This is a genomic window from Pseudoroseomonas sp. WGS1072, from assembly GCF_049340465.1.
Classification (GTDB): Bacteria; Pseudomonadota; Alphaproteobacteria; order Acetobacterales; family Acetobacteraceae; genus Pseudoroseomonas.
Genome location: NZ_JBMPSU010000001.1, coordinates 2374594 through 2487059, shown reverse-complemented (window position 1 = coordinate 2487059; position 112466 = coordinate 2374594). Strand labels below are relative to the sequence as shown.

Genomic DNA, 112466 nt, shown 5'->3' with positions numbered 1-112466 from the left:
CTGCGCGGCGCCGCGGCGCGCGAGGCGGTGCTGGCCGACGCGGCGCGCGGCCTGGCGCGGGATGGCTATCTGCGCCTCCGCGGCGAGCCCTTCGACGTGCGCGCCACGCCGGAGGGGCCGGTGCTGGCGCGGCTCGATCGCGGCGCCATCCCGGCCTTCGGCATCCTGGCGCAGGGGGTGCACCTGAACGGGCTGGTGCGCCGCCCGGAGGGCCCCGGGGGCGGGCTGCACCTCTGGCTCGGCAAGCGCTCGGCCACCAAGGCGGTGGCGCCGGGGCAGTGGGACAACATCGTCGCCGGCGGCACGCCCGCCGGGCTGGACGCCATGGCGACGCTGGTGAAGGAGGCGGAGGAGGAGGCCGGCCTGCCGCGCGACCTCGCCCTCCGGGCCCGTCCGGTCAGCCGGATCTCCTACATCATGAAGCAGGAGCACGGCCTCCGCCGCGACATCCTGCATGCCTTCGACCTGGAGCTGCCGGAGGACTTCCGCCCCGCCCCGCATGACGACGAGGTGGAGCATTTCGAGCTCTGGCCGGCGCGGCGCGTGCTGGAGGCGGTGCGCGACACGGACGACTTCAAGTTCAACGTCAACCTGGTGCTGATCGACCTCTTCCTGCGCGAGGGGCTGATCGACCCGCGCGGCGAGGAAGGCCGCCGGCTGGCGGCGGGGCTGCGCGCCGGGGACTGACCTCCCGCGCCGCCCGGCCGGCGCCGGCCCGTCAGGGCAGCGGCTGCGCCTGCACCCCGCCGCCCTGGTAGCCGGGCGGCGCCTGGTAGGGCTGCTGCTGCGGCGGCTGGTAACCGGGCTGGGCGGGCGGCTGCGGCGGCTGGCTGGCGGGGGCGGTGCCGAAACGCATCAGCGCGCCGCGCAGCGGATCGGCGCCGGGATTGTGCGCGGCCATGTCCACCACGATCTGCCGGGCGCCGAAGCTCTGCCCGTAATAGGTGCGGTTGCGTTCGCTGTTGGCGCTGAGCAGGGAGCCGTCCAGCGAGATGCCGGCATAGAGGCCGCGCGTCTTGGCGAAGGTAACGATGTCCGCGCCGACCGCCGCCGTGGTCGATCCCCCGATGCCGCCGCCGATCACCGCGACGGCGATGGAGGCATCGGCGCCGATCTTGAACTGGCTGTCCATCAGGGCGCTGAGGCCCCGGTCGGTCAGGATCATCATCATGACCATGGCATCCTGCACGCCGATCTGCAGGCCGATGCTGCCGCTGCCGATGCCGTAGAAGGCCGGCGAGGACCAGGAACCGGCCCCGTCGCGCGCCAGCAGCACGCAGGAGCCCCCCTGCCCGCCGAAGATGAAGCCGGCCCGGAAGACCCGCGGGCAGATCATCACCGCCCGGGCGCGGCGCAACAGGCTGATGGCGTCGTTGAAATGCGCCGCGTTCCGGTCGCTCCCGGCGCCGAGCATCTCCTGCACCGCGAGGGTCGATTGATCGACGAGGTTCTGCTCCTCGGCCTGCGCCAGGGCCGCGCGCGGCTGCCCGGCCAGCCCCGCCAGGGCCAGCAGCCCGGCCGCGAGAAGCATCCTCGGAGAGATGGAGCGCCGCATGAAAATCCTCCGACAAGCCTTTGCGAAGACATGACCTCTCGGCTCAGGCGTGGCAAGCCCAACTTGCGGGTCAGGGCGCCGCGAGGGGCGGCTCCTCGTTCACGGAGGCGACCCGCCAGTGGCCGGCATGGGGGCCGGCATGATGCTCCAGCCGGGTCAGCGACAGGTTGCGCACCGAGAACTGGAAGGCCTGGTGCGGATCGAGGCCCATGGCATGGGCCACGGCGGCGCGGATCGAGCCGCCATGCGCCACGATCACCACATCCCGCTCGCGCAGCTCCCGCGCCATCTCGTCCAGCGCCGGGCCGACGCGGCCGATCACGTCGCGCAGGCTCTCGCCGCCGGGCGGCTTCTCCTCCGCCGCATGCGGCCAGAAGGGATGTGGCGGCGCCGAGAGGCGCTCGGCGAAGGCCTCGTGCGAGACGCCCTGCCATTCGCCCAGGTGCTGCTCGCGGAAGCGCGGCTCGACGCGCATCTCCGCCTCGGGGTAGCCGGCGGCGAAGATGGCGGCGGCGGTGGCGCCGGTGCGGGAGAGCGGGGTGCGGACCCAGAGGGCGCCCGGCGGCAGGCGGCCTGCCAGCCAGGCATAGGCGGCGCTCTCCTGCGCCAGCGCGACGGTGCAAAGGGCGACATCCATGTCGCCGTACATGGTCACCCGGGCGGAAGGCTCGACGATGGCGTGGCGGATGAGGAAGAAGCGGGTCGTGCTCACCCGCATTCTCTAGAGCAGATCCCGATCCGATGGAAATCCCGGATCGGCCGGACGATGCCGTCCGGGCTTCCTTCAGGCTTTGTTCAGGGGTGCCGGGGATAATGCCGCCGCCGCCCCAGAACCGGGCGCGCAGGAGAGCACAAGATGTCCCCCGTCCATCCCCCCGTCCCGCCACCGGTCGTGCCGCAGATCCCCGATCTGGCCGGGCAGGCCGGCAGGCTCGACTTCACCTACCGCCTGCCCGGCTGGCCCGGTGGCGCGGCGCCGGATGCCATCCTGGCCAGTGCCGAGGCCATGCGCCTGGATCTGGCCGGCATTCCGCTGCAATCCCCGCCCCAATCCCCGTCCCCTTGCGGCCTGGCCGGCCTGCTGGAGGCGATGACGCGGAGCGGCATGACGGGCAGCCTCACCCGGCTGGGCGTCCCCTAGGCCGGGAAGCCATAGAGACGGGCCGGGTTCTCCACCAGCACGCGGTGGCGGAGGGCCGCCTCCGGCGCCCAGTCGGCCAGGAGGTCCAGCAGGTCGCCGACATTGGGCATCACCCCCCAGTTGGCGACATGCGGCCAGTCGGAGCCCCAGACGCAGCGCTCCGGCGCGGCCTCCAGCAGGGCGCGGGCCATCGGCGCCGTCTCCGGGTATGCGGGCGCATCGTCGCTCAGCCGGTAGGCGCCGGAGAGCTTGACCCAGGCACCGTCGCGCACCAGCGAGACGAGCGTCCGGAATCCCGGCTGCTCCAGCGCGCCGGCGGCCGGCATATGCCCCATATGGTCGATGACGAAGGGCACCGGCAGCTTCGCCAGGCGTGGTGCCAGCTCCGGCAGTTGCCGCGCGTCCAGCAGCAGTTGCAGGTGCCAGCCCATCTCGCGGCAGAGCGCCCCGTAGGATTCCAGCCCGTCCAGGCTGACGCCGCCGCCGAACAGCACATTGACCCGCAGGCCGACGACGCCGGCCGCCTTCAGCGCGCCATACTCCGCCTCCGACCGGCCGAGGCCGACCACGCCGATGCCGCGCAGCCGGTCCGGATGCGCGCGCAGCACGCTCTCCATCAGCCGGTTGTCCGTGCCGTGCACGCTCACCTGCACCAGCACGCCATGGGTCATGCCGGTGGCGTCCAGCATGGCGAGGTAGGCGGAGGGGCCGGCCTCGGGCGGGGTGTAGCTGCGGTTCGCCACCAGCGGCCAGCGGGGCGGCAGGCCGATGACATGCGCGTGGGTGTCCACCGCGCCGGACGGCACGGCGAAACGGCGCGGCCCGCGCGGATGCGGATCGGGGCCGGGGCAGAGGGCCTCGGGGACGCGGGGGCCGGCGGAGAGATCGGTCATCGGCGTCGAGCACCTTGCCTCGGGTTTCGGGCAGCGGCAGGGCCGCGATGAGCATCAGCCCATAGGCCAGCACGGCGAAGATGGCGATGGCCCTGGCCGGCGTCACGCTGGCCGGAGCCGCGCAGCCGCATCGGCAAGAGTTCCGAGAAGGCTTCGTCGTGCGGGATATCACGCGTGTTCCCGTGAAGGATGCCTGTCGCCGCCCCGACGCGCGACAGAAAACGCAAACGCCCCGCGCCTCAGGTGCGCGGGGCGGAAGATGACGGCCGTTTCACGAAAGTGGGCGCGCGCTGGCGCCCACCGGGAAATCAGGCAATCACCGGATCATAGGCGCCCTGCCGGCCTTCCTCGTAGCCGTAGGTCACGAAGTGCCAGGCCAGCTGGTCGTTGGTGATCACGCCGGCCAGGGCGAGATCGGGATTGAGCAGGGCGTACTGCGTCTCGTTGAACAGGTCGACCTGCCGCCCCTCGTTGAAGCCGAACTGCACGTAATGCTCGGTGCCGGCGCCGTCGATCGCGTTGGCGACGCCGGAGGCGCCGAAGGCCGTGATCAGGTCGCCATGGCTCGCCACATAGGACAGGCCGTCGAAATCGGTCTCACGCCCCTCGGCACGGCCGAAGCGGAGATAGTGAAGGGCGCCGCCCTCATCGGCATTGGCGCCGAAATCGGCATTGACGAGGACATCGGTGTTGGCGGCGAGATAGCTGTTGCCGTCAAAGAGGATGCTGCGGCCCTCGAGGGCGCCATGATCCCGGAAGTGCGACCAGGCCGCGTCCCGGTCCTCGCCGAAGGCGTTGCCAAGATCCTCGTAGGACGCCAGATAGGCGTAGCCGAGGAACTGACCGACATCGCCGAACTCGCGCGTGCCGTTGAGATCGGTGGCGATCGCCTCGACGTCGAGCAGCGTGTCGACCCCCTCGGGGCCGCGGATCACGCCCTCATCCTCCCAGCGGTAGATCTGGTAGTCGTCGAGATTGCCGCCCAGCAGCACCGTGTCCCGCCCGTCGCCGCCTTCCAGCCGGTCATTGCCGGGGCCGGGGATGAGCAGGTCGTCACCGCCCCGCGCCTCGATGCGGTCATCGCCGGCCAGGCCGTTGATGCTGTCATTCGAGACGGATTCGGGCGAGACGAGGTTGTCATTCCCCTCAGTGCCGAGAATCGCGACCATCTGACTGTCTCCTCTGTGGTTCCCGCGTCAGGAACAACCGAGGCGCCAGTCAGTTTCGTCGCGTGAGATCACGAATCTTTCGAAGTCGGCGCTCCTTCGGATGAGACGATTCCGTATCGGTCACGCCTCCGCATCGAAGGGCAGGCCGACATAGTTCTCGGCCAGCGACACCGCCGCGGCGCGGGTGTCGCGGATCAGCGCCAGCTCGGCCTCGCGCACCTGCGCGTCGAACAGCGTCTCCGCCGGATCGCGGTGCAGCAGACGCGTCATGAACCAGGAGAAGCGTTGCGCCTTCCACACGCGGCGCAGGCAGGTCTCGCTGTAGCGCTGCAACCGTCCGCTGTCGCCCGCGCGGGCCTCGGCCTCGAGGGCGCGCGACAGGACCAGCGCATCGGCGACGGCGAGGTTCAGCCCCTTGGCGCCGGTCGGCGGCACGATATGCGCGGCGTCGCCGGCGAGGAACAGTCGACCGTGCTGCATCGGGGCGCAGACGAAGCTGCGCAGCGGGATGATGCCCTTCTGGAAGATCTCGCCCTCGTCGAGCGTCCAGCCGTCATCCGTCGCCAGGCGCGCGCGCAACTGGTCCCAGATGCGCGCCTCCGGCCATTGCGTCAGATCCTCGGCGGGATCGCATTGCAGGTAGAGGCGCTGGATCTCCGGCGTCCGCGTCGAGAGCAGGGCGAAGCCCTCGCCCTGGCTGGCATAGATCAGTTCCGGCCAGGACTGGCGCGCATGCACCAGGATGCCGAGCCAGGCGAAGGGGTAGAGGCGGTGCGCCTCCTGCCGCAGGCTGGCGGGAATCGCCTGACGCGAGGGGCCGTGATAGCCGTCGGCGCCGACGATGAAGTCGCAGTCGAGGCGGCTCTCCCGCTCCGCCCCGGCCTCGCGGTAGGTGATGAAGGGGCTCTCGCCGTCGATCCCGTGCAGCCGCGCGCCGGAGATGCCGAAGCGGATCTCGCCGCCGCGCGCCAGCAGCGCGCCGATCAGGTCGCGCAACACCTCGTGCTGCGGATAGACGGTGACGTGCCGGCCGTCCGTGAGCCCGGCGATGTCGAGATGGAAGCGCCGGCGGTGCGATTGCAGGGTGATGCCGTCATGCACATGCCCCTCCCGGTCCAGCCGTTCGCCGAGGCCGAGCTCGCGCATCAGCTCCGTCACCCAGTGCTCCAGCACCCCGGCGCGGATGGTGCCCTCGACGGCGGCGCGGTCGCGGCTTTCGAGCACGACGCTGTCGATGCCGGCGCGCCGCAGCAGCAGGGCGAGGAAGAGGCCGGCGGGCCCGGCGCCGAGAATTCCGATCCGGGTCCGCATGGCCCTCCCCCTCCCCGCTCAGCCGCGCATCCGGCCGGGATTGAGGATGCCCGAGGGGTCCATCGCCGCCTTGACCCGCGCGCCGATGGCGGCCAGCGGCGGCGGCTCCTCCGGCAACACCGGCACGGCGGCCCGCAGGGCATCGGGCGCGCGGAACAGCGTGAAGGTGCCGCGCGACGCCCGGGCCGCCGTCATCACCGCGCGATGCGCCGCATCGCTGGCCGGCCCGGCGACCCAGACCAGCCCGCCGCCCCAGTCGAGCAGCAGCCGCGCGCCGAAGGCCTCGCGCAGGGCCCGCGCCGCCGCCGGCGCCGCCGAGGGCCGCAGGGAGAGGCGCCAGATGGCCTCGCCCGGCAGGGCGCCGAGCGCCGCCGCATCGCGCACGGCGCGCCACAGGGCCAGGCTGGCCTCGCCCTCCAGCAGCCCGGTCTCGCCATGTCCGGCCAGCGCCGCGCGGAGGCCGGCCGAGCGATGCGCCAGGAACTCGGCGAAATCCTCCAGCCGCAGCAGCGCCACCGCCCCATCCAGCCCGAGCGGCGGATAGCCTTCCGGCAGGAGCGCGGCGCCGCTGACGCCATAGGGGCTGCCGAGCCCGGCGGAGAGCGCCGCGACACCGTGCCGCAGATCGGGCACGCGCACGGCGACCGTCAGGCTGGCCTCGGGGCGCGGCAGCAGCTTCAGCGTGATCTCGGTCAGCACGCCGAGCGTGCCGTGGCTGCCCGCCAGCAGCTTGCAGAGATCGAGCCCGGTGACATTCTTGTGGACCCGCCCGCCGGAGCGGATCAGTTCGGCATGGCCGGTGACGGCGCGCACGCCCAGGACCTGGTCGCGCAGCGCCCCGGCCGGCCCGATGCGGCGCGGCCCCGAGAGATTGGCCGCCACCATGCCGCCCAGTGTCGAAGGCTGGTCATGGCCGAAGAGCGCCGAGAAATCGGGTGGCTCGGCGGTGATCATCTGCCGCCGCGCGTCCAGTGCCGCCTCGATCTCCGGCAGCGGCGTGCCGGCGCGGGCCGAGAGCACCAGCTCCTCCGGCCGGTAGAGGGTGATGCCGGTCAGCGCCCGGGTGGAGAGGGTGCGCGCCGCCTGCACCGGGCGCAGCATCGCCCGCTTGCCGCCCAGCCCCTCGATGGCCAGCGGCTCGCCGGCGGCGGCGGCGCGGCGCACCACGCCGAGCAGCGCCTCCTCGGTCTGCGGCGCCAGGAGGTCGCTCATGCCGCGGCGGTCGCCGGCGGGTGGACCAGCGGATTGCCCTCCAGCGGGAAGACCTTGGCCGGGTTCAGCAGCCATTGCGGGTCGAAGGCGCTCTTGATGCGCCGCTGCTGCGCCAGCTCGGCCGGGTTGAACTGCACCGTCATCAGGTCCCGCTTCTCGACGCCGACACCATGCTCCCCGGTCAGGCAGCCACCGACCTCGACGCAGAGCTTCAGGATATCGGCGCCGAAGGCCTCGGCCTTGCGGAAGCTCTCCGGATCGTTGGCGTCGAACATGATCAACGGATGCAGGTTGCCGTCCCCGGCATGGAAGATGTTGGCGACCTTCAGGCCATAGGCGTCGGACATCTCCTGCATCCGCCGCAGCACCCGCGGCAGCTCGCCCACCGGGATGGTGCCGTCCATGCAGAGATAGTCCGGGCTGATGCGGCCGACGGCGCCGAACGCCCCCTTGCGGCCCTTCCAGATGGCGAGGGATTCCTCCGCCGTCTCGGCCACGCGGAGCGAGATCGGGTCGAAGCGGCCGCAGATCGCCTTCAGCCGCGCAAGCAGCGCGTCCTGCTCCTCGGTATTGCCCTCGACCTCGATGATTAGCATCGCCTCGGCATCCAGCGGATAGCCGGCCTGGGCGAAGGCCTCGCAGGCATGGATCGCCGGGCGGTCCATGAACTCCAGCGCCACCGGGATGATGCCGCTGCCGATGATGGCATCCACCACCTGGCCGGCCACCTCGTTGCTGCGGAAGGCGGCCAGCATGGCGCGCGCGCCCTCGGCCGCGCGCAGGATGCGCACCGTGACCTCGGTGACCAGGCCGAGCTGCCCCTCGCTGCCGGTGATCAGGCCGAGCCAGTCGTAGCCGGCCGCATCGAGATGCGCGCCGCCGATCTCGATCACCTCGCCCTCGATGGTGACGAACTTCACGCCCAGCAGGTTGCCCGCGGTGACGCCGTACTTCAGGCAATGCGCGCCGCCCGAGTTCATCATGACGTTGCCGCCGATCATGCAGGCGAGCTGGCTGGAGGGGTCGGGCGCGTAGAAGAAGCCCTCGGCGGCGACGGCCTGGGTGATGCCGATATTGGTGACGCCGGCCTGCACCACGGCCAGCCGGTCGGCATAGTCCACCTCGAGGATGCGGTTCATCCGCATCAGGCCGATCACCACCGCATCGGCCAGCGGCAGCGCGCCGCCGGAGAGGCTGGTCCCGGCGCCGCGCGGCACCACGCGGATGCCGTTGCGGTGGCAGTAGCGCAGCACGGCGGCGACCTCCTCGGTCGTGGTCGGCAGCACCACGGCCAGCGGCGGCTGGCGGTAGGCCGAGAGGCCGTCCGTCTCATAGGCGCGGAGCCGCTCAGGGTCGCCGATCACCGCCTGCCCGCCGGGGCGCGCCGGGCCGGGGTCGGGCAGCAGGTCGCGCAGATCGGCCAGGATGCGGTCGCGCCGGGCCAGCACGGCGACATCCGGTTCCGGCAAGGCGATCATGCGGCATCCTCCACGAGCTTTGCCGCCGAGGATGGGGTGCGCCACGCCCGCCGGCAAGAGCACGCAGAAACGCCGCCGCGGGCGGGCCGCGGCGGCGTTTTCAGACAGGAAGCGGATCGCCGACCGGGAGCACCCGGCGGCGCCCGGAGGTCAGCCCTGGCGGGCCTTCATCCGGGGGTTCTTCTTGTTGAGCACATAGAGACGGCCACGACGGCGAACCATCACGCAGTTCTTGTCGCGCGTCTTGGCGCTCTTCAGGCTGTTACGGATCTTCATTGGCTGAACCCCTTCGAGCGGGCGCGTTTAGGGGGCGGTGGCCAGCTTGTCAACCGAAAGGCCGGCCTCCGGGGCCTCCCTTGGGGCCTTCCCCGGACCCGCCGCCGCGATGGCCGCGGCCACCGCCGGGGCCAGCCCGCGGAACTCCGCGGCGCGGGGCGAGCGTGCGCGCCAGGCAAGGCCCAGCCCCCGCCCCTGCGGCACTTCCAGCGGCCTCAGCACCAGGCTGGCGCCGTTCAGCACCCCGCCCGCCACGGCCAGGCGCGGCAGCAGCGTCACGCCAAGCCCGCCGGAAACCATCTGCACCAGGGTATGCAGGCTGGTGGCGGCGAACCCCTCGCCGCCGGCGCCGGGCAGGCCGCAGGCGGCAAGGGCATGGTCGCGCAGGCAATGCCCGTCCTCCAGCAGCAGCAGCCGCTCGCCGCCCAGCGCTTCCATCGAGACCGCCGCCTGCTCCGCCAGCCGGTGCCCGGCCGGCAGGGCGACGACGAAGGGGTCCTCGGCGATACGCAGGGTCTCGACTTCCGGCAGCGCCACCGGCAGGGCGAGCAGCAGCAGGTCGAGCCGGCCGGCGAGCAGCTCCTCCGCCAGATCCTGGGTCAGGCCCTCGCGCAGCCAGAGCTGCAGCCGGGGGAAGCCCTGCCGCAGGGCCGGCATCAGATGCGGCAGCAGGAAAGGGCCGATGGTCGGGATGACGCCGAGGCGGAGCGGGCCGGAGAGCGGGTCGCGCGCCGCCGCCGCCGTCTCCGCCACCGCCGCCAGGGCGGCCAGTGCGACCCGCGCGCGCGCCACCAGCTCCAGGCCCAGGGGAGTGAAGACCGGGCGCTTTCCCGGGCCGCGCTCCAGGACGGCGGCGTCGAGATGCCGCTCGAGCGCGATGATGCCGGCCGAGAGGGTGGATTGCGTGACCGCGCAGGCGGCCGCGGCGCGGCCGAAATGACCGAGGTCGGCGAGCGAGACCAGATAGCGGAGCTGTTGGGGGCTGGGCAGCGGCGTCATCGATTCAGGCGATCATTCCTTCGAAAACTATTCATTGGCATGTGTGCATTGCAGCATCCATAAAGGTTGTGCAGCGCGGAATGGCGCCCGCCAAGGGCGCCTTCCGCCGAAATCGCACATCATGGGGATCCATCACGCATGCTGACCGTCGGTGACAAGCTTCCCGCCTTCAACCTGACCGCCGTGAAGGGCGGCCCCGAGGGGCTCGAGGGCCCGGGCAAGTCCTTCACCCAGATTTCCAACGAGTCCGATGCCGGCAAGTGGAAGGTGATCTTCTTCTGGCCGAAGGACTTCACCTTCATCTGCCCGACCGAGATCGCCGCCTTCGGCAAGCTGAACGAGGAGTTCGCCGATCGTGACGCCGTGCTCTACGGCGCCTCGACCGACAGCGAGTTCGTGCACCTGAACTGGCGCGTGCACAACAACGACATCCGCGACCTGCCGATCCCGATGCTGGCCGATACCCGGCGCGAGCTCGCCTCCGCGCTCGGCATCCTGGACAAGGCCGAGGGCGTGGCGCTGCGCGCGACCTTCATCGTCGACCCCGAGGGCACCATCCAGTGGGCCTCGGTGAACGGGCTGAACGTCGGCCGCAATCCGCAGGAGGTTATCCGCGTGCTGGACGCCCTGCAGACCGACGAGCTCTGCCCCTGCAACTGGAACAAGGGTGGCGACACGCTGAAGCCGCAGGAGCTGTTCAAGGCCGCCTGATCCGGCGTGGAACCGGCGCGGGCCAAGCGGCCCGCGCCCCTTCTTCTCCCGGCGCCCGCCCTCCGGCCGGCTGCCATTCCGGGGCATTCCCCTCGGAGCATCCCGCGGGATCTCCCCCGCCCTCTCCCGCCTCTTCATCCGCCACCACCAGACCGGAGGAGCCCTTCGCATGTCTCTCGAAGCCCTGCGCGCCCGCCTGCCCGACTATGCCCGCGACCTCAAGCTCAACCTGGGCAGCCTGGCCACCGAGCCGGCGCTGACCGAGCAGCAACGGGCGGGCACCTTCGTGGCCAGCGCCCTCGCCAGCCGCAACCCCGAGGTGACGCGCGCCATCCTGGCCGAGTTCGGCCCCCGGCTCTCGCCCGAGGCGCTGACGGCGGCCAAGGCGGCGGCGGCGATCATGGGCATGAACAATGTCTACTACCGTTTCGTGCATCTGGTCGGCGGTGAGTACGGCACCATGCCGGCCAAGCTGCGGATGAACGTCATCGGCAAGCCCGGGGTGGAGAAGGTGGATTTCGAGCTGTGGTCGCTGGCGGTCTCGGCCGTGAACGGCTGCGGCATGTGCATGGAAAGCCATGAGAAGGTGGTGCTGCATGGCGGGCTGGGGCGCGAGGCGGTGCAGGCCGCGATCCGCATCGCCGCCGTGGTGCACGGCGTGGCCGCCGTGATCGATGGCGAGGACGCCCTCGCCGGCTGACACGCAAGCGTGACCATTGAGACCTGAACCGCCGGAAACCCCGCCTCGCGCGGGGTTTTCTGCCTGTGGAAGCGGCAGGATCCGGTCGCCATGCAGAAATTGCATGGGGGCCCGCTCAGCAGACAGGCATTTTTCGTGTTGCACCGCGAAAAATCACTTGCGTGCGAATGATCTCCGGCCTATCTTCCATCTCGCAGCAGCACAGTTCGCTGTGTTGTTGTCTTTCTTGGACGTTTCCTCCCTAAACTCGGCGGTGCTTCGGCACCGCCTTTTTTTTGCCCGCGCTTCCGCCAGGAGGCTCAGCGGCGCAGCACGCTCCAGTCCATCTCCGCCAGTGTGGCCAGCAGGGTGGTCAGGTCCCGTTGCAGCCGGGTCATGCCGGGCAGGCGCTCGATCGCCGTCTCGTCCATGTAGAGCGCACGGGCGATCTCGATCTGCAGCACATGCACCGCCTCGCGCGGGCGCCCGTAATGGCGGGTGACGTAGCCACCCGCATAGGGATCGTTGCGCCGCACGCGATAGCCCATCGACCAGAGCTGCTCCTCCACCCGCCGCACCGCGCGCGGCGCGCAGGCCGTGCCATGCGCGTCGCCCAGCACCATGTCCGGCGGGCTGTGGGTCTGCCCCGGATGCGCCGGCATGGAATGGCAGTCCAGCACCAGGCAGGCCCCGAAGGCCTCCTTGGTCTCGGCGATCAGCTGGCCAAGCGCGGCGTGATAGGGCTGCCAGCAGCGCCGTATCCGCTCCTCCGCCTCGCGGAAGGGCAGCCGCCGGCGGTAGACCGGCTCGCCGCTGGCGACGATGCGCGCGATGGTGCCGAGGCCCGCGCCGACCCGGGGGCTGGCGCTGTTCACCCAGGCCGGCAGCGGCCCGTCGAACATGGAGGGGTCAAGCTCCCAGGGCTCGCGGTTGGCGTCGCAGTAGACGCGGGGAAAGGTGGCGGCCAGCAGCGGAATGCCCTGCGCCGGCGCGGCGGCGAAAAGCTCGTCGACGAAACTGTCCTCCGAGCGCCGGACCGACAAGGCATCCAGCCTCGATTCGGCCAGGAAGGCGGCGGGGTAGTCGCGCCCGGAATGGGGCGAGGCAACGACCAGCGGCACGCGCTGCCTCGGAGGGCGCGAGAGGTGGTAGGCGTCGCCGGGACTTTCGTCAGCGACTATCGGCAGAGGCAGGTCCATGATCCGGCAGGATCAAGCCATAGCCGGAAGGCGCTGTCACGAGTCGCCATGCGGCCGACCTTGGGTGGGGGTTGGGGGCTCGATGATTCACCGCCGTCGCGCAGGATCCCCCTTGCCCCGCCCGCGCCGCCGGGATAAAGACCCGCCCCGACCGGATGGGCGCGTAGCTCAGCGGGAGAGCGTCCCCCTGACACGGGGAAGGTCACAGGTTCAATCCCTGTCGCGCCCACCATCCGGACCTCCCTCTTTTCTCGACATCGCCCCCGCCCAGCCCCGGCGGGGTTTTTGCCGTGCGTCGCGCGTTCACCTCCGTGACGCGCCCCGCTGCCGCAAGTTGCGTCGTGGACGGAGGATTTGAAACAAACATGCCAGGGTAGCGGCATCCGCTTGCCGGAAGCTGTTGACCCCCGGACGGTCCGGCAGCAAAGAGCAGCCGCGCCCGGCAGCAGCCGGTGCCGAAGCAACCGGGAACGGGGAAACGCCCATGCAACGCCGCAACCTGCTTCTGGCCGCCTCCGGCCTGGCTCTGCCCTTGGCCCAGCCCCGCCTGACGTGCGCCCAGGGCGCCGCGGTCACCATGCGGCTCTCGCACCAGTATCCGCCGAGCCATCAGAACGCCCGCATCATCGCGAGCTTCGCCGAGCGGGTGAAGGAGCGGAGCCAGGGCGCGATCGATGTGCAGGTCTTCCCGGCCGAGCAGCTCGCCAAGGCGGGCGAGAACTTCCCGGGCGTCGCGCGCGGCGCCTTCGAGGCGGCGGCGGCGGTGAACTTCCAGTGGGGCAACACGCTCCCGGAGATGAACGCGCCCACCCTGCCCTATCTCTTCACCGATCTGGAGAAGATCAAGGCCTTTCCCGGCTCGGAGGCGGCGAGGTTCCTGGAGGGGCTGCTGCAGAAGCGCGCGGTGCGCAACCTGATGTGGCTCTACACCACCCGCCAGGCGATCTTCACCAGCAATGCCAAGCCGATCGTCACCCCGCAGGATTTCAAGGGGCTGAAGATCCGCGGCCTCAACGCGCTGACCGACCATGCCCTGACCGCCGTGGGCGCCGCGCCCTCCTCCATGCCGGGGCCGGAGGTGCCGCAGGCCCTGCAGTCCGGCGTGCTGGATGCCGGGCTCACCGACGTCTCCGCCGCCGTCTCGCGCCGCTTCTACGAGTTCCAGAAGTTCGGCACCGTGACGCCGTGGTTCTGCGTCTTCACCCATGTCTACGTGAACCCGCGCTGGTTCGACGGGCTGAGGCCCGAGCACCGCGCCATCATCGAGGCGGCGGCTGGCGAGGCCGAGCAGGCGCAGATCCCGCTGACCGAGGAGGTTGCCACCAAGGCGGTGCAGGAGCTGCGCGAGCGCGGCATGACGCTGCACATGCAGGGCGAGGCGGAGCGCGCCGCCTGGAGCGCCGCCATGCAGAAGCCGGTGATCGACGCCTTCCTGAAGCTGGCGCCGGAGAACGGCCAGCGCGCCATCGACCTGCTGCGCGCGCTGTGAACCGGCCGCCGAACGACCCCACGGGCAGGGCGGGGGGCGGCGCGGCGGGAGCGATCGAAGGCTTCGCCCGCCTGCTCTCGCGCCTGGGCGCCGCCCTGGGCGGCTGCGCCACCCTCTGCTGCCTGGTGCTGGTCACCTGGTCGGTGGTGGCGCGCTATGTCTTCGGCCAGCCGCAGCCCTGGATCGACAAGACCGCCGGCTGGCTGGTGGTGGCGCTGGTGCTGCTGGCGGCGCCCGAGGCGCAGCGCCGCTTCGAGCATATCGGCGTCGATGTGCTGACCGGGCGGCTGCGCGGACGCTGGGCGCGCGGGGCGCAGGTCGTCAGCACGGCCTCGGTCGCGCTGGTCGCCGGCATCCTGTTGCAGTCCGGGCTGGAGATGGTCGCCTTCAGCCGCATGATCGGCATCATGACCGAGATCGATGGCGTGCCGGTGTGGTGGGTGCAGGCGCTGCTGCCGGCCGGCGCGGCGTTGCTGCTGCTGGTGTCGCTGGTGCAATGCGCCCTGCTGCTGCTCGGCCGGGAGCCCGAATACCTCCCCGACGGTCATGACGAGCTGCCGCGCGACACCCTCGCGCGCGGCGAGTGACACCAGCGCGGAAGACGACGCACCGATGACCTTCCTGGCCCTGCTCGCGGCGCTCTTCGTGCTGCTCTACCTCGGCGTCCCGATGTTCGTGGCGCTGTTCCTGCTGCCGCTTGGCGTGCTGCTCTGGGTCGAGGGCGGCGTGCCGGCCCTGGGCGAGCTGGTGATGGGCCAGCTCGACGGCTATCTGCTGGTCGCCATTCCGCTCTTCATGCTGATGGCGCATGTCATGGTGCGCGGCCGGGTGGTGGATGACCTCTACGCCGCCGCCTTCCGCCTGCTGCGCGGCGTGCGCGGCGGCGTCGGCATCGCGACGGTCGCGGCCTGCACCATCTTCGCGGCCATCTCCGGCTCCTCCGTCGCCACCGCGCTCACCGTGGGCAAGATCGCCATCCCGCAGATGCTGCGCTACGGCATGAGCCGGCGCGGCGCCTTCGGCGTGGTGGCGGGCGGCGGCACGCTCGGCATCCTGATCCCGCCCTCGGCGCCCATGGTGCTCTACGCCTATGTCACCGAGACGAGCGTCGGCGCGCTGTTCCTGGCCGGCGTCGTTCCCGGCGTGATGATGGCATCGTTCTTCGCGCTCTACTGCTTCCTCACCGAAGGAAAGGCGGTGGCGCCGCCCGAGGCCGAAATCGGCGGCACCTCGCCGGAGAGCTTCTCCCTCGCCCGCGCCGGATGGAGCCTGTCGCTGCCGCTCTTCGTGCTGGGCGGCATCTACATGGGCGTCTTCACCGCCACCGAGGCGGCCGGCACCGGCTCGCTCTACGCCATCCTGATCGCGGCGCTGATCTATCGCAGCCTGACCTGGCGCGACCTGCTGGACGGCGTGCAGGAGGCGACGCGCACCAGCGCCATGCTGCTGATGATCATCGCCGGCGCCGCCATCTACGGTTACATGCTGACCAAGCTGCGCGTGCCGCAGGAGCTCACCATGCTGGTCACCGAATGGGGCCTGTCGCGCACCGGCTTCCTGGTCGCCATGATGGTGCTGCTCTTTCTGCTCGGCCTGGTGCTGGAGAGCTTCTCGATCATCCTGCTGACCATGCCGGCGATCCTGCCGCTGCTGGCGCAGCTCGACATCGACAAGGTCTGGTACGGCATCCTGCTGACACTGAGCCTGGAGATGGCGCTGATCTCGCCGCCCGTGGCGATGAACCTCGTCGTCATCAAGGCGATCACCGGCGCGCCGCTGGCCGAGGTCAACCGCTCCATCATCCCCTACATGCTGATGCTGGCCTTCGGCACCGGGCTGATCATCGCCTTCCCCGACATCGCCCTCTGGCTGCCGCGCCTCGCGGGCTACGGAGTCTGAGGGATCGGGGCGCGCGGGCCGGGCTTGCCCGCGGTCCGCACCGGGGGCAGGGTCGCGCCATGCGAGACCGCCCGCGCCTCCCGCTTCTCCCCTTGCTTCTCCCGTTGCTTCTCCCCCTGGCCGCCTGTGCCGCTTCGGCCCCCGCTTCGGGCCCGGCCATGCCGGCCACCGCGGAGCCCGTCCGCGCCAGCGGCAACGAGCCGTTCTGGAGCCTGCGCATCGGCGCGGGGCAGATGCGCCTGAGTCGCCCCGGCCTGCCCGACCGCACCGCCCCCGCGCCCGCCACCGAGAACCCGCCGGAGGGCCGCCGCTACGAGGCCGCCGGCCTCGCCCTCACGCTGCGGCCCGGCCCCTGCGAGGACAGCATGAGCGGCGCCCGCTTCGCTGAACGGGCCGTGCTGAAGATCGACGGGGAACGGCTGGAAGGCTGCGGCGGCGAAGAACTGCCGCCCGGGCGGCTGGAGGACACCCGCTGGGTGGTGACGCGGATCGCCGGCCGGCCGGTCGCGGCGGAGCAGCCGCCCACGCTGGAGATCGACGAGAAGGGTCACATCGCCGGCTTCGACGGCTGCAACCGCTATGCCGGCGGGCTGCGGCTCGCGCCCGATGGCGGCATCCGGCGCGACGGCCACCAGGGCATCGGCACGCTGATGGCCTGCCGTCCGGCGGTGGAGGAGATCAGCCGGGCCTTCCAGGCGGCGCGCGACGGGGCCACGCAGTGGCGCTTCGCGGGGAGCGAGTTGCAGCTGCTGGCGCGGGGCGCCGAGAGCCTGCGCCTGCGCCGGCTCTACTGACGCTCAGGCCGCCTGGGCCGCCGGCAGCACGGCGCCCAGCGCCCGCACCAGGGCCGCGATCATCGCGTCGTCATGATGCGGCGTGGCGCAGAGGCGCAGCCGCTCGGTGCCGCGTGGCACGGTGGGATAGTTGATCGGCGTGACGTAGAGGCCGAATTCCTCCAGCAGCCGGCGCGCCACGGCGCGGCAGCGCCCGGCGCCGGGCACCGGGACCGGCACAATATGGCTGGCGCTGTCGAGCCGCGGCAGCCCGGCCGCGTCCAGCGCCGCCTTCAACGCCACGGCGCGCTCGGCCAGCCGGCGGCGGAGCGCTGCATCGCCCTGGATGTGGCGGATGCTGGCGATCGCCGCCGCCGCCGTCGCCGGCGGCATGGAGGTGGTGAAGATCAGCCCGCCGGCGGTGGAGCGGATATAGTCCACCAGACTGGCCTCGCCGGTGACATAGCCGCCGACCACGCCGATGCCCTTGGCCAGCGTGCCCTGGATGATGTCGATCCGCGACGCGGCGCCGTCGCGTTCGGCGATGCCGGCCCCGGTCGGGCCATAGAGGCCGACGGCATGCACCTCGTCGAGATAGGTGAGCGCGCCGTAGCGCTCCGCCAGGTCGCAGATGGCATGCAGCGGGGCGACGTCGCCTTCCATCGAATAGACGCTCTCGAAGGCGATGACCTTAGGCGCCGCCGGGTCGGCGGCGGCGAGCAGGCTCTCCAGATGGCCGAGGTCGTTGTGGCGCCAGATGTGGCGCCGCGCCGGGCTGCGCCGCATGCCGTCGATCATCGAGGCATGGTTCATCGCGTCCGAGAAGACCTCCATCCCCGGCAGGGCGGCGAGCAGGGCCGAGAGGGCGGCCTGGTTGGCGGTGTAGCCGCTGCCGAAGATCAGCCCGGCCGCCTTGCCGTTCCAGGCGGCGAGCAGCGCCTCCAGTTCGGCATGCAGCGGCGAGGTGCCGGAGATGTTGCGCGTGCCGCCGGCGCCGACGCCCATCCGCGCCACCGCCCCGGCCGCCGCCGCCAGCACCGCCGGATGCGTGCCCATGCCGAGATAGTCGTTGGCGGACCAGACGGTGATCTCCCGCGCGCCGCCCGCCCTGTGCCAGCGATAGACCGGGAAGCGGCCGGCGATCTTCTCCAGCGGAGCGAAGTCCCGGTAGCGCCCCTCGGCGCGCAGGGTGTCGAGATGGCCGGCGCAATGCGCCAACAAGGTCTGCCGCGTGTCCATCGCGGCGGAATAAGGCAGGGGCCGGCGCTTTGCACGCGCTTTGCGCGCGGCCCGGGACCGCCTCAGCCGCCGCCCTCGTTCCCCGCCGCGCCCCTCTCCGCGGCCAGGATCGCCGCCAGCCCCTCGCGATAGGTCGGGTGGCGCCAGCGCAGGCCGAGCATCGCCTGGGTGGCACCGCTGGCGACGCGCCGGTTCTCCGCCCAGAAGCTGCGGCCCATCGGCGACATGGCGGCCAGCGCCTGCTCCAGCGGCACCAGGGGCGGCGGCGGCAGGCCGAGCAGCCGGGCGGCCTCCTCCATGACCTCGGCGCCGGTGGAGGGCAGGTCGTCGGCCAGATGCAGCACGCGCGGCATCTCCGGGGCGGCCGGGCGGAGGGCGGCGGCAAGGACGGCGGCGGCGATGTCGTCGCGGTGGATGCGGGAGAAGCGGTGCCGTGGCGCGTCCACCCGCCGCGCCCGGCCGGCGCGCAGCTCGTCGAGGGCGCTGCGACCGGGGCCGTAGATCCCGCCCGTGCGGAAGAGGTCCAGCGCCACGCCGCGCCCGGCGAGCGCCGCCGCCCAATCCTGTTCGGCCCGAAGGCGGCGACGGCCCCGCTCCTGCCCGGGCGCGGGTGGCGTGGCCTCCTCCACCCAGCCGCCGTCGCGGTCGCCATAGACGCCCGTGGTCGAGAGATAGCCGACCCAGCGCAGGCCCGCCGCCCGCGCGAGCGCGGCGCGATGCGCCTCCAGCACCGGATCGCCCGCCTCGCCCGGCGCGGCGGTGATGACCAGGTGGCTGGCCGCGGCGATGGCCTCGCCCGCCGCCGCGAAGGGCAGGAGGGCGACGCCGGGCGGCGCCTCCTCCGGGCCGGGCGCGCGCCGCGTGCCGGCGACCTCGAAGCCCGCCCGCCGCGCCGCGCGCGCGATCGCGGCCCCGGCATAGCCCAGGCCCAGGATGACCATCCGCCGCTCGCCCATCACCTTTCCCGCCCCCTCCTGTTTCCGGCCGCCTGCGTCCTGACACCGGCATGCCGCCCTGGCCAGCGCCGATCGGATGATCCCATCCGGCCGGAGTTTGCTCTAGACTGCCGGCCGATGCGCCTTCCTCTCCGCCCCACCCTCGCCGCCGCCTGCGCCACGCTGCTGCTGGCCGCCTTCGCCGCCGCGAGCCTGCCGCACCGGGATTCCGTCGCCGCCGAGCGGCGCGCCGCTCCCGGGGCCGCGCTGCCGTTGCCGTTGCCGCCAGAGGCTCCTCCCGGGGCTCCCCCCTCCGCGACTCCCCCTTCCCCCGCTCCTTCCCCGGGCGCGGTCCCCGCGGCGCCCTCTCCCGAGGCCGAGGGGCCGCGCCTGGCCGAGGGGCCGGATTACGACGCCTGCCTGGCCCGCCTCCGCACCGATCCGGAAGGCGCGCTGGCCCGCGCCAGCCGCTGGGAGGAGGAGGGCGGCGGCGAGGCCGCCCGCCACTGCCTGGCGCTCGGCCTGCTGGCCCTGGGCGAGCCAGAGCGCGCCGCGCCGCGCCTGGAGCGGCTGGCCGCCGGCTCCGGCGCCCCGGCCGCCGTCCGCGCCGCCGTCTATGCCCAGGCGGCGCAGGCCTGGATGCTGGCGGGCGACGTGAACCGCGCCTATGGCGCCAGCACCCTGGCCCTCAGCCTCTCGCCCGAGGACGCGGCCCTGCTGGTCGATCGCGCCGTCGCCGCCGGCATGCTCGGCCGCTACGGCGAGGCGTTGCAGGATCTCGACCACGCGATCCGCCGCGATGGCGGCCGCGCCGATGCCTGGGTGTTCCGCGCCGCGGCGCTGCGCCAGCTCGACCGCGCGGCCGAGGCGCTGACCGCCGTGCAGACGGCGCTGAAGCTCGACCCCGACAATCCCGAGGGCCTGCTGGAACGCGGCATCCTGTCGCAGCTCAAGGGCGATACCGCCGGGGCGCGGCGGGACTGGCAGCGCGTCATCGCCGTGGCGCCCACCAGCGCGGCCGCCGAGCTGGCGCAGCAGAACCTCGCGCTCAACGAGGCGGGGCCGCGCCGGCGCTAGGGCAGGCGCAGGTCCGGCCGCGTGCAGAGGTCGAGGCCCCGCCGTTCCATCGGCATGCCATCGAAGAAGACCACCTTCACGTCATAGCCGCATTCCCCGGGCGGCAGGGCGAGGCGGAACTGCGCGCCCGGCGGCAGCGGGCTGACCGTCAGGCGGTTCATCCCCCAGTCCGGCTGGCCGGAGGGCGAGACGAAGACCTGGGAGACCGGCCGGCGCTCCTCGTTGCGCAGGAAGAGATAGGGCGCGCGCCGCGCCGCCGCGTCGGCGCCGCCGAGCCGCACCAGATGCCGGGCGCAGGTGTCGAGGCCGCGCAGATCCTGCACGGCGCCGCCGACATAGACCACCCGCACATCCTGCCGGCAGCCGCCGGCGGGATCGAGGCGGATCAGCCGGCGCCCGCCCGGCGGCACCGGCTCGGCCAGCCGGTCATGGCCCCAGTCGCGGATCACCGGCGGATTGGCGAAGAGATGCTCCACCGGGCGGTCGGTGTCGTTGACCACCGTGAAGGACGGGTCGGCCCCGGCGGGCCGGCGCTGCGCCGCCGCCGGGGCGGCGAGCGCGGCGGCGAGGATCGGGGCCATCAGGGCCAGGGTAAAGGCCGGGGCGAGGGCGCGGCGGGACATGCTGCGGTCTCCAGGCTGGTGGGGTTCTGTCCGCCGCGCCGGTGGCGGGACGGCAGAACAGCAATGGGCGCGGGCCGGGCGGGTTGCAACCGGCCCGGCTCACACCGCCGCCCAGGTCTCGCCGGCCTCGCGCACCAGCTCCTCCGCCCGCAGCTTCAGCAGATGCGCCAGCAGGCTGCGCCCGGCGGCCGCGACCAGCCGCGGGTCGATCGGACTGTAGAGCCGCTCCACCAGCGCCGGCACCGTCGCCGGCCCGCTCTCCCGCAGCGCCGCCAGCAGCGCCGCCTCGCGCGCGCCGCGGTGCGCCAGCAGGGCGCGGGCGAAGCGGATGGGCTCGGCCAGCGGCGCGCCATGGCCGGGCAGGTAGAGACTGTCGCCACGGGCGATCAGCCGCTCCAGCGCCGCCATGTAGGCCGCCATCTCGCCATCCGGCGGGCTGACCACGCTGGTCGACCAGCTCATCACATGATCCGCCGAGAAGAGCACGCCCGTGCCCTCGAGCGCGAAGCAGAGATGGTTGGCGCAATGGCCGGGGGTGTGGAGCGCCGTCAGCCGCCAGCCCTCGCCCTCCACCGCCTCGCCATCGGCCAGGCGGCGGTCGGGGCGGAAGTCATGGTCGCCGCCCTCCCCGCCCGCGCCCGGCGGCGTCATGTGCGGGCCGAAGCCGAGGCACGGCGCGCCGGTCGCGGCCCGCAGGGCGGCGGCGCCCGGGGAGTGGTCGCGATGCGTGTGGCTGACCAGGATATGGCTCACCGTCTCGCCGCCGAGCGCCGCCAGGATCGCCGCGCGGTGCGCCGCGTCCTCGGGCCCCGGATCCAGCACCGCCACCCGCCCCTCGCCGATCAGGTAGGTGTTGGTGCCGAGGAAGGTGAAGGGGCCGGGATTGCCGCAGCGCAGCCGGCGCAGCCGCACGCCGCCCGGCCGGCCGAGGTCCTCCACCACGCCGGTGGGAAGGGGGTCATCCTTGATGAAGGGGATGCTCACGCGCGCCTCCTGCGCAGTTCGCGGTGGAGGATATAGAGCCCGGCGGCGACGATCAGCCCCGCGCCGGCCAGCATCGGCAGGGTCGGGACCTCGCCCCAGGCGATCCAGCCGAGCAGGATCGCCCAGACCAGGGCAGTGTAGGAATAGGGGCCGAGGGAGGAGACCTGGGCGCTGGCATAGGCCTCGGTCAGCAGCACCTGCGCCAGCCCGCCCAGCAGGCCGATGCCGAGCAGCAGCGGCAGGTCGGCGGGCGAGGGCGTCACCCAGACGAAGGGCAGCAGCACCGCGCTCATCGCCGTCATCAGGATGGACTGCCAGAGCACGATGGTGGCGCTGGCCTCGGTGCCCGAGAGCTGCCGCACCAGCATGGTGGTCAGGCCGGAGAAGAGGCCATGCACCGAGGCGGCGGCGAAGCCGGCCCAGAGCAGCCAGGGCGCGGCGCCCGCCGGCACCGGCCGCTCGCCACCGAAGGCCCCCTGGCCGATGGCGATCACCAGGATGCCGAGGAAGCCCGCGATCACCGCGCCCCAGCGGTGGATGCCCGGCCGCTCGCCCAGGAAGGGGATGGACAGGATGGTGACGAAGAGCGGCGTCGAATAGGTCAGCGCCGTCTGCTCGGCCAGCGGCAGCACGGTGAGCGCGAAGAAGGAGCAGCCCATCGCCAGCATGCCGGTGACGGCGCGCGCGACATGGCCGCCGAGCCGCCGGGTCCTGAGCGTCACCTTGCGGCGCAGGCCGATGGCCAGCACCACCGGCAGGGCCAGGGCGTTGCGGAAGAACATCAGCTCGGGGAAGGGAATGCGGTCGCCCAGCGCCTTCACCAGGGCGCCCATCAGGGTGAAGAGCGCGGTGGCGCCGAGCATCATCAGCGCCCCGCGCCGCACGTCATGGCGCATCACCATCAGCCGCCCCCCGCGAGGGGCATCCCGCGCGCCAGCGCCTGGCGCTTGTCGCGCGCCCGCATCCGCTCCCGGTGCAGGTTGTAGAGCCCGGCGGCGATGACGATGCCGGCACCGGCGAGCGTCGCGCCGGCCGGGAACTCACCCCAGATGGCCAGGCCGAGCAGCAGCCCCCAGACCAGGGTGGAATACTCGAAGGGCGCGAGCGCCGAGACCGGCGCCAGGGCGAAGGCGCGGGCGAAGAGGAAATGCGCCACGCCATTGGCGCAGCCGAGCAGCGCCACCACCGCCATGGTGGCCGAGTCGGGGAACAGGACGGGCGGCGGGAACAGGGGCAGCAGCAGCAGGCCCACGGGCACATGCGCCAGCAGCAGCCAGAAGGCGATGGTGGCCGGCGTGTCGCTGCGCGAGAGCAGCCGCGTCCAGATCCGCGTCAGCGCCATCAGGCCGACGCCGCAGAGCAGCATCCCGGCCTCCCAGCGCCAGAGCGCGCCACCGGGCTGCAGCATCACCAGCACGCCGCCGAAACCCGCCAGGGTGCTGAGCCAGCGCCGCCAGCCCACCTGCTCGCCAAGCAGCGGAATCGCCAGCAGCGTCATCAGCAGGGGCGCCGCCGAGGCCACGGCATAGGTGTCGGCGAGCGGCAGGGCGGAGGCCCAGGCAACGTAGTAGGCGACGGTGACGACGCAGTGCAGCAGGCTGCGCCCGGCGATCAGCCGGAGATTGACCGGCCGCAGCGAGGCGCCGCGCGCCAGCGCGGCGATGGCCAGCGCGCCGAACAGGCCGCGCCAGATCATCGCCGCCGCCGGCCCGAGTTGCGGCATCGCCCATTTCATCGCCGCGTCCGCGCAGGCGATGACCGCGTAGCCGGCGGCGACGAAGCCGATGCCCCGCACTGTCTCGTCCAGCAGCGCGGCCCTGGCGGCCGGCCGGGGCGGCACCCCGGCCAGCGGTTTTCGATCAGACAAGCTCGGCCTCGGCGACCTGGCAGGTGGCGCCGCTGTCGTCCCGCGTCTCCAGGCGGATGCGGCCAGCCTCCTGACCGCCCTCCCATTGGCCCAGCAGCGTCAGGGCATGGCCGCCGATCGCCGGGCGCTGGCCACGATAGGTGAAGCGGGCGAGGCGCCGTCCCTCCCCCGCCATGTCGAGCGCGTGCTGCGCCAGCCAGGTGGCCTGCAGGGGGCCGTGCACCACCAGGCCGGGATAGCCCTCGACCGTGGTCACGTAGGGGAAGTCGTAGTGGATGCGGTGGCCATTGCCGGTCAGCGCCGAATAGCGGAACAGCAGCACGCTGTCCGGCATCACCGCCGCACGGCTGGCCTCCGGCCAGTCCGGCGCCGGATCGGCCGCCTTGATCGCGGCCCCGCCGGCGCCGCGATAGACGATGTCCTGCTCCTCCTCCAGCACCGGGCCGCGCGGGCCGGTCAGCGTGTGGCGGACGGTGACGAAGACCAGCTCGCCGCTGCCGCCGGTCTTGCCGCTGACCTTCAGGATCGTGCTGGTGCGCTCCACCGCGTCGCCGCCGCGCAGCTCACCCTGGAAGGTGACGCGGCCACCGGCCCACATCCGCCGCTCCAGGTGGTGCACCGGCGGCAGGAAGCCGCCGCGCTTCGGATGGCCGTCCGGCCCCAGCCCCTCGGCCGGCTTCCAGTCCTGGAACAGCATCCAGTGCCAGAGCGGCGGCAGCCCGCCGGCCGGCACGGGGCGGGACAGCGTGGCGGCCAGCCCCTCGACGAGGCGCTCATCCACCCGGTCCCGCCGTGTCTCGCTGCGGCCGACATAATCCTGATACGGCATCAGTTCCTCCCCTCGGCCCTGCCCCGGGCCTCCCACTGGTACAGGCGGTATCCGTCGATCTCGTGCCGCAGCCTGTAGCCTGCCCAGGCCTCGGCAAAGAGCGGATGACGGCTGAAATAGGCGATGAAGTCAAAATCCCCGCCGCACCAGGGAATGCCGGCATGGCGCGCGACCAGGACCGCCGCCGGGCGCTCCCGCGCCAGGCGCTCCCGCGCCAGGCGCTCCGCCACGGTGTCGAAGAGGGCCCGCTCGGCCGGTCCCATCGCCGCCGGCGCGTGATAGCGCGCGGCCGGGTCGGGGCCGTCCTGGGGGCAGTCCTGGTAGACCGCCTGCAGCAGCCAGGTGCTCATGTAGGGCAGCAGCAGCCGCGAGCCGGCATAGACCACCGCCGGATAGACCGTGGGAATGTCCGGCGAGAGCACCAGCAGGGGCCGGCCCGGCGCCTCCCGCTCCAGCCAGGCGGCGATGCGGGCGCCGGCGCTGCCGGGATAGGCCAGTTGCACCCAGGGCGATTCGCCGCCGCGCAGGGTGAAGAGGCCGAAGCCGAAGGCCACCAGGACGGCCAGCCAGGGTGCCGCGCCGGCGGCCCGCGGCGGAGCGAGCGCGCGGTCCGCCAACCGCCCGGACAGGGCCCCCGCGGCCAGCCCGCCCCAGATCCAGACCGGCACGAGGTGGTAGCTCCACCCCTTGTGCTGGACCAGCGCCGCGGCCAGCCCCCCCAGCATGGCGGCAACGGCGAGGCGCGGCAGCCAGCCCGCGCCACGCGGCGCCAGTCCGACCAGCACGGCGAGGCCGAGGGTCGTGGCGATGCCGCTGCCCAGCACCTCGGTCAGCGCCACGCGCCACCAGGGCACGCCGCCGAGCCCGACATACCAGTCCCAGACCAGCGGCACGACATGGCCGAAATAGCCGGGGAAGAAGGCCGGGATGGCGGCGAGGTAGAGCGCCCAGAGCGCCGCCATGGCCCAGGGGAAGGGGTCGCGCAGTGCCGCCCGGCCCCGCGCCAGCAGGACCAGCGCCTCCACCAGCGCCGGGGCGGCCAGGAAATGCGGCTTCAGCGCGAAGCCGGCGGCGGCCAGCAGCAGCGTGGCGAGCCAGGCGCCGGGCGGGGTCCGCAATCCCAGGATGCGCCGCTCGGCCAGCAGCAGGTAAGGCAGCGCGGCCACCGCCATGAGCTGTTCGCGCTGGCCGAAATCATAGCCGGCACAGACCAGCAGCAGCGGCAGCAGCGCCGTCATCACGGCCCGCTCCACCGGACCTTCTCCGCGCCCCCGGCGCAGCCCGGCGCAGAGCCACAGCACGCCGCCGCAGAGCGCCAGCAGACAGAGCAGCAACGCCTGGCCGGCCTCCAGCGGCAGCCAGCCGGCGAGCCAGGCCGCGGGCTGGTTCAGCAGGAAGATCAGCGGCGGGTTGACGTCGATCAGGTCGCGATACAGCGCCTCTCCCGCCCGCATGCGGAGGGCGAAGTCGAGCACCGCCGCCACATCATGGTTGAGCGGCGGCGCCAGGACCATGGACAGGAAGGCGGCGGCCGGCAGCAGCGCCAGCGCGGCGAGCAGGCGGCGCCGCCCGGCCGGCGGCGCGCCGGCCCGTCGGGAGGCGGGGCCGGGTCCGGGCCTCCGGTCGGCGGGGGAACTGGGGTTCGGCGTCATCGCGGGTGGCGGGCATCCTTCCCCCCGGAAGGGGATCGCGCAATGGCGCGGCCCGCGGGGCAGCCCCTTCTTGCGCCGGCATTGCGGCAGGCCGCGGGCACTGGCACAATTTCCCGTGATGGACCCCGCCGAATACGCCCTGATGGACGCCGCCGAGGACGGCATGTGGTGGTACCGCGCGCTGCGCGCCCGCCTCGCCGGGGCCCTGCGGTCGGCGCCGCCGGGCGCGCTGCTCGATATCGGCTGCGGCACCGGCGGGCTGCTGCGGCATCTCGCGCGGGAGGCGCCCGGGCGGCCGCTCTACGGCCTCGAGTACCATCCCGCCGCCGCCGCCCGCGCCGCCGCCAAGTCGGGCGCCGCCATCGTCTCCGGGGACGCCGCCCGCCTGCCCTTCGCGGATGCCGCCTTCGCCGCCGTGGCCAGCGCCGACGTGCTCTGCCACGCGGCGGTGGACGAGACGCGCGCGCTGGCCGAGATGCGCCGCGTGCTGACACCGGGCGGGCTGCTGGTGCTGAACCTGCCGGCTTTCGAATGGCTGCACTCGGCGCATGACCGGCGGGTGCACAACGCCCGCCGCTACACCGCCGGCGGCGCCCGCGCCCTGCTGCGCCGCGCGGGCTTCGGCGCCGTGCGCGCCCGCTACTGGAACGCCCTGCTCCTGCCGTTGATGGTGGCGCAGCGCAAGCTGCTGGCGCGCGGCGAGTCGGATGCCAGCGACGTCGCCCCCTTCCCGCCATGGTTGGATGCCAGCCTGCATGCCGCCACCGTCGCGGAAGCCGCGCTGACCCGCCTCGGCCTGCGCTGGCCGGCCGGCGGCTCGGTGCTGCTCACCGCCACGGCCGGCGCCGCCTGATCCCCTCAGCCCCCCGAGACCGCCGCCATGAACCCTTCTCCCGCCGCCATCGGCCTGTCGATCGTGGTGCCGGTCTATCGCGGCGCCGACACGGTGGGGCGCCTCGTCGCCGCGCTCTCGGCGCTGGAGCCCGAAGGCGGCATCGAGATCGTGCTGGTCAACGACGGCAGCCCGGACAACAGCGGCGAGGTCTGCCGCCGGCTCGCCGCCACGGCGACGGTGCCGCTCACCTTCATCGAGCACGCCCGCAACTTCGGCGAGCACAACGCCGTCATGACCGGGCTGCGCCACGCCCGCGGCGCCTATGTCATCACCATGGATGACGACCTGCAGAACCCGCCCGAGGAGGTGCTGCGGCTCTACGACCACGCGCGGCTGGGCGGCTGGGACGTCGTCTACACCCGCTATGCCGAGAAGAAGCACGAGGGCTGGCGCAACCTCGGCAGCCGCTTCGCCAACTGGGTGGCCGACCAGCTCATGGACAAGCCGAAGGGGCTCTACCTCTCCTCCTTCCGCTGCATGTCGGCGCTCGTGACGCGCGAGGTGACGCGCTACACCGGCCCCTATCCCTATATCGACGGGCTGGTCATGCAGGTGACGCAGCGCATCGACAGCATCGAGGTGATGCACCTGGCCCGCGCCGAGGGGCGCAGCAACTACACCATGCGCCGGCTGATCCGGCTCTGGCTGAACCTCGCCACCAACTTCTCGCTGATGCCGCTGCGGCTCGCCATGTTCGCCGGCCTCGGCATGGGCCTGCTCGGCATGATCGGCGCCGTCTTCACCATGATCGAGGCGATGACCAAGGACACGCCCTCCGGCTGGGCCTCGGTGATGACGGTGACGCTGCTGATCGCCGGCGTGCAGTTCCTCATCCTCGGCGTGATGGGCGAGTATCTCGGCCGCGCCTTCCTCTCGGCCAACGGCAAGCCGCAGGGGGTGGTGCGGGAGGTGATCCCGGCACGGGCGCCGGCCGCCGTGCCCGCCGCGCGCGAGACGGCGGGGGCGTGATGCTGCACTGGCTGGTGCTGGCGGCGGCGATCGGCACCTCGCTGGTCGGGCAGGTGCTGCTGAAGGCGGGCACGCTGGGCGGCGGCGCCTTCCTGGCGCAGCTCTTCCGCTGGCAGACGATCATCGGCCTCGGCTTCTACGGCGGCGCCGCGATGCTCTACATCGTCGCGCTGCGCAAGCTGCCGATGAGCGTCGCCCTGCCCTGCACCGCCGCCTCCTATGTCCTCGTCGCGCTGATCGGCCACTTCGCCTTCGGCGAGACCCTGGGGGCGCAGAAGATCGCGGCGATCGGGCTGATCTCGCTCGGCGTCGCGCTGCTGGCCACGGCCTGAGGCGACATGGCCGGCCCCGTCCTCGCCCGCCTCTGGAACGCCCCGGTCCTGCTGCTCGCCCTGGCCTCGCTCTTCTGGGCCGGCAACCTGGTCATCGGCCGGGCGATGCACGCGTCGGCCTCGCCCTTCTTCCTGTCCTTCTGGCGCTGGAGCCTGGCGCTGGCGCTGCTGCTGCCCTTCGCCTGGCCGCATCTGCGGCGCGACTGGCCGGTGCTGCGGCGGAGCCTGCCGGTGCTGATGCTGCTCGCGCTGCTGGGCATCATGAGCTTCAGCACCCTGGTCTATCTCGGCCTGCGCTCGACCCCGGCGGTGAACGGCCTGCTGCTGCAGTCGGTCATTCCACTCGCCATCCTGACATGCAGCTTCCTGCTCTTCGGCGAGCGGGCGCGGCCACGGCAATGGCTCGGCGTGCTGGTCTCGATCGGCGGCGTCATCGCCATCGCCAGCCATGGCGCGCTGGACGACCTGCTGCACCTGCGGCTGCACCCGGGCGATCTCTGGGTGCTGGCGGCGGTGCTGTCCTACGCGCTCTATTCCGCCTGCCTGCGGCTGCGGCCGCGCCTGCATCCGCTGAGCTTCCTCGCCGCCAGCATCGCGCTCTCCCTGGCGGCGCTCGGCCCGGCCTATGCCATCGAGCGGGCGAGCCTCGCCCCCTCCGCCGCCTTCGACGCCGCGCTGCTGCCGGTGATCCTCTACCTGGCGGTCTTTCCCTCGTTGCTCTCCTACCTGTTCTTCAATCGTGGCGTGGAGTTGATCGGCGCCAACCGGGCGGGGCTCTTCATCCATCTGATCCCGGCCTTCGGCACCGTGATGGCGGTCGCGCTTCTGGGCGAGAGGCTGCACGGCTTCCACCTGGCCGGGCTGGCGCTGATCGGCCTGGGGCTGTCGCTGGCGCTGCGGCGCTGAAGGCCGCGCGCTTTTTTCACGGCCCGCGCCGGGACCTGCTCTAGGATCGCGCCCGCGCGGCGGCCGGCGGGGCACGGAGGGGTGGTGCCGATGGATGACGATCCGCTGCGACTCTTCACCGAGGACGGGCTCACCGGCGGCCCGGTCTTCGGCCTGTTGCGCCAGGGCCGCTACCTGCGTTCCGACACGATGACCGCGCGGGAGATCGCCATCCTGCTCGGCGCCCGCGCCGGCCCCGCCGGCGGAGAGCCGCCGATCACCTATTGGGAGGCCGTGCAGCGGGAGTTCCGCGCCTTCCTCTGCGGCGGCGACGGCAGCTACGACGACCTGCGGCAGGCCCTGTTCTCGGCGCGGGGCGAGACCCAGGCGGCCCTGGTCAGCATCATCGCCGCCGCCATCGGCGCGCAGATCGGCGCGGCCGCCACCGTGGTGGCGCCGCTGGTCACGCTGCTGCTGCTGGTCGCGCTGCGCATCGGGCGGCAGGCCTTCTGTCGCCTGCGCACGGCGGACGCGGTCCGGCCCTTCGGGCGCGACCCGGAATCGGGCGCCTTAAGCCTCGGCGTATCCTGGGCCTCAGCGCGCCGCCACTGCCGCCGACCAGGGCGTCATGACATCGCTGATGCCGGTGAAACCCTCGCCATCCCGCGCGATCAGGTTGGGGCAGGCGAAGTTCACCGGCAGCACGGCGTGCTCGACCGCCAGCACCCCGCCATCCTCCTTCCCCTGGGCCTCCCCCTGGGCCTCCCCCTGGGCCTCCCCCTGGGCCTCCAGCGCCGCCAGCACCTCCGCGGGCAGGCGGCGGTCGGCGGTGATGCCGGAGGGGCCGGAGACGTCGATGCGCGGATGATGCGCGGCCGCCGCCGGGTCCATGCCGAAATCCAGGCTGAAGGCCAGCATCTGATAGACCGCGGCCAGGATGCGCCGCCCGCCCGAGGCGCCGAGCGCCAGCACCGGCCCGGTGCCGTCCGAGACCGTCACCGGGCACATGTTGCAGAGCGGCCGCGCGCCGGGGCGGATGGCATTGGCCGAGCCCGGCTCCGGGTCGAACCACATCATGCCGTTGTTCATCAGCACGCCGCTGCCCGGCAGCACCACGCGGCTCCCCATGGAGGAGAGCAGCGTCGTGGTCATCGCGACCATGTTGCCCTCGGCATCGACCACCGTGAGATGCGTGGTGCAGGTCTCGGGGCTTTCCGGCGGGGTGACGGCGGCGCCCAACCCCTCCAGCCGCTCGGCATAGGCGGCCTGCATGGCGCGGGCGAGCGCGCTGAACCAGGCGGCGTCCGGCGCCGCGCCGGGGGTGAGGCGGCCCATCTCCCGCACCAGCCGGGCGAGGGTCGGTGCCGCGGTCAGCCCGCCGGCGCCCTGCAGGGTGAGGCCGTCCCGCCAGGGAATGTCGAGCGCCGGGCGCACCACGGCGCGGCAGCCGGCGAGGTCGGCGGCCGAGAGGCGGCCCCCCAGGTCGCGCACATCGGCCAGGATCGAGGCGGCGATCTCGCCCTCATAGAAGTCGCGCCAGCCGGCGCCGGCCAGCCGCTCCAGCGTCTCCGGCAGGCGGCCGAGGCGGAAGAAGCCTGGTGCGCCCTGATAGGGGGCCACCGGCGGCAGCCCGTCCGGCAGGTAGATCCGCGCGCTCTCGGGGTAGAGCCGCAGCACCCGGGCCGAGTTCGCGATCTTCAGCGTGGTGTACCAGTCCTGCGGCAGGCCGCGGCGCGCCAGCGCGATGGCCGGGCCGAGCAGCTCGGCCAGCGGCATGCCGCTGCCGAAGCGCTCCGCCAGCGTCGCATAGCCCGCCACGGAGGAGGGGGTGACGAAGGAGAGCGGGCCATGGATGTTGCGGTCCCCCTCCACCTCCGGCCAGGCGAAGAGGTCCTGCTTCATCCGCCCGGTCAGCGGATAATCGGCCGGATCGGCGGCGGCGGGGGCGACGGGGCCGAAGTCGAGCAGCTCGGCGCGCGGCTGGCCGGCCCGGTGGACCAGGGCGAAGCCGATGCCGCCCAGGCCGGAGTTCCAGGGCTCCATGGCGGCCAGGGCGAAGGCCGTGGCGGCGGCGGCGTCGGCGGCGTTGCCGCCCGCTTCCAGCACGGCGACCCCGGCCTCGGCGGCGGCGCGGCTCTGGCTCGCGACCATGCCCCGCCGCCCGTGGGCGGCCGGCTTGGTCACCTGCCAGTGCTGGGTGGTGAAGGGCGGCAGGGCGGTGGAGACGGGCATGGCGGACGATCCTTCGGATTTGCGTCCCGCCCAGGCTCCGCCCGCCGCCGCGGCACCGCAAGCCCCCCGCCGCTCACCCCTACCGCTCACCCATGCCGCTCGCCCCTATCCCACCAGCCGCGATGCGGGTTAACTGCGACCGAGACACCGAGCCAAGAAGGGAAGGATCGCATGGCGGAACAGGTTCGCATCGGCGCGCTGGCGGTGGATCCGGCGCTCAAGGCTTTCATCGAGACGGAGGCCCTGCCGGGCACCGGCGTGGCGCCGGATGCCTTCTGGTCCGCCTATGACGCCATCCTGGCCGATCTCGCGCCGCGCAACGCCGAGCTGCTGGCCGAGCGCGACCGGCTGCAATCGCAGATCGATGCCTGGTACGAGGCGAATCCGCGCCGCCCGGTCGATCTGGCGGCGCAGCGCGCCTTCCTGACCGAGATCGGCTATCTCCAGCCCGATCCCGGCCCGGTCAGCGTCGGCACCGCGAATGTCGATGACGAGATCGCGCGGATCGCCGGACCGCAGCTCGTCGTGCCGGTGAACAATGCCCGCTACGCGCTGAATGCCGGCAATGCCCGCTGGGGCAGCCTCTATGACGCGCTCTACGGCACCGACGCCATCCCGCAGGAGGGAGCGCTGGCGGCCGGAAAGGGCTTCAACCGCGCGCGTGGCGAGAAGGTGATCGCCCGCGCCCGCGCCGTGCTCGATCAGGCGGCGCCGCTGCTCGGCGGCTCCTGGGCCGATGTCGCCGGCCTCTCCGTGGTGGGTGGCGTGCTGGTGGTCCGGCTGGCCGATGGCGGCGCCACGGCGCTGAAGGATGGCGATCGCTTCGCGGGCTATGCGGGCGAGGCCGCGGCGCCCTCGGCCATCCTGCTGCGCAATCACGGCCTGCACATCGAGGTGCGGATCGACAGGGCGCATCCGATCGGCCGGGAGGACCCTGCCGGCATCGCCGACGTGGTGCTGGAATCCGCCGTCTCGACCATCATGGACTGCGAGGATTCCGTCGCCGCCGTCGATGCCGAGGACAAGATCCTCGTCTACCGCAACTGGCTCGGCCTGATGCGGGGCGACCTCGCCGCCAGCTTCGAGAAGGACGGCCGGACCCTCACCCGCCGCCTCAACCCCGACCGCGAGTACACCGCGCCGGACGGCCGCGGGAGGCTCACCCTGCATGGCCGCTCGATGATGCTGGTGCGCAATGTCGGCCATCACATGATGACAGATGTGGTGACGCGGGACGGCCAGGAAACGCCCGAGACCATCCTGGACGCGCTGGTCACCACCGCCATCGCGCTGCACGATCTCAAGGGCCGGCGGATGAACAGCCGCGCCGGCTCCATCTACATCGTCAAGCCGAAGATGCACGGGCCGAAGGAAGTGGCCTGGGCGAACGAGCTGTTCGGCCGGGTGGAGCAGGCGCTCGGCCTGCCCGCCAACACGATGAAGATGGGCATCATGGACGAGGAGCGGCGCACCACCGTCAACCTCAAGGCGTGCATCGCGGCGGCGAAGGACCGGGTCGCCTTCATCAACACCGGCTTCCTCGACCGCACCGGCGACGAGATCCACACCGCCATGGAGGCCGGCGCCGTGCTGCGCAAGGGCGACATGAAGGGCGCGGCCTGGATCAAGGCCTATGAGGACTGGAACGTCGATACCGGCCTGGCCTGCGGGCTGCGCGGGAAGTCGCAGATCGGCAAGGGCATGTGGGCGGCGCCGGACAAGATGGCCGACATGCTGGCGCAGAAGGGCGGCCATCCGAAGGCCGGCGCCAACACCGCCTGGGTGCCCTCCCCCACCGCCGCCACGCTGCACGCGCTGCACTACCACGAGACCGATGTCGCGGCGCGGCAGGAGGAGATCGCCCGCGGGGGTGCGCGGGCGCGGCTCGACGACATCCTCACCATCCCGCTCTCCGACAGCAACTGGTCGCCGCAGGACGTGCAGGCCGAGCTCGACAACAACGCCCAGGGCATTCTCGGCTATGTCGTGCGCTGGATCGACCAGGGCGTCGGCTGCTCCAAGGTGCCGGACATCAACGATGTCGGGCTGATGGAAGACCGCGCGACGCTGCGCATCTCCGCCCAGCACATCGCCAACTGGTTGCGCCACGGCGTGGTCAGCGAGGCCCAGGTGGAGGAGACGCTGCGCCGCATGGCGGGCGTCGTCGACCAGCAGAACGCCGGCGACCCCGCCTACCGCCCGATGGCGCCCGGCTATGACGGTCCGGCCTTCCAGGCGGCGCGCGACCTGGTCTTCCAGGGCCGGACGCAGCCGAACGGCTATACGGAGTTCATCCTCCACGCCCGCCGGCGCGAGGCCAAGGCGGCGGGCTGACGCCCGGCGGCGGCCCGCTCAGTGCGGCGGGCCGTCGCTGATCAGCTTCACCATCAGCACCAGGTCGAGCCAGCGCCCGAACTTGCAGCCGACCTGCGGCATCAGCGCCGCCCGCTCGAAGCCCAGCGATTCGTGCATGGCGATGGAGCGGTGATTCTCGGCATCGACCGAGGCGACCATGGCGTGCTTGCGGCGCATCACCGCCTCGGCGATCAGCCGGCTGACCAGCAGCGGACCCAGTCCGCGCCCGCGGGCATCGGCCCGGATGTGCACGGAATGCTCCACCGTATGGCGGAAGCCCGGCCAGCTGGGGCGGAAGTCGGCGAAGCTGGCGAAGCCGAGGACCTCGTTCTCCTCCGCCCCCAGCGCGACCAGGACCGGATAGCCCATGGCGCGGCGCTGGGCGAACCATTGCTGCCGCTGCTCCAGGTTGTCGGGCTGCTCGGTATAGACCGCCGTGCTGGTGGCCACGATGTCGTTGAAGACCGCGATGATCCCGGGCAGGTGCGCCTCGGTGGCCGGCGCGATGACCGTGGCCGGAAAGCGGCTGAGGGTGCTGGGCATGCCCGGCTAGCGACAACAGGTTGGACAGGCGGGGCGCGCGGCCTCCCGGGGTGAGGACGAAGGGGCCGTCGGCAGGGGCGTGTCCTGGCGCATCATCGATCCGCGGGTTGCAGCGGGCGGAGTTTCGCATCCCAGGGTCGCGCGCGAAAGCGAATTGCAGAACCTGCACGATAATGCTTTCTGCCTGGGATCGTGGCCGCCGGTCCGCGGGGGCTTGGCGCGGCGGGCGCGCGACCCCATAAGCCGGCCATGAAGCGTTTCTGGGACAAGGCCGAGGCGATGCCGGCCGGGGCGGGCTTCGCGGTGCTGCTGGACGGGCGGCCGCTGCGATTGCCGGGCAGCGGCCCGCTGCATCTGCCTCGCCTCCGGCTGGCCGAGGCCGTGGCCGAGGAGTGGCAGCGGGCCGGCGGCGCCAGGGACGGCGAGATGAGCATGGAGGAGGTGCCGCTGACCCGCGTGGTGGCCACCGCCCTGGAGCGGATGGCCCCCGACCCGGCCCCCAGCGCCGCCGCCCTGGCACAGTACGGCATGAGCGATCTGCTCTGCTACCGGGCCGGGGAGCCGAGCCTGGCCGAGCGGCAGGCGCGGGACTGGCAGCCGCTGCTCGACTGGGCGGCGCTGCAGCTCGACGCGCCCCTCGCCGTCACCACGGGGCTGATGCCCGTGGCGCAGCCGCCGGCCTCGCTCGCCGCGCTGCGCCGGCGCCTCGATGCCCTGCCGGTGCTGGAGCTCGCCGCGCTGGGCGTCGCCGTGCCGGCGCTCGGCAGCCTGGTGCTCGGCCTCGCCCTGGCGCAGGACCGCCTGGATGCCGCCGAGGCCTGCCGGCTCGCCTTCCTCGACGAGACCTTCCAGCAGGAGTTGTGGGGACAGGATGCCGAGGCCATGCTGCGGCAGGAGGGCGTCATCCGCGACGTCGGCCTGGCGGCGCGGCTGCTCCGGCTGGCCCGGGAGTAGGCGCGGAGCGGGAATCGGCCCGGCGAGGCAACGGAGGCTGCCATGATCAGCAAGCGGGTGCGCATCCGCGGCCGGGTGCAGGGCGTGGGCTACCGCGACTGGATGATCGGCATGGCCAACCGGCTCGGCGTGCAGGGATGGGTCCGCAACCGTGCCGATGGCAGTGTCGAGGCGCTGGTTAGCGGTGAGGCGGCGGCGGTCAACGCCCTGCTGGCCGAATGCCGCGCCGGCCCCGCCCTGGCGCGGGTCGAATCCATCGCCGAGGATTTCGCCGAGCCGCCGGAGGAGCCGGGCTTCCAGCGTCTGCCCGGCCTTTGACGCACCGCCTTTGACGCGCCGCCTCAGAGGCGGGCCAGCAGCTCCGCCTTCTTCGCGCTGAACTCGGCATCCGTCAGGATGCCCTGGAGATGCAGCGCCGCGAGTCTCTCGATCAGGGCGGGGATGTCGCTGTCGCCGCCCCCGGCCTGCGGCCGCGGCGGCGGTTCCACGACCGGCAGGCTGTCCAGCGGCACCGGCCCGCCGGTGCCGGAGAGGCTGAGGGGCAGGCCGCCGCCGCCCTGCTGCTGCCCGAAGCCGCTGAGTTGCAGATCGCCGGTATCGTAGAGCGTGACCCGCCCCTCCCGCTCCACCGCAAGCCGGCGCTCGGCCGGGAAATGGGCATAGCGCATGCCGTCCTGCGCGCCCTGGGAGGAGGGCCGGCCCAGCGCCGCCGGCCACCAGGCCGCGGCCCCCCCGCCGGCCCGCTCCGCCTCGGTGAAGAGACCGCCCCGCGCCATCGTCTCCGACATCGTCTCCACCAGGGCGTCGCAAAGGGCCGCCACCCGCGCCTTGAGCCCGTTGTTGAACATGTCGCCGATCATCAGCATGCCACCGGCCGACCACTGCCCCATGCCACCGAGCTCAGGATGGCTGAACTGGGCCTGCCTGCCGCCGCCCCGGCGCAGCGCCCGCGCCAGCACGGCGACGGCCTCCGGGCTGAAGCCCTGCTGCCGCGCCAGCGCCGCCAGCCTCGCCTGGCCCTCCACCGTGAAATCCTGCATCCGAGATCCTCCCGCCGCGGCCCCATGGCCGGCCCTCACGCCGCAGATGGGAGCGGCCCGCCGGCCGGACAACGGCTGGCCCGCCGCCGGCGGGGATGGCACAATGCCGCATGGCACGGCCCCGGCCTGGCCGCCCTGCGCCCTCCCGCCCCGATACCGGCCGCCCCTTCCACCGCCCGGCCCGCCTGGATCTGACATGCCCGTCTGGCTACCCCTGCTGCTCGGCTTCCTGACCGCCATCGGTCCCCTCTCGACCGACATGTACCTGCCGGCCTTCCCGGCCATCGAAACCGGCTTCGGCGTGCCGCACGGCTCCGCCGAGCTGACCCTCGCCACCTGGTTCCTCGGCCTGGCGGTGGGGCAGCTCGTGCAGGGCACGCTGGCCGACCGGCTGGGGCGCCGCCGGCCGCTGATCCTGGGCCTGGCCGTCTTCATCGCCGGCTCCGTCGGCTGCGCCCTGGCGACCGACATCGCCTCGCTCGCCGCCTTCCGCTGCCTCGCCGCCTTCGGCGGTTCCGCCAGTATGGTGCTGCCGCGCGCCGTGGTGCGCGACATGGCGGACGGGCACGAGGCGGCGCGGCTGATGTCGCGGCTGATGCTGGTGATGGGCGCGGCGCCGATCCTGGCGCCCGGCCTCGGCGGGCTTCTGCTCGGCCTCGGCGGGTGGCGGCCGATCTTCTGGTTCAGCGCCGCCTACGGGCTGATCTCGATGCTGCTGGTCTGGCGCCTGCTGCCGGAAACGCTGGCGGCGGAGCGCCGGCTGCGCCTCGGCCCGGGGGCGCAGCTGCTGCGCTACGTCCAGATCCTGCGCGAACCGGGCTTCCGCGCGCATGTCGCGCTGGGCTGCGCCGCCATGTTCCTGATGTTCACCTATGTCGGCGGATCGCCCGCGGTCTTCGTCGGCCTGTTCCGGATGGAGCCCACCAGCTTCGGCCTGCTCTTCGGCCTCAATGCCTCGGCCTTCATCCTGGCCTCGCAGTTCAACCCGGCCCTGCTGCTCCGCCTCGGGCCGGGGCGGCTCGTGCGCTGGGCCAGCTGGGCCATTCTCGCCGCCATGCTCGCCCTCGCCGCCATCGCCATGGCCGGCCCGACCCATCCGCTGCAGGTGCTGGCGCCGATCACCGTCGCGATGGCCTGCAGCGCCCTGGTCATGCCGAACGCCGCCGTCGGCGCGCTCAGCCGCCACGCCAGCCAGGCCGGCTCGGCCTCGGCGCTGATGGGCACGTTGCAGTTCACGGTGGCGGGCAGCAGCGGCCTGCTGCTCGGCTGGCTGGCCGATGGCTCGGCGCGGCCGATGGCGCTGCTGATGCTGGCGGGCGCCGCAGCCATGGTGGTGGCGGAACGGCTCCGGCCTCAGCGCTGAGGCCGCGCTCCCGTCACTCCCACTCAATTATTCAAATTCAATATAAGTGCTTGAACCGTAATGGTTTTTCTCTGTTTACAGCGACGAAAACCGACCCTTGGGCCGTCAAAATCTTATGCTGTTGATTTTGCAGGTAAATTCCCATGAAATTTTTCTTGTGAACTTCAGCATCTATTGGGGTCAATTGGCCTCTGAAAGGATTTTTCACCAGCCTTCGCCGATTTGCCGACCACAAAAAGTACCGTCACCCATCTTGTAGCAGACTAGGTGCACTGTGACGAGGCTAGCGCGTCGGCCTAACTGTGAGCCGATCCCTCGCCACCACCATCTCGCGAAGAGCCACCTCAACGCGCCTACACATAAAACTTGAAAGGCTGTCGCTCGGCTCCGGCGGCACTTCCCATCGTCAACACCTCACCCACCTTGTCCGCGAAACGAATGGTGACCGGTAGGCCGTCGCTGAAATTGCACGCATTGTAGTTGATCTTTGTGAGGCCCAGGATGTCGGCCAGAACGACGTCGATAGCTGGGAATTCACTGCTCGCGCGCAGCACGGTCACGAACAGCGGGTTCGGTGTCTCTGGTCCAATATAGGTGTCGATGCGGGGCGCGTATCCCGTGGTCCACAGAAAGGCGTCCTTGTCGCCGAGCCGGATCGCCGTGCCCCGAAGGCAAGGATAGTCGCCATCGCGGAAGAGCTTCGTCTCGCCATGGGTGGTTCGGATGCGCACACCCACGACATTGGTGCCTTCGGGAGCCGCTTTGCTGAAGGCCTCCCACTCGGCGTCGTTGAACTTTGTCCGGCCATGGATGAACAACTCGCTCGGATAATTTCCGAACCGGTGCTTGTATGTGTCCAAGACGGTTGTAATCAGCTTCTCAGCGGCTGAATCGCTAAGATGAAATTCCTTGTCTTCGGTCTGCCACGGTCCGTTAGCCCCACGAAAGACAACGCCGTCTCCCTCGCTCAGGAACATCTGCGCCGCGCAGCAAGCATGATTGTCGGGGTGGTTGGGGAGGAGTTTGAAGACCAAGCCGACGTAACAGACGCCCGGCCGCATCCCCGCGATCTTCCATGGCGGTTCGGCTTGCGTTTTGTAGAACAGGCCTGTCGCCAGATTCCATGCGACGGTGGCGGAATCCTGGGTGCCTCGCCTAGGATATCCCGCCTTGTTCAGGAACTCGCTGGGAGCAAGTGTCGTCTCGCGAATGAGCTGGGATGTCATCCCCAGCTTCAGCAGCTTCGCCTTGATCTGACGGTGGAAATCGGGGATGTCGTCGAACACTGCCTCAAGCGTGTCATCAATGACACCTGCCAGTAGCGGAAGGTAGGCGCGACCCTTCTGGCGCCTGTGAAGTTCTCCCTTTACGAGTTCGAACTTCCGGCGCTGACCAGCGACCGGACGGCAGGTCTCGAATACGGTCTCCGGCACGACGAAGACCCAGACATCGACCGTCCGCTCCTCGTTTTTCGCGTGGCGCTCGAGCGGCTCGATAAACAGCTTGGTCGTTGCAGCTACCGCCTCGTGATGGTTCTCGATTGCTATGGCGGTCTGAATTTCCGCCGAATCAATCTCGTATGCGATCAGGCCGCCCGGTTCGGCACGTATCCCGAAAGCCTCTTCGAGGCCGGGAAAGTCGGATAGGTGCAGCCGGAACTCCTTGTCGCGCTTGCCGCGAGGCGGGATCGCAATTGGATTGCTAATCGCTTCGAGCCAACGACGCAGGAAATCTAGGCCATGCTTCGTGCCGATCGCGCCGATTGTGATCTGCGCCCGATCTGGCGTCGATGCCGGTCCATAGAGGGTTAGGCCGTCCTTTGGATGGTCGGAAGTCTGCCCGTGCGCAAATCCGAGCGATGGCTCCGGCACATAGAGGACTGGGACGGATTTTTCGGGAAACTCGATCAAACGTCCTCATCCTCATAGTGACCGCCGAGGGTCGTTTCGTCAGGTTCTTCGGCATCCTCGCCGAGACGGTTGGTCTGCCGCGCCGTAACGGGAGCCATGAACTGAATCGGCATCGCGTCGAGTGTGATGGTGCCGCCGGAACCAACAGCGAGGCCAACATAGGGGCTCTCGCCAGCCAACAGTTCCATGAAGGCCATCACGCGCCCATGCCAGGCCTTGTTGCGCCAACCGGAACAGACGGAGCGCCGCAAGCGAAACTGAGCCTTCGTGTCGGGGATGACGATCGCCTTATTGCGTTCGCCTATGTCGGAGAACAGCACGCGGCCTTTCAGCCGCATGTGGGGATAAGGAAAGAGGCTAGGAATGACGCTGACGCCATATTCCCAGATCTTCTTTCGGGAGACGCCGCGGAGCATCGAGTTCCTCCGCTCGCCTTGGCGTCCCCAGGAGACGCGCTTCTTGAGAGCCAATTTGTCCTCTCCGACATGGAAGGACAGGCCGCTCGAGAAGGTATGGGCAAGGAATCGTTCCCGAGCACAATGCTTCTCCCACGCTTGGCGCAGGAGGTTCATCATGATGGACTTGGCATCCCGGCTCTCGATTCCAGCATCCGCGGACCCGTTCTCAATGAAATCGAGCAAGTCGAAGTCTCGCTCGATGCGAAAGGGTCCGACTCGCTCAAAATGCTCCGTCAGATCGAATGGATTGGCGAAGGTCAGAAAGCCGTCGCCAAATTCGGCCATCGGGAATTCAAAGGAAGCCCCTAGCTTGCGTAACACCGCACTATCGGCCCGGTTGCGCGAAACGAGATAATTCAGCTTCTCCGGCATCCCGACGATTCGAAGCCAGTTGGACGTCAGAACTTCGGGAGTCGCCTCGATCTCCACAGCGCGGCGACGGAGATAGGCGTACCACTCAGGCTGGATAATGCCGCCGCCAGCCTTCGGCACCTGCTGCCTTTCAAGCGACCTGAGCAGGCTCGCAAGCCCCTTAGCCCAGCCGCGTTCGAAATCGACATACTGGAGACCGCCGATACCAAAGAGCTTCTGAAATGTGCGAATCTTGAGAGGGATGATGAAATTTGGATCTTGGAGCTGCTTTGTCTGGTCCTCCGCAATAGAGATTTCTTCTCGGACACCCCTTCTGGCAAGAGTTTCGTCGCTGCAGCACAGCAGCATCTTGACCGCCCTCGATTGAAGAGCCGCCGTGAGCTTGCCGCGCCATTCATCGCCAGCATCAAGATCGAAGATGTCAGCGAAGACCTTGTAGCCCGCGGCTTCAAGACGTGGAGCGAGCCATAGTACGAACTGGTCGTCGCCCGGCGTCGCCTTGGAGATGAAGATCAGGTCCCGTTCGATCGGTGCGGCCGCAGTCATAGCGCGGACTCCGATTCGAGCCAAAGCGCAAAGAAATTGTCTTCAGAGGGAGCATGGCTGATGAAGATCGCCGATTGACCAGCGGGACCATCCACATTCGCTGACTGCGGTAAATGTGCTCGTTCTGTCATGGTGATCTCGACGGAAGACTTTGTCGATCGAAGAAATTCGATTGATGACCTGCCATGGTCTGAACGAGCAGGCTTCTGTCGAGAAACAGATTCCGCATCTCACAGCTCGTTTCTGCGATGAGCAGGCACCCGTGACAGGCTGCACCATGGGTCGCTCGATCCCCGCTTCGACCGTCCGGCTCATGATCCGCACACACTGGATCATTCGAGCAGATCAACTGCCGGTCGAGCGCATTTCGCAAAATCCTCGAGAAGCGCGATGCCGCAGCAACAAGTCCGCCCAAAGTCCCTTGGGCGCCTGGGGTCGCCGTGTAGATCAGGATTCCGCATCTCGCAGGAACACCACCGTTGCGGGCGTCGCTGAGCGCGTAGATGCGTTCCTTCAAGGAACTCGCAGGATATCCGCTGTCGAGGGCGATCTCGGCCATCAAGGCGTGCGAGAGCGAGTGCAGTAGCGTATAGGCCGTTCCCGGATAGTTCGGAGCCCCTCCTGAAAACCTGGCTCGCCAGTGGTCGTAACCGCGAAGCAGGCTTGCTTGCCGGTTGGCGACACCGGGGTCCTGAAGCCAGCCGTTCACCACCCGCTCGTCAATGTGGATGAAGAGTCCTTCGCCGAACTGTTCGATGGCCGGCAACCAATCGGCTCCGCGCGAGATCGGCGCACCTCGAACGGCCAGTTGGATGTCCTCGATGTCACCGTCGGAACTCGTGGGCGCGGCTTCAAATCGCGTGAAGCCGTACAGGCTCGACACCTCCCGCAGTCGATGGACAGCGACGAGATTCTTGATGGCCGAGCTGTCAATATCGACGCTTTGGTCGTCCCATACTGTCCGAGGAAGCGTTTCCGCATAGAGCTTGGCTGACGGATGATTGTGCCCGATCTGTTGGCGGCCACTCGCAAACACGTCGAACTCGGACATCTTGGGAGACCGGGACGCATCGGCCTTTGCCCCTTCTCTGAGGCGTTTCAGGCGCTCGAATATCTCGGCATCCGGATAAGCGCCCAGTGAAACGGAGACCTTCGGGTTGAAGCGCTTGGCCTGAGCAACGTCCGCTACCGTCTCCACGTTCGCCAGATCGCCCGACAGTTCGTCGACCAGGCGAGTCAGGTCGTCCTCTTCGCTGGGTAGCGAGATGACCGTGTAGACCTGCGGGAAATATGTATTCGTGGCGGTTCGCGTGAGGAGCTTCAGGTTGTCTCCGCATCCGTCAGGATCACGATCGAGCAACCATGGCCGTTCCCCACGGCATTTGCCCAGACGGCCGGGTTGGAAGGCATCCTGGAGCGAGAGGCTTCGACCACAACCGCACACGATACTGGTATCGGCGGGGTCGGCGCTGGTGCCTTTCTCCTCGACCCAAAGCGGTTCATGGCATTGAACCGCCCCATGGACGACCCATCGCCAATCGATATCCTGCAAATGTCCTTTTTCGCAAGCGCAGACGAAACGGATTGGCGTCACTTCTGATTTTCGACCGTCATCGAAAACGAACCTGCGCCGCCCCCTGGTGTCGAGGTCCTGCCAACGCACGAGGCGCCGTCTCCGCAGCGTTCCGGTCGCTGCGGTCGTGGCCTCGACCTGCTCGCAGACAAACCATGCCGGGAAAATCGGAGCTGTGACGCCAGCCGGAATGCCATTGACGCTGTCGGTCGAGACCGGCGGCGTGCGAAGCGACAAGCTGATATTCGGGTCCAGACGCCCCTGATCCTTCAAGAGCTGTTCGAGGCGCGCCGTTAGGCGTGGCTCGGGGATCGTCGTGAAGGAGTTGGCCCGCATCTCCCAGAATTCGAGCCCTGCCACCACCACAGACCTTGTCGGCAGGTCGATCATGGCGCCGGGACCGAAGGTAGAGATCAGTTGGCTCAGCCGTTGCGCGTTCTTGGTCATGTGAGATCGTCCGCATTTGCGATCTGGTTGCCCCAAGGATCCCGGACCTTGAGCGCGACACTGGGTTCCACGTCCCGCATCGACCGACCAGCAACAAAGCGCCGATGATCTTCCGTCAGGTTAGGCAGGTCAGGTTCGAGCGGCATGTGAAGCAGGCGATGGGGGCTCTTCTTTCGAGCGTAAGCGAAGGTGTTTCCTCCCGCGGCCTGATCGTCGGCGGTCGCAATCCACGCATCGGCGATGGCGTCTATTGCAGTCACCAGAGCGGCATGGCCGCCAGCGATCATGTGCGCCGGGGCGCGGGCGACAATCGCATCACGAACGGCATCGCGCACTGCGGGATTATCTTTGAAGGCGGTGACAGCCGCCTCCGGCGTCAGCGCTGGGTCGACATGGCGAGCGGCCGCGACGACGACGGCCGCAAGAGCCCGGTCCAACGCCCGGGCCGCCCAGGGTGTCACGCTCGTCGCCTCGACAGATCGGTAGAAGGTCCGGTGAAACTGACCGAATTGCTCGAAGTGCATGCGGTCGCGGGGCTTATGCAGATTCAAGACCGGGACGACCAGTCCCGGACGCGAAGGATCGCGCCCCACGCGGCTCGTAGCCTGAATGTATTCAGCAGCCGTCTTCGGTTGCCCCTGGACGATCATGAGGCCAAGGCGCGTGATGTCGAGGCCGACGGAGATCATATTCGTGGCCAGAGCAACATCCACAGGTTCTGCGCCGTTCGCGAAGCGCGTTTCGAGCCGCTGCTTGGCCTTAGCGACCTCGTCTGTCGACACGCGCGAGGTCAGCTCCAGAGGCTCCTTGATGGCCCGATCCGCAAACGGCTTTCCGGGCGGATCGACACGGTGCCTTTGCGTGCCGTAGCGGGCCGTTCTGTCACGAACCTCGTCTTCGACGATCCTCCGCGCTCCGCCCAGCTCTCGCAGCGCGTTGAAGTAGCAGACCGCCGTCATGTACGGATCAGCGGGATTGGCGCTCCCGCCGACGACAGGACCGTTGGCGTCGAACGCAGACTGCGCCGCTGCGAGCAGGGTCGTGAGGGACCGCAGGAAGACGAGCTTCGGTCCCCGACCCTGAGCCGCGATGCCCATGTACATCCGGGCCGGGTCCTTGGTTGCCGGCACAGTCCGGGCAAAAAAGCTGTCGGTGCGATCTACGCCAGGCGGTGGGAAGATGCTCGTGGTCTGGCGGTCGAACAGGGCCTCGATCTGGTCCGTGGCCCGGCGAACCGTCGCGGTTGAAGCGACGATCTTCGGCCGTATCACCCGCTCGCCGATTCGACGGGAGGCCAACTGGTCGATCGCCGCTTCGTAAAGTCCCGCAACCGTGCCGAGAGGACCGGAAATCAGGTGAAGCTCGTCCTGGATGATCAGGTCTGGCGGGTCGAGCGACCAGCCATTGCCCAAGGGCCGCCCATCGCCAGGTTCAGCCGCGCCGTAAAATCCGACACCGTCCTCGAAGCGGTCGACATGACCGAAGAAGGCACCGGTCTCGCCAACCCAAGGCAAGGCCGCGAACTTGTCCACCGTGGCAATCAGGAACGCGGGAAGACGCCGATAGATCGGCTCATCGACGGTGAGGACCGGCAGCGGTCGGTTGCGGCTGAATTCGCAATTCGCATTGGCACAACGGATTTCGAGGTTGGTCGGCGCGTGCTCGTTGGGCATGCAGGCGAAGGACGACGGCGTAAACTCCGTGCCACACCACGGGCACGCCTTCAGTGGCGCTGGCGCCCGCTTATCGCGACCGTTCCGAAAACGCCGCACGCGACCGACGGCTGTAGTTTCGTCCGACTTGCCTTTTCCCCCGAGTTTGTTGGGCGACGCATCCGAACCGACCCACAAGCCAATCTCGATCGGCCAATCGCCAAGCAAGCGGCGCCGTTGCGCGTCGATGTTGGCAGGATCGGTCCGCATCAATTCCAGGGCGCACACCACGCCGGCGGCACGGGTCAACTGATCGAGCGTGAGCAGCCGAAGCGTGTAGCGCATGATGACGGACACGCCGGCTCCAAGCACACCCGAGTTCGTCAGTCGCCGGTAAGCGATGACGAAGGCAGCAAGGCCGAGGTAGGCTTCCGTCTTGCCGCCGCCCGTGGGGAAAAAGAGGAGATCGGCAATTTCCCGCTCGGGGTGAGCCCGATCAGCCAGCCCCGAGATGTTGAGCAGGATGAAGGCGAGCTGGAAGGGCCGCCACTGTGGCGCGGGCATAGACAAGGGGTTGCCGGAAGCGCCCGCCGTTCGCCGACGCGCAGCCATGGCGACGGCCAGATTCATGAAGCGGAACGCCGTCCGCGCCTTCGCATTCTGCGTCAGAAGCTGGATGCCATCGGCGATGCGGTTCTTCGCCGTTTCCATCTCGGAGATCAGACGCTCGCCCGTTTCCCGCCGGCGCTGAGGTAACGACGCCAGTTTGCGGCGTTCCGCATCGATCCAGAGCCCATAGAGCTTCGGAAGCTCGTCGAGCGCCTGTACCAAAGCAGCGTCGCCCGAATCGGCGGCTTGCGCCAAGGCTTCCATGCCGAACGTCACGCGCGCTTTCAGCTCAGTATCCTCGTTGGGTGCGACACGCTCGACTTCGGCTGTCGGAAGCGGGTTGGTCCAAACCCGAGTGACTGGACTATTCCCGTCTTCGCTGGTCTCCCAGCCCGCGGCCGCGTTGCGCCCCACCGCCCACTCGAAAACGTCGCGATAATGAAGGTCCGCAATCCGCAGATCCCAATCTTGCGCGCGATATCCCGATAGATCGCGACGGGGCCGGAAGCCTGGCTCGCAATGGAGTTCGAGCCGCGCTTGAAAGGCGTAGCTAACGTCGGAGTAGAACCGATGAACCGTCGCGCGACGGTTCACCAGGAATACGGTCAGCGCCCGAACCTGCTCGGTATGGCCTTCCGGCGTTTCATAGCTGAACAATCGCGAATGCGTTTCCAACGTCAGCCCGCCGCCCCGACGTTGCTCAGCGGCGCTTTCAGGGACAAGCACGGGCTCACCCCGGCCATCTCGGATTTGCACCGGGACTGTCCGTTCCTTCGCCGTACGAACCCAATCCACCATCGGCCGCGTCGCACGCTTCGGCTTTCCGTCCTCTCCGATCTCCTCGGGAAGCGGCTCCGGTAGCAGGACAGTCTCGGGTAGCGGAGGTTCTGTCCGGTAGTCTCCCCAGGAGACGCGAGCTTGGATTTCCGTGACGTCCGGCGACAACAGCACTGTCAGTCCCACGGACGACGGCAGAAAACGGCGCCTGGTGTTCGGCGTCTCCGGCTCCTCGTTGTCGCCAGCCGCACCACCGGCGCCTTCGGCATCGGACTCCTCGACGTCGATCTCCATCTCCTCCTGGGCCGAAGGATCGTCGTCTTCATCCTTCCCTTCGAGGCCGAACGGATCTTCGGCCGGCGCGAGGAAACCAGTCAGATACCATCGCGAGGGACTCTCGTTCAGCCGCTCGGTCGCAAGATCGGCATCTTGCGGGTCAGGACCGATAAGATCGCGGCGAAACAAATCGACGAGATGGGCGCGAATATCGACCGAACTTGTCATGGCCGGCCCGCTCCTTCCGAAAGGGCGAGCTCGCCGAGAGTCCGCTCCAGCCACTTGCTTGTATAGGCCAGCTTCAGGGGCTCTTTCGGCCGGTAGCCCGCTTCGGCAAGAAGCCGCTCCAGCGCGACGAGCCGATCACGATAGCCGAGCCGGACGCCGAAGCGCAGGCTGGCCTTGTCCGGCCCGCACAGAACCCAACCGTCGGTTCGCGTCAGGGTATGCGCCCAGAGCGAGCGCTCGCCGATGTCCAGCGCGATGTCGGATGCTCTCACGACCGCCGCTGCTATCTCGCGATCTCCCGGCGCGTGAATCCCCGCCAGAGATGCACGTAGGGCCGCCGCATCAATCTGCTGCTCCGCCCGCCGCCGTTGGAAACCCGTCTGTGTCTCAATCACGCAGTCCTCCACCGTCTCGACTGGATAACCACCCGCGAGCGCCGCCCACGCCCCAATCCGATGGGATTCGAGAATGACATTCGTGTCGACGAGGACGGGGCCGTGATGTCGCGCCATGGTCGCCTCATAGCTCGGCCGGGGGCTCGACCCCGTGCGCAACGAAGAGGTCCGTTAGATCCTCAACGGCGAGGTCGAGCAAACCTGCGGCGCGACGAGTGGATATCCGACCTTCGTCGACCGCGAGGCCGATCACCTCCATGAACGGCTTCGAGAAAAGAAGCGGCGGAATGGACTTGGGCGCTTCGTGTCCGTTGTTCCGCAGCGCCGCGTCGGAGATCGCGCGCGCGCGCGCCGGCTTCAGCCATTCGAGCGCAACCAGCCGCCATTTCACCGCGGAAGCTGTGACCATTAATTCATCGGCGGCGGTGTTGAGTCTGATGACAAGCTCATCGTCTCCGAACTCCGCCCATTCGCCATAGCGCGCGAGCGCCGCCTTCGGCATCAGTACTGCCGAGGCGAAATTGTTGGCGAGCTGCTCGACGCGGTTGCCGCCGACTTCCTTGGCCTCCTCCGAGTGCTCCGGGGGCATCGCATCCCATGTGAGGATATGGAACAGTTCGTGTGCCTGATCGAAGTGGCGACGGCCTGCGACTTCGTGGCGATTGATCAGCACGACGTCCAGCTCCGGCAGACGGCAGGCAGCACCCGAGATCCCCTCGAATGCATCGACCATCAGCACGAGAATGCCGAGCTCGCGCTCCATCACATCTGTCAGGCGTCGGGCCGGCACGTCACCGAGATCAAATTCGGCAGCGAAGCGCTCGCCTGCCTCCATCGCATCCTCGAAGCGCGAATGGCGCGTCAGACCGAGAGCTCGGCGCAACAACGGGCTTGCGCGTCCAACCTGAGGTGCGATCGAGCGGAAGGCTGCGATCCACCGCCCGGCACTGCGCTCATAGGCGCCTAGAACGCCTGAGCCGACGTTGGTCTGACGCCAGGAGAAGCGGCCTTCTCCGACCAGCAGGAAGGGGTCGGTGAAGTAGTCGAGCGGAGCGCCGAGCTTCTCGACAGCGAGCAGCAGCTCGTCCGCCGTGACGCGACGCTCTCCGGTCTCGATGGCGGAGACCGTCTGCCTGTCCTTGAAGCCAAAAACGCGCGCCAGATCGTCCTGGGAGAGCTTGCGTTCCTCCCTCAGGGCCTTGATCCGCGCGCCGATGAGTTGCGTCGCCATGGGAACCTCCACAGGACACATGTAATCTTGCGAAATGGTATTTGCAAGAATTCTTTGCGTTTTCGCTCAAGCGGTCCGCGCGGCCTCCTCGATCCGCGCTGTGCCAGCCTCCTCCTCGAAGTAGCGGTCCCCACCGCTGAGGGACGCGCAGAAGAGGTCGGCAAGGACGCTACCGATCCGTCGCATGTCGTCGTGAAAGAGGTCGAGCTTCAGGATCCTCGGCGCCCCGCGTTCGGCGTTGAACTCCACCCGGAAGCCTGCGAGCAGTGTCCGCCCCGTTCGGGCAGACTGCTTGTGGATCGGCTTGATCGTGCGGCCGTCTCCGTGCGCGAGGGCGTCACGGAGCCACTTGAAGAAGTCCTCGGCCGTCATGGTCTCGAAATCGGCGTTGATCTTGCGGTCCTCGATCTCGCGCCCGTCCGCGCGGTCGACCAGCACGAGTTGGGGGACGGCCAGGGACAGCCGCCACGGATCTTCCGTGATCCGTTTCTCCCGCATGGCTACCCGCACATCATGGGCGCGGTGATCGGCATGGTCCTGCCATTGCCCGCGCTGCCCGCGGTTCCCCGCAACCCATGCCCGGTTCTGGTCCAGAGCAGGACGCTGCTGAACAGGGCGAAGGTCTGCGTCACGTTGAAGGTCGTTTGCGGCGGCTCGTCGAGCATCGCCTTCAAACGGTTCACGATGGCCCATTCTGTGGATCGGCATGGAATAGGAACCCTGTTGGAGGGGTGATCGGCGTCCAAACGGGACCCCACTGACGGCGGGGTTCACAGTGGTTTCCGGGATGATCGGGAGCCAGTGCTGGGATGCTGGTCGTGGAGACAGTGGCAAAGATCCGGCGCCTGCACCGGGTGCAGGGCAAGTCGATCAAGGCGATCTGTCGTGAGCTCGGGATTTCGCGAAAGGTGGTCCGGAAGGTTCTGCGGTCCGGGGAGACGGAATTCCGCTACAGCCGGGCGCGGCAGCCGCAGCCCAAGCTGGGGCCGTGGCAGGCCGAGCTGGAGCGCCTGCTGGAGGCGAACGAGGCGCGGCCGCGGCGCGAGCGGCTGACGCTGGTGCGGGTCTACGAGACGCTGCGTGAGCTGGGGTACGAGGGCGGCTACGACGCGGTCCGGCGACATGCGCGGGGGTGGCAGGCGTCACGGGCGACGGCGGTGGCAGCAGCCTTCGTGCCGCTGAGCTTCGCGCCGGGCGAGGCATACCAGTTCGATTGGAGCCACGAGGTCGTGCTGATCGGCGGCACGACAGTGACCGTCAAAGTCGCGCATGTGAGGCTGTGCCACAGCCGGATGCTGTTCGTCCGCGCTTATCCGCGCGAGACGCAAGAGATGGTGTTTGACGCTCATGACCGGGCGTTCGCCTTCTTTCGCGGTACCTGCACGCGGGGCATCTACGACAACATGCGCACGGCGGTGGACGCGATCCTGGTGGGACGGGATCGCGCCTACAACCGGCGTTTCCTGCGCATGTGCAGCCACTACCTGGTCGAGCCGGTGGCCTGCACTCCGGCCTCGGGCTGGGAGAAAGGTCAGGTCGAGAACCAGGTCGGGCTGGTGCGGGAGCGGTTCTTTACGCCGCGGCTGCGGGTGAGGAGTTACGAGGAGCTGAACGCCCTCCTGCTGGAGCGGTGCGTGTCCCATGCCCGGGCCAATCGGCATCCGGAGCAGAGGGAGCGGACCGTCTGGGAGGCGTTCGAGGCAGAGCGGCCAAGCCTGGTGCCTTACGCTGGGCGGTTCGACGGGTTCCATGCCGTGCCTGCCGCGGTATCCAAGACCTGCCTGGTGCGGTTCGACAACAACAAGTACTCGGTGATGGCGAGCGCGGTGGGGCGGCCGGTCGAGATCCGGGCCTATGCCGAGCGGATCGAGTTGCGCCAGGACGGCCGGGTGGTGGGCGAGCACCGGCGCGTGTTCGGCCGGGACCAGACGGTGTTCGACCCCTGGCACTACGTGCCCGTGCTGGCGCGCAAACCTGGAGCGCTGCGCAACGGGGCACCGTTCAAGGACTGGCTGCTCCCCAGTGCACTGGAACGGGTCCGCCGCAAGCTGGCCACAGCCACCGATGGCGACCGGCAGATGGTGGAGATCCTGACCAGGGTGTTGGACGACGGTCTGGCTGCGGTTGAGGCCGCTTGCAGCGAGGCGCTGCGTGAGGGCGTCCACTCGGCCGATGTCATCCTCAACATCCTCGCCCGCCAGCGCGAGCCACCGCCACCGGTGACCATCCTGACCCCGGAGGCGCTCCGGCTGCGGCATGCGCCCCTGGCCGACTGCAGCCGCTACGACAGCCTGAGGAGAGGACCCTGATGGAACGCACCGCTATCCTCGCCACCATGGGCGAGCTGAAGCTCTACGGCATGCGCGCGGCGTTTGACGCCATCATCACGACCGCCGTCAAACGCCAGCATGAGCCACAGCAGGTTATCGGCGACTTTGTCTCGGCCGAGATCGCCGAGAAGCAGGCGCGCTCGATCAAGTATCAGATCGCCACCGCCAAGCTGCCGCTGGCCAAGGACGTGGACGAGTTCGGGTTCGACGGTACCCCGGTTAACGAGGCTCTGGTCCGTGATCTCGCGGGTGGCGGGTTCCTGGCCCAGCAGCGCAACGTGGTGCTCGTCGGTGGCACCGGCACGGGCAAAACCCATTTGGCTATCGCCATTGCCCGGGCCTGCATCCGCGATGGAGCGCGCGGACGGTTCTACAACGTGGTTGACCTGGTGAACCGCCTCGAGGCCGAGACCCGGGCCGGACGACAAGGGCGCATCGCCGATCATCTCTGCCGCCTGGATTTCGTTGTCCTCGACGAGCTCGGCTATCTGCCATTCGCCCAGTCCGGCGGCCAGTTGCTGTTCCACCTTGTCAGCCGTCTCTACGAGCAGACCTCGGTCATCGTCACCACCAACCTCGCTTTTGGTGAATGGCCCAGCGTCTTTGGGGACGCCAAGATGACCACTGCCTTACTCGACCGCCTCACTCACCACTGCGACATCGTCGAGACCGGCAACGATAGTTGGCGATTCAAGAACCGCGCCTGAACGCCCCCTCAACACACCTCACAAGAGGGTCCCTTTTGCGTGCCGATCTGGGGTCCCAATTCAGTGCCGATTGACAGACAGCGGCCATTACAGCATCGACAGCACCACCGTTCGCGCCCATGTCTCGGCAGCGGGCGGAAAAGGGGGACTCATCGACGCGCTCTTGGCCGCTCGCGGGGCGGGTTCACTAGTAAGCTTCACTGCCTGGCTGATGCCCTCGGACGACCGCTCGCCTTCCATCTGACGGTTGGCGAAGCGGCAGATTGCAAGGCATATGACGCTCTGATCGGCTTGCCCGAACACGCGCCCGATGCCCTGCTCGCCGACAAGGGGTACGATGCAGACGCCATCCGTGCTGATCTGGCGGAACGGAAGATCAAGGCTGTCATACCCGGTCGGTCAAATCGCCGTGTGAGGATCGAGCATGACCGGGTCCTCTACAAACAACGTAACCGCATCGAGCGCATGTTCGGCCACCTGAAGATCAACCGTGCCATCGCCACCCGCTACGATCAACTGGCCAACAGCTTCCTCGGCATGGTCCATCTCGCCACCGCCAGATACTGGCTCAAATTTGTCCACGCCGCCTAGTTTCAGTGGCGCGACAGCGTTGAATAGAGCTGGCGTGTACGTCCCATATTGCCACCAGTAATCTCGGCGTCGCTCGGCTACCGAATATCCACCAAGCTTGTCTCTTTTAGGCTTCACGTTACGCTCAACGAGCTCTAGGAGATCAGGCCAGCGTCTTGCGTCACTTAGAGAAAGATCTGCAAAGTTTATCGCATACCGATTATGTAAGTGGCGCGGATCGTTTGAAAGCTCACGGCCACCCAAAAAGGGCATAATTCTTTCTGCGTTACGAGCATCTTTGGCTATAAGTGCTTCCATATCTGCGATACTGCCCGCGGAATCAGCATCGCCCGCCTTTGTAAAGACAAATCCGGTGCCATAAGTGTCGCTTCCGCGAAAGCAAACCCCTTGGTTTGCTCGTAGTGGCTTCGGCTCCATCTCGATGGGTGTTGGAAGCAACATGGAGTTGATTGCTTCAACTGGCTGATCGTCAATCAGAGGCGGTGGACCGATCTTCGACTTGACGACATGAACGACGCTGACCACCACTGCAGCGTCCCCCGGCCACCGAAGCTTTCTGACGACCCGAAAAATGGTGCAGTTGTCTGCGCAGATTTGCTTTAGGCCTGCATTTCGCGTGTCACCCTGTGCAACAGTATTGGTCGCAATCAAGCCGAAAGCGCCGCCCCCACGCAGTAAGCCTATGGATCGCCGAAGAAAGTGTGCAACTAGGTTTACACCTTTTCCCCCGGTGTTTGCATGAAGCGACTTCAACCAATCGACATATGCACCACCGAAATTCGGCCAGATCTTAGCGCCCCCAAGAAACGGTGGATTCCCAACAATTGCATCGAATCCGCCATTGCTGCGCTTGAACACCTCCGGGAATTCAACCCTCCAGTGAAATGGTATTACTCCAAAGTCCCCTTGCCTCAGTTTTCGAGAGGCATGCTCAAGTAGATCCCAACGGGGTTGGTGTCCGGAGAACCAACTCTCTGCATCCGCGCGTGTTTTTTCCCGCTCTTTCGCCTTATCGGCGGAGAAAAAGGCCGCAATCACCGCGTCCCCCAACAGCCGGACAGGCGACAGACGCGTCTCCACACGCGTGTGCCGCTGTTCCTGGATCGCGCGCATCGTGTCATCCGGCGCCAATCGGATTTCCGCGCGGGCCCGGTCCGCCTCGGCCACGTGCTCCGCTACGAGCGGCCGCAGAAGTGGCAGACCGGGCTTCGACGAATCCCAGTTCGCGGCCGCGATCTGCGCGGGGGTCAGGCCGACGAGGCTGTCGCCGCATTTCAGAGCATGATCGAGGAAGGTGAACTCGTGATCCTTCGCGAGGGTGGCGAGCCACAGCGACAGCTTCGCCAGATCGACTGCGCGCGGGTTCTTGTCCACCCCGTAGAGGCAGCGCTGCGCCACGAGGCGGCGGGCGTGCAGCTCCTCGTCCTCATCGGGCGGAATGACAGGCCGGGTCTCCGGCCAGCGTTCCCAGGCCTTGACCAGCCGCGTCGCGATGGCGCGGCAGGCCTCGACCAGGAAGGCGCCAGATCCCATGGCCGGATCGCAGACCTTCAGATCGAGGATCTGCTCCGGCGTCGCGTCCGGCCCAAGCCGTTCGAAAGCGGGCTCCAGCGCATGTGCGACGATCGGCTGGGTGAGGCTGCGGGGCGTGTAGTGGCTGCCGGTGCGGCGGCGCTCGTCCGTCGGCTGCAGGATCGGCGTTCCGGGGGATGCGGCGACGTGGCGGGGCGATCCGCGCTCGTCCACGATGCCATCGAGGGCGGCGGCAAGATCGTCCACCGTCGCTACCGCCTCGACCGGCTTTGCCTGAGCGGCCGTAAGCGAACGGCCGACATTCTCCTTCAGATCCTTGATCCTGTCCTTGCCTTTGCGTTTCAGCAGCTCGTCGAGCGCAACGAACACCGGCGTCCGGTTGTTCTTGCCTGCCTTGATCGCGAGCACGCGGCTTTCGGCGACGTCCACGGTGAAGCCCATGACCGTCTCGTAGACCGAGCCGATCTGCTCGACGTCCAGCGTGCGGTAGGACAGGCGCTGGCGTTCCTGACCGCGAAGCTTCAGGGTCATCAGCCCCTCGAGGATGCGAAGGATGCAACCGTCAGAGACATTGAGGATGCGAGGCGGGTCATCCTTGCTCGCGCGGCCTTCCAGAAAGGGAAACTCGTCCGGATCGAAGAGCTTGCCGCCGCGCGCCTGGACGAAGTGGGACGGGTGTCCCTTGTGGATCAGCCGGAAGAGTGCGAGCAACTGGCCCCAGCCGCCGCGACGCTCGTCCATGGTGTCGGGGTTGAGCGCAGCATCCTCGACGAGCTTCGCATAGAGGCCGCGGACCGAATAGCTTGTCTCGTAGATCGTCCGCGCGCGGGCATCGCTGAGCGAGGGCAGCAGATCTCGATCCTCGGCATAGAGGATGAAGACCAGCCGCATGAGAACCGTGAGCAGTCCCTCGTACACGTGGCTGGGGTTCGACCTCGCCAGGCCCCGGATCATCGCGGAATCAGACGCATCGAGGCCACGAAGAAGCTCGTGCAGCGCGCCGAGGACCTGGCCGGCGAGCTCAGTCGAGACCGATGCCTGGGCGTCGCGGCTCTTCTTCAGGAGAGCCGGCAGGCGGTGCGTGTCAGCGGCCGTGAACAGAGACGAGCTATCGAGGAGAAGCTTCAGCCCGCCCAGCATCGGCCGCCCGGCCACCATGCCGAGCGGGCGCAGCGGGAAGGACAGATAGCCCGATGTCTCGCCGCGCGGGGCATAGACGAGGCGCAATTCCCGGTCAGTGATCAGCAGGCCGGCAAAGACGCCGGTGTCTCTCAGAAGGCGCTCGAAGCGCTGATGCGGCGAAGCTTCCCAACCATCGAGCTGGGCGCGGCCATCCGGCTCGATGCCACCCGCCTCGATGCGGACGAGAAGCTGCCACGGCTGGCCGTTCTGGCCGAGTTCGGCGACCGCCCAGGTCGGCGCCAGCGTCGTACCGTGCTCGGGGAGGCTCACAAGCAGCGTGTCCAGCAGTTCCGGGCCGCCTGGCGCTCCTGCAACATGGGCGGCGTTCCAACCGAGCACCTTCTCCATGAAGGCCCAAGGATCGGGCAGCGCCGGCCCGGACACATCCGGATTGAGATGTTCGGCGGCTTCGGCCGTATCGACGGGGCTCTGATGCAGCGGTGTCAGGCCCAGTTCCTTGAGAACGCTTGGCGCGACGACCAGCCCGACCGGCTGGACGTGATCGAGCCACTCGATGTCCGGATCGCGGTAGAGAACGTCAGCCATCGCGCTCACCCCGACACCGGCCAAAGATAGACGATGCCGACCGGCTCCAGTCGATGAGCCTTCACCTCGTAGGAGTCGCGTAGGCGCTTCGGCTCGTCGCGAAACTCCTGCTCGAGGCGCGCGAGGCGTGTTTGCCAGTGCCGCCGATCGGCTTCGCGCTCACGCCGTTCTTCGGGCACGAGGTCGAGAGTGAGCTGGTCGGGATTAAACTCCTTCGAAGCTTTGCCGATCCGATCCCGCTGCTGCTCCAGCAGGCTCGCTAAAGACCGCGCCTCCTCATCTCCCCGCTTGGCGAGCTGAGCCTTGACAACGGTAAGGCGTTCTTTGGCGATGGTTTCAAGGGCCGGGGTCAGATCCGCAATGTCCTGAGCGACGAGGGCGTGTATCCGCGCAATCGCGGACTCAGGCGCTTCCCGCGCACTGCGCAGCGCCTCTTCGAGCTGATTCAAAGTTCTTTCCTCCCCGCTCTCTCCCAGCGCTTTGAGCGGCTTTCGGGCACGTTCGGATTCCGTCCAGATGGCCGTAATTGGAATGATTTCTTCATGCAGCCGGGCCGCACCGGCGCCATAGACGGCTAGGCGCCCCATCAGGACGACGCGCGGCTGAGCGCCGGGACCAGTGATGACCGAGAGCCGGGACAGGTTTGACTGGAACCCCTGACTCAGAAAGCGGGAAATCAGACGCCGAACCAGGCGATGCTCCAGATGCACCTGCACAACATCGGTCGCATCCCGACCGTCGTCGAGAACCGGGGGCTCGAAGGCAATCGCCCGGATCGGAGCGTTGCGCCGCCAATCGCCGAGCCTCTCCCCTCGCTTGCGCGGCCGAACCCGCAGATCGTCGAAGGCGTCGTCCCAGCCGGCATCCGTGGAGAACGCAGGGTCGGACCGATCTAGCCGATAGGTCACAGTCCTGCCGGCATCCCCACCGCGCGAATTGTCGAGGGTGAAGCCGACTCGCGACAGCGCAGCAGCGGCGACCCGCTTGAGATCGCCCGGATCGACGCCGACCCGTTCCCGGGAGCGTTCGAGGACTCGTCTCAAGTCGTCTTGGTCTTTTAGGAGCCGATCATGGCGCGACTTCTCTTCATCATCCATTTCTGCCTGGGCCTTGCCGAGCCGCTCCACATCATTTTCATCGGAGATTGCGCGCGCGAGTGCCTTTCCCTGTCCGCGCCCGATGCCGTCTTCGGCCAGCCGCTTAGCGATACGATCCTCGATGACTTGGCCGACCGAGCCGAGCTCCTCGCGAATGGTCTCGGTCTTCCAAACTAGCGCATCTAGAACGATGTCTGCTTCGCGCTGCTCGTATCGGAAGTAGCGGCAGAAAACCTGCTTCGCGGGTTGGAGCTTGCGATCGATACGGCCGTTTCGCTGTTCCAGACGTGACGGATTCCAAGGCAAATCAAAGTGCAGAAGGTCCGAGCAGTAGGATTGAAGGTTGATACCCTCGCGTGCCGCGTCGGTGCAGATGAGAATCCGCAAGGGCTCTCGATCGGGATCGGCGTTGAAGGCATATTTGATCTGTTCGCGTCGATCCGACCCCGTAGCGCCACTGAAGACGCCGATCCGATCATCAATCAGATCGGTGTCGGCCAGCGCTTCTCGCAACCGCCTTTCCAGCCAGCGCCTCGTATCCTCCCATTCGGTGAAGATGATCAGCCGACGTTGATTCCACTGATTGCCGTCCAGCATTTCCTGGCTGATCCATCCGACCAGCCAGTTCATACGTGCGTCAGGTCGCGCGGCATGCCTCTCGGCCAGCGCGAGCATCTCGTCGACAACCGCCAATTCGGCGCGCAGATCCTCCAGCGTGGCGTCGACGACCCCGGCAGCGGAAGCGGTGGCCGCTTCCGCGTCTTCGTCGGCAGCCATCGCCTTTTCGGCGTCTTCCTCTTCGAGGCCGAGCTCGGCGTTGTCCTCTGGCGTCGGCGCACGAACGTACGCGGCCGCGGCCGCTGTCGAGCGAGCAACCTCTTCGCCGTCCAGCACCTTTTGAAGGGTGACACGATGGGTCTTCAGCGTTCGACCAAAGGCGGCGATCGACGACAGAAGCCTCTGTTGAAGGCCGACAAAGGCCAGCTTGGCGAGTGCCGCCTTCTGACTGCTCAGCTTCGCGATGCGCTTCATGCGCAGTTCGCCATAGGCGGCGAGCAGTCGTGCGAGCACCAGTTCGGGAGCATCCTCCGGTAGGTCGCCGATCGAAATCGGCTCGATGACCCGTTCTGGGAACGCCTCACCGAGACGGCGGAGATCGGCCTTCAGCCGACGCACCATTACCGGCTCAAGATCGCGCGGCCGGACCTCGACGCCGCGCGTGAAGCGCTGTGGGTCGAGCATCTCGAGGAGGGCAGAGAAGCTGTTAGAGTGCCCGTTATGGGGTGTGGCGGTCAGGAACAGCCTATGCTCGAAGCGCTCCGCGAGTTCTCTGACCGCTTTCGTGAGCTGACTGGAGACGGCATATCGCGTGCCTGCCGATGGGGCGGCGTGGTGGGCTTCGTCCAGAATGAAGATAGCCCTCGCACGAAATTCGCCGAGGACATCGCGCAGGCCAGCGGCGTATGTCTCATCGGTTAAAAGACGATGCGACACGATAAAGCGGGAGCCTGTGGTCCACGGATTTACGGAGAACCCCCGTAAGCGCCGCAGATCGCTGATGCGCTCCCTGTCTATGATCTCGAACGAAAGGCCGAACTTTGCCTCCAACTCATCCTTCCACTGCACCGTCATAGCTGGTGGTGCCGCGATCACGATGAAGTCCACTCGGCGTCTGAGCAGTAGTTCCCGCGCGACAAGCCCGGCTTCGATCGTCTTGCCGAGACCGACATCGTCGGCGATCAACAGATTGACGCGCGGCAGGCGCAACGCTTTGCGCAATGGGAGAAGCTGATAGGCGTCGAGCCTAATGCCTGCTCGGAACGGCGCTTGCAGCAGATCCCGGTCAGCAGCCGTTGCCGATCGCCACCGGATAGCCCGGATATGCGCTGCCAGAACCTCAGCACTATCGGGACGGCCGACACCTACGTTTGACCATCGATCGTCATCGAGAACCCTTCCGGCAATCTCGGCATCCCAAAGAATGTCTAACCGCTCCCCCTGAGCGTCATCCGAAATGCACGAGAGACTTAAAGCGGGAAGATCGCTACCATCGCCGACCAATGCCTCCACAAGCCAAGGCTTGCCTCGCACTTCGATGAAGTCGCCCTCTTGAATGTCTTTGCGTGACGGATTCGTGCTCATTTGTTCTTTTCCTTAACCCGTCTTGTTATGGTTACACCGTTCGAGCGGCATGCGCCGATATTCATGAACTCCCTAGCCATTCGCGGTCAGCGCCTCGAGATAGGGTCGAATGACCGTCGTGATCGCTCCTCGCTCGGCTTGCCTGACGATTTCGCCAGGAGTTGTCTTGCGTTGACGCAGCGCCTCCTGGAGGCCCTCAATAGCCACCGACAGACCGATCTTGTTGCGATACCGGAAGCAGTCGGCGACCGTCTTGGCGACCCCAAAAACCTTTACGGGCACCCTTTCGACGGTGTGGGATTCGACGCCTTCCGTAAGGAGGCGATCCGTGAAGCGCACGAGCCGAACTGGCGCCCCATCGCCCTTGGGAGCCCAATCCTTTTGGCCGATGGCGATCCACACCTGCCTTGGGAGCTGATCGGTAAGTTGATGGAACGCGAGGGCTGAGACGAGGCAGACCACACCCTTAGGCACCCGTTTCGCTGCCTCGGCCAGACTGTGATGCGCGTCGAGCGGCGCATCAGGGAGCTGATAAAGCCCTCGCGCAAGTCGGAGCACCTCGCCATCCCGCTCCATGCGGCTCATAGTTGCCGCGGTCACTCCCGCCGCCCGCAGCTCGGCGAGACGCGCAATACCGCGCGCTGTGAGCACGGAGTGGGCAATGTGGCGCTGGGACGCGTTTTCGGGCACGATACGTAGGCTCGGAGTCCGGCATCTATTATCCGAGGATTTGTATCACCCCATTTGTTCAAGGGGAAGGGGAAACCGTGGGGCACCGCGACAATCCGGGGCGGTCAGTTCGGGTGCCTGACGTAGACCCATAGCGGAGAGATCCAGCACAAGCGGGCTCAGCAATACGCGGGTCGCCTCGCCGCCGCGCGCAAGAACCTCGATGAAGTCCTCCTGGTTGGGCTGGCCTAACGCCAGTCTGTAGATCATGCGCTGCTCGCGAAGCTGGGCGAAGCGGCTCATGTCCCGTCCAAATGGCCGTTCGAAGACGTGGCGGCTGATCTCGGCTTTCTCGAGCACCCACCAAGGTCGAAGGCCACTCGCATCGACCAGCGTCTCAGCCTGGCGCTGCAGATGGTGCCACGGAGAACCTCTCGACACGGCCGCATCTCGAAGCGCTTCCTTGTGCAACATTGTAGAAAGTCGCCGCCTCACCGCCAGCCCGGCATAGCGCTGAACGCGACCTTCGCGCTGCTCAAGGTCGAGCGGGTTGGAGGACAAATCCCAATGCACGACATGCGAACACCAAGGATGGAAATCCAGACCTTCCTGTCCGACCGATGTCGTTGCGAGCACGTGCGGCCAGAACGGCGTGTTGAAGCTTCGGCGGACTTCGTCCGGCCGCGCTGGCGCGAATGGCGCGAGTGCTCCATTTACCTTGCCGGCCGGTTCCGCCTCGGCGTCGCCGAACGGAACAGCGACATGGGATCGTACCGGTATCTTGTGTGCTGGCCCGCCAACACTGTGAAAGCTAAAACTACCCGCCCGCAGGCCGAGCGAAGATTGCAAATCCTTGGCGAGGCCCGCTGCGCCCTCTGGAAGATTCTGCGCACGAAGCCAGAAATGCTCGTCCAGGACACTTTCGAAACCTCCGTCGACGACGGCGCCCATCACCTGATCGACCGCGTTCTTGCCTGGCAGCGAGGACAGGATCACCGGGTTGTCGAGATACGCGCGCAAGCCCTGCCAGCTCAATTGTACGAGTTCACCATAGCGCGCCGGATCAAGGATTGTCGGGTCATGGCGCAATAGCGCCCGTCCGAGCACCACGCCCGGCGCGCCGATGGCATAGTCCACGAGATCGTCGAGTTCGGCCGGCGAGAGGCGCTCGATCGTCGGCGTCTGTCGCCATTTAAGGACAGCGGACCGGGCGGCGCGATCTTCTCCGACGGCGCTGCTCCAAGCGGCGGCAGATAGGTCCGACAGCCCGGCCGCCCGCTCTATCGCGGCCAAGGTCAGGCCGATGGATCGGTGCCGTCGACGGGCCTTCACCGTGTCCTTCCCGATGATCCCCTTGGGAAGCGCCGCGAGAATCTGCCGTCTCACCTGCTTACGGGTAGCACCGACCGTCTCTCCCGCCTTCGCGAGCGGATTCGTATTCCGGATGAGCCATGGAGACGGATGAAAGGCGGCCATGACCGGTCCGGGAACGGCCGCTAGTTTGAAGCGACGCCGCCGATAGGCTTTCTCGTAGCCGCCGCGTTGTTGGGGGAGGCATGACGCTTCGACGCCGAAACTCAGGAGCGCTGCCACACTCGGCGGAGTCGCCCGAAACCGGCTGAACATCAGCAGTTTCGGGTCGGCGACTATACCCTTCCAGCCGCCGGCAAGCGGCCACCATGGTAGGGATGGCGCGACCCACGGCAGGGATAGAAGTTTCGCCGGCGCTGCGGCGCTGAGCGCCCTGATTTTCGCGTCAGGCCACCTCGCTGGCGCATCCAGCTTGTTGCGGCGCTCCCGTGTCATCTTTGTGAGCTTCGGCGCGGCCTTGATGGTTGCGCGCTTCCAAGCCGCGTACCGAGGTCCCAAGGATTGGGCCGGCAGTGGGACGGACGACCAATAGGGCAGCGCTTCGTATCGCACGTCTTCAGGAAAGCTCTCCGCCAGATGCCGATAGATTTGAAAGTCTTCAGCTATCGGCTCCGCCGCAAGGAATTGCGTTCCAGCCAACGGATCGCCCGAGGCGACGCCGTCCCGCTCTGTCCTGGACATGACCGGTGTCAGCAGTGCGCGAAGAGCATCTCTGAGTGCGGCAGCCTCGTTGATCTCGATCTCCAGGCTGGGATCGGTCGCCTCCGCATGCACCGCGATGTCCCGCAACTTGTCGCCGAAATCAGAAAACAGAGTCTTTGCGCAGTCACGGACATCGCGGCCGGCGAGGAACTCGATCAACTCCAGCAACTCGGCGTGCGCGAGCGCGCCCTGGGCTTCCTCCCATCGCGTGCTGAGCAGCCGGTAGGGTGTCGCGCTGAGGAGCAGGATGGCTGGCCGAGCAATTGATCCGTGCGGCTCCAGCAGGGCCTTGAGGAGCGGGTCGGCGTCCTTTTCGTCCAATAGCTGCCTGTAACGCTGAAACTCATCCAGAATGACCAGATCGGGCGGCTGATGACGTAGGGTCGCCAGCGCCAGGGCCCGACGAAGATGACCGACGAAGGTGGTCGGTTTGAGCGGCTTTATCTTCCGCTCCTCGTCACCACACAGAGATTGCTCGATCCTTTCGCGCACGGGCTCTCCAAATTCAGCCGCCAGCGCCTCGCGAAACCGCCGTGTCAGATGCGGTGGCGCCGCGGCGAGCTTCCTCTCGGCATCCTCGACCAGCCAATCCCAGGAATCGCCAACGCTCAGGCGCAATATGGCCGGATCGAGATCGCGGGCGAACGCCGGGTAAGCCCGGTCCAGCAGTACCTTGAGAAATGCCCGCTCCTCTTTTCTTCCGCCGGTCAGACGAGCACGCGCGCCGGGGAAGGACGTTGCCGGCGTCAGCGCATAGATCAGAACCGGCTTGTCGGGCCGCTTCGAGACCGCGATCAGGGAAAGGCGATCCGGCGTCGCAACGGCCGCCTTACGTTCCGGCTCGTCTAGGAAGCTGACGACGCGCCCCTTGTTCTGATGGGAGACCGCATGGCCGTTAGCGATGTAATAGATAACGAGAGGCCGCTCACCGTCTTCCGACATACGGCGCGCGACTTCCTTCGCGACGATGGTCTTTCCCAGACCGACTTCATCGGCCACGAGAAAGCGTCGGCGCCCGCCTTGATTAGCAAAGGCCGAGAGCGCGGCATCGACGGCTGCTTCCTGGAACGGCTTGGGGACGCTCACCGACGCTTCCCCTTGCGCTCTTCGCCGAGACCGATCCGGAGCTTGACCCACAGCTCCTCGAAGCGCCGCAGCATCGCAGCGGTTTGCGGGTCTTCCTGGGCGGCCTGCTCCAGCACGGCCGGCAGATATTCGGAAACGCGGCGTTCGATTTCGCGAAACTTGGTCCGATCGCGCGACCAGGCTGCGAGCATCTCCTCCAACGTCGGCAGTGCGGGATCAAAGGTTGGATTTGCACCGGAAGCTGCACGCTCCTGTTGCTTCTCAATTATCCAGTCATCCTCACCGTTGCGGCCGTCATCAGCCAGCAGTCCCGCCAGCCAGAGAAGGAAGCCCCTCGCTCCTAGGAATCGCACGAAGGCCGCACGATCGCGCTCTTCTCCGAAAGGCGGATCGGCCGGCGCTCGCTGCAGCCAGGAGAGTCCCTTCTCGCCACGGCTGACACGCAAGCGCACGAACTCGCTTCGTTCGGCAGGAAGCGTCGGCCCAAGCGGCACCGTCGTCTGTCGCCGCGGCCATGCTTTGAGCTCGCCGTGCAAGACGCCGACTTCGAGCACGATGTCGGCTTCCTCGGGATGCGGTCCATCGGGATAGAGATCGGAACCATGGACAAGACGGATCTCATCCCCATCGATGCTGAGCGTGCTCGCCCATCGCGCTGCGACCTGCGCCCTGGCTCGCTCGAGCGCTTCTTCTTCCAGCGCCACCGCGTCCGGCTGATATTCGGTGTCCGGCGCCTCGACGATCCGCGCCGAGTCGAGCAACGCCTTCAGACCTCTCTCCAGAGCCTCGGTGACGAGCAACTCGGCTGTGACCTCGGCGTTGCGGCCCGTCCACGCCCGCATAGTGGCGTTGGCGCTTCCCAGCCATAGGGTCCGCTTCCGTCCCGCGCGCACGAACAGCAATTTGGCATGGAGGCCTCGGCCGATCTCTTCCTCCTCGTCATCCGCAGTATCTGCGTTGAATGTCGACATGGTGTGCGCTTGCTCCGGCTCCGGGTCGCCGATGGGATAATCTGGCGCATCCAACGCCAACAAATCGTCGAACGAGGAGAGCGACGGGCCGATCCGCTCGATCTCGCGCATGGTCGTTAGCAACACACGCCGTGCCGGCGTCGGCCCCTCCGATACTTGTCCGGCCAGGAAATTCTTGTCGATGAACGGGCTCACGACGACGATTTCATCAGCCCCCGCCGGTGGGATTGGAGCTTGCAGGCCTCCTGTCCCCGTGGACCAGCGAATCCGCCCGACGCGCACGCCGGCGGGCGCGCGCCACGGGATCTTCGCAATCGCGGTCGCGAGAGAAGCAGGCCGGACGCCCTTCAGCTCGGCACGCTCAGCTAACGCGCGTGCCAGATCGCCCGCCCCGGAGATCGGGCCTCCGCCATTCTCCCCTGACACCAGCAGAAGCCCAATGTCGCGGTTGACGCACTCAGTGAGATTTCGGCTTCCGATCCAGAGCCGCCAGCCGGTCTCGCCGCCTTCGCTCCGTGTCCGCACCAACGCAGCCTTGGGATGCCAGCTATGGGCAGCTTCGTCGAAATCGACTTCCCGCACGAATTGGTCCAGCACCGCCGCAATCCGCGGCGTTCGCCGCATCTTCGCAAGCCGACCGCGCTGGATGATGATCCGCACTTTGCCGCGCAGGCGTTCAACGGCATCGGCGAAATCGGAGGGGCTGCCTCGCCCTGCCTCATTGTCCTTGCCGGCGAGGGCGAGCAAAGCTGCGCCGATCGATCCAAGGTCTGCCGAATAAGACGCCAGCAACGCCAATTCGACATTCTCGTCAGGGCCGGGACGCAGGCCTTCCAGAAATGAAAGAGCTGGCCAACTGTCGAGCGCGCCGCTCATTCGGCACCCGCCAGATCGTCGAGAAGCGTACTGACCTGCTGCCACCGGTAATGCAGGGGTCCGGCCAAGCCATGTTCATCGCTCGACCACTCGCGTCGCCGTGCCCGCCCATTGGGGGTCGGCGCAAGCCGTGCGCGCGGTCCCTTGCGCGCCTCGGCTGCGGTATAGACGTCGGAAAGCGCGACAGGATTCCCCGATCCCGCAGCAATCCAGTCCTTCGTGGCCGTCACCACAGCAAGCAATTTCGCCGGCAGAGGCCCAATGTCCGCTTCGAGTGCCGCTATATCGAGCCCGGCTGCGATCGGACCCTGCTCCGCGAGGATAACCCCGAGATGCTCGCGGTGACGGGCCGAGATTTGCCGCTTGTCATCGATCTCGACGATCCGCTCCAGCAGCGCGTCGTAGACGGCCCGGCCGATTCCCGCGAGACTGGCTGCCTGCCGCGCGCGGATGAGCGGGCCATGATCGGCACCGGCGATGGCGTATGTTTCGTTGGCCCACATCTTGGCAGGAGCCGCAGCCTCGGTTCTGACCAGCCTCGCCAGCAGCGACAGTTCACGGCCACCATTGCCGCGTAACTGCGCTAGACGCTCGCGTAGGAACCCGGCCTCCGCCTTCTTCAGACGAAGCGAGATGTCTCCGCTCTGCCAATTGCTCGGACGATCGGGAAGCCGCACGAAAGGCGGCTCGAAGCTCAGGAGAGGCTGACCATCGTCCTCGGTGGGCGAGCTGACGGTCTTCAGTAAACGATGCGCCTGTCCGCGAGAAATCGTCCGACCGTCCAGTCGCGGACGCAAGATCCCCCAAACCGCAAGCGCGTTCCAATAGACAGTGGACGGCGGTTGGCTTGAGGGCTTTGGAAAGACACGGCTGCCAATCACCTGGGCTTCGCCCGCGTCCCTCAGTCGTCCAGCGAGCAGTCTCTCGCGTTCACGCAAGGCACGCTGCGCGGCCGGCCCCATCATGCCCGCGAGGTCCTCGAACAGCCAGGGCACGAAGAGCGCGTAGCGCGCGCGGGTATGCAGGACCGATGTGCCGGGAAAGAAGCGATCGGCGTAACGCTGGTGGATCGTCAGGAAGCCGATCTCGTCGCGGACGCCCAAGGACTCTTCGTCCATCTGCGCCTTGGCGCGGGCGAGCGCCTCGCGCGAGAGATAAGTCCAGCCAAGAGAAGGCTCGATTGGCGGTGCGCGTCTGGTTCGGGATCGTTTCGCAGCCTGTTGCAACGCCTCAACTCCGAAGCGAGGACAGCAGCGGCGCGCTCAACTTGTCGCCGGAAGGCACGACATCAGCGAATTCGATCCCGACGAGTTGGAAAGCATCAGCCATGCGCGACCTTTCCGACGCTGAGCGCCAACCATGTCGGCAGCTGCGGCGACCAACTCGTTGAAGGCAGCAGGCGGAAGCCTTCGCTTCAAGGTCCGCAGGGCTGGCTCGGCCCTATCGGGGCCTAACCACGCCAAGGCTCGTATCGCCTCGCCCACGGGCCGCTGAGCCAGCGCGAGTTGCCACCGTGGCGCGTGGCGGAGCTCGACGGTCTGCTTGCCAAATCTCATCTTCCTGGAGCGCCCCGACGTCAGATAGACCGACCGGGCGGGCACCTGTGTTGTAAGCCCAAGACGGTTAGCGGCGGCCGCACCGCTCGAGACGATGACCTCACCGCGCTGGGCGGCGAGCGCCTGCACGGCTAGTTCCACTGATGGAGCCCTCGCACCGAACCGGCTCGCAACGGGCAGCAGGTACACACCCCGTCCAGCCCGAAGCAGTTGACCCCGCTCGGCAAGGCGCGACAGGGCCTGATCCACGGCCGCCCGATTTCCGAGATGGAGCAAGCTCTTAGCCGCGACCGGCGTGCCTTCAGGCAGCCCCTTCGCGCGCTCAAGAATCTGTTCGGTCAAACGTTGCACGGCCATCCTCTGTCAGAAATATGCACGGTTTTCTAACAGTATTCAATGAGCGGCGTGGCGACTGCCCTTTGGACGAATGAGGTTGGCTCCGATTGGAAGGGGAAAGCCTTCCTGCGGCCGAGCCTCACGTCTCGGCTGACCCCTTCTGCGGGGAAACCCCGCAACGCCCCCAGAGTGAGAGTGCGGACCGGTTTCCGTGACGGGTGAATGGCTGGGAGAGAGGCTCCCGCGCCCGTCGCGGAGATTGGTCCCATGAACATGCAAATTCTCGATGCGCGCCGCGACACGACCGGCGGTTACAAGGTGGATGTCAGCCGCGGCGAGCGGGTCGGCCGAGTCTCGTCTGAGTGGTTTTCGCGTCCGGCCGACGAACGCTACCTCTCGCTCTCCGAGCTGGCGCGATCGGTGCGCGACCGCGCCGACCGCAGCCGGACGCGCGTGGTGGAAAGCGCCCTGATCCATGTGGAGGCGAACCGCAACAACCCGGAGCGGTTGGCTCTGATCCTGCCCGGCACCGATACGGCCGTTGCGCCGACACACTGGTCCTTCGGCCAGCTCGCCAGCCTAGTCGGCGCACCCGCCGCCTATGTACGGCAGCTCCCGGCCGCGCTCGCCGGGATCAACCTGCAATATGGCCTGACATCCAATCGCGCCGAGCAGATCAAGACACTGGAAACCGATGACGGCCGCACGGAACTGCGCGCCGTTACCGGCCCAGATTATGGGAGGATATTCGACCACGAGTTGGTCGAGGCCGTGCAACGCATCGCCGGCAACGGCACGGGCGATACCCGCTGGAAGGTGCCGGGCGTGCTCGACTGGTCGACCGGCATCTACAATCCGCGCGTCGATATCACCAAGGACACAACAACGCTCTATGCCTCCGATCGAGACGTCTTCCTGTTCCTGGTCGATGACCTGAACCCGATCGAGGCCGGCCGACTGCCGGACGGATCGCCTGACCTCTATTTTCGGGGCTTCTATTGCTGGAATTCCGAGGTCGGCGCCAAGACCCTCGGCATGGCGAGCTTTTATCTCCGCGCCGTCTGCCAAAATCGCAATTTGTGGGGCGTGGAGGATTTCGAGGAAATCAACATCCGCCACTCCAAGTACGCCGCCAATCGGTTCGCGCATGAGGCGGCACCGGCGCTCCTGAACTTCGCGAACTCGTCGCCACTGCCGTTCGTCAACGGCATCAAGGCGGCGCGCGAGCGGATCGTGGCGAAGACCGATGAAGACCGCACCGACTTTCTGCGCCGTCGTGGTTTCACGAAGGCGGAGACCGGAAAGATTATCGGCACGGTGCTCGCCGAGGAAGGCCGCCCGCCGGAGAGCATCTTCGACTTCGTTCAGGGCATCACCGCCGTCGCGCGCGACAAGCCCCATCAGGACGCCCGCCTCGACATGGAGGCCAAGGCCAAGAAGCTGCTCGACCGAGCGGCCTGATTTCCGTGAAGCCGGGGATGCGGTTCTCCGTCTCTCCGGCTTTGCGCTTTCGTATCTCTCCGGTTCACCGGTCCGTGGCGCGCCCCCTTTAGAGGAAGAGGGCGGCGCTTCGCTTCGTGACGGGTTGGAGGTTGAGAGAGAGTCTCTTGGCCGCCCGTCGCGGAGTACATTCCCATGGCTACTGCTGCGAAGAAAATCACCCTGTCGTCGTCGCGCGACATCCCCTTCAACCAACTCCTCATCTCCCAGGCGAACGTCCGGCGGATCAAGGCCGGCGTTTCGATCGAGGAACTGGCGGAGGACATCGCCCGGCGAACGCTGTTGCAGAGCATCACCGTGCGGCCCGTGCGCGATGCGGATGGCAACGAGACCGGCATGTTCGAGATTCCGGCCGGTGGGCGCCGGTATCGTGCTCTCGAACTTCTCGTGAAGCAGAAGCGCCTCGCCAAGAACGCGCCTGTCCCCTGCGTCATCCGCGAGGGCGGCATGGCCGAGGAGGATTCGCTGGCCGAAAACATCCAGCGCGCGCCTCTGCATCCGCTGGACCAGTTCCGTGCCTTCCTGGCCTTCCGCGAAAAGGGGATGTCCGAAGAGGAGATCGCCGCCAACCAGTTCGTCTCGGTGTCGGTCGTGAAGCAGCGTCTGCGTTTGGCGTCGGTCTCGCCCAAGCTCCTCGACGTCTATGCCGCCGACGACATGACCCTCGATCAGTTGATGGCGTTCACGGTCAACGGCGACCATGAGCGGCAGGAGCAGGTTTTCGAGCGCCTCGCACAGGGCTACAGCAAGGAACCGCATCTCATCCGCCGGATGCTCACCGAGGGCGCGGTTCGTGCGGCCGACAAGCGAGCACAGTTCGTTGGGCTGGAAGCCTACGCCGAAGCTGGCGTCATCATGCACGACCTGTTCCAGGGTGACGACGGCGGCTGGCTGCAGGATGTCGGACTTCTCGACATGTTGATGGCCGAGAAGCTGCGTGAGCAGTCCGAGGCGATCTCCGCCGAAGGCTGGAAGTGGATCGAGGTCGCGCCGGACTTCCCCTACGGCCACACCTACGCCCTGCGTCACCTCCGTGGCGAGCAGCTCCCTCTCACCGAGGAAGAGCAGGCCACCCGCGACGCGCTCCAAGCCGAGTTGGACGGACTGGAGGAAACCTATGCCGATGCCGAGGATCTGCCGGACGAGGTGGACGAACGGCTCGGGGAAATCGAGACCGCGATCAGCGCGCTCGACGATCGGCCAGTGGTCTTCGATCCCGATGAGATCGCGCGCGCCGGCGCCTTCGTCAGCATCGACGGATCGGGCAACCTGCGGGTCGAGCGCGGCTATGTCCGCCCAGAGGACGAACGCCCGATCGAGCCGGAAGGCGATCTCGAGATCGAGGACTCCGCCAACGCCGTCGCGGCGCGCGCGGAGCATGAGAACGATCACCTAACGGCGGACATCGAAACCGAGGCGGACCCGGAGGAAGACGAGGGCTTGAAGCCGATCCCGGACCGCTTGATGACCGAGCTGACCGCCCATCGCACGCTGGCACTGCGCCACGCGCTCGGCGAGCAGCCAGATGTCGCCTTCCTCGCCGCGCTTCATGCGCTCACGCTTCGGGTCTTCTATTACTGTGGCTCAGACACCTGCCTAAGGCCTGTTAGAGCTTGATCCAGTCAGCGGCGGCTGCGAGGCAGAGGATACCGAGGAAGGATCTGGCAGTCTTCTCGTAGCGGGTGGCGACGGCGCGCCATTCTTTCAGGCGTGCCCAGAGATTTTCCACCCGAGAGCGGTTGTTGTAGATCCAGGTGGGACAGGCGACCGGCGCGTCCGTGCGCTTGGGTGGAATGGCAGGACGTGCGCCCATGTTCCAGATCCGCTCGCGGAAGGCATCGGAGGCATAGCCGCGGTCACCGATGATCCAGCCTGGCACGTCCGGCAGGCTGTCGAGCAGACCGGATGCGAGCGGCAGTTCATGCGCCTGTCCAGGCGCGAGAGCGAAGGCGATGGCCCGTCCGCGCCCATCCGCAATCACGCAAGCTTTGGTGCCATAGCCGCCGCGAGATCGGCCAAGTGCTTCGCGTAGATCTCGCTCCTTGCCATTGGCCCCCTTTTTTCCGCACCCGCCGCCTTCTGGTGAGCGCGGATGGTGGTGCCGTCGAGGAAGGTCATGCCGAGCGCCACGCCACGCTGCTGGACCAACTCCAGCAGGCGCTCCCAGACGCCTGCCTTGGCCCAGCGGATGAAGAGTTGGGCCGCCAGCCACCAGGGCCCGAGTTCAGCAGGGATGCTGCGCCACTTGGCGCCGTTCTGGTGCCGCCAAAGGATGGCCGACATCGTGCGGCGCAGCTCCTTCGGCGGCGTCTTGCCGCGAGGCCTGACCGCCTCGATCAGCGGCTCCCACACCGCCCAGACCGCATCCGTGAGAAGCTGCTCGTTCCTGTCCTTCGCCATGCCCAAAACATGGGGGCAGTATTCAAGCTCTAACAGACCCTAGAGCTCGACCTTAAGAACGTCAGTTTCGGGGCGCAGGCGCCGGGTCTGAATGACAGCAGCCTGGCCTCGGCGATCGATGGCCGCCATCAGGCGTGGTTGGCGGCGCTTCCGAAGGAGCCCGGCGATCTGTGGGACGCACTGCGGGCGTTCGACGGCGACAGCCGTCACGCTCTGTTTGCGCATTGTGTGTCCCTGTCGGTTAATGCGATCTACGAGGCCTACAATCGTCGGCCTCGCGCGCTCGCCCACGCCGACCAACTCGCCCAAGCGGTCGATCTCGACATGGTGGCGGCCGGATGGGAGCCAACGGTCGACACCTATCTTGGTCGCGTCACCAAGGCCCGCATCCTCGCGTCGGTGCGCGAGGCGAAGGGTACGCGCGCCGGTGATCGCATCGAGCACCTCAGGAAGGGCGACATGGCCGAAAGGGCGCAGGAACTGCTCGCCGGATCCGGCTGGTTGCCGGAGCCGCTGCGCACGCCCGGCCACCTTGCCACCGCTGTCGATGACGCGTCGTCCGTCGAGACCGGCCAGTCCGCCGATGGTGACATCGAAGACACGGCGGAAGACGGCGGTGAAACGGCCATGGCAGAAATCGAGCGGCGGATCGAAGATGAGCTGGCCGAGATCGACATGCATGTGATCGCGGCCGAATAGCCGAAGGAGCAACACGTCCACCCAAGGGCCCGTCGGCAATGGCGGGCCCGTTTTTAGTCTCGGAGTCCGCGATGCAACCCGCCGCAGATCTCGCGCGACGGCTGGCAGCTCAGGCCGAGGCCGTTTGTCGGCACTATCTATCCAACGGCCACCGCGAAGGGCGCTACTGGCTCGTTGGCGATGCGCGCAACACGCCCGGCCGGTCGATGTTCGTGCGGCTGAAGGGCGGCGAAAGCGGCAAAGGCGCCGCCGGCAAATGGACCGATGCCGCGACCGGAGAACATGGCGATCTCCTCGATGTCATCCGGGAAAGCTGCGGCCTGATCGACTTCAAGGATGTGGCCGACGAAGCCAGGACCTTCCTCAGCATGCCACCACCCGAGCCGGAGCCGCGATTCTAGGAGCGTCAACGGCCAGCACCAAGCGGCTCGCCGGAAGCAGCGCGACGTCTCATCGGCATGTCGCAGCCGATTACGGGCACAATTGTGCAAGCGTATTTACGGGAACGCGGCATTACGGATTTACGCGGAACCGGAAACCTTCGCTTCCATCCACGCTGCTATTATCGGCCCGACGAGCATTCGCCACCCGAGACATGGCCGGCGATGGTCGCCGCTGTCACCGATCTCGACAGCAAGATCACGGGCGCGCATCGAACCTGGCTCGACCCCCGATCGCGCGACAAGGCGCCGATTGACACCCCGAGGCGAGCGATGGGTGACCTGCTCGGCAACGCGGCGCGCTTCGGCATCTGCGGCGACGTCATGGCGGCCGGCGAAGGCATCGAGACCGTCCTGTCGCTCCGACAGGTGCTTCCCGACATGCCGATGCTGGCGGCGCTCTCGGCAGCACATCTCGCCGCCATCCTGTTCCCCGATACACTGCGACGGCTCTATATCGTGCGCGACAATGATCCGGCCGGTGACGGTGCGCGTGACAGCCTGATCGAACGGGCCAACGCCGTCGGGATCGAGGCGATTGTTATCTCGCCGGCGCTCGGCGACTTCAACGATGATCTCCGCACCCTCGGCATCGAGCATCTCCGGCAGCAGTCGCGGATGCAGATTGCACCCCAGGATGTCGCAAGGTTCATGGCGCTGGCCGCATAGCCCGGCACAGGAGACCGACAATGGCGGTGCGTCGTCATGCTCGCAGATGCACCAACCGTCGGAGGGGGACCGCGCCTCGGCCTTCGAGAGGGCGATCGGCCAGCAAACGGGCCTGCCCAACAATGGCTGCGGCTGACGATTTTCCCGCGGCGCGTGCCGCGCCTTTCCATCGCGAGGCAAAATCGCCGGCTTCCGCCATCCTCCGCTGACGCTCCGGCCCTGCGCCTTGCTCCGGGTGCAGGGCCGGCCCGCCCGCCGGCTTTCGTCGCCATGAAGGCCGCGACGGTCGCGGTCCAACCGACGGAGCATCCCATGAGCGAGCACGACGACTTCGAACCGCATCACGCCTCATCACCGACCGACCATGTCCTCACCGAGATTCAGCTCCACGGCTACCGTCCCTTCGAGGATGAACCCGACCAGCGACTCCTCCCGGATGGCAACGCGGTCGCAGGCGCTATCGCCGACATCTTCGACGCCCTGATCGGGACGCTGGAGGACACTCGCCTCGAACCCGACCTCGACGATCTCCTCTGGTCGACGGTCAACGTCTTCCACCGCGCCACCGACCGGATCGCGCGCGAACTGGACGACAACGAGCAGGCGCAACGCCGCGGGCAGCGTGAACAGGACGGCAGCGAGGTAAAGGCGGTCGAACTCGAGCGCCACATCGCCGAAGGGCAGACCCTCATCGAACGCCAGAACGCCTTCGAACTGATGCGTGACCAGGCGGCTGAACACTACGAACGCCACGTCGGCAAGGCTTGGCTTCCGCGCAGCGGGTCAAAGGTCAACCACCGCAATTTTACCTCGGCGATGATCGACAGCCGCGACTTCCTAGCAACGAAGCGGCGCGCCGAGCAGACGATGTTTCTTCCCGCTGGTCCGAAGATCCTCGTCACCGGCGGGCTCAACTTCAACGATCACCGGTTGATCTGGGCCAAGCTCGATCAGGTCCACGAAAAGCACCCAGACATGGTCCTCATGCACGGCAAGTCGCCGAAGGGCGTCGAGAAGATCGCATCCCTTTGGGCCACGAACCGCAATGTACCTCAGATCGGCTTTGCTCCGGACTGGACGAAGCACGGCCGCGCAGCGCCAAGCCCCCGCGCTTAAACGGCTGAAACAACTCATTCATGGACGAATTCCTTGTCACGACTGGGCTGTTGACCCGCCTCCGCCTTGCCGATCGTGGGCAGGATCTCGCGGGCAAATTCGTCGATCACCTCCGGCAGAGGCCGGCGGGAGGGCCGCAGCAGCACGGCCAGATGATCGACGCCGGCGCTGTGAAGGTGTTGAAGGTGGTCGAGGAAGGGCTTGCGGCCGATGCGTGCGCCGAAGCGACGGGGCGTTGCCAGTTCGTCGGGATCGTCAGCGAGGTCGAGATGAAAGGCGCTGATGAAGACGCCACGATCCATCCCGACAGCCTGCCGAAGCCGGCGGAATTCCGCCGCCTGCGCCGCCATCCGATCGAGATTGCCGGGATAGACGAAGCGCCCATCCATGTTGTCAGCAATCCACTCGTCGGATTGCTGACCGTTGCCGACGATGATCGTGGAAATGGTTCTTCGCGCAGGCTTAGGTAGCAGGTCGAGTTCGACGGCTATGCGTCCGTCGCCGAGCGGCAGGCCGCCGTCCTTCCAGGCGTCGCGCATATAGGCCTCGCCACGCCCCTCGAAATCGAGACCGAGCAGCGGATACTCCACCGGCCGGTCGCCCGAGGCCAGGCCGAGGATTAGCCGACCGCCTGACAGGCAATCGACGGAAGCAGCGGCCTTCGCCACCATCATGGGATGGCGAAGCGGCAGGACGATGCCTGCCGTGCCGAGCGCGACGTGCTTCGTGATCCCGGCGAGGAATCCCAGATTGACGAAGGGATCGTAGACAGAACCCGCGTCGCCGAAGTTTCGCGGATCGAACGCCGGAACGTCGCGCATCCAGATGGCGGCAACTCCTGAGGCATCGATCTGCCGGACCAACTCCGGGTAACGGGAGAGATCAGGCACGCCCCGCGGGCGTCCGTCCGCGACGCGGCGCGCTTCGCCTTCCGGCGACCAATCGTTATCGAGCGGCAGTTCGATGCCCAGCGTTAGTTGGCCGGGACGATTAATCAGGTCGAGTGCGGTTGCGGAGCGGGATTGCGTATTCATTCCCGCACCGTAACCGCTCGCCATTCCATCGATAATCCGCTATTATGGAACGTCAGTCGTGAAATGAATTCGTGAGCTAGGATGAGCGGCCATGAACAATCGTGCCGGAGAAATGGAGGTGTTCGTCGAGGCCGTGGATCGCGGCAGCTTTGCCGGAGCGAGCCGCGCGCTTGGCCTGTCGCCTTCGGCCGTCAGCAAGGTCGTCGGCCGCATCGAAACCCGACTTGGGACGAACCTGCTGGTCCGTTCAACCCGCTCGCTCAGTCTCACGCAGGAAGGCGAGATCTACCTGCGGCGTGCCCGCAATGTGCTGGCCGAGATTGACGATACGGAGCGCAGCATCACATCGGGATCGTGCTCCACACCGCGCGGGCTGCTTAGGGTCAACGCCTCGGTGCCGATTGCGCATTGCGCGATAACACCGCTGCTGCCGGCTTTCCTCGCCCGCTTCCCCGAGATCGAAATCGACCTTTCGCTTGATGACGGCATGGTCGATCTGATCGAGAATCGCACCGATGTCGCGATCCGTGTCGGACCATTGCAGGACTCTGGCCTGAAGGCCCGAAAGCTGCTGGAAAGCCGTTATGCTGTCGTCGCCGCGCCGTCTTATCTGGAAAGCGCTCCGCCACTGCGAACCCCCGCGGACATCGCCCAGCATCAGTGTATCGGCTTCAACTTCCGTCGCTCGATGCACGAATGGCCGTTCCTTCAACGTGAAGACGGTACGATGACCTACGCCCCGCTTCGCGGGCGGATGCGGGTCAACAATGGCGAAACGGTCAGAAGGCTCGCTCTCGCCGGAATGGGGCTGGCCCGCTTGGCCCGGTATCATATCGAGCCCGATATCGAGGCTGGTTCGCTAGTTGCGGTGCTCGAGGACTTCAACCCCGGCGACATCGAACCCGTGAGCGCTGTCTATGTCGGCCATGAGCATCCTGCCGCACGTATCCGTGCGTTCGTCGATTTCCTCGCCGATAACATGACGGCGTAGGCAAAAGAGCATTCGCCGGACCTTATGCCGCGCAGGGCGATCCGTGCGATCCGCGACCGCTCGCACGAGGCGTTAGCGCACTAGCGGTGCTCGGCCCCGAGAGTTTCGGGCTGACCTGCCGTCGAAATATTTCGACGGGGAATTGGTGCGGGTGGTCGGAATCGAACCGACACTCCTTTCGGAACCGGATTTGGAAGTGAGTCGAGTCTACCGAACGCCTCCTTCGTGCGGCGAACTTACCGCTATTCGAGTTCGTTCAGCAGGGCCTGTTCGCTCCTATGCTGCACCTACGGGTCAGGGAAAACCCGCCGATGTGTACGCCATTGCCCGAAAATACCGCACAGCATCTCGGGAGGGCTTCCAGTATCAACATCTATCGGTCTCAATCGCTCCGGCAACGTAGGAGATTGAGATGGCAAAAATTGAAGCTACGCAAAGCCGAAGAACAATCCGGCGGCAGCAGTTGCGTGAAATGGTGCCGATGGCAGACAGCACCATCTATGAAATGGAGCAACGCGGCGAATTCCCACGGCGGTTCGCGCTCTCGCCACGTTGCATCGTGTGGGATCTAGCCGAGGTCGAGGCTTGGTTGATCGCACGACGGACCGCCCCGATCCGTCGTGCGCAGCACCCCGACGTCGCCAAGCGAAAATCCCGTCCAGTCAAAGGGCAGGATCAAGCTCCAGCAAAGGCATAGTCGTGGGTAGGAGCGTTGGGGCATGCCTGCGACCCTCGACCCACGCGTCCACGGTATCCGCCCACTCCTGCATCATATGGCGGCGCTGGACCTCGTATTCGGCCTTGTTATAGACTCCGCGCGACGAGCGACCGTCTTCGTGCGCCAAGCACTTCTCAATCCAATCTCTATTAAAACCCAGTTCGTTTAGCAGGGTCGAGCCTGTACGCCGCAGGTCGTGAACCGTGAATGGTTCGAGTGGCAGCCCATCTTGCTTGGCCTGCTCAACGACCGAATATGTGACCCGATTGAACGTCGCGCGAGACATTGGCGCATCGGCGTCATAGCGCGAAGGCAACAGATACCGGGAATTCCCGGCGCAGGTTTTGAGCGCAATCATGATGTCGAGAGTCTGGCGGCACAGATAGACGTTGTGCGCCTTTGACCGCTTCATCCGCTCCTTGGGAATTGTCCAAACAGCGTTCTCGAAGTCGACCTCGTCCCAAACCGCGTCCTGCAGTTCGCTCTTGCGCACCATCGTCAGTAGGAAGAGCCGCATCCCGAGCCGGATCGTCGGCAGCGTGGCGACCTTTTCCAGCTCTTTTAGCATCACTCGAATTTCGGCTGGCGACAGAGCCCGATCTTTCGGCGTGAACGTCGCGATCGATGCTGGTCCGACGTCGTCGGCCGGATTGGCCACCTTCTCGCCATGCAAGATCGCGAACCCGTAGATCTGCTTCAGGATGTCGCGTACATGGATCGCGGTAGCGGGCGCGCCGCGATCGACGATCTTTCCGCATTGCGCGCGAAGATCGTCCGGTGTGATCTCGGTAAGCAGGCGGTTGCGCCAAACCGGCAATAGCTCCCGTTCAAAAATGGAACGACGCATGGCGCGTGTGCTGTCAGCCATGGGCGCATTCACCAGCCACTTTTCGCCAAACTCGCCGAAGCTCTTCGCTTCCTTGATACGGCGCTTCTCGCGCTGCTTCTCAATGGCCGGCGATCGGCCCTCGCTGATCGCTCGCCGCGCGTCCAGGCAAAGCTCTCGAGCCCGCGCCAACGAGATTCCATCTCGCCCGTATTTACCCAGGTAGACCGTCTCCCGTCGTCCATTGAGCCGATAGTCCAGCCTGAACGACAGAGCGCCCGAGGGCGCGACGCGCAAATACATGCCATCGCGGTCCGTCACCTTGTACATTTTCTCTTTAGGTTTGAGCGCCTTGATCGCTGCGTCCGTCAACATGGTACGCCACCTCCAAAAAAGTACCGTCACGCGGTTTTGGGGGGCTCTCGTCGGAAAAGTCTGCGTATTGTCAGCAGCTTAGCGCCAAAAAAGTACCGTCAGGAGCCTCATCTCCCTTGACGGTACTTTCAAATTTCGTCGCGATCAATATGGCCAAGGCCCGTCAACGGGTCCGACAGCCGCGATCTCTGCCCACCGATAGGCATCGATAGATGCCGACAGGAATATTTATTTGTATCAGTGGTTTAGATCGTACTCTGGGGTGGTTTTGGATATGGCCGGATAGGCAAAAATCATTCCCACTCGATGGTTCCGGGTGGCTTCGAGGTGATGTCGTAGGTCACGCGGTTGATGCCGCGCACCTCGTTGACGATGCGCCCCGCCACCCGCGTCAGGAATTCCATGGTGAAGGGGTAGACATCGGCCGTCATGCCATCCGTGCTGGTGACGGCGCGCAGCGCGCAGACGCTGTCATAGGTGCGGCCATCGCCCATCACGCCCACCGTCCTGACCGGCAGCAGCACGGCGAAGGCCTGCCATATGGCATCGTACAGGCCGGCGGCGCGGATCTCCTCGAGGTAGATGGCATCGGCCTTCTGCAGGATCTGCACCTTCTCCCGCGTCACCGCGCCGGGGATGCGGATGGCCAGCCCCGGCCCCGGGAAGGGATGCCGGCCGACGATCTCCTCCGGCAGGCCCAGCTCGCGGCCCAGTTCGCGCACCTCGTCCTTGAACAGGTCGCGCAGCGGCTCGACCAGCTGCATCCGCATGTCCTCGGGCAGGCCGCCGACATTGTGGTGCGACTTGATGGTGACGGAGGGGCCGCCAGTGGCCGAGACGCTCTCGATCACGTCCGGATAGAGCGTGCCCTGGGCCAGGAAGTCGGCGCCGCCGATCTTGGCCTGCTCCTCCTCGAAGACCTCGATGAACAACCGGCCGATGGTCTTGCGCTTCACCTCCGGATCGGTGACGCCCTCGAGCGCGCCGAGGAAGAGGTCCGACGCATCGCGGTGCACCAGCCGGATGTTGAAGCGGTCGCGGAAGGTGGCGACGACCTGCTCGGTCTCGCCGGCGCGCATCACGCCGTGATCGACGTAGATGCAGGTGAGCTGGTCGCCGATCGCCTCGTGGATCAGCACCGCCGCGACGGAGGAATCGACGCCGCCCGAGAGGCCGCAGATCACCCGGCCGCCGCCGACCTGGGCGCGGATGCGCCCGATGGCCTCGGCGCGGAAGGCCGCCATGGTCCAGTCGCCCCGGCAGCCGCAGACGCCGTGGGTGAAGTTCCGCAGGAGCTGCGCGCCATGCGGGGTGTGCACCACCTCGGGGTGGAACTGCAGGCCGTAGAAGTGGCGCGCGTCGTCGGCGATCATCGCATAGGGCGCGCCGTCGCTGACGGCGACGATGCGGAAGCCCTCGGGCAGCGCCGTGACGCGGTCGCCATGGCTCATCCAGACCTGCTCGCGCGCGCCGGGCGCCCAGACATCCTGCGTCAGGGCACAGGCCTCGCGCACCTCGACATAGGCGCGGCCGTACTCCCGGTGGTCGCTGCCGGCGACATCGCCGCCGAGCTGCAGGCACATGGTCTGCTGGCCGTAGCAGATGCCGAGCACCGGCACGCCCAGCGTGAAAACCGCCTGCGGGGCGCGCGGGCTGCCCTCCTCCGTCGTGCTCGCCGGGCTGCCGGAGAGGATGATGCCGCGGGGCGCGAAGGCGCGGATGCGCTCCTCGCCGGCCGTGAACGGCCAGACCTCGCAATAGACGCCGGATTCCCGCACCCGGCGCGCGATGAGCTGCGTCACCTGGCTGCCGAAATCGAGGATCAGGACGCGGTCGTGATGGGAGCTGGGGGAGGAGAGGTCGGCCATGGGCCAGCTTGCACCACAACGCCGCTGTCAAGGCAAGACTTTCGCGCCGCCCCCGCCGGCTCCGGCTTCCCCTTGATCCGCCGGACCGTCAGCGCCACCGTGGAGCGCAGCAAGATACCGAGGACAACGCGGCAATGACCTGGTCGATCGTGGCGCATGACGCCGACAGCGGCGCCTTCGCGGTGGCCGTCACCACCTGCGCCTTCGCCGTCGGCGCCTCCTGCCCGCATGTGCGGGCCGGGGTGGGCGCCGTCTCCACCCAGTCCTTCACCAACCGCTACCTGGCGCCCGCCGTGCTGGACGGGCTGGCGCGTGGCCTGACGCCCTCGGCCGCCATCGAGGGCGCGCTGGTGGGCGATGACGGCAAGGCGCTGCGGCAGATCCACGCCGTGGACCGGCATGGCCGCGCCGCCGCCTGGACCGGCCAGAGCTGCGTCGAATGGGCGGGCAGCCAGCAGGGGCAAGGCTTCAGCGTGGCCGGCAACATGCTGGCCAATCCGGCGGTGGTGGGCGAGACGGCGGCGACCTTCCGCTCCGGCACCGGCCTGCAGCTGCCTGAACGGCTGATGCTGGCGCTCGATGCCGGGCAGGCGGCGGGGGGCGACCGGCGCGGGCGGCAGTCGGCGGCGATGAAGCTGATCACCACCGAGGACTTCCCGGACCTTGACCTGCGCGTGGACGACCATCCCGAGCCGCTGACGGAGTTGCGCCGGCTGCTCGGCATCTGGCGCCGCGAGCGGGCGCCCTCGCTGGCCTTCTCGCCGCGCAAGGCCGATCCCGCCGGGCTGATCGACAAGGCGGTGATCGAGGCGGGATGGCGGGCGCGCGGCCTGGATCTGCGATTTCCGGGGCGCTAGGGGGGGGGCGGCGGCCCCGGGGATCCCACGAAAAAGGCCGGAGCGCGACGCGCCCCGGCCTTTTCATCCGGTCTGGCGGGCAGGGCCCGGCCGCCGGCGGATTATTTGGGCGCCAGCACCATGATCATCTGGCGGTTCTCCAGACGCGGCATCTGCTCGACCTTGGCCAGCTCGACCAGTTCGGTGCGGATGCGCTCGAGAACCTTCACGCCGAGATCCTGGTGCGCCATCTCACGGCCACGGAAGCGCAGGGTGACCTTCACCTTGTCGCCTTCCTCGAGGAAGCCCTTCGCCGCGCGCATCTTCACGTCGTAGTCGTGGTCATCAATGTTCGGGCGAACCTTGATTTCCTTGATCTCGACGATCTTCTGCTTCTTGCGGGCCTCGTTGGCCTTCTTCTGCTGCTCGTACTTGAACTTGCCGTAGTCGGTGATCTTGCACACCGGGGGGACGGCATTCGGGCTGATCTCCAGCAGATCCATGCCCGCGTCATAGGCGCGGAGCAGGGCCTCGCGCGCGCTCATGACGCCGAGCATCTCGCCATCCTGGTCGATCAGGCGAACCTGCGGGACGCGGATATCCTCATTGACCCGCGGACCGTCGCGGGTTGGCAGCTGGTTCGGGATTGGGCCTCGGGCCAGAGTCGGCTCCTGTTGCTGTGGGGGACGAAGCGGAGTGTCTTATGGTGCAGTGGTCACGCAACCGCAACCTCTGTCGGCGCCCTTAGATCGGGCGCCAGCGCCTCCGATGCAAGGGTCTCGACCGCCTCGGCCAGGCTCATGGCCACCTGCTCACGGCCCGGCAGGCGGCGCAGCACCACCCGCCCCTCCTCCGCCTCGCGCCGGCCGATCACGGCGAGCACCGGAATGCGCTGCTCGATATGGTCGACGACCTTGCGGTTGATCTTCTCGTTCCGCACGTCCAGTTCCACCGCCAGCCCGGCCTTGCGGAAGGCGGCCGCCACCTCGCGGGCATAGGGGGCCGCCTCGTCCACGATGGTCGCCACCGCCACCTGCGCCGGCGCCAGCCAGAGCGGGAAGCGCCCGGCATGCTCCTCGATCAGGATGCCGAGGAAACGCTCGAAGGAGCCGAGGATGGCGCGGTGCAGCATCACGGGCCGGTGCCGGTTGCCATCCTCGCCGACATAGACGGCGTCCAGCCGCTCGGGCAGCACGAAATCCACCTGCAGGGTGCCGCACTGCCAGTCACGGCCGATGGCGTCGCGCAGCACGAATTCCAGCTTGGGACCATAGAAGGCACCCTCGCCCGGGTTCATCTCGTACTCGACGCCGGCGATGCGGCAGGCCTCGTGCAGCGCGCCCTCGGCATGGTCCCAGACCTCGTCCGTGCCGGAGCGCTTCTCCGGCCGGTCGGAGAATTTCACCCGGAAGCTCTCGAAGCCGAAATCGCGATAGACGCGCGAAAGCAGGCTGACGAATTCAACCGTCTCCTGGGCGATCTGCGCCTCGGTGCAGAAGATATGCGCGTCGTCCTGGGTGAAGGAACGGACCCGCATGATGCCGTGCAGCGCGCCCGAGGGCTCGTAGCGGTGGCAGGCGCCGAATTCGGCCATGCGCATCGGCAGTTCGCGATAGGAGCGCAGGCCATGGTTGAAGATCTGCACATGGCAGGGGCAGTTCATCGGCTTCAGCGCCAGGATGCGGTCCTTCTCGGACTCGTCATCCACCGTCGCCAGGAACATGTTCTCCCGATACTTCTCCCAATGCCCCGAGGCCTCCCACAGCTTGCGGTCCACGAGCTGCGGGGTCCGCACCTCCTGGTAGCGCTCGGCATCCAGCCGCCGGCGCATGTAGTCCTGCACCGTGGTGTAGAGGCGCCAGCCCTTGGGGTGCCAGAAGATGCTGCCCGCCGCCTCCTCCTGGAGGTGGAACAGCCCCATCTCCTTGCCGATCTTGCGGTGGTCGCGCTTCTCGGCCTCCTCCAGCTGGTGGAGATGGGCGTCGAGCTCCTTCTGGTCGCGCCAGGCGGTCGCGTAGATGCGGGAGAGCATGGCGTTGCGATGATCGCCCCGCCAATAGGCGCCGGCCACCTTCATCAGCTTGAAGGCGGAGCCGATGTCGCCCGTGCTCCGCATGTGCGGGCCGCGGCACAGGTCCAGCCATTCGCCCTGGCGGTAGATCGAGATCACCTCGCTCTCCGGCAGGTCGCGGATCAGCTCGGCCTTGTACCGCTCGCCCCGCTTCTCGAAGAACGCGATGGCCTCGGCGCGCGGCCATTCCTCCCGCTCGAAGCTCGCGTTGCGCGCGATGATCTCGCGCATCTTCGCCTCGATCGCGGGAAAGTCCTCCGGGGTGAAGGGCTCGTTGCGCGCGAAGTCGTAGTAGAAGCCGTTCTCGATCGCCGGGCCGATGGTCACCTGGGTGCCGGGGAACAGCTCCTGCACCGCCTCGGCCAGCACATGCGCGGCGTCATGCCGGATCATCTCCAGCGCCTCGGGGTCGCGGCGGGTGATGAAGCGGATCTCGGCATCCTGGTCGATGCGCGCCGAGAGGTCGCGCAGCTGGCCGTCCACCCGCATGGCCAGCGCCGCCTTGGCGAGGCCGGGGCCGATGGCGGCGGCCACGGTCGTGCCGGTCACAGCCCCGTCGAACTGGCGGACGGACTGGTCGGGCAGCGTGATCGCAGGCATCGGAAGGGTCATCCCAGGGTTGAAATCGGGGGGTTGAAAATCGGGCCCGAAATCGGGCGGGGGACCATGCGGCGGCGCCCCCGCCCCGTCAACGAGAAAAGGCCCGCCAAGGGCTGGCAGGAGGGATGCGCGCGCCGCCTGCCGGCCAGCCGCCGCGGGCCCGGCCACGCCTCAGCCGCCGCCGGGCAGGATCCTCTGCATGAAGAGCAGGTCGAGCCAGCGATCGAACTTGCGGCCGACCTGTCGCAGCACCCCCGCCTCCTCGAAGCCCATGGCCCGGTGCAGGGCGATGGAGGGGGCGTTGGCCGCCTCGATCGCCGCCACCAGGACATGGAGCCCGAGCGCCTCGGCCCGGACCAGCAGCGCCGTCAGGAGGGCCTTGCCGAGGCCGCGACCCTGCGCCGCCGGCGCCACGTAGAGCGAATGCTCGGCCGTCAGGGCATAGCCGGCGAAGGGGCGGAAGTCGCCGAAGCTGGCGAAACCCAGCACCTCCCCCCCGGAGACCGCCACCAGCACCGGGAGGCCCCGGCCCTGGCGCTCGTGCAGCCAGGCGCGACGGGCCTCCAGCGTCGCCTCGGCGGTGTGCCAGATCGCGGTGGTCTCGCGAATCGCCTGGTTCAGGATGGCGAGGATGGCCGGCAGGTCGGCCTCGGTGGCATCGCGGATCTCGGGCATGGCGGCGGGCGTGTCCATCATGATGGAAATATATCTATCGCATAAGCCGTTAACATGTCACGCCCGTTGACCCCCGGCCGGGGGCGCCTCAGTTTGCCCCGCATCGCGCAGCAGACAAAGGACGACAGCATGCGGCAGGACATCCTTGAGGCGATCAGGGCCTATGAGCCCGAGCTGGTCGAGATCCGGCGGGACATCCACCGCCATCCCGAGACCCGCTTCGAGGAGGTGCGCACCGCCGGGCTGGTGGCCGGCAAGCTGCGGGAATGGGGGTTGGAGGTCGCCGAGGGCATCGGCGGCACCGGCGTCGTCGGTACGCTGAAGGGGCGGCGGCCCGGCCAGCGGGCCATCGGGCTGCGCGCCGACATGGATGCGCTCTTCATCCAGGAGGAGAACGACTTCGCCCATGCCTCCACCGTGCCGGGCAAGATGCACGCCTGCGGCCATGACGGCCACACCACCATGCTGCTTGGCGCCGCCCGCTACCTGGCCGGCAATCCGGACTTCGCCGGCACCGTCCATTTCATCTTCCAGCCCGCCGAGGAGGCCGGCACCGGCGCCCCCGCCATGATCCGCGACGGGCTCTTCGAGCGCTTCCCGGTGGACAGCGTCTGGGGCATGCACAACACGCCGGGCCTGCCGGTCGGGCAGTTCGCGACGCGCCCCGGCCCGATGCTGGCCGGTGCCGATTTCTGGGGCGTCACCTTCCACGGCACCGGCGGCCATGGCGGCGCGGCGCCGCATCTCGCCACCGACGCCACGGTCGTGCTCGGCCACTTCCTGCTGGCCGTGCAGACCATCCTGCCGCGCAACCTGCGCCCCATCGAGAGCGCGGCCCTCTCGGTCGGCCATGTCCAGGGCGGCAGCTTCGGCTCGCCCAACGTCATGCCGGCCAAGGTCGTGGTGCGCGGCACCGCGCGGTATTTCGAGCCCGCCGCCCAGGCCGTCATCCGGCGCCGGCTGCAGGAGCTGGCCGAGACCCTGGCGGCGGCACATGGCTGCACCGCCGAGCTGAGCTACGAGGCGCTCTGCCCGCCCACCGTCAACGCGGCCGAGAAGGTGCCGGTGGCCACGGCCGCCGCCGCCGCCCTGGTGGGCGCGGAGAAGGTGGGCGAGATCCCGCTCAGCACCGGCGGCGAGGACTTCGCCTTCATGCTGCGCGAGAAGCCCGGCGTCTTCATGCGCATCGGCAACGGCATGAATCCGGACGGCAGCTTCCACAACGTCCATACGCCGCTCTACGACTTCAACGACGAGATCCTGGCGCTTGGCGCGGCCTACTGGGCCAGCCTGGTCGGCCAGGAGCTTGGCTGGACCGAGGGGGAGGCGGCATGACCTCCCCCATCCCCTCCTCCTCCACGCGGAAGACCGCCATGCGTATCACATCCAGCCTCAAGGCCGCGTTGCTGGGCACCGCCCTGCTCGCGGCCCCCCCCGTTCTGACCCCCGCGCTGACGTCCGCCCTGGGCCAGACCCTCTCCATGGGCATCTCGGCGCCGCCGGCCAGCATCGACCCGCAGTATTACACGCTGACGCCGAGCATCCAGCTCTCCTCCCATATGTTCGAGGGGCTCACCCGGCGCGACGGCAATTCCCGCGTCATCCCGGGCCTGGCGGAATCCTGGAAGCTGGTGGACGACACCACCTGGGAATTCAGGCTCCGCCCCGGCGTCACCTTCCACAACGGCGCGCCGCTCACCGCCGAGGACGTGGCCTATTCCGTCCGCCGGCCGCCCACGGTGCAGAGCCCGAGCTCCTTCGCCGTCTATACCCGCGCCATCACCGACATCACGGTGGTCGACGATCGCACCATCCGCTTCCGCACCAACGGCGTCTATCCGCTGCTGCCGAACGACCTGACGCAGATCTTCATCATCCCGCGCTCGCTCGGCGAGGTCGCCTCCTCGGAGTTCAACAGCGGCCGCGCGGCGATCGGCACCGGCCCCTTCCGCTTCGTCTCCTACAGCCCGAACGACCGGGTGGAGATGGCGCGCAACGACGCCTACTGGGGCGACAAGCCGGAATGGGCCAAGGTCGACTACCGCATCCTGACCAATTCCGGGGCCCGCGTGGCGGCGCTGCTCTCGGGCGATGTGCAGATGATCGACAACCTGCCCACCAACGACCTGGCGCGGCTGCGCAAGGACGAGCGGGTGAAGGTGGTCGAGAACACCAGCCTGCGGCTGATCTTCCTCGGCCTCGATGTCTACCGGGACGGCGCCACGCCCGACGTGACCGGCCCGAATGGCGAAACGCTGGACAGGAACCCGCTGCAGGACCGGCGCGTGCGCGAGGCGCTCTCCATCGCCATCAACCGCCCCGCCATCGTCAGCCGCGTGATGGAGGGGGCGGCGGTGCCGGCCGGGCAGTTCATGCCGCCCGGCGCCTTTGGCTACAGCCCCGCCATCGCCGTGCCGAAGTATGATGTCGAGCGGGCCAGGGCGCTGCTGGCCGAGGCCGGCTATCCGAACGGCCTGACCGTCACGCTGCGCGGCCCGAACGACCGCTACGTGAACGACGCGCAGATCCTGCAGGTGGTGGCGCAGATGTGGACGCGCATCGGCGTGAAGACCAATGTGGACGCGCAGCCGCTGGCGACGCTGATCGGCCGGCTGAACCGCTTCGAGGCCTCGGCCTACCTGCTGGGCTGGAGCAACAGCCTGGGCGAGCCCTCCACCTCGCTCCGCGCCGTCCTGGGCTCGCGCGGCACGGCGGGGACGGGCCTGTCCAACTACGGCCGCTACTCCAACCCGCGCGTCGACGAGCTGACGCTGCAGGGCCTGCAGAGCCTGGACGAGGCGAAGCGCGAGGCGCTGCACCAGGAGGCGATGAAGGTGGCGATGGAGGATGTCGCCATCATCCCGCTGCACACCCAGAAGAGCGTCTGGGCGCTGCGGCGCGGCCTCGACTACCGGCCGCGCGTCGACGAGCAGACCCAGGCGACCGAGGTCTTCACCACGCGCTGAGCCTCACCGGGGAGGGGGCGGCGCTCCCCTCCCCGCGCCAGGATGGTCAGGCCTCGGGCGGTCAGGCCTCGGGCGGTCAGGCCGCGACGGGCAGCCGCACCGCGCTGGTCCAGCCATGCGGGTCCGGCGCCCGGCCGTACTGGATGGCGATGATGGCCTCGTAGAGCTTGCGCGTCAGCGCGCCCGTCTCGCCGCCGCCGATGGTGATGGTCTCGCCCTTGTACTGGAGCTGCCCCACCGGGGAGACCACGGCCGCGGTGCCGGTGCCCCACATCTCGGCCAGCGTGCCGTCACGCCCGGCCTGCATCACCTCCTGGATGTCGATGCGCCGCTCGGAGACGCCGAGGCCCCAGTCGCGCATCAGCGTCAGGATGGAGTTGCGGGTCACGCCGTCCAGGATGGTGCCGGCCAGCGGCGGGGTGACGATCTCGTCGCCGATCCGCATCATGATGTTCATGGTGCCGACCTCGTCGATGAAGCGGCGCTCCACGCCGTCCAGCCAGAGCACCTGGGTGAAGCCGAGCTTCTCCGCCTCCTGCTGCGCCGAGAGCGAGGCGGCGTAGTTGGCCGCCGTCTTGGCCTCGCCGAGGCCGCCCTGCACGGCGCGGACATGGGTGTCGGTGGCCAGGATGCGAACCGGCTTCACCCCTTCCTTGTAGTAGGCGCCGACCGGCGAGCAGATGACGAAGTAGGTGTAGCGGTGCGCCGGATGCACGCCGAGCATCACGTCACGGGCGATGACGGTCGGGCGGATGTAGAGCGAGGTTCCGGCGGCGCGCGGCACCCAGTCATGATCGGCGGCGACGATGGCCTCGAAGGAGGCCCGGATCAGCGCCGGATCCATCTCCGGGATGCAGAGGGCGCGGCAGGAGCGGTTGAGCCGCTCCGCGTGGCGCTGGGCGCGGAACAGGCGGATGCTGCCGTCCTCGCCGCGGAAGGCCTTCAGCCCGTCGAACACCGCCTGGCCGTAGTGCAGCACCGAGGTGGCGGGATCCAGGCTGAAGGGGCCATAGGGCACCACGCGCGGATCGTGCCAGCCCTTCCCCTCTTCATAATCCATCAGGAACATGTGGTCGGTCATGACCTTGCCGAAGCTGAGCGAGGCATCCTCGGGCCTGGGCCGCGGCTGCGTGGTCCGGGTGAAACGGATGGAAGGATCGTTGAAGGGGCTCATCGCGCCGGTTCCCGCACATATGTTTCCTGGCTTGTCATCATAGCGCAATTCTGCTGCGCGACGAGCCTCCACCCCCGGCAGATCACCCATGCGGCGAGGTTCTGTGCCGGTGGCCGCCGCTGGCGCACTTCCCGCTTGCGGGACCGCATCCTTCTGCGGCAGGAACGAGGCCAGACGGACAAGGCGCGGGCCATGTCTCCGCGCCGCCGAGCCAGGAGAGGACCGCCATGACCACGCCGCTCCCCCGCCGCGCCCTGCTGGGCCATTCCCTGGGCGCCGCCGCCCTGTCCACTTTGCCCGCGGCGGGCCCCGCCGTGGCCCAGGGAAGCACGACCCCGGGAGGCGCGACCCCCGGAAGCGCGGCCCCGGCCGCCAACTGGCCCACCCGGCCGGTGCGCTTCATCGTCCCCTTCACGCCCGCCGGCACCACCGACATCGCCGCCCGCGTCATCGCGCCCCGGCTGCAGGAACGGCTGGGCCAGCCCTTCCCCATCGAGAACCGCGCCGGGGCGGGCGGCAACATCGGCTCCGACGCCGTCGCCAAGTCCGAGCCGGACGGCTACACCATCCTGATGCAGACCGTCTCCTCGGGCGCCATCAACTACGCGCTCTACGGCAGCGAGATGGGCTACAAGCCGCAGGATCTCGCCAGTGTCGGGCTGGTGATCAAGGTGCCGAACGTCATCTTCGTCACCCCCGCCCTTCCGGTGAAGACCCTGGCGGAGCTCGTGGCACTGGCCAGGAAGGAGCCCGGCAAGCTCAATATCGGCTCCTCGGGCGCCGGCACCTCGCTGCACATGACGGGTGAGCTGCTGAAGCTCGAGGCCGGCATCAACCTCACCCATGTGCCCTTCCGCGGCGCCGGGCCGATGCTGGCCGAGATCATGTCCGGCCGCATCGAGGTCGGCGTGGACAACCTCCCCTCCGCCATCGGCCATATCCGCGACGGCCGGCTGCGGCCGCTGGCGGTCACCACGCCGGTGCGCAGCGAAGCCCTGCCCGATGTGCCGACCACCGCCGAGGCGGGATTCCCCGGTGTCGAGGCCACCGGCTGGTTCGGCGTGCAGGCCCCGGCGAGGACGCCGAGGCCGATCGTCGAGAAGCTCGGCGCGGCCATCGACGCCATCATCGCCGAGCCGGAGACCTGGGCCCGGCTGGCCGATCTCGGCGGCATGAAGCCGGGGCTGACGCCCAATGGCGGCACCAGCCCCGCGGCCTTCGAGGCCTTCGTCGCCGCCGAGGTGACGAAATGGGGCGAGGTGGTGCGCCGCTCGGGGGCCAGGGTGGAGTAGCGGCCGGGGCCGGGGGAGGCGCGGGAAAGGCCAGGCTGCCGCTTGCAGAATGGGGCCCCAGCGTCTAGCACGCGCGCAGAAAACGTTCTCGAAAGGTCGCGCAATGACGCTCTCGCGCCGCCATCTGCTGGCCGCCAGCAGCCTTCTGGCCGCCCCTGCCCTCCTCCCCGCCAGCCTGCGCGCGGAAGCCGCCTATCCCAGCCGGCCGATCCGCCTCGTCGTGCCCTTCCCCGGCGGCGGCGCCACCGACGTGACCGCCCGCGTCATCGCCGAGCGGCTCTCCCAGATGCTGGGCCAGCCCATGGTGGTGGACAACCGCCCCGGCGCCGGCGGCATGCTGGGCAGCGACATGGTCGCGAAGTCGGAGCCGGATGGCTACACGCTGCTGATGTGCACCATCGGCACGGCCAGCATCAACCAGTTCCTCTACACCAAGATGCCCTATGCGCCGAAGGACCTGACGAGCCTCGCGCTGGTCAATTCCCTGGCCAATGTCATCACCGTCCCGGCCAACAGCCCGATCAAGAGCTTCGCCGACCTGCTGAAGCAGGCCAAGGAGAAGCCCGGCGACCTCAGCTACGGCACGCCCGGCAACGGCACCTCCGGCCATATGTGCGGCGAGCTGCTCAAGCACCGCACCGGCACGGACATCTTCCATGTGCCCTATCGCGGCAGCGCCTCGGTGATCCCCGACCTGCTGGGCGACCGGCTCAACATCGCCATCGACAACCTGCCGCCCTACCTGCCGCATATCCAGGAAGGCCGTCTGCGCGCCCTGGCGGTGACCAGCAAGGCGCGCTGGTTCGCCCTGCCGGATGTGCCCTCGGTGGCCGAGAGCGGCGTCGAGGGCTTCGAGGCCGAGGCCTGGTTCGGCGTGCAGGCGCCGAGCAGGACGCCGAAGCCGATCATCGAGCGCGTCTCGGGGCTGATCCTGGAGATCCTGAAGGAGCCCGCCGCCCTGGCCAAGCTGCGCGACATCGGCAGTGAGCCGCGGCCGATGGGACCGGCCGAATTCGACGCCTTCATTGCGCGCGAGGACACCAAGTGGAAGGACGTCGTCCGCGTCTCCGGCGCGCGGCTCGACTGAACGGGGCGGCGGCCGGGGGATCGCCCCCGGCCCTGCCCTCAGACGTGGAAGCTCTCGCCGCAGCCGCAGCGGCCCTTCTCGTTCGGATTGGTGAAGGTGAAGCCGGCCGACATGGCCTTCACCTCGTAGTCCATGGTGGTGCCGATCAGGAACAGCGTCGCCTTGCGGTCCACCAGCACGGTCACGCCCCTGTCCGAAACCACCTCGTCGCCCGGGCCGGGCGCATCGGCCCAGCTCAGGTCGTAGGCCATGCCGGAGCAGCCCTTGGTCTTGACCGCGATCCGCAGCAGCCGCCCTTCATGTCCGCCGGCATAGAGGGCGCGCAGGCGTTCGGCCGCCGCCTCCGAGACCTGCATGAGGGGCGGCAGCGCGCGAGCGGGACGGAGCGTGGTGGCGGTGGTGCTCATCTCAACCTCAAGATGGCCAGCGGTCAGTACATGTTCAACGCCAGCCGGGCATCCTCGCTCATGCGCGAGGGGTCCCAGGGCGGGTCCCAGACGATCTCGACCGTGACATCGGTGACCCCGGGCACGGCGCGGACCATCTCCTCCACCTGCCCCGGAAGCTCCTGGGCGGAGGGGCAGGACGGGGTGGTCAGCGTCATCTCGACCTTCACCACGCCGTCATCGCCGATCTCGACGGCATAGATCAGCCCGAGCTCGTAGATGTTCACCGGGATCTCGGGATCATAGACATTGGCGATGGCGCCGATCACCGCGTCCTCGGAGATGCGCGGCGGCGTCTCGCCCTCCGGTGTCCAGCTTCCGTGCCGCTCCTGGGTGGCGGGGCTCCCGTCACTCACTGCTCGCCTCCTTCCCGCTGTTCTCCAGCGCCTCGTTCAGCGTGTGCCAGGCCAGGGTCGCGCATTTCACCCGGCTCGGGAACTCGGAGACGCCGCCCAGGGCCTGCAGGCGCTCCATCTCCTCCGCCAGCCCGGCGCCGCAATCGGGGCAGGCGCCGGTCATCGCCAGCTCGCGGAAGCAGTCGGACAGGTGCCGCGCCTCCTGCTGCGTCTTGCCGCGCACGGTCTCGGTCATCAGGCTGGCCGAGGCCATGGAAATGGCGCAGCCCTTGCCCTGGAAGGCGAGATCGTCCAGCCGCCCGTCCGGCGCCAGCTTCACCCAGAGCTGCATGCGATCGCCGCACATCGGGTTGTCGCCGCGGCCTTCGCGATCGAACGTCTCCAGCCGGCGGAAATTGCGCGGCTTGCGCCCGTGGTCGAGGATGACCTCCTGGTAGAGGTCCCGCAGATCGTCGAACATCAGCCGAAGAACTCCCGCGCCTTGCCGAGCGCCTCCGCCAGGTAATCGATCTCCGCCTCGGTCGTGTAGAGGCCGAAGGAGGCGCGGCAGGTGCTCTCCACTCCAAATCGGGCGTGCAGCGGCTCGGCGCAATGGCGGCCGGACCGGACCGCGATGCCGACGCGGTCCAGCAATGTCGCCAGATCATGGGAATGCGCGTTGTCGAGCGCGAAGGCGAAGACGCCGCCGCGATCCTGTGCCCGGCCGAGCAGCGAGAGCCCCTCGATCGGCGCCAGCCGCGCCATGGCGTGATCGACCAGATGCCGCTCATGCGCCTCGATGGCCGGCATGCCGATGGCCTGGACGTAGTCGATGGCCGCGTGCAGCCCGACCGCCTCGACGATGGGCGGCGTGCCGGCCTCGAACTTCGCCGGCACGGGCGCGGGCAGGAAGCCCTCCAGCGTCACCTCGCTGATCATGTCGCCGCCACCGAGGAAGGGCGGCATGGCCTCCAGCAGCGCCATCCGGCCCCAGAGCACGCCGATGCCGGTCGGGCCATAGAGCTTGTGGCCGGTGAAGACGTAGAAATCGCAGTCCAGGGCCTGGACGTCGACCTGGCGGTGGACCGCCGCCTGCGAGCCGTCGAGCAGCAGCTTCGCGCCATGCGCATGCGCCAGCGCCGCCAGCCGCCCGGCCGGCGTCACCGTGCCCAGCACGTTGGACATATGCGTGACGGCGAGGAGGCCCACCCGGCCATCGGCCAGCTTGGCCTCGACATCGGCGAGGTCCAGCTCCCCGGCATCGGTCACGCAGGCGACGCGCAGCTCGATCCCGCGCTCGGCCTTCAGCATCTGCCAGGGCACCAGATTGGCATGGTGCTCCATCTCGGAGATCAGCACCGCCTGCCCCGGCCTCAGCACGCCACGCCCGTAGCTGTGCGCCACGAGGTTGATGGCGGCTGTGGAGGAGGCGGTGAAGACGATCTCGCGCTCGCTGCCCGCGTTCAGGAAGCCGGCGACGGCGCGCCGCGCCGCCTCATAGGCCTCGGTGGCGGCCTCGGAGAGATGGTAGGCGCCCCGGTGCACATTGGCATAGGCGGTCTCCATCATCCACGTCATCGCCCGGATGACCTGGCGCGGCTTCTGGGCGGAGGCGCCGGAATCGAGGAAGACGAGATCCTTGCCGCGCACCTTCTCCGCCAGGATGGGGAAATCCCGGCGGATGCGGGCGAGATCGAAGCCGGCCGCGACCGCCCCCTCCATCACGCCGCCATCCTTTCCCACCAGCCGGCCACCGCCTCGGCCAGCGCGGCCCGCGCCGCCTCCTCGGTGACGCCCTCGACCGCCTCCTGCAGGAAGGCCTCGATCAGCATCGAGCGCGCCTGGGCGGCGGGAATGCCACGCGAGCGCAGGTAGAAGACCTGCTCCTCGTCCAGCTCGCCTACCGTGGCGCCGTGGCTGCACTTGACGTCGTCGGCGTAGATCTCCAGCTGCGGCTTGCTGTCGATCTCGGCCTGGTCCGACAGCAGCAGCGCCTGGTTCATCTGGTAGCCATCCGTGCGCTGGGCGACCTGATGGACATGGATCTTGCCCTGGAAGACGCCGCGCGACCTGCCGGCCAGCACCGTCTTGACCGTCTGGCGGCTCGGGCAGTCCGGCGCCGCGTGGTCGAGGAAGGTGGTGCAATCGCCATGCTGGCCATCGCCCAGCAGCTGCGCGCCGTTCAGATGCGCCGCCGCGCGCGGCCCGGCCAGCCGCACATGCGCCTCGCTGCGCGACAGCTTGGCGCCGGCATGCAGCAGGAAGCTGTCATAGGTGCCGCGCGCCGCGACCTCGGCGAAGACGGTGGAAAGGTGGATCGCCCCCTTCCCCTCCTGCTGCATCCGGGCGTGGGTGACATGCGCGTCCTCGCCCACCTCGACCTCGAAGACCGGGCTGTGCAGGTAGCGCCCCTCGCCATGGCCCCAGCTGCGCTCGATCAGCACGAGCTTCGCTCCGGCGCCCAGCCGGATCAGGTGGCGCGGATGCGAGGCGACCGGCCGGTCGGCACGGGTGACGGAGAGCAGCTCGATCACGCCGCCATCCTCGCCCGGCGCGAGATCGATCAGCACGCCATCCTCGAAGAGGGCGGTGTTCAGCGCCACCAGCGGCAGGTCCTCGACCCGCGCCAGGGCGCCGAGGCGGCCCTCCAGCTCCGGAAGGTGCCGCGCCAGGCTGCGCACCGGCGCGTCGGGATCGGACAGGTCCTGGCTGAACCGGCCATCGACCAGCACGACACGCCGTGGCGCCGCCGGGCGGGGCAGCGGCAGCGCGCTCTCCACCGGGGTCAGGGGCTCGCCGAAGCCGGCCTGGGTCAGGGGCGCGAGGTCGGTGTACTTCCAGGCCTCCACCCTGCGGCTGGGGAAGCCCTGGGCGCGGAAGCTCTCGGCGGCGGCCTCGCGCCGCGCCACCAGCCAGGGCAGGCCGCGGCCCGGCAGGCGGACGCGCAGCCCCTCGAAGCGATGCAGGAAGCCGGCGGCGCCGGCCTCGGTCACGGCAGGCTCGCTCACCGCGTTCATGCCGCCTGCACCGAGCCGTAGCCGCTCGCCTCCAGCTGCTGCGCCAGCTCCGGCCCGCCGGACTGCACGATGCGGCCGCCCATCAGCACGTGCACGCGGTCGGGCACGATGTAGTCCAGCAGGCGCTGGTAGTGGGTGATGACCAGCGCCGAGAAGTCCGGGCCGCGCATGGCGTTGACGCCATCGGCCACGATCTTCAGCGCGTCGATGTCGAGGCCGGAATCGGTCTCGTCCAGGATGGCGATGCGCGGCTTCAGCAGCGCCATCTGCAGCACCTCGTTGCGCTTCTTCTCACCGCCGGAGAAGCCGACATTGACGCCGCGCTTCAGCATGTCCTCGGGCATCGACAGGGCGCGCATCCGCTCCCGCGCCAGCTTGAGGAACTGCATGGCGTCCAGCTCGGCCTCGCCCTTGGCGCGCCGCTGCGCGTTCAGCGCGGTGCGCAGGAAGTTGGCATTGCCGACACCGGGCAGCTCGACCGGATACTGGAAGGCGAGGAACAGGCCGGCCGCGGCGCGCTCCTCCGGCTCCATGGCCAGCAGGTCCTGGCCCTCGAAGCTCGCGGCGCCGCCGGTGATCTCATAGCCCTCGCGTCCGGAGAGCACGTAGGACAAGGTGGACTTGCCCGAGCCGTTCGGCCCCATGATGGCGTGGATCTCGCCGGTGGGCACCTCGAGGTCGATCCCCTTCAGGATCTCCTTGCCATCAATCTCGGCGGTCAGCCCTTCGATCTTCAGCATCGCTTCCACTTCCGTCCTTGCGGCGCGCGCCCGACAGGATGGCGCCGCCCTTCATCTCGCATCTCAGTTCCGCACCGGCGTGCCGCGACGCCGGGAAAGGCCTCAGCCGACCGAGCCCTCGAGGCTGATCTGCAGCAGCTTCTGCGCCTCGACGGCGAACTCCATCGGCAGCTCCTTCAGCACCTCGCGGCAGAAGCCGTTGACGATCAGCCCGACCGCATCCTCCTCCGACAGGCCGCGCTGGCGGCAGTAGAAGAGCTGGTCCTCGGCGATGCGGCTGGTCGTCGCCTCGTGCTCGACCTTGGCGGTCATGCAGCGGTTCTCGATATAGGGCACGGTGTGCGCGCCGCACTGGTCGCCGATCAGCAGGGAGTCGCACTGGGTGAAGTTGCGCGCGCCCGACGCCTTGGGCTGGATCTTCACCAGGCCGCGATAGGTGTTCTGGCCCTTCCCGGCGCTGATCCCCTTGGAGATGATGGTCGAGCGCGTGTTGCGCCCGAGATGGATCATCTTCGTGCCGGTATCGGCCTGCTGGTGGTTGTTGGTGATGGCCACCGAGTAGAACTCGCCCACGCTCTCATCGCCCTGCAGGATGCAGGAGGGGTACTTCCAGGTGATCGCGGACCCCGTCTCGACCTGGGTCCAGGAGATCTTGGAGCGCCGGCCGCGGCAGGCGCCGCGCTTGGTGACGAAGTTGTAGATGCCGCCCTTGCCGTTCTCGTCGCCCGGATACCAGTTCTGCACCGTGCTGTACTTGATCGAGGCATCGTCCAGCGCCACCAGCTCCACCACCGCGGCGTGCAGCTGGTTCTCGTCGCGCATCGGCGCCGTGCAGCCCTCGAGGTAGGACACGGTCGCGCCCTCATCGGCGATGATCAGCGTGCGCTCGAACTGGCCGGTGCTCTTGGCGTTGATGCGGAAATAGGTGGACAGCTCCATCGGGCAGCGCACGCCCTTCGGAATGTAGACGAAGCTGCCATCGGTGAAGACGGCGCTGTTCAGCGCGGCGAAGAAGTTGTCCGCCTGCGGCACCACGCTGCCGAGATACTGGCGCACCAGCTCGGGGTGGTGCTGCACCGCCTCGGAGATGGAGCAGAAGATGATGCCCTCCTTCTCCAGCCGGCCCTTGAAGGTGGTGGCCACCGAGACGCTGTCGAACACGGCGTCCACCGCCACCGGCATGCGGCCCTCGGCCGGGCTCTCCCCCGCGCCCTCGACGCCGGCCAGGATGGCCTGCTCGCGCAGCGGGATGCCGAGCTTCTCATAGGTGCGCAGCAGCTCGGGATCGACCTCGTCGAGCGACTTCGGCCCCGGCTTCTTCACCGGCGCGGCGTAGTAGTAGGCATCCTGATAGTCGATGGGGGGATACTTCACCGCCGGCCAGCGCGGCTCCTCCATCGTCCGCCACAGCGCGAAGGCCTTCAGCCGCCAGGCGAGCAGCCATTCCGGCTCGTTCTTCCGCGCGGAGATGAAGCGGACGATGTCCTCGTTCAGCCCCTTGGGGGCGAACTCCATCTCGATCTCGGTCTCGAAGCCGTACTTGTAGGTGCCCGAGGTGACGGAGGCGACGGTATCGATGGTTTCAGTGACGGCGGGCATGGCGTGTTCCCTACTCGGCGGCGGGCGAATGGGCGGGCAGGCGGGCCGGCTGCGCCGGCGAATAAGAGCGGGCCGGCTCCGCCGGCGGGCGCGGACGGGCAGGCGGCGCGGCGGAGCATGCGGCGCGGGGCACCGCCAGATCGGCCAGGGTGATGGAGGAGAGCGCGGCGCGGATCGCCTCGTTCACCGGGTCCCAGCGGCCGCGGACGGGGCAGACCGCCTCGGCCTCGCAGCCGCCGCTGGCGCCATCGACGCAGGCGGTGAGCGCGATCGGGCCGTCGATGGCGACGATGACCTCGGACAGCGGCATGGCGGAGAGCGGCCGCGCCAGGCGATAGCCGCCACGCGCGCCGCGCAGCCCCTCGACCAGCCCGGAATGCCCCAGCGTCTTGAGCACCTTGGCCACCGTCGGCTCGGCGATGCCGGTGGCCGCGGCGAGGCCCGGCGCGGTCTGCACCCCGCCCTCGGCCTCGAGCCGCGACAGCACCACCACGGCATAATCCGTCAGTTTCGACAGCCGCAACACGCGGGCCCCTCTTCCTTGAGAATGGTTCTCAGCTAAAACGGACCTGATTCGTCCGCTTTCCGGCAGATGCGCTCGCGTCGTTGCAATGTCAAGAACTTGGCCCCTTTTCGGGCGCCGCGCATGGTGCGAGCCTGTGCGCCATGTCCGAGATCGCCCCCGCCGGCCGCCAGGCCGCTCCCGCCGCCCGCCCGGCCTTTCCGCGCCACGCCGCCACCCTGATCCTGTGGCGCCGCAACCATGCCGGGGTGGTGGAGGTGCTGATGGGGATGCGCGCCGCCGGGCACCGCTTCATGCCCAACCGGCTGGTCTTTCCAGGCGGCAGGGTGGATCTGGCGGACCGCGCCGCTGCCGCCGCCACCGAGCTGCGCTCCGCCACCCGCGCCGCGCTCGAGCACCGCGCGCCGCCGCGGCTGGCGCGCGCGCTCGCCATCGCCGCCGCGCGGGAGCTGGAGGAGGAGACGGGGCTGACGCTCGGCGGCGCGGTGCCGCGGCTGGACGGGCTGGAGTATCTCTGCCGCGCGGTGACGCCGCCGACCAGCCCGATCCGCTTCAACGCCCGCTTCCTGATCGCCCCGGCCGAGGCGGCGGAGGGGCGGCTCGCCGGCTCGGGCGAGCTGGAGGGGCTGGGTTACATGCCGCTCGACACCCTGCTCGACCTGCCGGTGGCGCCGATCACCGGCAAGGTGCTGGCCGAGTTCCGCGACTGGCTCGCCATGAGCCCGGAGCAGCGCGAGCGGCGGGCGCTGATCTGGTTCCGCGGCCGCGACAACCGGCGGGTGGACCGGCCGGAGGCGCCGGGCTAAGGGGCCCGGCGCCCGGCAGGCCCGTCAGAGCGCCGCCAGGACCGCCTGGCCGCTCGACACCTCGAAAGCGCCCGGCGCCTCGACCGCGACATGCGTCACCTTGCCATCCTTCGCCACGAGGACGAAGCGCTGGCAGCGCAGGCCGAGGCCGCGCGCCGTCAGGTCCAGCTCCAGGCCGAGCGCCCTGGTGAAGTCGGCGGCGCCGTCGGCCAGCATCACCACCTCATCCGCCACGCCCTGGTCCTTGGCCCAGGCGCGCAGCACGAAGGCGTCGTTCACCGCCATGCAGGCGATGGTGTCGACGCCCTTGGCCTTCAGCGCCCCTGCGGTCTCGAGGAAGCTGGGCAGGTGCTTGGCGGAGCAGGTGGGGGTGAAGGCGCCCGGCACGCCGAAGAGCACCACGGTCTTGCCGCCGAAGACCGCCTCGGTCGAGGTCTCGCGCGGGCCCTCCGCCGTGGCCTCGGTCAGCTTCCGCGACGGAATGGTCTCGCCGGTCTGGATGGTCATTAGGCGTTCTCCTCTTTGTGGCGCGCCTGCCGCGCCGCCAGGCCCTGCCGGCTTTTCACAGCCCGGCCCGCACTGTCAACGCGCGATCCGCCGCCGCGCCCCGCGCCCCGCCGCGCCGGACGGCCGGCATGGCGCTTGCGCGGGCCGGCCGCCGCCGCCATGTTGACAGGGTAATGGCAAGACGCGCACGCGAGGATGAGTTGCCCGACGCCTTCCGCAATGCCCAGGGGAAGCCCCTCGGGTCCGCGGCGGGCCAGGCCACCGGAAGCAGCCTGCAGGCCGGCTACCTGAACGGCCAGCTGCTGGTGGCCATGCCCGGCATGCAGGACCCCCGCTTCGCCCGGTCCGTCATCTGCCTCTGCGCCCATTCGGCGGACGGGGCGATGGGGATCGTGCTCAACAAGCCGCTCGACAGCCTCTCCTTCGAGGATCTGCTGAAGCAGCTCGAGGTGGAGCCGGCGCCGCCCCAGCGGCAAATCCGCCTGCTCGCCGGCGGGCCGGTCGAAGGCGGCCGGGGCTTCGTGCTGCACACCACCGACTGGTCGAGCGAGGGCAGCCTGAGGGTGACGGGCGATTTCGCGCTCACCGCCAGCGTCGATATCCTGAAGGCCATCGCCGGCGGCGGCGGCCCGCGCCAGGGCCTGCTGGCGCTCGGCTATGCCGGCTGGGGGCCGGGCCAGCTGGAGGAGGAGATCCAGCGCAACGCCTGGCTCAACGTCTCGGCGGACGAGGCCCTGCTGTTCGAGGGCACGGCCGAGGAGAAGTGGCGGCAGGCCCTGGCCAAGCTGCGGATCGACCCGCTGCTGCTCTCGGGTGTCGCCGGCCACGCCTGAGTCCGCCCGGCGGTCCGCCCCGCCCTGCGATCAGCCCCTCAGGCGGCTGTTTTACGTGAGCGCCCGGCCCGCGCCTTGCCAATTTCCGCGATGCCGGGTCCGCTCTAGGATGTCCGAACCCCTGGAGGACAACGAACCATGGACGCCCCGGCCGAGACACCCTTCATCCGCCTGCATCCCGAGGACAGCGTGCTGATCGCCCGCCGCGCCGCGGCCGAGGGCACGCCCGTCGGACCCAATGTCCTGACCCGCGCCCGCATTCCGCCCGGCCACAAGGTGGCGGTCCGCGCCCATGCGCCGGGTGAGGCGGTGAAGCGCTACGGGCAGATCATCGGCTTCGCCACGCAGCCCATCGCGCCCGGGGACTGGGTGCACGTGCAGAATTGCGGCATGGGCGATTTCGACAAGGATTATGCCTGGGGCGTCGATGCCAGGCCGACGCTCTACGTGCCCGAGCCCGCCACCTTCCAGGGCATCCTCCGCCCCGATGGCCGCGTGGCCACGCGCAACTACATCGGCATCGTCACCAGCGTGAACTGCTCGGCGCATGTCGCCTCCATGATCGCCGATGCCTTCAAGCGCAACCCCTTCACCGGCAACGACCCGCTGGCCGAGTTCCCGAATGTCGACGGCGTCGTCGCGCTGACGCACAAGACCGGCTGCGGCATGGGCGACAATGACGGCCTGCGCATCCTGCGCCGCACGCTGGCGGGCTATGCGCGGCACGTCAATTTCAGCCATGTCATCGCCATCGGCCTGGGCTGCGAGGTCAACCAGATCTCCGGGCTGCTGGAGGAGCAGAACCTCGCCGGCCGGCTGCGCAACATGGACATCCAGTCCATGGGCGGCACCCGCAAGACGGTGGAGGCCGGCATCGCCTTCGTGCGCGAGGTGCTGGCCGAGGCCAACCAGGTGCACCGGCAGGCCGTGCCGGCCAGCCACCTGACCATCGCCCTGCAATGCGGCGGGTCGGACGGCTATTCCGGCATCACCGCCAACCCGGCGCTGGGTCATGCCTCGGACCTGCTGGTGCGGCATGGCGGCACCGTCATCCTCTCCGAGACGCCGGAAACCTATGGCGCCGAGCACCTGCTGACGCGCCGCGCCACCTCCCGCGCGGTGGGGGAGAAGCTGGTCGGGCTGATGCGCTGGTGGGAGGAGTACGCGGCGCGCGGCCAGGCGGAGCTGAACAGCAACCCCTCCCCCGGCAACAAGGCGGGCGGGCTGACCACCATCCTGGAGAAGTCGCTCGGCGCCATGGCCAAGGCCGGCACCACCAACCTCACCGCCGTCTACGACTACGCCGAGCCGGTGACGGAGAAGGGCTTCGTCTTCATGGACACGCCGGGCTACGACCCGGTGGCGGCGACCGGCCAGGTGGCGGGCGGCGCCAACATGGTCTGCTTCACCACCGGCCGGGGCAGCGTCTTCGGCTGCAAGCCGGCGCCCTCGATCAAGCTCGCCACGAATTCCGCCATGTACGAGCGCATGGAGGAGGACATGGACGTCAATTGCGGCACCATCCTCTCCGGCCGCGAGACGGTGGAGGCGTGCGGCGAGCGGATCTTCCAGCTCATCCTGCGCGTCGCCTCGGGCGAGCGCACCAAGAGCGAGAGCTACGACTTCGGCGCGGCGGAGTTCGCGCCCTGGCCGATCGGCGCCACGATGTGACGCGGCCGCCCGCGCGGATGTGAGGCCGGCGCCGCAACATCCGCGCGGCGCCGCCGTTGCAGGCGGAGGCCCTTCGGGAGAACCTCCGCCATGAAACGGTTGCAACAATCCCCGCTGCCCCGCCGCGCCGTCCTGACCGCTGCCGCCCCGGCCCTCGCCGCCTGCGCCTGCGGCCATGCCCTGGCCCAGCCGGTGCAGCAGCACCAGGGCAGCCCCGCCGCCGGCGCCGAACCCTCCACCCGCAGCCAGGTGCTTGGCACGGGCGCGGCGCTGCTGCAGTCCAAGGCGCCGCTGAACGCCATGGACCTCTACCTCAACGGCTTCCATTTCTATGCCGATGACATGGGGCGGCCCGTCGAGGCGCATCACTACTGCACGCATCTCACCGAGGACCTGCATCAGTGCACGATCTTCGACGGCAACCACGCCCAGGCGCGGCTGATCGGCATCGAATACATCGTCTCGGAGCGGTTGTTCCGCGACCTGCCGGAGGAGGAGAAGCCGCTCTGGCACAGCCATCACTATGAAACCACCTCCGGCCTGCTGGTCATGCCCGGCCTGCCGCAGGTGGCGGAGAAGGCCGCGATGCGCGACCTCTCCACCACCTACGGCAAGACCTGGCACACCTGGCAGGTGGACCGCGGCGATACGCTGCCGCTCGGCCCGCCGCGGCTGATGATGGGCTACACGGCGGATGGCCAGCTCGACCCCGCCGCCGTGGCGGAGCGCGACCGCAGGCTCGGCCTCTCGACGCAGGAGCGGCGCGAGGGGCGGGCCGACCTTCCCGTGCCGGCCGTGGCCGAGGGCGCCAATGCCTGGCAATCCGGCCAGACGCCACAGCTGAGGCTGGAGACCGTGCCGGTGCGCAACCGGCGCTAAGGCCCGTTAAACGGTCAGCAGCCGGCGCACCGCCTCCTCGTCCAGCGTGCCGGATGCCCCCGCCAACGCCACCTCGCCGCGCACCAGGATCGCGAGCTGGTCACCCAGCTCGCGGGCGAACTCGTAATACTGCTCGACCAGCACCACCGCCATGTTGCGGCTCCGGGCCAGCAGCGCGATCACGCGGGCGATGTCCTTGATGACATTCGGCTGGATGCCCTCCGTCGGCTCGTCGAGGATCAGCAGGCGCGGCCGCGCGGTGAGAGCGCGCGCGATGGCGAGCTGCTGCTGCTGCCCGCCGGAGAGATCGCCGCCGCGCCGGCGCAGGAACTGCTTCAGGATCGGGAAAAGCTCGAAGACATCCTCCGGCACCCGGCTGCCGCGCGGCGCGGCGGCGAGCGCGGTCTCGAGGTTCTCCCGCACCGTGAGGAAGGGAAAGATCTCGCGCCCCTGCGGCACGTAGCCGATGCCGGCGCGGGCGCGGTCGGCGGGAGAGAGGGCGGAGATGTCCCTCCCTTCCCAGACGACGCGGCCCCCGCGGATGCGCTCGAGGCCCACGATGGCGCGCATCAGCGAGGACTTGCCGACGCCGTTGCGCCCCAGCACACAGGTGACGCGACCGGGATCAGCGGCCAGCGAGACACCGCGCAGCGCCCGGCTGGCGCCATAGAAGAGATCGATACCCTCGACACGCAGCATGCTCAGCGCCCCAGATAGACTTCGATCACGCGCGGATCGTTCTGGACATGGTCGATCGACCCCTCGGACAGCACGCTGCCCTCGCAGAGCACCGTGACCTTGCTGCCCAGCGCCCGGACGAACTCCAGGTCGTGCTCCACGACGACCACCGAGCGCCGCCCGGCGATGCCGCGCAGCAGGGCGGCGGTGCTCTCCGTCTCCTGATCCGTCATGCCGGCGACCGGCTCGTCGACCAGTAGCAGCCGCGGCTCCTGGATCAGCAGCATGCCGATCTCGAGCCATTGCCGCTGCCCGTGCGACAGGATGGCGGCGCGGTCCCGCGCGCGTTCGGTGAGGCCGATTTCCTCCATCACCGTCTCGATCCGGCGGCGCGCGCTCTCGGCCAGCCGCCAGCGCAGGCAGGACCAGGGATCGCGCGGCGCCTTCAGCGCCAGCTCCAGGTTCTCGAACACCGTCAGGGCATCGAAGACCGTGGGCTTCTGGAACTTCCGGCCGATGCCGAGATTGGCGATCTCAGCCTCGTCCATCCGCGTCAGGTCATGCTCGCCGAAGCTGACCGTGCCGGCGGTCGGGCGGGTCTTGCCGGTGATGATGTCCATCATCGTCGTCTTGCCCGCGCCGTTCGGCCCGATGATGGCCCGCAACTCCCCCGGCTCGATGATCAGCGACAGCGCGTTCAGCGCACGGAAGCCGTCGAAGACCACGGAGACGCCATCGAGGTAGAGCCGGCCCTCGACACCGCCGATCATCGCCCCTCCTCCCTGCGGAACAGGCCTGCCAGACCGCGCGGCAGGAGCAGCGTGACGGCGACGAAGAGGCCACCCAGCACGAAGAGCCAGAGATCCGGCGCGAAGGAGGTGAGCCAGGTCTTGAGGGCATTGACCGAGAAGGCCCCAAGCAGCGCGCCCACCAGCGTGCCGCGCCCCCCGACGGCGACCCAGACCACCGCCTCGATCGAGTTGCCCGGGCTGAACTCGCCGGGATTGATGATGCCGACCAGCGGCACGTAGAGCGCCCCGGCCAGCCCCGCGATCATCGCCGAGAGCACGAACACGCTGAGCTTCACGGCGGTGGTGTCATAGCCCAGGAAGCGCAGGCGGCTCTCCGCGTCGCGCACCGCCACCAGCACCCGGCCGAGCTTGGAGCGGGCGATGTGGCGGCAGAGCAGCAGCGCGGCGCCGAGCGCCAGCAGCGCGGCATAGAACAGCGCCGCGCGGGCGCCGGAGGTATTGAGCGGCATGCCGAGCAGCTCCTTGAAGTCGGTGAAGCCGTTGTTGCCGCCGAAGCCCATGTCGTTCCGGAAGAAGGCCAGCATCAGCGCATAGGTCATGGCCTGGGTGATGATGCTGAGATAGACGCCGGTGATGCGGCTGCGGAAGGCCAGCCAGCCCACCAGCCCGGCGAGCAGCCCCGGCACCGCCAGCGCCATCAGCAGGGCGAAGGGGAAGTGCTGGAAGCCCCACCAGTACCAGGGCAGCTCGGTCCAGCCGAGGAAGACCATGAAGTCCGGCAGCACCGGATGGCCATAGACGCCGCGCGGCCCGATCAGCCGCATCAGGTGCATGCCCATGGCGTAGCCGCCCAGGGCGAAGAAGGCGCCATGGCCGAGCGAGAGGATGCCCGCATAGCCCCAGGCCAGGTCGATGGCCAGGGCCAGGATGGCGTAGCAGATCCACTTGCCCGAGACTGCGACCACGAAGTCCGAGACGTGCAGCGCGGAGTCCTGCGGCAGCTGGTTCAGCACCGGCAGCAGCGCCAGGATGGCGAGGCCGCCGAGGAGGAGCCCGCGCAGCACCAGGCCCGGGCGGAGCGCGGTGCGGACCGGCGGATGGGCGGTCGTCGCGCTCATTGTTCCGCCGCCCTGCCGCGGAGCGCGAAGAGGCCCTTCGGCCGGCGCTGGATGAACAGCATGATGCCGACCAGCACGGCGATCTTGGCCAGCACCGCGCCCGCCCATGGCTCCAGCATCTTGTTGACGAGACCAAGGGTGAAGGCGCCGATCATGGTGCCGGCCAGCGAGCCGACGCCGCCGAAGACGACGACCATGAAGCTGTCGATGATGTAGCCGGTGCCGAGATTGGGCGAGACGTTGTCGATCTGGCTCACCGCCACCCCGGCCATGCCGGCGATGCCGGAGCCGAAGGCGAAGGTCATGGCGTCGACGCGGCCGGTGCGGATGCCCATCGTGGCGGCGATGCGGCGGTTCTGCACCACGGCGCGCATCTCGAGGCCGAAGCGGGTGAAGCGGATGGCGGCGACGGTCAGGCCGAGCACCACCAGGGCGAAGAGGATGATCCAGAGCCGGTTCTGCGTCACGGTGACATCGCCCGGCAGGGTCAGCGTACCCTGCATCCAGGCCGGGCTGACCACCTCGCGGTTCTGCGCGCCGAAGATCAGCCGCACCGCCTGCTGCAGGATCATGCCGACGCCGAAGGTCATCAGCAGCGTCTCCAGCGGCCGGCCGTAGAGGTGCCGGATCAGCCCGCGCTCCAGTGCCACCCCCACTGCCGCCGTGACCAGGAAGGCCGCCGGCACCGAGAGCGGCAAGGACCAGGCGGCCAGCCAGGGAATGCCGCGAAGCGCCTCCTGCACCATCACCGTGGTATAGGCGCCCAGCATCACCATCTCGCCATGCGCCATGTTGATCACGCCCATGACGCCGAAGGTGACGGCGAGGCCGAGCGCGGCCAGCAGCAGGATCGAGCCGAGGGAGAGGCCCTGGAACGCCGTCTCGGCCATCTGGCGCAGCTTCAGCCGCCCGTCGATGGCCGCGATGGCCGCGTCGATCCCGTCCGCGGTCTCGGCCCCCGCGGCGCGCGCCTCCAGCAGCAATCCGCGCGCCTCGGCGGAGCTGCTGGCACCGAGCGTCGCGATGCCGGCGCGCCGTGTCGCCACGTCCCCCGACATCAGCCGCGCGGCGGCGAGCGCCATCTCCATGCGGCGGCCCACCGCCGGCACGGTCTCGCGCGCCAGCGCCTGCTCCAGCAGCGGGATGTTCTCCGCGCTGCGGCTGCGGAACAGCCCCTCCGCGGCGGCGGCGCGCACCGCTTCCTCGGGCGACATCAGTTGCAGGCGGCCCAGCGCGCCGCGCAGCGCCGCGCGCACGCGGTTGTTGATGCGCACCACCTCGCCCGGCCCGGCGGCCGGGGCGCCCGAGAGCGCCTCGTGCACCGCGCCATTCTGGGCGATCAGCAGCGTGCCATCGGCCTGCTTCTGCAAGCGGCCTTCGGCCAGGGCCTGGAGCAGCGGCAGGGCGCGCGGATCACCCAGCGCGCCGAGCCTCTCCACCGCCTCGGCCTGGGCCGTGAAGCTTCCGGCCAGGGGCGCGGCGGTGGCCTCGAAACTCTCCTGCGCCTGCAAGGCAGCCGGGATCAGCAGGAGCGAGGCCAGCAGGCACAGGAGGCGGAACATCAGCCGGCCTTGGCGCGGTTGGCGTTCTCGGGGATGAAGGGCGACCAGTTCTCGGCCTTGATCGCCGTCGGCGTCTTGTAGACCACGTTGAACTGGCCGTTCTCCATGATCTCGCCGATCATCACCGGCTTGGAGAGGTGGTGGTTCTCGAACATCTGCTCGGTGTAGCCGCAGGGGGCCTCCACCTTCTGGCCGTACATGGCGCTCCGCACGGCATCGACGGCGGTCGTCCTGGCCTGGCCCACCGCCTGGGTCCACATCCTGAAGCCGGTGTAGGTGGCTTCCATCGGGTCGTTGGTGACGCGCTTCGGGTTCTTGATGTAGGACGCCCACATCTTCTTGAACTCGGTGTTCACCGGGCTGTCGACCGACATGAAGTAGTTCCAGGCGGCCAGGTGGCCGACCAGCGGCTTGGTGTCGATGCCGGCCAGCTCCTCCTCGCCCACCGAGAAGGCGACGGAGGGAATGTCCTCGGCCTTGATGCCCTGGTTGCCCAGCTCGCGGTAGAACGGCACGTTGGCGTCGCCGTTGATGGTGGAGACGATCGCCGTCTTCTTGCCCTGGCTGGCGAACTGCTTGACGCGGCTGACGATGCCCTGCCAGTCGGAATGTCCGAAGGGGGTATATTCCTCCAGGATGTCGGCATCGGCGATGCCCTTGCTGTTCAGGAAGGCGCGCAGGATGCGGTTGGTGGTGCGGGGATAGACATAGTCGGTGCCCAGCAGCGCGATGCGCCTGGCGCCGCCGCCATCCTCGCTCATCAGGTATTCGACGGCCGGGATCGCCTGCTGGTTCGGCGCGGCGCCGGTGTAGAAGACGTTCTTCGACTGCTCCTCGCCCTCGTACTGCACCGGATAGAACAGCAGGCCGTTGAGCTCCTCGAAGACCGGCAGCACCGACTTGCGGGAGACCGAGGTCCAGCAGCCGAAGGTGACGTCCACCTTGTGCACCTGCAGCAGCTCACGCGCCTTCTCGGCGAAGAGCGGCCAGTTGGAGGCCGGGTCGACCACCACCGCCTCCAGCTTGCGGCCCAGCACGCCGCCCTTCCGGTTCTGGTCCTCGACCATCATCAGCACGGTGTCGCGCAGCGCCGTCTCGCTGATCGCCATCGTGCCGGAGAGGGAGTGCAGCACGCCGACCTTGATCGGGCCGCTCCCCTGCGCGAGGGCGGGGCGGATGGCCGGCATGGCCAGGGCGCCGGCCGCCGCGCCGAGCAGCGCGCGCCGGGAGACGGGGAAGCGGACGGTCATGGGATCGGGTCTCCTGCAAGCGGCGGCCGGTGGAGGCCCGGCCTCATCGCGGCGCGCAGTCTCGCGGCGATCCTCCCACCGGCGTTATACGTCAAATGACGTAGCCCCGGCCGTCTTGACCCGTCCGGCGCCCCGGCCCCAGTCTGTGGCGCGCCGCCATCCCTCCCGCCCGGCGGCGCGAGGACGGGCCCCCGCATGGCGACACGCCAGCGCATCATGCGCATCCGGCGCGACTACAACCGCTGGGTCGCCGACGAGACGATGGAGGATTACGCCCTCCGCTTCACCGCCGAGAGCGCCCGGAAATGGTCCGCCTTCCGCGTCGCCAACACGGCGCTGGGCTCGATCTCCTTCCTCGCCCTGGAGGCCATCGGCGGCGCGCTGACGGTCGCCCATGGCTTCGTCAACAGCGTCTCCGCCATCCTCTTCGTCTCGGTGGTGATCTTCCTGGCCAGCCTGCCGATCTGCCTGCACGCCGCCCGCGCCGGGGTGGACATCGACCTGCTGACCCGCGGCGCCGGCTTCGGCTATATCGGCTCCACCATCACCTCGCTGATCTACGCCAGCTTCACCTTCATCTTCTTCGGCATCGAGGCGGTGATCCTGGCAGACATGCTGGACAGCTTCTTCGGCGTGCCGCTCTGGCTCGGCTACCTGCTCTGCGCCGCCGTCGTGGTGCCCCTCGTCACCCACGGCATCACCTTCATCAGCCGGGTGCAGACCTGGACCCAGCCGGTCTGGCTGGTGCTCAACATCCTGCCGCTGATCGCGCTGATCCTGGCGCATCCCGACTGGCTCGCGGGCTGGACGGCCTATGCCGGGGAGAACGGCCGCGCCGGCTTCGACCTGCTGGCCTTCGGCGCCGCCGCCTCGGTGCTCTTCGCGCTGATCACCCAGACCGGCGAACAGGTGGACTACATCCGCTTCCTCCCCCCGCGCGCGACGCAGCGGCGCTGGGTCTGGTGGGGCGCGCTGCTGGCCGGCGGCCCGGGCTGGATCGCCTTCGATGTGCTGAAGCTGCTGGCCGGCTCCTTCCTGGCCTATGCCGCGCTGCGCTCGGGCCTCTCCGCTGCGCAGGCGGTGCAGCCGGCCGAGATGTACCGCCTCGCCTTCGGCGTGCTGATCGCCTCGCCGACCCTGGTGCTGGCGGTGACCGCCATCTTCGTCGCGCTGTCGCAGATCAAGATCAACGTCACCAACGCCTATGCCGGCTCGCTGGCGTGGTCCAACTTCTTCTCGCGGCTGACGCACAGCCATCCCGGCCGCGTGGTCTGGCTGGTGTTCAACATCGCCGTCGCCCTGCTGCTGATGGAGCTTGGCGTCTACAACACCATCGAGCAGGTGCTCTTCGTCTATTCCAACGTCGCCGCCGCCTGGATGGGGGCGCTGGTCGCGGACCTCGCGATCAACAAGCCGCTCGGCCTCAGCCCGCCCGGCATCGAGTTCAAGCGCGCCCATCTCTACGACGTGAACCCCGTCGGCGTCGGCGCCATGCTGCTCTCGGTCCTGGCCTCCTTCCTCGCCTATTACGGTTTCCTGGGCGCGCTGGCGCAGGCGATGTCCACCTTCATCGCCTTCGGCGTGGCCTTCGCCGCCGCCCCCGCCATCGCCTGGGCCACGGGCGGGCGCTTCTACCTGGCGCGCCGGCCCCGCGCCGCCTGGGCGGCGCGCCCGATGCTGACCTGCGTCATCTGCGAGCATGACTTCGAGCCCCGCGACATGGCCTATTGCCCGGTCTACACGGGGCCGATCTGCTCCCTCTGCTGCTCGCTCGACGCCCGCTGCGGCGATGGCTGCAAGCCGCATGCGCGGCTTTCCTCGCAGATCATGACGCCGCTGCGCGCCCTGCTTCCGGCGCCGCTCCTGCGCGGCCTGGCGACGCCGGTCGGCGCCTTCATGGTGGTCTTCCTGCTCTTCGTCGCCACCATCAGCCTGGTCTTCCTCGGCATCCGGCTGCAGTCGCGGCCCAGCGCCGACCTCGACGCCGCCTTCTGGAAGGCCTTCTTCGTCCTCGTCGTCATCGGCGGCATCGTCGCCTGGACGCTGGTGCTGGCGCATGGGAGCCGCAAGGTGGCGCAGGAGGAGACGCGGCGGCAGACCAGCCTGCTGATGAGCGAGATCCGCGCCCACCAGCGCACCGACGCGGCGCTTCAGGAGGCGAAGGAGGCGGCCGAGGCGGCGAACCTGGCCAAGAGCCGCTATGTCATCGGCATCTCCCACGAGCTGCGCTCGCCGCTCAACGCCATCCTGGGCTATGCGCAGCTGCTGGAGCGCGACGCCGCCATCCCCGAGCGGCGGCGCGACGGGGTGCGCACCATCCGCCGCTCGGGCGAGCACCTGGCGGCGCTGATCGAGGGGCTGCTCGACATCTCCAAGATCGAGGCCGGGCGTATCGAGCTCTACCGCGACGCCGTGCGCCTGCCGGAGTTCCTCGACCAGATCGTGCAGATGCTGCGCCTCCAGGCCGAGGCCAAGAGCATCGCCTTCACCTTCGACGCGCCGCCGCGCCTGCCGGACATCGTGCACACCGATGAGCGGCGGCTGCGGCAGATCCTGATCAACCTGCTCTCCAACGCCATCAAGTTCACCCGCCAGGGCGGCGTCACCTTCCGGCTGCGCTTCCGCTCCGAGGTGGCCGAGTTCGAGGTGATCGACACCGGCATCGGCATCGCGCCCGGGGATCTGTCGCGCATCTTCGAACCCTTCCAGCGCGGCGGCAATTCACATGCGCCCTCGACACCCGGTGTCGGCCTCGGCCTCACCATCACCAAGACGCTGACCGAGGTGATGGGCGGCGAGGTCTCCGTCACCAGCCGGCTCGGCGAGGGCAGCCGCTTCCGCGTGCGCCTGCTGCTCTCGGGCAAGAGCGCCCTGCCCTCCGAGGTGGAACGGCCCGTCACCGGCCGCGCCGATGCGGCGACACGGCCGCTCCGCGTGCTGGTGGCCGATGACGATGCCGCGCACCGCGCCCTGATCTCCGACCTGCTGCAACCGCTGGGCTTCCAGCTCCGCCTCGCCGCGGACGGGGCCGAGGCGCTGGCCCTGGCGGAGGAGGAGGCGCCGGATCTCTTCCTGCTGGATATCGCCATGCCGGGCATGACCGGCTGGGAGCTGGCCCGCCGGCTGCGCGAGGCGCAAGGGCGGCGCGCGCCGATCGTCATGATCTCGGCCAATGCGCTGGAGCTGGGCCCCGGCGGCGAGGGCCGGCACCATGACGACGTGCTGCCCAAGCCGGTCTCCCTCACCGCCCTGCTGGAGAAGATCGGCCTGCTGCTCGGCATCACCTGGACCTTCGCCGACACGCCGCCGCCGCGCCCCGCCGCCGCCGGCGCGCGGCTCACCCCGGCCCAGGCGGCCAGCCTGCGCCAGCTCGCCGCCATCGGCTATGTCGGTGGCCTGCGCGAACGGCTGGACGCGCTGGAGGCCGAGGCGCCCGAGGCGGCGCCGGCCATCGCCGAGCTGCGCGGCTACATCTCGGAGTACCGGCTCGACGCCTTCCTGGCGGCCCTGCCGGAGGAGGAGGCATGATCGAGCGCCGCGACATCGTGCTGGTCGTGGATGACGCGCCCGGCACGCTCGGCCTGCTGAACGACACGCTGGAGGGTGCCGGCTACATGGTGCTGGTGGCGCAATCCGCCGCCGCCGCCCTGGCCGTGACCGAGCGCATCACCCCCGACATCGTGCTGATGGACGCGATGATGCCCGGCATGGACGGTTTCGAGGCCTGCCGCCGCCTGAAGCGCCGGCCGAGCCTGATCTCCGTGCCGGTCATCTTCATGACCGGACTGACCGAGAGCGAGGACGTGGTGCGCGGCTTCGATGCCGGCGGCATCGACTACGTGATCAAGCCCGTGGTGCCGGACGAGGTCCTCGCGCGGATCAGCGCGCACCTGGCCAATGCCCGGCTGACGCGCAGCGCGCATGCCGCGCTCGATGTCGCCGGCCGCTTCCTGCTGGCGGTGGACCGCGAGGGGCTGGTGCTCTGGGCCACGCCGCAGGCCACCGCCCTGCTGCGTGCCGCCCTGCCGCCGGAAGAGGCCGGCGCCGGGGACATCGCCCCCGGCCCGGCGGGCCCCCGCCTCCCCGGTTGGCCGCCGCTGGCCGAGGGCGAGGCGCCGCGCCTCGGCCCGGTGGCGCTGGCCGACGGGCGGCGGCTGGAGTTCCACCATGTCGGACAGATCGCCCCGGACGAGTTGCTGCTGCGCGTCACCGCGACCGATCCAGGCCGCGCCGAATCGGTGCTGCGCGAGCGGCTCGGCCTGACCGCGCGGGAGGCCGAGGTGCTGCTCTGGCTCGGCCGCGGCAAGTCGAACCGCGACATCGCCGAGATCCTGGTGATGAGCCCGCGCACGGTGAACAAGCACCTGGAGGGGATCTTCGCCAAGCTCGGCGTCGAGAACCGCGCCTCGGCCACGGCGCTGGCGGTGCGGGTGCTCGACGGGGGGTGACCGCCCGCCGGGCCTTGTGGCAGGCTGCGCCGCCATGCCGACCTCCAGCCCCTTCACCAGCGCGCCCACCGACCTGCTGCTTGTCGTCGACGTGCAGCCGGACTTCATGCCCGGCGGGGCGCTGCCCGTGCCGGAGGGCGACGCGGTGCTGCCGGTCATCAACCGGCTGATGCCGCGCTTCGGCAATATCGTCGCGACCCAGGACTGGCACCCGGCCGACCATGCCTCCTTCGCCAGCCAGCACCCCGGAAAGGCCCCCTTCGAGACCGTCACCCTCTCCTACGGGGAGCAGGTGCTCTGGCCCGATCACTGCGTCCAGGGCACGCCCGGCGCCGCGCTGCATCCGGCACTGGAGACGCGCGGCATCCAGATGATCCTGCGCAAGGGCGTCCGGCGCGCCATCGACAGCTATTCGGCGTTCCGCGAGAACGACCGACGCACGGCGACGGGGCTGCACGGCTATCTCCAGGCCCGTGGCATCACGCGCCTCTTCATCGCCGGACTGGCGCGGGGCTACTGCACCGACTTCAGCGCCGAGGACGCGGCGGAGCTGGGCTACGCGGTGGTGCTGCTCGAGGATGCCTGCCGCGGCATCACGCCGGAGGCGACGGCGGAAGGGACGCGGCGGCTGCGCGCGAAGGGTGTGCGCTTCCTGCGAAGCGACGCGCTCGCCGGTTAGCGGAGGGGGGAGGCCCCCTCCCGCCGTCAGCCCGCCACCGTCTTCTGGTTCTGCTCGCCCAGCCCCTCGATGCCGAGGCGGATCCTCTGCCCCGCCTTCAGGAAGACCGGCGGCTTCTGCCCCATGCCGACGCCCGGCGGCGTGCCGGTGGTGATGACATCGCCCGGGTGCAGCGTGATGAAGTGCGACACGTAGGAGACCAGCTTGGCCACGCCGAAGATCATCGTGCGCGTCGAGCCGTCCTGGTAGCGGTGCCCGTCGATCTCGCAGAACATGGCGAGGTTCTGCGCGTCCGGCACCGCGTCCTTCGTCACCAGCCAGGGGCCGAGCGGGCCGAAGGTGTCGGCGCCCTTGCCCTTGTCCCAGGTGCCGCCGCGCTCGGTCTGCCATTCACGCTCGGACACATCGTTGCAGATGGTGTAGCCGGCGACGAAATCCATCGCCTCCGCCTCGGAGACGTTCTTCGCCTTCTCCCCGATGATGACGGCCAGCTCGACCTCCCAGTCGGTCTTCACGCTGTCCTTCGGGATGACGACGTCGTCATCGGGCCCCTGGAGCGCGCCGAGCGACTTCAGGAAGATGATCGGCTCCTTCGGAATGGCGGCGCCGGTCTCCGCCGCGTGGTCGGCGTAGTTCAGGCCGATGCAGACGAAGTTCTTCATCCCAGCGACCGGCGGCCCGAGGCGGGTCGATCCGGACACGGCCGGCAGGGCCGAGACATCGAGCGACGCCAGCCTGGCCAGGCCCGCGGCCGAAAGCGCCTCGCCCGCCAGGTCGGGAATCTCGGCGGAGAGGTCGCGGATCGTCCCGGCATCGTCGAGCAGGCCAGGCTTCTCCTGGCCGGGCGGGCCATAGCGCAACAGCTTCATGGTGCAGCGTTCCCCTTGACTGCGCCCGCGAACGGCGGGGCGCACGATCAGACAAGACCAGTTCAGTTCGTCCAGCCACCGTCGATGACGATGGCCTGCGCGGTGACGAAAGCCGATTCGGGCGCCGAGAGATAGAGCACCAGCTCGGCGATCTCCTCCGGCGTCGAGAGCCGGCCCATCGCCTGGCGCGCGACGAAGGCCGCGCGCGCCGCGTCCAGCCCGCCCGCCGCCGTGGCGTTGGCGGCGATGCGCTCGCCGAGCGAGGGCGTGTCCACCGTGCCGGGGCAGACGCAGTTGCAGCGGATGCCTCTGGCGACGTAATCGGCGGCGACGCTCTTGGTCAGCCCCACCACCGCCGCCTTGGTCGTGCCATAGACGAAGCGATTGGCGACGCCCTTCACCGAGCCGGCGGCGGAGGCCATGTTGACGATGGCCCCGCCCCCCTTCTCCAGCATGCCGGGCAGCGCCGCCCGGATCACCTTCCACTGCGCCCGGACGTTGAGCGCGAAGGCGAAGTCCCATTCGGCGTCGGTGCAGCTCAGCACGTCGTTCTGGTGCACGAAGCCCGCGCAGTTGAACACCACGTCGAAAGGGCCGTTCGCCAGGATGGTGGCCTCCACGGCGGAATCGTCGAGCACGTCGAGCGCGAGCGCGGTGATGCCGTGCGCCGCCAGCCCCTCGAGCTTGGCG

97 protein-coding genes, 1 tRNA gene and 3 pseudogenes (2 of these 101 only partly in view) are annotated in these 112466 nt (G+C 68.6%); 40 read left to right on the top strand and 61 right to left on the bottom strand.

What is annotated here, in order from left to right; all coding sequences use genetic code 11:
* On the top strand, window positions 1–687 hold the 3' portion of the coding sequence (locus ACF3NH_RS11800) for an NUDIX hydrolase (protein ID WP_422923007.1). Its footprint begins 180 nt before the window's first position; only the last 687 of its 867 coding nucleotides appear in the window; its start codon lies beyond the left edge, outside the window; its stop codon occupies window positions 685–687.
* A gap of 31 nt (window positions 688–718) precedes the next feature.
* Here ACF3NH_RS11800 and ACF3NH_RS11795 read toward each other — a convergent pair whose 3' ends face one another.
* Together ACF3NH_RS11795 and ACF3NH_RS11790 are read right to left on the bottom strand one after the other, a co-directional pair.
* A complete protein-coding gene (locus ACF3NH_RS11795) occupies window positions 719–1555 on the bottom strand; it encodes a lipid-binding SYLF domain-containing protein (protein ID WP_422923005.1) in 837 nt (278 codons plus the stop codon).
* A gap of 70 nt (window positions 1556–1625) precedes the next feature.
* Window positions 1626–2267, bottom strand: a complete 642-nt coding sequence (locus tag ACF3NH_RS11790; RefSeq protein WP_422923003.1) for a histidine phosphatase family protein — start codon at window positions 2265–2267, stop codon at window positions 1626–1628.
* A gap of 144 nt (window positions 2268–2411) precedes the next feature.
* Here ACF3NH_RS11790 and ACF3NH_RS11785 point away from each other — a divergent pair, with 144 nt between their 5' ends.
* Window positions 2412–2696 (top strand): hypothetical protein, encoded by a 285-nt coding sequence (locus ACF3NH_RS11785; RefSeq protein ID WP_422923001.1) that lies wholly within the window; start codon window positions 2412–2414, stop codon window positions 2694–2696.
* On the opposite strand, the gene ACF3NH_RS11780 is transcribed toward ACF3NH_RS11785, so the two are convergent.
* The 7 genes from ACF3NH_RS11780 to ACF3NH_RS11750 form a co-directional block, all read right to left on the bottom strand.
* The gene (locus tag ACF3NH_RS11780) at window positions 2693–3589 is read right to left on the bottom strand and encodes an amidohydrolase family protein (protein WP_422922999.1); all 897 of its coding nucleotides are present in this window, start codon (window positions 3587–3589) and stop codon (window positions 2693–2695) included. The genes ACF3NH_RS11785 and ACF3NH_RS11780 overlap by 4 nt on opposite strands.
* Window positions 3590–3897: 308 nt before the next feature.
* A complete protein-coding gene (locus ACF3NH_RS11775) occupies window positions 3898–4758 on the bottom strand; it encodes a hypothetical protein (protein WP_198366425.1) in 861 nt (286 codons plus the stop codon).
* Window positions 4759–4878: 120 nt separating this feature from the next.
* Entirely contained in the window at window positions 4879–6069 is a 1191-nt protein-coding gene (locus ACF3NH_RS11770) for a 4-hydroxybenzoate 3-monooxygenase (RefSeq protein WP_422922996.1), read from the bottom strand.
* Window positions 6070–6087: 18 nt separating this feature from the next.
* The gene (locus tag ACF3NH_RS11765) at window positions 6088–7281 is read right to left on the bottom strand and encodes an FAD-binding protein (protein WP_422922994.1); all 1194 of its coding nucleotides are present in this window, start codon (window positions 7279–7281) and stop codon (window positions 6088–6090) included.
* Window positions 7278–8759, bottom strand: a complete 1482-nt coding sequence (locus ACF3NH_RS11760; RefSeq protein WP_422922992.1) for an FAD-linked oxidase C-terminal domain-containing protein — start codon at window positions 8757–8759, stop codon at window positions 7278–7280. Before ACF3NH_RS11760 ends, ACF3NH_RS11765 begins: the two co-directional genes overlap by 4 nt.
* A 150-nt stretch (window positions 8760–8909) precedes the next feature.
* The gene (gene ykgO, locus ACF3NH_RS11755) at window positions 8910–9035 is read right to left on the bottom strand and encodes a type B 50S ribosomal protein L36 (RefSeq protein WP_198366420.1); all 126 of its coding nucleotides are present in this window, start codon (window positions 9033–9035) and stop codon (window positions 8910–8912) included.
* Window positions 9036–9062: 27 nt separating this feature from the next.
* A complete protein-coding gene (locus ACF3NH_RS11750; protein ID WP_198366419.1) occupies window positions 9063–10034 on the bottom strand; it encodes a hydrogen peroxide-inducible genes activator in 972 nt (323 codons plus the stop codon).
* Window positions 10035–10172: 138 nt separating this feature from the next.
* Between ACF3NH_RS11750 and ACF3NH_RS11745 the strand changes: the two genes are divergently transcribed.
* Both ACF3NH_RS11745 and ACF3NH_RS11740 read left to right on the top strand, forming a co-directional pair.
* Window positions 10173–10745: a peroxiredoxin gene (locus ACF3NH_RS11745; RefSeq protein ID WP_198366418.1), complete on the top strand. Its 573-nt coding sequence runs from the start codon at window positions 10173–10175 to the stop codon at window positions 10743–10745.
* A gap of 169 nt (window positions 10746–10914) precedes the next feature.
* Window positions 10915–11445: a carboxymuconolactone decarboxylase family protein gene (locus tag ACF3NH_RS11740; RefSeq protein WP_198366417.1), complete on the top strand. Its 531-nt coding sequence runs from the start codon at window positions 10915–10917 to the stop codon at window positions 11443–11445.
* A gap of 299 nt (window positions 11446–11744) precedes the next feature.
* Here the strand turns inward: ACF3NH_RS11740 and ACF3NH_RS11735 are convergent, their stop codons facing one another.
* Window positions 11745–12623, bottom strand: coding sequence for an N-formylglutamate amidohydrolase (locus ACF3NH_RS11735; RefSeq protein WP_198366415.1), 879 nt, complete (start codon window positions 12621–12623; stop codon window positions 11745–11747).
* Between the two features lie 157 nt (window positions 12624–12780).
* Between ACF3NH_RS11735 and ACF3NH_RS11730 the strand changes: the two genes are divergently transcribed.
* The 5 genes from ACF3NH_RS11730 (at window position 12781) to ACF3NH_RS11710 (ending at window position 16805) form a co-directional block, all read left to right on the top strand.
* Window positions 12781–12855 (top strand) — tRNA-Val (locus ACF3NH_RS11730).
* A gap of 252 nt (window positions 12856–13107) precedes the next feature.
* The gene (gene dctP, locus ACF3NH_RS11725) at window positions 13108–14112 is read left to right on the top strand and encodes a TRAP transporter substrate-binding protein DctP (protein ID WP_422922988.1); all 1005 of its coding nucleotides are present in this window, start codon (window positions 13108–13110) and stop codon (window positions 14110–14112) included.
* The gene (locus ACF3NH_RS11720) at window positions 14109–14699 is read left to right on the top strand and encodes a TRAP transporter small permease (RefSeq protein ID WP_422922986.1); all 591 of its coding nucleotides are present in this window, start codon (window positions 14109–14111) and stop codon (window positions 14697–14699) included. The genes dctP and ACF3NH_RS11720 overlap by 4 nt, the downstream gene beginning before the upstream one ends.
* Before the next feature lie 25 nt (window positions 14700–14724).
* The gene (locus tag ACF3NH_RS11715) at window positions 14725–16011 is read left to right on the top strand and encodes a TRAP transporter large permease (protein ID WP_198366412.1); all 1287 of its coding nucleotides are present in this window, start codon (window positions 14725–14727) and stop codon (window positions 16009–16011) included.
* A gap of 158 nt (window positions 16012–16169) precedes the next feature.
* Window positions 16170–16805, top strand: a complete 636-nt coding sequence (locus ACF3NH_RS11710) for an META domain-containing protein (RefSeq protein ID WP_422922984.1) — start codon at window positions 16170–16172, stop codon at window positions 16803–16805.
* 3 nt (window positions 16806–16808) lie between these two features.
* Here the strand turns inward: ACF3NH_RS11710 and hemA are convergent, their stop codons facing one another.
* The gene (hemA, locus tag ACF3NH_RS11705) at window positions 16809–18023 is read right to left on the bottom strand and encodes a 5-aminolevulinate synthase (RefSeq protein WP_422922982.1); all 1215 of its coding nucleotides are present in this window, start codon (window positions 18021–18023) and stop codon (window positions 16809–16811) included.
* 62 nt (window positions 18024–18085) lie between these two features.
* Window positions 18086–18979, bottom strand: a complete 894-nt coding sequence (locus ACF3NH_RS11700) for a Rossmann-fold NAD(P)-binding domain-containing protein (protein WP_422922980.1) — start codon at window positions 18977–18979, stop codon at window positions 18086–18088.
* A gap of 117 nt (window positions 18980–19096) precedes the next feature.
* Between ACF3NH_RS11700 and ACF3NH_RS11695 the strand changes: the two genes are divergently transcribed.
* Window positions 19097–20035 carry a tetratricopeptide repeat protein gene (locus tag ACF3NH_RS11695; protein WP_422922978.1) on the top strand — a complete coding sequence of 313 codons (939 nt, stop codon included), beginning with the start codon at window positions 19097–19099 and terminating at the stop codon, window positions 20033–20035.
* Here ACF3NH_RS11695 and ACF3NH_RS11690 read toward each other — a convergent pair.
* From ACF3NH_RS11690 to ACF3NH_RS11665, 6 genes are all read right to left on the bottom strand, one after another.
* Window positions 20032–20658 (bottom strand): hypothetical protein, encoded by a 627-nt coding sequence (locus ACF3NH_RS11690; protein ID WP_422922976.1) that lies wholly within the window; start codon window positions 20656–20658, stop codon window positions 20032–20034. The genes ACF3NH_RS11695 and ACF3NH_RS11690 overlap by 4 nt on opposite strands.
* 99 nt (window positions 20659–20757) lie before the next feature.
* Window positions 20758–21642: an MBL fold metallo-hydrolase gene (locus tag ACF3NH_RS11685; RefSeq protein WP_422922974.1), complete on the bottom strand. Its 885-nt coding sequence runs from the start codon at window positions 21640–21642 to the stop codon at window positions 20758–20760.
* On the bottom strand, window positions 21639–22544 hold the full coding sequence (locus ACF3NH_RS11680) for a DMT family transporter (RefSeq protein WP_198366404.1): 906 nt from the start codon (window positions 22542–22544) through the stop codon (window positions 21639–21641). Before ACF3NH_RS11680 ends, ACF3NH_RS11685 begins: the two co-directional genes overlap by 4 nt.
* Complete coding sequence (locus tag ACF3NH_RS11675) at window positions 22544–23509, bottom strand: DMT family transporter (protein ID WP_422922971.1); 966 nt, start codon at window positions 23507–23509, stop codon at window positions 22544–22546. Before ACF3NH_RS11675 ends, ACF3NH_RS11680 begins: the two co-directional genes overlap by 1 nt.
* Entirely contained in the window at window positions 23502–24338 is an 837-nt protein-coding gene (locus ACF3NH_RS11670; protein ID WP_422922969.1) for an HTD2 family dehydratase, read from the bottom strand. The genes ACF3NH_RS11675 and ACF3NH_RS11670 overlap by 8 nt, the downstream gene beginning before the upstream one ends.
* Window positions 24338–25990: a hypothetical protein gene (locus ACF3NH_RS11665; RefSeq protein WP_422922967.1), complete on the bottom strand. Its 1653-nt coding sequence runs from the start codon at window positions 25988–25990 to the stop codon at window positions 24338–24340. The genes ACF3NH_RS11670 and ACF3NH_RS11665 overlap by 1 nt, the downstream gene beginning before the upstream one ends.
* Before the next feature lie 118 nt (window positions 25991–26108).
* On the opposite strand from ACF3NH_RS11665, the gene ACF3NH_RS11660 reads away from it, so the two are divergent.
* The 4 genes from ACF3NH_RS11660 to ACF3NH_RS11645 are packed head-to-tail and all read left to right on the top strand — an operon-like array spanning window position 26109 to window position 29092.
* On the top strand, window positions 26109–26843 hold the full coding sequence (locus ACF3NH_RS11660; protein ID WP_198366593.1) for a class I SAM-dependent methyltransferase: 735 nt from the start codon (window positions 26109–26111) through the stop codon (window positions 26841–26843).
* Between the two features lie 27 nt (window positions 26844–26870).
* Window positions 26871–27854: a glycosyltransferase family 2 protein gene (locus tag ACF3NH_RS11655; protein ID WP_198366401.1), complete on the top strand. Its 984-nt coding sequence runs from the start codon at window positions 26871–26873 to the stop codon at window positions 27852–27854.
* A complete protein-coding gene (locus ACF3NH_RS11650; RefSeq protein WP_198366399.1) occupies window positions 27854–28186 on the top strand; it encodes an EamA family transporter in 333 nt (110 codons plus the stop codon). Before ACF3NH_RS11655 ends, ACF3NH_RS11650 begins: the two co-directional genes overlap by 1 nt.
* A gap of 6 nt (window positions 28187–28192) precedes the next feature.
* Entirely contained in the window at window positions 28193–29092 is a 900-nt protein-coding gene (locus tag ACF3NH_RS11645; RefSeq protein WP_198366398.1) for a DMT family transporter, read from the top strand.
* 317 nt (window positions 29093–29409) lie between these two features.
* Here ACF3NH_RS11645 and ACF3NH_RS11640 read toward each other — a convergent pair whose 3' ends face one another.
* Both ACF3NH_RS11640 and ACF3NH_RS11635 read right to left on the bottom strand, forming a co-directional pair.
* Window positions 29410–29565: a hypothetical protein gene (locus ACF3NH_RS11640; RefSeq protein WP_422922964.1), complete on the bottom strand. Its 156-nt coding sequence runs from the start codon at window positions 29563–29565 to the stop codon at window positions 29410–29412.
* 100 nt (window positions 29566–29665) lie between these two features.
* A complete protein-coding gene (locus ACF3NH_RS11635; protein WP_422922962.1) occupies window positions 29666–31303 on the bottom strand; it encodes a gamma-glutamyltransferase in 1638 nt (545 codons plus the stop codon).
* A 171-nt stretch (window positions 31304–31474) separates the two neighbouring features.
* Here ACF3NH_RS11635 and ACF3NH_RS11630 point away from each other — a divergent pair, with 171 nt between their 5' ends.
* Window positions 31475–33637, top strand: coding sequence for a malate synthase G (locus tag ACF3NH_RS11630; RefSeq protein ID WP_422922960.1), 2163 nt, complete (start codon window positions 31475–31477; stop codon window positions 33635–33637).
* Window positions 33638–33655: 18 nt separating this feature from the next.
* Here the strand turns inward: ACF3NH_RS11630 and ACF3NH_RS11625 are convergent, their stop codons facing one another.
* The gene (locus ACF3NH_RS11625) at window positions 33656–34201 is read right to left on the bottom strand and encodes a GNAT family N-acetyltransferase (RefSeq protein WP_422922958.1); all 546 of its coding nucleotides are present in this window, start codon (window positions 34199–34201) and stop codon (window positions 33656–33658) included.
* Window positions 34202–34450: 249 nt separating this feature from the next.
* On the opposite strand from ACF3NH_RS11625, the gene ACF3NH_RS11620 reads away from it, so the two are divergent.
* Together ACF3NH_RS11620 and ACF3NH_RS11615 are read left to right on the top strand one after the other, a co-directional pair.
* Entirely contained in the window at window positions 34451–35155 is a 705-nt protein-coding gene (locus ACF3NH_RS11620; protein WP_422922956.1) for an ATP12 family chaperone protein, read from the top strand.
* Between the two features lie 42 nt (window positions 35156–35197).
* A complete protein-coding gene (locus tag ACF3NH_RS11615) occupies window positions 35198–35473 on the top strand; it encodes an acylphosphatase (protein WP_422922954.1) in 276 nt (91 codons plus the stop codon).
* A 23-nt stretch (window positions 35474–35496) separates the two neighbouring features.
* Here the strand turns inward: ACF3NH_RS11615 and ACF3NH_RS11610 are convergent, their stop codons facing one another.
* Window positions 35497–36195: an SHOCT domain-containing protein gene (locus ACF3NH_RS11610; protein WP_422922952.1), complete on the bottom strand. Its 699-nt coding sequence runs from the start codon at window positions 36193–36195 to the stop codon at window positions 35497–35499.
* 196 nt (window positions 36196–36391) lie between these two features.
* Between ACF3NH_RS11610 and ACF3NH_RS11605 the strand changes: the two genes are divergently transcribed.
* A complete protein-coding gene (locus ACF3NH_RS11605; RefSeq protein WP_198366389.1) occupies window positions 36392–37558 on the top strand; it encodes a multidrug effflux MFS transporter in 1167 nt (388 codons plus the stop codon).
* A gap of 353 nt (window positions 37559–37911) precedes the next feature.
* Here the strand turns inward: ACF3NH_RS11605 and ACF3NH_RS11600 are convergent, their stop codons facing one another.
* From ACF3NH_RS11600 to ACF3NH_RS11565, 8 genes are all read right to left on the bottom strand, one after another.
* Window positions 37912–39468 (bottom strand): argonaute/piwi family protein, encoded by a 1557-nt coding sequence (locus ACF3NH_RS11600; protein ID WP_422922950.1) that lies wholly within the window; start codon window positions 39466–39468, stop codon window positions 37912–37914.
* Window positions 39465–40844 carry a toll/interleukin-1 receptor domain-containing protein gene (locus ACF3NH_RS11595; RefSeq protein ID WP_422922948.1) on the bottom strand — a complete coding sequence of 460 codons (1380 nt, stop codon included), beginning with the start codon at window positions 40842–40844 and terminating at the stop codon, window positions 39465–39467. The genes ACF3NH_RS11600 and ACF3NH_RS11595 overlap by 4 nt, the downstream gene beginning before the upstream one ends.
* A gap of 127 nt (window positions 40845–40971) precedes the next feature.
* Complete coding sequence (drmB, locus tag ACF3NH_RS11590; protein WP_422922946.1) at window positions 40972–42864, bottom strand: DrmB family protein; 1893 nt, start codon at window positions 42862–42864, stop codon at window positions 40972–40974.
* A complete protein-coding gene (gene drmA / locus ACF3NH_RS11585; RefSeq protein ID WP_422922944.1) occupies window positions 42861–46406 on the bottom strand; it encodes a DISARM system helicase DrmA in 3546 nt (1181 codons plus the stop codon). Before drmA ends, drmB begins: the two co-directional genes overlap by 4 nt.
* On the bottom strand, window positions 46403–46918 hold the full coding sequence (locus ACF3NH_RS11580) for a hypothetical protein (protein WP_422922942.1): 516 nt from the start codon (window positions 46916–46918) through the stop codon (window positions 46403–46405). Before ACF3NH_RS11580 ends, drmA begins: the two co-directional genes overlap by 4 nt.
* Before the next feature lie 7 nt (window positions 46919–46925).
* Window positions 46926–48032, bottom strand: a complete 1107-nt coding sequence (locus ACF3NH_RS11575; protein ID WP_422922940.1) for a helix-turn-helix domain-containing protein — start codon at window positions 48030–48032, stop codon at window positions 46926–46928.
* A 66-nt stretch (window positions 48033–48098) separates the two neighbouring features.
* Window positions 48099–48530: a hypothetical protein gene (locus ACF3NH_RS11570; protein WP_422922938.1), complete on the bottom strand. Its 432-nt coding sequence runs from the start codon at window positions 48528–48530 to the stop codon at window positions 48099–48101.
* Window positions 48531–48532: 2 nt separating this feature from the next.
* The gene (locus ACF3NH_RS11565) at window positions 48533–48715 is read right to left on the bottom strand and encodes a hypothetical protein (protein ID WP_422922936.1); all 183 of its coding nucleotides are present in this window, start codon (window positions 48713–48715) and stop codon (window positions 48533–48535) included.
* 126 nt (window positions 48716–48841) lie between these two features.
* On the opposite strand from ACF3NH_RS11565, the gene istA reads away from it, so the two are divergent.
* From istA to ACF3NH_RS11550, 3 genes and pseudogenes are all read left to right on the top strand, one after another.
* The gene (gene istA / locus ACF3NH_RS11560) at window positions 48842–50341 is read left to right on the top strand and encodes an IS21 family transposase (protein ID WP_019463079.1); all 1500 of its coding nucleotides are present in this window, start codon (window positions 48842–48844) and stop codon (window positions 50339–50341) included.
* Entirely contained in the window at window positions 50341–51069 is a 729-nt protein-coding gene (gene istB, locus ACF3NH_RS11555; RefSeq protein ID WP_115359213.1) for an IS21-like element helper ATPase IstB, read from the top strand. The genes istA and istB overlap by 1 nt, the downstream gene beginning before the upstream one ends.
* A gap of 39 nt (window positions 51070–51108) precedes the next feature.
* Window positions 51109–51582, top strand: a pseudogene (locus ACF3NH_RS11550) (IS5 family transposase); the annotation flags it as partial.
* Here ACF3NH_RS11550 and ACF3NH_RS11545 read toward each other — a convergent pair.
* From ACF3NH_RS11545 to ACF3NH_RS11515, 7 genes are all read right to left on the bottom strand, one after another.
* A complete protein-coding gene (locus tag ACF3NH_RS11545) occupies window positions 51469–53634 on the bottom strand; it encodes an Eco57I restriction-modification methylase domain-containing protein (protein WP_422924783.1) in 2166 nt (721 codons plus the stop codon). The pseudogene ACF3NH_RS11550 and the gene ACF3NH_RS11545 sit on opposite strands and share 114 nt — an antisense overlap.
* 1292 nt (window positions 53635–54926) lie before the next feature.
* Window positions 54927–58160, bottom strand: coding sequence for a DISARM system SNF2-like helicase DrmD (drmD, locus tag ACF3NH_RS11540; RefSeq protein WP_422922932.1), 3234 nt, complete (start codon window positions 58158–58160; stop codon window positions 54927–54929).
* 72 nt (window positions 58161–58232) lie between these two features.
* Window positions 58233–58850 (bottom strand): type IV toxin-antitoxin system AbiEi family antitoxin domain-containing protein, encoded by a 618-nt coding sequence (locus ACF3NH_RS11535; RefSeq protein WP_422922930.1) that lies wholly within the window; start codon window positions 58848–58850, stop codon window positions 58233–58235.
* 45 nt (window positions 58851–58895) lie between these two features.
* On the bottom strand, window positions 58896–61988 hold the full coding sequence (locus ACF3NH_RS11530) for a DEAD/DEAH box helicase (protein ID WP_422922928.1): 3093 nt from the start codon (window positions 61986–61988) through the stop codon (window positions 58896–58898).
* Window positions 61985–63835 carry a hypothetical protein gene (locus tag ACF3NH_RS11525; protein WP_422922926.1) on the bottom strand — a complete coding sequence of 617 codons (1851 nt, stop codon included), beginning with the start codon at window positions 63833–63835 and terminating at the stop codon, window positions 61985–61987. The genes ACF3NH_RS11530 and ACF3NH_RS11525 overlap by 4 nt, the downstream gene beginning before the upstream one ends.
* Window positions 63832–65061 (bottom strand): DUF6361 family protein, encoded by a 1230-nt coding sequence (locus ACF3NH_RS11520; protein ID WP_422922924.1) that lies wholly within the window; start codon window positions 65059–65061, stop codon window positions 63832–63834. The genes ACF3NH_RS11525 and ACF3NH_RS11520 overlap by 4 nt, the downstream gene beginning before the upstream one ends.
* 36 nt (window positions 65062–65097) lie before the next feature.
* Complete coding sequence (locus ACF3NH_RS11515; protein ID WP_459077144.1) at window positions 65098–65742, bottom strand: DUF6088 family protein; 645 nt, start codon at window positions 65740–65742, stop codon at window positions 65098–65100.
* 252 nt (window positions 65743–65994) lie between these two features.
* Between ACF3NH_RS11515 and ACF3NH_RS11510 the strand changes: the two genes are divergently transcribed.
* Together ACF3NH_RS11510 and ACF3NH_RS11505 are read left to right on the top strand one after the other, a co-directional pair.
* Entirely contained in the window at window positions 65995–67188 is a 1194-nt protein-coding gene (locus ACF3NH_RS11510) for a DUF932 domain-containing protein (RefSeq protein ID WP_422922922.1), read from the top strand.
* Between the two features lie 174 nt (window positions 67189–67362).
* Window positions 67363–68826 (top strand): annotated as a pseudogene (locus ACF3NH_RS11505) (ParB N-terminal domain-containing protein); the annotation flags it as partial.
* A 7-nt stretch (window positions 68827–68833) separates the two neighbouring features.
* On the opposite strand, the gene ACF3NH_RS11500 reads toward ACF3NH_RS11505, so the two are convergent.
* A protein-coding gene (locus ACF3NH_RS11500) for an IS5 family transposase (protein WP_422922920.1) occupies window positions 68834–69627 on the bottom strand; the annotation gives its coding sequence in 2 pieces (ribosomal slippage) (window positions 68834–69291 and window positions 69291–69627; 795 coding nt in all).
* Between the two features lie 138 nt (window positions 69628–69765).
* Between ACF3NH_RS11500 and ACF3NH_RS11495 the strand changes: the two genes are divergently transcribed.
* The 3 genes and pseudogenes from ACF3NH_RS11495 to ACF3NH_RS11485 all read left to right on the top strand — a co-directional run bounded on the left by ACF3NH_RS11495 (window position 69766) and on the right by ACF3NH_RS11485 (window position 72551).
* Window positions 69766–70326, top strand: coding sequence for a hypothetical protein (locus ACF3NH_RS11495; protein ID WP_422922918.1), 561 nt, complete (start codon window positions 69766–69768; stop codon window positions 70324–70326).
* A gap of 71 nt (window positions 70327–70397) precedes the next feature.
* Window positions 70398–71435 (top strand): annotated as a pseudogene (locus tag ACF3NH_RS11490) (DUF7146 domain-containing protein).
* A 312-nt stretch (window positions 71436–71747) separates the two neighbouring features.
* Window positions 71748–72551: a DUF2493 domain-containing protein gene (locus ACF3NH_RS11485; protein WP_422922916.1), complete on the top strand. Its 804-nt coding sequence runs from the start codon at window positions 71748–71750 to the stop codon at window positions 72549–72551.
* Between the two features lie 14 nt (window positions 72552–72565).
* On the opposite strand, the gene ACF3NH_RS11480 is transcribed toward ACF3NH_RS11485, so the two are convergent.
* Complete coding sequence (locus ACF3NH_RS11480; protein WP_422922914.1) at window positions 72566–73609, bottom strand: TIGR03571 family LLM class oxidoreductase; 1044 nt, start codon at window positions 73607–73609, stop codon at window positions 72566–72568.
* Between the two features lie 67 nt (window positions 73610–73676).
* Between ACF3NH_RS11480 and ACF3NH_RS11475 the strand changes: the two genes are divergently transcribed.
* A complete protein-coding gene (locus ACF3NH_RS11475) occupies window positions 73677–74576 on the top strand; it encodes a LysR family transcriptional regulator (RefSeq protein WP_422922912.1) in 900 nt (299 codons plus the stop codon).
* 412 nt (window positions 74577–74988) lie between these two features.
* The gene (locus ACF3NH_RS11470) at window positions 74989–75273 is read left to right on the top strand and encodes a helix-turn-helix transcriptional regulator (protein ID WP_422922910.1); all 285 of its coding nucleotides are present in this window, start codon (window positions 74989–74991) and stop codon (window positions 75271–75273) included.
* Here the strand turns inward: ACF3NH_RS11470 and ACF3NH_RS11465 are convergent.
* Together ACF3NH_RS11465 and guaA are read right to left on the bottom strand one after the other, a co-directional pair.
* Window positions 75239–76495, bottom strand: a complete 1257-nt coding sequence (locus tag ACF3NH_RS11465) for a tyrosine-type recombinase/integrase (RefSeq protein ID WP_422922908.1) — start codon at window positions 76493–76495, stop codon at window positions 75239–75241. The two genes, ACF3NH_RS11470 and ACF3NH_RS11465, sit on opposite strands and share 35 nt — an antisense overlap.
* A 293-nt stretch (window positions 76496–76788) precedes the next feature.
* Complete coding sequence (gene guaA, locus ACF3NH_RS11460; RefSeq protein WP_422922906.1) at window positions 76789–78363, bottom strand: glutamine-hydrolyzing GMP synthase; 1575 nt, start codon at window positions 78361–78363, stop codon at window positions 76789–76791.
* Between the two features lie 134 nt (window positions 78364–78497).
* Between guaA and ACF3NH_RS11455 the strand changes: the two genes are divergently transcribed.
* On the top strand, window positions 78498–79220 hold the full coding sequence (locus ACF3NH_RS11455; protein ID WP_422922904.1) for a DUF1028 domain-containing protein: 723 nt from the start codon (window positions 78498–78500) through the stop codon (window positions 79218–79220).
* Window positions 79221–79321: 101 nt separating this feature from the next.
* Here the strand turns inward: ACF3NH_RS11455 and infC are convergent, their stop codons facing one another.
* The 3 genes from infC to ACF3NH_RS11440 all read right to left on the bottom strand — a co-directional run bounded on the left by infC (window position 79322) and on the right by ACF3NH_RS11440 (window position 82566).
* Window positions 79322–79834 carry a translation initiation factor IF-3 gene (infC, locus tag ACF3NH_RS11450; RefSeq protein ID WP_232477126.1) on the bottom strand — a complete coding sequence of 171 codons (513 nt, stop codon included), beginning with the start codon at window positions 79832–79834 and terminating at the stop codon, window positions 79322–79324.
* Between the two features lie 80 nt (window positions 79835–79914).
* Complete coding sequence (gene thrS / locus ACF3NH_RS11445) at window positions 79915–81870, bottom strand: threonine--tRNA ligase (RefSeq protein WP_198366367.1); 1956 nt, start codon at window positions 81868–81870, stop codon at window positions 79915–79917.
* A gap of 171 nt (window positions 81871–82041) precedes the next feature.
* The gene (locus ACF3NH_RS11440) at window positions 82042–82566 is read right to left on the bottom strand and encodes a GNAT family N-acetyltransferase (RefSeq protein WP_422922901.1); all 525 of its coding nucleotides are present in this window, start codon (window positions 82564–82566) and stop codon (window positions 82042–82044) included.
* Window positions 82567–82674: 108 nt separating this feature from the next.
* Here ACF3NH_RS11440 and ACF3NH_RS11435 point away from each other — a divergent pair, with 108 nt between their 5' ends.
* Both ACF3NH_RS11435 and ACF3NH_RS11430 read left to right on the top strand, forming a co-directional pair.
* A complete protein-coding gene (locus tag ACF3NH_RS11435) occupies window positions 82675–83880 on the top strand; it encodes an amidohydrolase (protein ID WP_422922899.1) in 1206 nt (401 codons plus the stop codon).
* 38 nt (window positions 83881–83918) lie between these two features.
* Window positions 83919–85511 carry an ABC transporter substrate-binding protein gene (locus tag ACF3NH_RS11430; protein WP_422922897.1) on the top strand — a complete coding sequence of 531 codons (1593 nt, stop codon included), beginning with the start codon at window positions 83919–83921 and terminating at the stop codon, window positions 85509–85511.
* A gap of 76 nt (window positions 85512–85587) precedes the next feature.
* On the opposite strand, the gene ACF3NH_RS11425 is transcribed toward ACF3NH_RS11430, so the two are convergent.
* The gene (locus ACF3NH_RS11425; protein WP_422922895.1) at window positions 85588–86685 is read right to left on the bottom strand and encodes a branched-chain amino acid aminotransferase; all 1098 of its coding nucleotides are present in this window, start codon (window positions 86683–86685) and stop codon (window positions 85588–85590) included.
* Between the two features lie 227 nt (window positions 86686–86912).
* Between ACF3NH_RS11425 and ACF3NH_RS11420 the strand changes: the two genes are divergently transcribed.
* Window positions 86913–87977 carry a Bug family tripartite tricarboxylate transporter substrate binding protein gene (locus ACF3NH_RS11420; RefSeq protein ID WP_422922893.1) on the top strand — a complete coding sequence of 355 codons (1065 nt, stop codon included), beginning with the start codon at window positions 86913–86915 and terminating at the stop codon, window positions 87975–87977.
* Between the two features lie 103 nt (window positions 87978–88080).
* Window positions 88081–89064 carry a Bug family tripartite tricarboxylate transporter substrate binding protein gene (locus tag ACF3NH_RS11415; protein WP_422922891.1) on the top strand — a complete coding sequence of 328 codons (984 nt, stop codon included), beginning with the start codon at window positions 88081–88083 and terminating at the stop codon, window positions 89062–89064.
* A 38-nt stretch (window positions 89065–89102) separates the two neighbouring features.
* Here ACF3NH_RS11415 and ACF3NH_RS11410 read toward each other — a convergent pair whose 3' ends face one another.
* The 8 genes from ACF3NH_RS11410 to ACF3NH_RS11375 form a co-directional block, all read right to left on the bottom strand.
* Complete coding sequence (locus ACF3NH_RS11410) at window positions 89103–89471, bottom strand: HesB/IscA family protein (RefSeq protein WP_422922889.1); 369 nt, start codon at window positions 89469–89471, stop codon at window positions 89103–89105.
* A gap of 23 nt (window positions 89472–89494) precedes the next feature.
* Window positions 89495–89866 (bottom strand): SUF system Fe-S cluster assembly protein, encoded by a 372-nt coding sequence (locus ACF3NH_RS11405; RefSeq protein WP_198366360.1) that lies wholly within the window; start codon window positions 89864–89866, stop codon window positions 89495–89497.
* Complete coding sequence (sufU, locus tag ACF3NH_RS11400) at window positions 89859–90326, bottom strand: Fe-S cluster assembly sulfur transfer protein SufU (protein WP_198366359.1); 468 nt, start codon at window positions 90324–90326, stop codon at window positions 89859–89861. Before sufU ends, ACF3NH_RS11405 begins: the two co-directional genes overlap by 8 nt.
* A complete protein-coding gene (locus tag ACF3NH_RS11395) occupies window positions 90326–91567 on the bottom strand; it encodes an aminotransferase class V-fold PLP-dependent enzyme (RefSeq protein ID WP_422924780.1) in 1242 nt (413 codons plus the stop codon). The genes sufU and ACF3NH_RS11395 overlap by 1 nt, the downstream gene beginning before the upstream one ends.
* Window positions 91567–92862 (bottom strand): Fe-S cluster assembly protein SufD, encoded by a 1296-nt coding sequence (sufD, locus tag ACF3NH_RS11390; protein ID WP_422922886.1) that lies wholly within the window; start codon window positions 92860–92862, stop codon window positions 91567–91569. The genes ACF3NH_RS11395 and sufD overlap by 1 nt, the downstream gene beginning before the upstream one ends.
* Complete coding sequence (gene sufC, locus ACF3NH_RS11385; protein ID WP_422922884.1) at window positions 92859–93602, bottom strand: Fe-S cluster assembly ATPase SufC; 744 nt, start codon at window positions 93600–93602, stop codon at window positions 92859–92861. The genes sufD and sufC overlap by 4 nt, the downstream gene beginning before the upstream one ends.
* 102 nt (window positions 93603–93704) lie before the next feature.
* Window positions 93705–95201 carry a Fe-S cluster assembly protein SufB gene (gene sufB, locus ACF3NH_RS11380; RefSeq protein ID WP_422922882.1) on the bottom strand — a complete coding sequence of 499 codons (1497 nt, stop codon included), beginning with the start codon at window positions 95199–95201 and terminating at the stop codon, window positions 93705–93707.
* Window positions 95202–95211: 10 nt separating this feature from the next.
* Entirely contained in the window at window positions 95212–95727 is a 516-nt protein-coding gene (locus tag ACF3NH_RS11375) for an SUF system Fe-S cluster assembly regulator (protein WP_198366349.1), read from the bottom strand.
* A gap of 140 nt (window positions 95728–95867) precedes the next feature.
* Here ACF3NH_RS11375 and ACF3NH_RS11370 point away from each other — a divergent pair, with 140 nt between their 5' ends.
* Window positions 95868–96530 carry an NUDIX domain-containing protein gene (locus ACF3NH_RS11370; RefSeq protein ID WP_422922880.1) on the top strand — a complete coding sequence of 221 codons (663 nt, stop codon included), beginning with the start codon at window positions 95868–95870 and terminating at the stop codon, window positions 96528–96530.
* A gap of 24 nt (window positions 96531–96554) precedes the next feature.
* Here ACF3NH_RS11370 and ACF3NH_RS11365 read toward each other — a convergent pair whose 3' ends face one another.
* Window positions 96555–97037 (bottom strand): peroxiredoxin, encoded by a 483-nt coding sequence (locus ACF3NH_RS11365; protein ID WP_198366347.1) that lies wholly within the window; start codon window positions 97035–97037, stop codon window positions 96555–96557.
* A 173-nt stretch (window positions 97038–97210) separates the two neighbouring features.
* On the opposite strand from ACF3NH_RS11365, the gene ACF3NH_RS11360 reads away from it, so the two are divergent.
* The 3 genes from ACF3NH_RS11360 (at window position 97211) to ACF3NH_RS11350 (ending at window position 100420) form a co-directional block, all read left to right on the top strand.
* Window positions 97211–97870 carry a YqgE/AlgH family protein gene (locus ACF3NH_RS11360; protein WP_198366346.1) on the top strand — a complete coding sequence of 220 codons (660 nt, stop codon included), beginning with the start codon at window positions 97211–97213 and terminating at the stop codon, window positions 97868–97870.
* A gap of 138 nt (window positions 97871–98008) precedes the next feature.
* The gene (locus ACF3NH_RS11355; RefSeq protein ID WP_422922877.1) at window positions 98009–99541 is read left to right on the top strand and encodes a UxaA family hydrolase; all 1533 of its coding nucleotides are present in this window, start codon (window positions 98009–98011) and stop codon (window positions 99539–99541) included.
* A 90-nt stretch (window positions 99542–99631) separates the two neighbouring features.
* The gene (locus ACF3NH_RS11350; protein WP_422922875.1) at window positions 99632–100420 is read left to right on the top strand and encodes an OBAP family protein; all 789 of its coding nucleotides are present in this window, start codon (window positions 99632–99634) and stop codon (window positions 100418–100420) included.
* Between the two features lie 6 nt (window positions 100421–100426).
* On the opposite strand, the gene urtE is transcribed toward ACF3NH_RS11350, so the two are convergent.
* The 5 genes from urtE to urtA are packed head-to-tail and all read right to left on the bottom strand — an operon-like array spanning window position 100427 to window position 105780.
* Window positions 100427–101119, bottom strand: coding sequence for an urea ABC transporter ATP-binding subunit UrtE (gene urtE / locus ACF3NH_RS11345; RefSeq protein WP_198366344.1), 693 nt, complete (start codon window positions 101117–101119; stop codon window positions 100427–100429).
* A gap of 2 nt (window positions 101120–101121) precedes the next feature.
* On the bottom strand, window positions 101122–101868 hold the full coding sequence (urtD, locus tag ACF3NH_RS11340) for an urea ABC transporter ATP-binding protein UrtD (protein ID WP_422922873.1): 747 nt from the start codon (window positions 101866–101868) through the stop codon (window positions 101122–101124).
* A complete protein-coding gene (gene urtC / locus ACF3NH_RS11335; RefSeq protein ID WP_198366342.1) occupies window positions 101865–102968 on the bottom strand; it encodes an urea ABC transporter permease subunit UrtC in 1104 nt (367 codons plus the stop codon). The genes urtD and urtC overlap by 4 nt, the downstream gene beginning before the upstream one ends.
* Window positions 102965–104530: an urea ABC transporter permease subunit UrtB gene (gene urtB / locus ACF3NH_RS11330; RefSeq protein ID WP_422922871.1), complete on the bottom strand. Its 1566-nt coding sequence runs from the start codon at window positions 104528–104530 to the stop codon at window positions 102965–102967. Before urtB ends, urtC begins: the two co-directional genes overlap by 4 nt.
* Window positions 104530–105780, bottom strand: a complete 1251-nt coding sequence (gene urtA / locus ACF3NH_RS11325) for an urea ABC transporter substrate-binding protein (protein WP_422922869.1) — start codon at window positions 105778–105780, stop codon at window positions 104530–104532. The genes urtB and urtA overlap by 1 nt, the downstream gene beginning before the upstream one ends.
* Window positions 105781–105975: 195 nt before the next feature.
* Between urtA and ACF3NH_RS11320 the strand changes: the two genes are divergently transcribed.
* From ACF3NH_RS11320 to pncA, 3 genes are read left to right on the top strand one after another with little or no spacing between them, the layout of a single operon-like run.
* Window positions 105976–109308 carry a hybrid sensor histidine kinase/response regulator gene (locus ACF3NH_RS11320; RefSeq protein WP_198366339.1) on the top strand — a complete coding sequence of 1111 codons (3333 nt, stop codon included), beginning with the start codon at window positions 105976–105978 and terminating at the stop codon, window positions 109306–109308.
* Window positions 109305–110228, top strand: a complete 924-nt coding sequence (locus ACF3NH_RS11315) for a response regulator (RefSeq protein WP_198366338.1) — start codon at window positions 109305–109307, stop codon at window positions 110226–110228. Before ACF3NH_RS11320 ends, ACF3NH_RS11315 begins: the two co-directional genes overlap by 4 nt.
* Window positions 110229–110262: 34 nt before the next feature.
* Window positions 110263–110907, top strand: a complete 645-nt coding sequence (gene pncA, locus ACF3NH_RS11310) for a bifunctional nicotinamidase/pyrazinamidase (protein WP_422922866.1) — start codon at window positions 110263–110265, stop codon at window positions 110905–110907.
* Window positions 110908–110933: 26 nt separating this feature from the next.
* Here the strand turns inward: pncA and ACF3NH_RS11305 are convergent, their stop codons facing one another.
* A complete protein-coding gene (locus ACF3NH_RS11305) occupies window positions 110934–111776 on the bottom strand; it encodes a fumarylacetoacetate hydrolase family protein (RefSeq protein ID WP_198366336.1) in 843 nt (280 codons plus the stop codon).
* Window positions 111777–111838: 62 nt separating this feature from the next.
* Window positions 111839–112466 carry the 3' portion of an SDR family oxidoreductase gene (locus ACF3NH_RS11300; protein WP_198366335.1) on the bottom strand. It continues 122 nt past the right edge of the window, so 628 of the gene's 750 nt are visible here — the last part of the coding sequence; its start codon lies off the right edge, out of view; it ends in the stop codon at window positions 111839–111841.

Coding starts and splice junctions, on each gene's coding strand:
- ACF3NH_RS11795 (WP_422923005.1), bottom strand. CDS start 1,555: ATGCGGCGCTCCATCTCTCCGAGGATGCTTCTCGCGGCCGGGCTGCTG.
- ACF3NH_RS11785 (WP_422923001.1), top strand. CDS start 2,412: ATGTCCCCCGTCCATCCCCCCGTCCCGCCACCGGTCGTGCCGCAGATC.
- ACF3NH_RS11780 (WP_422922999.1), bottom strand. CDS start 3,589: ATGACCGATCTCTCCGCCGGCCCCCGCGTCCCCGAGGCCCTCTGCCCC.
- ACF3NH_RS11775 (WP_198366425.1), bottom strand. CDS start 4,758: ATGGTCGCGATTCTCGGCACTGAGGGGAATGACAACCTCGTCTCGCCC.
- ACF3NH_RS11770 (WP_422922996.1), bottom strand. CDS start 6,069: ATGCGGACCCGGATCGGAATTCTCGGCGCCGGGCCCGCCGGCCTCTTC.
- ACF3NH_RS11765 (WP_422922994.1), bottom strand. CDS start 7,281: ATGAGCGACCTCCTGGCGCCGCAGACCGAGGAGGCGCTGCTCGGCGTG.
- ACF3NH_RS11760 (WP_422922992.1), bottom strand. CDS start 8,759: ATGATCGCCTTGCCGGAACCGGATGTCGCCGTGCTGGCCCGGCGCGAC.
- ykgO (WP_198366420.1), bottom strand. CDS start 9,035: ATGAAGATCCGTAACAGCCTGAAGAGCGCCAAGACGCGCGACAAGAAC.
- ACF3NH_RS11750 (WP_198366419.1), bottom strand. CDS start 10,034: ATGACGCCGCTGCCCAGCCCCCAACAGCTCCGCTATCTGGTCTCGCTC.
- ACF3NH_RS11745 (WP_198366418.1), top strand. CDS start 10,173: ATGCTGACCGTCGGTGACAAGCTTCCCGCCTTCAACCTGACCGCCGTG.
- ACF3NH_RS11740 (WP_198366417.1), top strand. CDS start 10,915: ATGTCTCTCGAAGCCCTGCGCGCCCGCCTGCCCGACTATGCCCGCGAC.
- ACF3NH_RS11735 (WP_198366415.1), bottom strand. CDS start 12,623: ATGGACCTGCCTCTGCCGATAGTCGCTGACGAAAGTCCCGGCGACGCC.
- dctP (WP_422922988.1), top strand. CDS start 13,108: ATGCAACGCCGCAACCTGCTTCTGGCCGCCTCCGGCCTGGCTCTGCCC.
- ACF3NH_RS11715 (WP_198366412.1), top strand. CDS start 14,725: ATGACCTTCCTGGCCCTGCTCGCGGCGCTCTTCGTGCTGCTCTACCTC.
- ACF3NH_RS11710 (WP_422922984.1), top strand. CDS start 16,170: ATGCCGGCCACCGCGGAGCCCGTCCGCGCCAGCGGCAACGAGCCGTTC.
- hemA (WP_422922982.1), bottom strand. CDS start 18,023: ATGGACACGCGGCAGACCTTGTTGGCGCATTGCGCCGGCCATCTCGAC.
- ACF3NH_RS11700 (WP_422922980.1), bottom strand. CDS start 18,979: ATGGGCGAGCGGCGGATGGTCATCCTGGGCCTGGGCTATGCCGGGGCC.
- ACF3NH_RS11695 (WP_422922978.1), top strand. CDS start 19,097: ATGCGCCTTCCTCTCCGCCCCACCCTCGCCGCCGCCTGCGCCACGCTG.
- ACF3NH_RS11690 (WP_422922976.1), bottom strand. CDS start 20,658: ATGTCCCGCCGCGCCCTCGCCCCGGCCTTTACCCTGGCCCTGATGGCC.
- ACF3NH_RS11680 (WP_198366404.1), bottom strand. CDS start 22,544: ATGGTGATGCGCCATGACGTGCGGCGCGGGGCGCTGATGATGCTCGGC.
- ACF3NH_RS11670 (WP_422922969.1), bottom strand. CDS start 24,338: ATGCCGTATCAGGATTATGTCGGCCGCAGCGAGACACGGCGGGACCGG.
- ACF3NH_RS11665 (WP_422922967.1), bottom strand. CDS start 25,990: ATGACGCCGAACCCCAGTTCCCCCGCCGACCGGAGGCCCGGACCCGGC.
- ACF3NH_RS11660 (WP_198366593.1), top strand. CDS start 26,109: ATGGACCCCGCCGAATACGCCCTGATGGACGCCGCCGAGGACGGCATG.
- ACF3NH_RS11655 (WP_198366401.1), top strand. CDS start 26,871: ATGAACCCTTCTCCCGCCGCCATCGGCCTGTCGATCGTGGTGCCGGTC.
- ACF3NH_RS11650 (WP_198366399.1), top strand. CDS start 27,854: ATGCTGCACTGGCTGGTGCTGGCGGCGGCGATCGGCACCTCGCTGGTC.
- ACF3NH_RS11645 (WP_198366398.1), top strand. CDS start 28,193: ATGGCCGGCCCCGTCCTCGCCCGCCTCTGGAACGCCCCGGTCCTGCTG.
- ACF3NH_RS11640 (WP_422922964.1), bottom strand. CDS start 29,565: ATGCGCAGCGCGACCAGCAGCAGCAGCGTGACCAGCGGCGCCACCACG.
- ACF3NH_RS11635 (WP_422922962.1), bottom strand. CDS start 31,303: ATGCCCGTCTCCACCGCCCTGCCGCCCTTCACCACCCAGCACTGGCAG.
- ACF3NH_RS11630 (WP_422922960.1), top strand. CDS start 31,475: ATGGCGGAACAGGTTCGCATCGGCGCGCTGGCGGTGGATCCGGCGCTC.
- ACF3NH_RS11625 (WP_422922958.1), bottom strand. CDS start 34,201: ATGCCCAGCACCCTCAGCCGCTTTCCGGCCACGGTCATCGCGCCGGCC.
- ACF3NH_RS11620 (WP_422922956.1), top strand. CDS start 34,451: ATGAAGCGTTTCTGGGACAAGGCCGAGGCGATGCCGGCCGGGGCGGGC.
- ACF3NH_RS11615 (WP_422922954.1), top strand. CDS start 35,198: ATGATCAGCAAGCGGGTGCGCATCCGCGGCCGGGTGCAGGGCGTGGGC.
- ACF3NH_RS11610 (WP_422922952.1), bottom strand. CDS start 36,195: ATGCAGGATTTCACGGTGGAGGGCCAGGCGAGGCTGGCGGCGCTGGCG.
- ACF3NH_RS11605 (WP_198366389.1), top strand. CDS start 36,392: ATGCCCGTCTGGCTACCCCTGCTGCTCGGCTTCCTGACCGCCATCGGT.
- ACF3NH_RS11595 (WP_422922948.1), bottom strand. CDS start 40,844: ATGACTGCGGCCGCACCGATCGAACGGGACCTGATCTTCATCTCCAAG.
- drmB (WP_422922946.1), bottom strand. CDS start 42,864: ATGACCAAGAACGCGCAACGGCTGAGCCAACTGATCTCTACCTTCGGT.
- drmA (WP_422922944.1), bottom strand. CDS start 46,406: ATGACAAGTTCGGTCGATATTCGCGCCCATCTCGTCGATTTGTTTCGC.
- ACF3NH_RS11580 (WP_422922942.1), bottom strand. CDS start 46,918: ATGGCGCGACATCACGGCCCCGTCCTCGTCGACACGAATGTCATTCTC.
- ACF3NH_RS11575 (WP_422922940.1), bottom strand. CDS start 48,032: ATGGCGACGCAACTCATCGGCGCGCGGATCAAGGCCCTGAGGGAGGAA.
- ACF3NH_RS11570 (WP_422922938.1), bottom strand. CDS start 48,530: ATGCGGGAGAAACGGATCACGGAAGATCCGTGGCGGCTGTCCCTGGCC.
- istA (WP_019463079.1), top strand. CDS start 48,842: ATGCTGGTCGTGGAGACAGTGGCAAAGATCCGGCGCCTGCACCGGGTG.
- istB (WP_115359213.1), top strand. CDS start 50,341: ATGGAACGCACCGCTATCCTCGCCACCATGGGCGAGCTGAAGCTCTAC.
- ACF3NH_RS11545 (WP_422924783.1), bottom strand. CDS start 53,634: ATGGGCTTCACCGTGGACGTCGCCGAAAGCCGCGTGCTCGCGATCAAG.
- drmD (WP_422922932.1), bottom strand. CDS start 58,160: ATGAGCACGAATCCGTCACGCAAAGACATTCAAGAGGGCGACTTCATC.
- ACF3NH_RS11525 (WP_422922926.1), bottom strand. CDS start 63,835: ATGAGCGGCGCGCTCGACAGTTGGCCAGCTCTTTCATTTCTGGAAGGC.
- ACF3NH_RS11510 (WP_422922922.1), top strand. CDS start 65,995: ATGAACATGCAAATTCTCGATGCGCGCCGCGACACGACCGGCGGTTAC.
- ACF3NH_RS11485 (WP_422922916.1), top strand. CDS start 71,748: ATGAGCGAGCACGACGACTTCGAACCGCATCACGCCTCATCACCGACC.
- ACF3NH_RS11480 (WP_422922914.1), bottom strand. CDS start 73,609: ATGGCGAGCGGTTACGGTGCGGGAATGAATACGCAATCCCGCTCCGCA.
- ACF3NH_RS11475 (WP_422922912.1), top strand. CDS start 73,677: ATGAACAATCGTGCCGGAGAAATGGAGGTGTTCGTCGAGGCCGTGGAT.
- ACF3NH_RS11470 (WP_422922910.1), top strand. CDS start 74,989: ATGGCAAAAATTGAAGCTACGCAAAGCCGAAGAACAATCCGGCGGCAG.
- ACF3NH_RS11465 (WP_422922908.1), bottom strand. CDS start 76,495: ATGTTGACGGACGCAGCGATCAAGGCGCTCAAACCTAAAGAGAAAATG.
- guaA (WP_422922906.1), bottom strand. CDS start 78,363: ATGGCCGACCTCTCCTCCCCCAGCTCCCATCACGACCGCGTCCTGATC.
- ACF3NH_RS11455 (WP_422922904.1), top strand. CDS start 78,498: ATGACCTGGTCGATCGTGGCGCATGACGCCGACAGCGGCGCCTTCGCG.
- thrS (WP_198366367.1), bottom strand. CDS start 81,870: ATGCCTGCGATCACGCTGCCCGACCAGTCCGTCCGCCAGTTCGACGGG.
- ACF3NH_RS11440 (WP_422922901.1), bottom strand. CDS start 82,566: ATGATGGACACGCCCGCCGCCATGCCCGAGATCCGCGATGCCACCGAG.
- ACF3NH_RS11435 (WP_422922899.1), top strand. CDS start 82,675: ATGCGGCAGGACATCCTTGAGGCGATCAGGGCCTATGAGCCCGAGCTG.
- ACF3NH_RS11430 (WP_422922897.1), top strand. CDS start 83,919: ATGCGTATCACATCCAGCCTCAAGGCCGCGTTGCTGGGCACCGCCCTG.
- ACF3NH_RS11425 (WP_422922895.1), bottom strand. CDS start 86,685: ATGAGCCCCTTCAACGATCCTTCCATCCGTTTCACCCGGACCACGCAG.
- ACF3NH_RS11420 (WP_422922893.1), top strand. CDS start 86,913: ATGACCACGCCGCTCCCCCGCCGCGCCCTGCTGGGCCATTCCCTGGGC.
- ACF3NH_RS11415 (WP_422922891.1), top strand. CDS start 88,081: ATGACGCTCTCGCGCCGCCATCTGCTGGCCGCCAGCAGCCTTCTGGCC.
- ACF3NH_RS11410 (WP_422922889.1), bottom strand. CDS start 89,471: ATGAGCACCACCGCCACCACGCTCCGTCCCGCTCGCGCGCTGCCGCCC.
- sufU (WP_198366359.1), bottom strand. CDS start 90,326: ATGTTCGACGATCTGCGGGACCTCTACCAGGAGGTCATCCTCGACCAC.
- ACF3NH_RS11395 (WP_422924780.1), bottom strand. CDS start 91,567: ATGGAGGGGGCGGTCGCGGCCGGCTTCGATCTCGCCCGCATCCGCCGG.
- sufD (WP_422922886.1), bottom strand. CDS start 92,862: ATGAACGCGGTGAGCGAGCCTGCCGTGACCGAGGCCGGCGCCGCCGGC.
- sufC (WP_422922884.1), bottom strand. CDS start 93,602: ATGCTGAAGATCGAAGGGCTGACCGCCGAGATTGATGGCAAGGAGATC.
- sufB (WP_422922882.1), bottom strand. CDS start 95,201: ATGCCCGCCGTCACTGAAACCATCGATACCGTCGCCTCCGTCACCTCG.
- ACF3NH_RS11370 (WP_422922880.1), top strand. CDS start 95,868: ATGTCCGAGATCGCCCCCGCCGGCCGCCAGGCCGCTCCCGCCGCCCGC.
- ACF3NH_RS11365 (WP_198366347.1), bottom strand. CDS start 97,037: ATGACCATCCAGACCGGCGAGACCATTCCGTCGCGGAAGCTGACCGAG.
- ACF3NH_RS11360 (WP_198366346.1), top strand. CDS start 97,211: ATGGCAAGACGCGCACGCGAGGATGAGTTGCCCGACGCCTTCCGCAAT.
- ACF3NH_RS11355 (WP_422922877.1), top strand. CDS start 98,009: ATGGACGCCCCGGCCGAGACACCCTTCATCCGCCTGCATCCCGAGGAC.
- ACF3NH_RS11350 (WP_422922875.1), top strand. CDS start 99,632: ATGAAACGGTTGCAACAATCCCCGCTGCCCCGCCGCGCCGTCCTGACC.
- urtE (WP_198366344.1), bottom strand. CDS start 101,119: ATGCTGCGTGTCGAGGGTATCGATCTCTTCTATGGCGCCAGCCGGGCG.
- urtD (WP_422922873.1), bottom strand. CDS start 101,868: ATGATCGGCGGTGTCGAGGGCCGGCTCTACCTCGATGGCGTCTCCGTG.
- urtC (WP_198366342.1), bottom strand. CDS start 102,968: ATGAGCGCGACGACCGCCCATCCGCCGGTCCGCACCGCGCTCCGCCCG.
- urtB (WP_422922871.1), bottom strand. CDS start 104,530: ATGTTCCGCCTCCTGTGCCTGCTGGCCTCGCTCCTGCTGATCCCGGCT.
- urtA (WP_422922869.1), bottom strand. CDS start 105,780: ATGACCGTCCGCTTCCCCGTCTCCCGGCGCGCGCTGCTCGGCGCGGCG.
- ACF3NH_RS11320 (WP_198366339.1), top strand. CDS start 105,976: ATGGCGACACGCCAGCGCATCATGCGCATCCGGCGCGACTACAACCGC.
- ACF3NH_RS11315 (WP_198366338.1), top strand. CDS start 109,305: ATGATCGAGCGCCGCGACATCGTGCTGGTCGTGGATGACGCGCCCGGC.
- pncA (WP_422922866.1), top strand. CDS start 110,263: ATGCCGACCTCCAGCCCCTTCACCAGCGCGCCCACCGACCTGCTGCTT.
- ACF3NH_RS11305 (WP_198366336.1), bottom strand. CDS start 111,776: ATGAAGCTGTTGCGCTATGGCCCGCCCGGCCAGGAGAAGCCTGGCCTG.